The sequence below is a fragment of the Cylindrospermum stagnale PCC 7417 genome (genome assembly GCF_000317535.1).
Classification (GTDB): Bacteria; Cyanobacteriota; Cyanobacteriia; order Cyanobacteriales; family Nostocaceae; genus Cylindrospermum; species Cylindrospermum stagnale.
In genome coordinates this window covers 5936260-6051602 of record NC_019757.1, presented here as the reverse complement: position 1 = coordinate 6051602, position 115343 = coordinate 5936260, and the positions used below count along the sequence as shown (strand labels likewise).

Below are 115343 nucleotides of genomic sequence, written 5' to 3'. Positions count from 1 at the left end.
GAGACAGCGGCCGCAGAGAATACCCGAATTGGGGCGGCGCTGGCTGTGCGTTTCACTCTGCAACCTGGGGAATGTTTAGAAGTTCCTTTTGTGCTGGCTTGGGATTTTCCGGTGACGGAATTTGCGGCGGGAGTTAACTATTATCGCAGATATACAGACTTTTTTGGGCGCAGTGGTCAAAATGCTGAGGCGATCGCATTTCTATCTCTACAAGAATACCAAAATTGGCGATCGCAGATTCAAAACTGGCAAAAACCGATTCTTGTCCGCGAAGATTTACCTCCCTGGTTCAAAATGGCTCTATTTAATGAGCTTTACGACCTTACCAGCGGCGGGACTCTCTGGAGTGCAGCCTCAGAACTTGACCCCTTCGGTCAGTTTGCAGTATTAGAATGCTTAGATTACCGCTGGTATGAAAGTCTCGATGTGCGGTTATACGGTTCCTTCGCTTTGCTGATGTTATTTCCCGAATTGGAAAAGTCGGTAATTCGGGCTTTTGCACGGGCAATTCCCCAGAGTGATGATCATCAGCGGATTATTGGCTACTATTACACCATTGGGGCAGATACTACCACAGCAGTCCGCAAAATTGCCGGGGCGACACCCCATGATTTGGGCGCACCCAATGAACACGTCTGGGAAAAAACTAACTATACCTGCTATCAAGATTGCAATTTGTGGAAGGATTTGGGCAGTGATTTTGTGTTGCAAGTATACCGAGATTTTCTGTTTACGGGTGCTGATGATGTGGAATTTCTCGCAGATTGTTGGGATGCGATTGTGCAGACTCTTGATTATTTGAAAGGTTTCGACAAAGATGGGGATGGGATTCCGGAAAATTCTGGCGCACCTGACCAAACTTTTGATGATTGGCGGTTGCAGGGTGTGAGTGCTTATTGTGGGGGGTTGTGGTTGGCGGCTTTGGAATGTGCGATCGCTATTTGTGATATTTTATTAACGAACCGCCAAGACGCCAAGAACGCCAAGAATTTGGAGACGCAAAGGTCTATTTATGGGGCTTGGTTGGCGCAATCTCTGACTGTGTATGAGGAGAAGCTTTGGAATGGCCAATATTACCGTCTGGATAGTGAAAGTGGAACTGAAGTGGTAATGGCAGATCAGTTGTGTGGGCAGTTCTACGCTAGATTGTTGGGATTACCAGATATTGTAAAATGCGATCGCGCTCTCTCTGCTTTACAAACAGTATATGATGCTTGTTTCTTAAAATTCTTCGATGGTCAGTTTGGTGCTGCTAACGGTGTGCGTCCCGATGGTGTCCCGGAAAATCCTAATGCTACTCATCCCCTAGAAGTCTGGACGGGGATTAACTTTGGACTGGCAGCTTTTCTCGTGCAAATGGGAATGCAGGATGAAGCATTGCGGTTAACACAAGCTGTGGTAAGCCAAATTTACGACAATGGGTTGCAATTCCGCACTCCTGAAGCCATCACCACCACTGGTACTTTCCGCGCTAGTACTTACCTGCGGCCAATGGCTATTTGGGCAATTTACTTGGTTCAGAACTTATCCAAGTCCTAGCAAAGAATGTAGAGACGTTGCATGCAACGTCTCTACCTTGGGTTCTGCATAATGCATATTTAATTTTCACTGCTATGTCTAATCAATTATTGGGCAACCCAATTTTCAATTTGCAACTTAAGATACATTCATAAACGCAGTGTTGTTTTAAAATTCGCCCTAGCTAATGTCCCACTTTTTACCCAGTAAGCAGATATCTCCATTTGTGATTGTATTTTCCGGTTGTTTCCGGAATCGTAGGAAAATATAAGTAATGGTAAGAGTTGAAAGATTTAAAACTGAAAACAAAGTGTTCAAAAATGCCCATACTGCCAGGGTTAGCCATAAAACTTACTAACTTTATGTTCACGATGAACAATCTTTTCTCAAGAAAGATTTTATTATTATGAGATTTTTCGTGGATATCAAGTTTCTAAGTTATAGCGTAAAAAAAATATCCCCAAATCTACTGGATTATTTAACTGTTGATTTTATAAATTAAATGTGTTTAAAACTACGCAAAGGAGCAACTTACGCAAATGAACACCGAATAAAATTTTGATCAACCCTGAGGTAATGTGTAGATTTTACAAGCATGCATCAGCAGTGACTGAGAGTCTGGTGTAAACAAAAATTGGGTTTTGCCTTTTTCTATCTTGTTTCGCAAACTTTCACTTAAAAAAAGCCACTGAAAAATGAGACCTCAGCAATTGGTGATTCAAAACACAAATAATTGCGTTTTCCAGAGGTGGTGGGAATGATGCTAAATCCAAGCAGTGAAGTAATTGCCAACGTTGTTCTCCCGTAATCGCTCATAAGCGTAAAAGTTAACCAGTTGACTAAAACCACGGAAATAAAATCATGAACTCCTCTTCGTCGTTAAGAGTCGAGGGAGAGCGGAAATATACAAGTAATTCCCAGTTTCCCACTCCCAATGCGGCTATTATTAAACTTTTAAATTTACTTGCCGGGGATACAAGTCTAGCATCAGACTTTAGGAAAGTTTGGGTTTTACGGGAATTTCAACTAGGTGACGAACTAACGAGCTACTGTTTAGGGGGGCAAAATCAAGACAGCGACAATAATATTTACTTAGTTTGCCAAGGTCGTGTGCGGTTGCTGGCGTTTGATGCCACTGCTGGGCGAGAAGTTTCTACTCAGTTGCTGTTGGCGGAACAAATCTTTGGCGGCGACCATCTCTTTTGCACTCAACCTTTCTCATACCGCGCGATCGCATCTAGTGCGGGTGTGGTGGCGCAAATTCCCCTCGGTACCCTCAAACTTTGGTTGCAGCGCCTACCTAAGCTAGAAAATTATCTGATTCAGTTAACTGTTGAGCGACAAGCACTAATTTTCTTCAAAAGTTACACTGAGTTGCGCTCATTGCCCAGCTTAACTATCAAGCAATTTTTACCCCATATCCGAGAGAGCAAAATCAACGCTGGTTCGTCTTTGGTAGAAGCAGCACCGCCAACAACAGGACGCTTTTGGCTGGCGAGGGGAAAAATTCAAACCTCAGCAGTTGTAGCTCAAAGCTGGGGATATCCTGATGTCACACCAATCGAGGGCATTGCCGCCACGGAGTTGTCAGTTTACCACTTGCCGATAGAACATTGGGAATTAGCAACAGCTTTAGCACCGCAGCTATTTCCTCACAAGTTGCCACCAATCAAAGAGGAGAAATTTGATCATAACTGGCAAATATCTCCAAATCCTGTTTCCCAGGTAATTGATCCGCTACCTAACCATTCCCTGACAGACAGTCTACACAGTTTACAAGATCTTGATTTTCCTCAACCTCCACCCAGAGGTAGATTCTGGCGTACTTATCCTTTTATTCAGCAGCAGAGTTACTCCGATTGTGGGGCAGCCTGCTTGGCAATGATTAGCCAATATTGGGGCAAACGTTTGAGCCTCAACAGTCTGCGAAATTTAGCGGCAGTAGATCGGATGGGTGCGTCGCTCCAGGGTTTAGCCGCTGCCGCCCAAACTTTAGGCTATGATGTGCTACCTGTGCGGGCGAGTTTGGATAAGCTGGAATCCAATCCTAACCCGTGGGTGGCTCATTGGCAAGGAATTCATTATCTAGTTGTTTGGCGAGTCAAAGGCGTGAGCATTTTAATTGCCGACCCAGCTAGAGGTAAACGCTGGCTCTCGCGTTCTGAGTTTGAAGCCGGCTGGACAGGATACGCCCTGATTTTAAACCCCACGGAACGATTCGACGCCCTCCAAAGTGAGGAAGTTTCTCTAAATCGCTATTGGCAGTTATTCCAGACTCATCGTCAATTACTCCAGCAAATCATTCTCGCCTCAGTCTTGGGTTCAGTTTTGGGACTGGCTACTCCCCTATTTACTCAGATTGTTCTTGACCGCGTCATCCCCCTCCAAAGCTTTGTTCCTCTAAATATCTTTGCTGTCGGCTTCCTCATCTTAGGCATCTGGCGCATAGCTTTAACAGCCGGGCGTCAATTTCTGCTGGACTATTTTGCCAACCACATCGACCTCAGCTTAATGAGTGGTTTTATCAGTCACACATTACAGTTACCGTTGCAGTTTTTTGCCTCGCGCCAAGTGGAAGACATTATTAGCCGTATTCAGGAAAACCGCAAAATTCAGATATTTCTCACCCATCAAGTGCTTGGTGCTGCCTTAGACGCTGTGATGGTGGTGATTTTTTTGGGGTTGATGGTTTATTACAACTGGCAACTGACTCTTTTAGTCCTGGGTTGGATTTTACCGATTGTGCTTTTGACCTTGGGAGTCAGTCCCTTCCTGAAAAAAGTATCCCAGGAAATTCTGCTCTCATCAGCACAACAAAATGCCTCGGTAGTAGAAATGATCACTGGTGTGGCCACAGTTAAAACCGCAGGGGCTGAGGCGTCAATGCAGAATCGTTGGCAGGAGCGGTTTATGAGTATGGTGCAGGTGCGGTTGCGTGGGCAGAAGCTAGCTAATAAATTACAACTAGCTAACCGGTTACTTTTGCACCTCGGTAACACAATGGTGTTGTGGTTCGGGGCGAGTTTGGTGATGGGTGGAGAGATGACCCTGGGTGAGTTTGTGGCTTTTAATCTGCTCACCAGTAATGTTGTTAATCCCGTTTTGGCTTTGGTGGAATTGGGGAATGAGTTGCCAGAGGTACTGATTTCTCTGGAGAGGCTGAACGATGTTTTGGATTCTGTACCCGAAGAAAATCCCCAAAAAGCCCTGCCCCCAATTCGCGGTGAAGTGCGTTTTGAGAATGTCTCTTTTCGTTACAATGCCTCGGAAGAGCGCAACACCTTACAAAATATGACTTTTAAGGTGAAACCCCGGCAGACTATTGGCATTGTTGGTGAAAGTGGTTCTGGTAAAAGCACTGTAGTTAATTTACTGACTGGTTTATATCGTCCCCACACTGGGCGGATTTTGATTGATGGGCATGATATTGCTGAGGTTTCGCCCCAGTCGTTGCGAAGTCAGTTAGGGTTTGTCTCACAGGAATGTTTTCTGTTTTCCGGCACGATTTTAGACAATATCACTTTGTATAGCTCGGAATTTAGTCTTGAAGGTGCGATCGCATCTGCGAAGTTAGCAGAAGCACACAGCTTTATCGAGGCGCTGCCTTTGGGATACAACACCCCCGTCGGCGCTGGCGGTTTCCAGCTTTCTAGTGGACAAAGACAAAAAATTGCGATCGCTCGCGCACTGATCAGAAATCCAGGAATTTTGATTTTGGATGAAGCGACAAGCGCCCTAGATGCCGATTCAGAACGCTCTTTTCACGAAAACTTAACCCGCATTAGTCTGTATCGTACCACCTTCATCATCTCCCAGCGTCTTTGTGCCATGTACCATGCCGACTGTATCCTTGTCCTCAACCGAGGTATCGTCGTTGAGCAAGGTACTCATCAAGAACTAATAGCAATTGGCGGTTTTTATTCCCACTTAGCTCAACAGCAATTGCCGCTGTAATCTCACCTAGCTTAGTCAGTCAGACCCCGAAAATCAGGAAAATTATTAGTAAATTAACTGAGCAACATTCTCTAGAAAATAACTAATTATTAATTATAAAAAATCTAATTTAGATTAGTAAAACCTGCTACAGTTTATTTTCATAATGCCCCCTCAAGGGGTATTTTTATATTTATTTTTTAGCCTCTATAAAGTTAATAGATTATACCATATTTCAAAAATTATTATAAGTTTTTTCTTTGTAATTACTGGCAAAAAACTCTGCAATAAACACAATAATTTTACTGTAATTTATGCGGATAAGTGAAAGCTAACAATCTTTCCATACAACATATTTTACTCAGATAGATAACAACATTTAATCAATGATATATAAAAAATAATTTCAATAAATATAGTCTAGTCAGATTTCGCAGATAGCATCTGTAATGCTTGTATGGTAAGGTTTTGCAGGCAAAATTAGTAGCAAAATTTCCTAGTAACTTGAGAAAAATATAACTTTAAAATAGATTGCATGAGGGGTGTTACCCCCTGTTTCATATTAAATATTAAGGCATAAAATAAAGAGATAAATTACATCAGGAATTAACTAAAGATGTTGATTAAAATTAACTTATAAGCCTATAAAATTGCCGGATGACATGAGCAGCGAAAAATAGTATAAATAAAAGTGTAAGTTTTGAGATTCAGGGTGGGGATATATTTTCCAGACAAGCTAATAAAAATGCAACTTCACTGAAAACATTCAGATTTTATTAGCAATAACTTACACAACAAATAATCAGGGAAAGTAATTGAATTAGGGGTTAGGAAATTTTCTTCAGGGCAAAACTGCATCTACCAAGAGCCACACCTAGTAGTAACCAATAGGGGGTGGCAACCCTAGCAACCAATCCCAGTGGGTGAGGGCTGTGGAACCACGGAGGGAATCAGGGAAATTATGGTATGCAGTAAACAGACTTGATTCAAAACAGTCAAGTTTTCAATCAAAGGTTAGAGGAGTGGAAATGATCATCATGTCTATAAGAGTCAAAATTTCGAGCCAAAACCGCAGTTCAGGGATGAACCATGATAATTTGCATCCCCAGCTAGTTTGGGTGTGTACAGCAAAGATTGAAAAAGTCAGTCACACCCCATCTCGGCAAATCATAGCTTTGATGACTCAGACTCCACTAACTCCTCAACCTCTTGCAGCATTTGTCCCCATAGCGGCTAAAGCTAGTAGTCTGCGACCAGCCAAAGAGAAAATTACCCAGAAAACTAGCCAAAATTGCCGAAACTAACCTCTTTTTCCGCAGTTTGTCAACCCTAATTAAAACACTCACACTCGAAGAAACCGGACGAGTTTACTTCATCCAAGACAACTAACACTATGAATCAAGACATTCCTGGCATTAGTAGCAACTTAGATAAGAAAATGCATCCTGAACAATTTGACCAAGTCGTAGAAGCCATCCTTGCCGGCAAGTATTCCTGGGCATGTGTTTTAATGCTGCGGTTTGTTGGCTACAATCCTCTACATTACATTCCCTACCGCACTTACAACCGGTTACTCAAAGAAAACTCCCGCATGAGCCGTTCAAACTCGCAGCACAATGAAAATATAACAATTGCCAACCAAGTTGCTGAGAAAAGAACTGAGAAAAATCTTGCCCCAAGCTGTTTAAGCAAAATTAAAGATTTAGCTTATCTTGAGGTGGTGGGCAAGCAAAAAGTAGAAGTTCGTGGTGGTAACATGGAACATTGGTTAGTAAAACAACTTCCTGAATCTCAACCAATAAAATCTCAATTAAACCCAGAAAAAACTCAAGATGTTTCCTTGAAATTCTGTGATTTTATTTAAAAAGTCTATTGCCTCAATAGACGCTGCACCACCTTTGATTGAGTACATCATAGCCAGCTATGCTGATTCAAAATCTTTAGCATGGCTGGTTATTTACAATTTAGTGTTCAATAGAATTCAAGTAATATTCGATGATAAAAAATGTGTTCACGACTCATTTAGGATCGCTATAGCTTTGATTCGTTTCTGGGAAATCTGCTAGATTAAATATGGGGACAAGATTTTCTCTCAGGACAATTTGCTTAGGCTTAAATCTCAATTTTTGGGAAGTAAGCTGATATTGTTTTCCATCAAATTTGAATACTCTCCAAGCTATTTCTCTTGGTTCATAAGTGAACACAGGAGCAGCAATATTAATCCAGCCTTTATTTCGATTTGGAAGTACAGCTACTTCCAGTTCACCGCGTGAGGTAAATACATAGGAAATGAAGCGATAATTATTACCGACTTTTTGATAAATATAGACAGGACAATGACGATTATTGCAGGGAAATCCCTGTTGAATGCTAACAAGACTTTCTTTGATACCATCTTGGTTTAAATCTAGTTCAGTATATTGAAATGTAATATCTTTTTTAATCTCATTTAAATCAGCATCTGCAAATTCTTTGTGAATAGTCTCTGTGATTGCATTGACCAGTTTAAAATTTGGTTGATTGGCTGTTGTTTTTTGAGCTTTAACTGGTAGGAAGTTTACACCTAAAACTGTTAAGCTTGCTGTGATACCAAGTAGTGTTTGTTTCTTCATTAATTACTCACCTTTCTAATTTCAGGCTAAACATTGAGCGGACGGAATGCGAACAGACTACATAGTAATTATACTTAAATTTCACTGAGTATAGGGAAATTCAAACTTTTGTTACATTAAGACTAGATACATCGCCCTGAATAAATAGGAAATCTTGCAGCAGGAAGGGAGTAATAAATTACCCGGAGAAATCTGCCAAAGTGGCAATTATACACAGAAAAAGTATTATAAATTATAAATAACAACCTAAACCGAGGTGCCTGGCAAGCAGATTCATTTTCACCAATAAAATCACTCTTAATTTCTAACCATGCAATATATCAAACTGATTGCTAAAGCAGTCAGTATCTCATGGATTAGATAACTTCTAAACCAAGACTGACGATGTAACTGTTGCTAATGGTGGTTCCTTTTCCCAGGAAGTCTGAGCAAAGAGAGATTGGAGTAGTGGCTTTCTCTAATCAAACTTTGAATATCTATAAAACTTTTTGTCCCGTGGTTGATGTCACCTTAGTCTAAAAAACTTAGGTTTAGCACCAAAAGCAGGTATGGAAATTGAAAGGTTACGGTGAAATCGTTGTTATGGGTGGTAGAACTTATAGCTCATACGCTTTTCTCTCAACTATGATAATCCGATTCCTCCCAAATAGGATTATTTCTGCTAAATAAACTGGCAATTTATCTAGCAAATACTGGAAGCTCAAACACTTAAACAGCTTCCAGTTTTTTTATGTTTAAAATTAAAGCAAATATCAAATAACTGTAGAGTTTTTTTATTGCAGTCCTATTTTATTTGTGAATTTGCTGGTAGGAGAAAGGCAAGAGGCAAGAGGCACTAACGCACCGCTATAATATGGTGCTTAATAGCAAAGCCGTTATACCAATTTTATGTGAAGCTGCATAGAATGATGAAATCAATTTAATTATCCATCTTTATCTGCGTTTATCTGCGGTTAATTCTTTTTCATATCTTATTCTATGCAACTTCATATTAATTTGCTATTACACACCCTACTAAAGATTAATTAATAAATAGTCTCTTCAGTTCAGTTATGTTAAAAATTAATGATTTTTTTTGAAAATTTTCTGCAAAACTTGTATTTTTTACTTTATACTTATCGAAACATATAACCAAATATTTCAATAGTAGCAGGTTATTAAAAAGAAATAAATACCATGAATAACCTTTCAAATATAATTGTTGAACCAGAGGAGATTATTAACTTCCTTAAGAGCAAAATGGATTTTAAGGAAGTATACCAGAATGTTCTATTTCAAAGAATTATTTTCCACGTAGCTCAGGAAAGAGGCATAACTGTCACAGCAGAAGAAATCGAGGCTCAAGCGAATAATATGCGCCGAAATAAGCGCTTAGAAAAAGCTGCTGATACAATGGCATGGTTAGCAGATCAATTAATTACCCCTGAAGATTGGGAAGCGGGAATTCATGCTAGTCTGCTGTCACAAAAGTTAGCTGAGTTCTTGTTTGCTCAAGAAGTCAAAAAAGTTTTTTTTCAAAATCGTCTAGAGTTTGAGGAAGTTGTTCTCTATCAAATTATTGTTTCTTATGAAAAATTTGCTCAAGAGCTTTTTTATCAAATAGAAGAAGGGGAAATAAGTTTTTATCATGCTGCTCACCTTTATGATATTGATGAACATCGCAGATACAAGTGCGGTTATGAAGGTAAGATTTACCGTTTTGCTCTCCAGCCAGATATAGCTGCTGTTGTATTTAGTACACCAGCTAAACAGTTAATTCCTCCCCTGAAAACTGATCAAGGTTATCATCTTTTTCTGGTTGATGAGTTCCTACCAGCAGAATTAACGTCTGAAAGGTATCAAGAAATTCTCAATAATATGTTTCAACGTTGGCTAGCTTCTGAGCTAGACTCTCTGCTGAATTTGTCATTACAAGACAAGGTTTAGATTTTACCAATGACATCAAAATAAGGTACACAAGAGCGGGTTTTTAGTCCGACAACACAAGAGTTTAACCGCTAATAGCTGTACTTTATTTACTGGCAAACTGCTGTAAATAAATTATTGGCTTGGCTCTGTTTAGATGTTAAATAATAAACCTGTATTTTGGGAATAAATTTAATTAATTATTTAATTTCAGTCAAACTAATTCTAACCTATAAGGAACCCGTTGCAAGTACCGCAGGTATCTTTCTCTGTTCCAAGTAGGTTTTAAGTCGATACGGATATTTCATTGAAGAATCATGTACCTATGGTTAGATTTAGAAACTGTAATTGGAGAAAACTTTGGCAGCTTTTCACTTCAGAGGTTTTTCATACTAGAGATAGATACAAATATAGTAAAAATAAAATTGCTGTAGATAAGTTAGACATTACCGAGCATGATAAATTCTGAACATGAGCGCCAGTTCTAGTAACGAACTTGACAAATTTAATATTTACTTTATAAATAAAGTTTCCTACTAGAGATAGATACAAATATGGTTGATATAACAGATGGTAATAAATATGTGACCTTACTACCAATGATAGAGGTATATCTACTACTGTTGTAGATAGTATTTATCTTTTATACAGATATTTGCCGATCAAATAGTAATTTACCAGTCCCGAACTGGTGAGATAAGTGATTCTAAATAATCATCATTTAATTTAGCAAAAAAATCATATCTAGACCATTATTTTTGATTGAGTCAATTATAAATTTTCAACAAAGTTATGATAAATTTTTGGTAAAGATTTCTTTTTTTAGAAGAACTCTTGGCTAGGATGTAGGAAAATTTTTAAATAAATATGTGTCAAGACAAAGATTGATGAACTGTCGCTGTTTCGTTGAATTTTTCTTACAGAGAATTTCAGATTTATCATGATCTGCTGATGAGAAAAAACTATTGTTAGGCTAGTGTAAGAAATAGATTTACACTCGTGCCTGACGTTAACTAATTCTAGGCTTCAATCTGTTGAACAGCTTTCAACCCTTTTTTGGTATTCAAAAATTAACCAACCTAAATATTTGGAGGTTGACCTATGAACCTGTATTGCAGAGTTCAGTAACATCCTCAAACAACGAGCCACGTTCAGGCTCGAAATTGCTTTCCTTTGATTAGCAACCAGGGTAAATGGTTTCAATCAATACCATTATTGTACCAAGTGCTAGAAAAGGCTCTCAAACTCATGGGTTAACCAGTGAGTAGTTCACTAGCTTTAGGTGTTTTACCAGACACGGCTGTTTATCAGAAAACGGCTATGCTTGCTGCATATTTTGTCAGGGATGCTTTCTACTGCTTTCAAACTTTCGACTTTAGTAACTTTGGAGTGAAGTTTTTGTCAAGATTTTACTGGATGAAAAAAACCTAATTTACATGGTCTGGTGCAGATTTTTTGATGATCTCTATCTATCAGGTGAAGCGCGTTAACGCCGGATATTGATAGAGCAAAATCTGAGTAAACGCCTTTATTACTCTCTAGATTATCAGAAAGCTAGGGGGGAAATATCTAGTGTGAGTTACACATCATGTAAGTACTTAATTAGGCTGCTAGAGCCAATTAATTTTGCATCTGTAGAACTTTAGGCATCTGAATTTCAGCCACATCTGCAACGTACATAATTGCCCACATTGTACAGTAGACGGCAACTGGTAAAGATTATGTCATACTATTCCAGTCTAGATCAGGCTTTTGAGGGTTATGAACCACAGGAAGGTAAGTTTTTAACACCATTTCAGCGCAAGGCTCTACTGAAAAACTTGCAAGCTAATTTACAGCCAGAATATCGGCGGCGGATGGAAATTATGTTGCTGGCAGATATGGGTAAATCCCAGGCTCAAATCTGTGAAATTTTAAGTTGTTCTCAGGAGATGGCGCGGTACTGGATTGGTGTGGCCCAAGCAGGTATGGCGCACAAGTGGAATGAGCGACCGATAGGCAGACCGAAGACGGTAAATCATCAATATATTGAACGATTGAAGGAATTGGTAAGTCATAGTCCGCGTGAATATGGCTATGCTTTTGGTTACTGGACGGCTCAATGGTTAAGCAAACATCTAGCCACTGAATTTGGCATCGAAATTAGCGATCGCCATATTAATCGTCTGCTTAAACAAATGGGACTTTCCACAAAACGAAAAAGTTCCGCTCCACCAGAAACTGATCATCCGAAGGACGCTGGTATTACGATTTGCGACTTGCAATCTAACTCCAAACCTAGTTTCCATTGGTCACTCAATCTGATTCAGACCAATAAGTAGTAGTGTTTTGGAGGTAAGGAAATGCAAAAAGCGTTTTCCCCACAACATTTGGCTGAACAACTCGCCCAACTCTTGGGTGAGTCGTTGTCAAACAGGGAAAAAGACATCTGTGTCAAAGCAGTAGAAATTGTTGAACCACCGGTAGCCAAACAGTTTTGGCAAGCAACAGCAGCGAATCCGGGACTTTATCTCGTGCTTGCGGGTAAAGTTAGACTGCTGGATAGCTCTAATAACTTAATCACTACCCTTTCGCCAGGGGCATCATTTGGCGAGTTGACGCTGTTTCCCGAAGAGAATTTCATTCCCTATGTTGCCAGAGCTTCTGCGAATTTAAAGCTCTGCTATCTTCACCAAGAGGTGTTGCAAGAACTATTTAGCTCATCTAGCAATATTCGCTTACGCCTGCTCACCAGGGCAGAACTTTGGGATGCACTGCTGTTATGTTGCCAAAACTCCCGATTGCCGCAAAATGGCTCCGCCGAGTCGATGTTCAAAGCACTATCCCTATTTGAGCGCCACAATCTTGAAAGTGGTTCTCTCAATGCCAAACTCACCAAAGATACCAAGCTCTGGCTGCTACGTCGGGGTGAACTACTATACTCTGACGGGCGGACGTTAACACCAGGAGACATTTATGTAAATCCTCAACAGGGGAGTTGGCAGGCGACACAACCAACGATCGCTTATAGTTTGCGTCATGGCGATTGGCAAACAGCACTGCAACACTGGCCGCAATTAGCAGAGTTGAGCGACTTTAGTGAACGCCAAACCGCCGCTGTTGTCGAACAAAATGTCCAAGTCAAGCGCAATATTATTCCCTTTCCCCAAGCAACTCCCTCGCTACCACCACAGCCAAAACCAAACAAACGACGAGCTTACTTTCCCAACCCTAAGGTGAGTGCGGGTCATTGGTGGCAACGTGTTACTAAGCGGTATCCATTCTTTGCCCAACAAAGTGCTTCTGACTGTGGGGCAGCTTGCTTGGTGATGATTAGTCGCTATTGGGGCAAAAACTTAAGTGTGAATCGGCTGCGGGATTTAGCCAACGTCAGCCGCAGCGGTTCATCAATGCGGAGTTTAACATCAGCGGCAGAAAGCATCGGCTTTGCTACCCGTCCGGTGAAAGCTAGCTTTGATAAATTGGCACAACAACCCCTACCTGCGATCGCGCATTGGCAAGGCAAACACTATATAGTTGTCTACGAAATCAACAAAAAACGGGTGATTGTTGGCGACCCCGCTATCGGTCAATGCACCCTGACTGCTGGGGAATTCAAAGCTGGTTGGACTGGTTACGCGTTGTTATTGCAACCCACAAGCTCACTCAAAGAAACCCCAGAAGCAAATACACCATTCTGGCAGTTGTTTGATTTAGTCAAACCCCACTCCCAGGTGTTGCTAGAAGTGTTTGTTGCTTCGGTGTTGATTCAGGTGTTTGGACTTGTTACACCCCTATTTACCCAACTTTTATTAGACAGAGTAATTGTTCAGGGTAGTGTTCTGACATTAAACGCTGTTGGTTTTGGGTTGCTGATTTTTGGGTTGTTTCGCATCGCGATCAACGGACTGCGGCAATATTTGCTAGATCACACAGCTAACCGCATCGGCGTAGCGCTGTTGGTAGGTTTTATCAAACATACCTTTCGTTTACCTCTTTCTTTCTTTGAGTCGCGTTACGTTGGCGATATTGTTTCTCGCGTCCAAGAAAATCAAAAAATTCAGCGCTTCCTCACCGGGGAAGCACTATCTATTTGTTTGGATTTGCTGACAGTATTTATCTATTTGGGGCTAATGTTTTGGTACAGTTCAGCATTGGCCTGGCTGACTTTAATGATCTTACCGCCTTATCTGCTGCTGGCAGTTATTGCCACACCTTTTTTGCGCCGCCTTAACCGCGAAGTTTTTACTGCTGGAGCCAATGAAAATAGTTATCTGATTCAAGCTTTGACAGGGGTTGCTTCTATCCGCTCAATGGCTATTGAACAGACGGTGCGCTGGCATTGGGAAGAACTGCTGAATACATTAACGAAAAAAAGCTTTAGTGGCCAGGTAATTGGCAATCAATTACAAATTCTTAGCGCCACAATTCAATCTGTAGCGAATACAGGTTTACTGTGGTTTGGGGCGTGGCTAGTAATTCAAAACCAACTGACAATTGGGCAGTTAGTTGCTTTCAATATGTTGTTAGGTAATGTGATTCAGCCTTTTCAGCGGTTAATAGTTCTGTGGAATCAATTGCAGGAAGTGGTAATTTCTACAGAGCGGATTAATGATATTTTGGAAGCAGAACCTGAGGAAGATTTAGAGCATCAACCACGTCAGTCTTTACCCAGGCTACGCGGTAAAATTAGTTTTGATAATGTCACTTTCCGCTATCACGCAGAAAGTGAGATTAATGTGCTGGAAAATCTGAGCTTTGAAGTCAAGCCAGAGCAAACTGTAGCAGTTGTGGGGCGTAGTGGTTCTGGTAAAACCACTCTTTCTAAATTGATTTTGGGTCTGTATCCGCCGACGGATGGGAAGGTATTAATTGACAATCAAGATGTAACTAGTATTTCTTTGCGCTCGCTGCGATCGCAAATTGGGGTTGTCGATCAAGATACCTTTTTGTTTGGCGGGACAATTCGCGAAAACATCAGCATTGCTCATCCGGAAGCCACTCTAGAAGAAATTACAGAAGCGGCGCGTCTGGCAGGAGCAGATGAATTTATTCAGCGCATGCCAATGGGTTACGAAACCCAAATTGGTGAAGGTGGGGGGATGCTCTCTGGGGGACAACGCCAACGTTTAGCGATCGCGCGGGCGTTGTTAGGCAATCCCCGGCTATTGGTTTTAGATGAAGCGACAAGTCACCTAGATTCTGAATCTGAGCGGATTATTCAGACTAACCTCAAAAAAATTCTTCAAGGGCGGACAAGTCTGATTATTGCTCATCGTCTTTCTACGGTGCGTCATGCTGACCTGATTTTAGTGTTAGATCGCGGACTCTTAGTGGAAAGCGGCACTCACGAGGAATTAATCTCCAAACGAGGTCATTATTTCTATCTCAACCAGCAACAGTTAGCGCAAACAGGTTGAGTAACGGGTATTGAGTAACGGGTATTGGGGATTAGGGATGAAGAAGGATTACCAATTACCAATTACCAATTACCCATTACCCATTACCCATCACCCATTACCCATTACCCATTATTTATGCCACACCCATCCAATCAGTCATCATCCACCCTGATCGAGCGATCGCCAGAGCAACCACCTGTAATTGATGAATCTATTGCTGTATTTGGGCAGCAGACACAGACCACAACTAAGTCCGATGATTGGTTTTACGGTACTGAGGAACTGCTAGATGCCTTACCGAGGGTATGGACGCGCTCAATGCTGTATTTATTAATTAGCTTTGCCGCGATCGCCTTACCTTGGTCGATGTTTGCCCAAGTTGATGAAACAGGAAGTGCTACGGGGCGCATAGAACCCAAAGGAGCAACACAAAAATTAGATAGTGCCGTGACTGGCAGTGTGATTGCTGTCAATGTTACAGAAGGTGCAACCGTCAAAGCCGGGCAGGTTTTGGTAGAAATGGAGTCTAATGTTTTACGCACCGAACTGCAACAGGCACAAACCAAGCTGGCAGGTTTAGCTGATCGGCGATCGCAACTGGATTTACTCAAAAACCAAGTAATGCTGGCAATTAACATCCAAGAGCAACAAAACCAATCCCAAGCATGGGAAAAAATGTCACAAGTTAGTCAGGCTCAACAAAACCTGGATGCTAAACAGAGTACCTATAACTTACAAAAATTAGAAAAACTAGCTCAAGTAGATCAGGCAAAGCAGAATATCAAATCTAGCCGAACTAGCCAGCGGTTAGCCAACAGTCGTTTGAGCAGAGATGCCACAGAAGTCACACGCTATCGCCAACTTTTACAGCAGGGTGCAATTGCCGAAATTAAAGTTGTCGAACTCGAAAAAACCGCAGAAGAAAGCCTACGCTTGCAAGAAGAAGCACAATCCAACATCCAACTAGCCAATCTGCGCTTAAGAGAAGAGTCGAACCGCTATCAGTCACTGATGAGTCAGGCTCAGTCAGATATTGAACTAGCAAAACTGCGCTTGCAAGAGCAGCAAAGCAGCTATCAAAGCGCTGTACAAGCAGGTAAACTGGCGGTGCTAAAAAGCGAAGAACAGATCAAAGACCTGCAAAACCAAATAACTACCTTGGAATCGGATATTGCTCAAACCAAGAGTCAAATTACATCCTTACAGCTTCAGTTACAGCAACGAGTCGTGCGATCGCCAATTGATGGCATGATTTTTGCCTTGCCCATTAAAAAACCAGGATCTGTCGTCCAACCAGGACAAATGATTGCCCAAATTGCCCCCCAGAACACGGCCTTAATCCTCAAAGCGCAAATTCCTAGTCAACAAAGTGGTTTTGTCAAGGTGGGAATGCCAGTCAAAATCAAATTTGATGCCTATCCCTTCCAAGAGTATGGAGTCCTACAAGGGCGAGTTAGCTGGATTTCACCTGACTCAAAAATTCAAGAAAATAACCAAAATCGCCGTGAAATCTATGAGTTAGATATTACCCTAGATCAGCCCTATATCCAAGCTGCCAATCAGCGCGTTTTCTTAACGCCTGGTCAGACAGCAACAGCAGAAGTGATTGTCCGCCAGCGTCGGGTAATCGACTTGATTTTAGATCCATTTAAGAAGTTGCAAAGCGGTGGTCTAGAATTGTAGTCCACTCCTTACCTCTTTCAAAGAAACCGAACTGACAAGACGCTACGCAGACCTAACGGTTCAGCGCTGGCACGCTCACAAAATAATCCCCATACTCAACAAAGTCCCTCGGCGAATCTACATTTGTCTAATTCTACGATTTCTAATGGACTTTCTCTCTGTGCAAGATTTGAGGTGATGTAAAATATATATCTTGACTATCAAAAGTAGGGTAGATCATACTGGTCTGTCCTACTTTTAGCGTTTCCACATCTTTAATCAGCGTTAAAAAAATTAATTTTTTTGACAAATAAGCGTAGTGTTGTGCTGCTGGTTACTGCCAAAACTGCCCTGAACCTAGGACTGCTGTATCAATAATTTCTACTTTGCTTAATTCACCTTTTGAATTTAAAAATAAGCTTGATTTTCTTTTGTAGGAAAATCATTATGTTTAGTGATTAACATGATAAATTCTCAGCTTTTGAGAGGATGTCTGAAAAGTTGTTTATCATAAATCAAACACTCGTAGATCCCCCTAAATCCACGCCAGTCGCTCATGGGGAGCCACTGCTCGACTAGGGTTTCCCGGCTTAAAGGAGGCAGTGCGTTGCTCTGGTTAAAAGAGTTGTAGCAACTGCCGTCAAGTCGCTTCGCTCCAATTCAAAATTAAAAACTTGTACTGAGCTTGTCGAAGTATTAAAAATTCAAAATAAAAGACAATTAGTGGTAGCTCTGGACTCACCACTTTCTTGTTGACCGCTATAATCTTTGATTGCGGCGGGGGCTTCCAGAATTAATTAATTCAAAATTATTTCCATTCTTCTCTTCCTAACAGAATTTTGTATCCCTTACGGGAGTCGTAGGCTCTATTAGTGAATTTTGAATTCAAAAAAGCTCAAGTGGCGCGTGGGTTGGGGGATCTCGATCAATTTTGATACGAATCAAAGATCCTCTGAGACAAAATTCATTAAATTAGGTCTTAGAGGATGTTTAAAAAGTCTAATTTATTACTTAAAGGATGGGAAAGATGCCTCCGGCTCTATTATATTCGCCTAAAACTTTTCCAACAACCTCTTAAATAATTGCATTTTTTTATCATCTATTTTTTATATTAATCTATTTTGGATTTTTATAGAAAATATAACTCCTATAAAAACAGCATATTCAAGACAAAATTACTTGAATTAGGTCTAAAATAAAATCTACCTGAAACTATTGATTTATAAAGACTTTTAAAAAAAAATATGTCTTTTAAATGAAAACTTTGCAACGGGCAATGAATGAATAATGTAAAAATGAAAGAGTCAACTTAAATCTTAATTCAGAAGAGAGAACAATGGATAAGCTGGTAATTTCGGACTTACATCCTACTGATATAGATTCATTTTTATATGATCTATATCCAGCACAAGCAAAGACTATATTAGGCGGCTTATTATCAGATCAATACCCCAATGCTCGGATACTGACTATTCATGGCGATACGAATAGCAGATCAACTACATATGAAGGTGCAGGCAACTACCATGATAATAAAATTAACACCGTAGACTATTCAAGGTCAACTTATGTTTGGTACCGTTCTTGGTAATTGATAATTGACTCAGTTGTGTTGCCAAAAACTTATAGTACTTCGTGACGGAGTGACATCAGTACGTAGTCATTTCAGAAAGTGGGGTAGTTTTTGAGGCTTCAGTCACATCAAATAAAGAGCTAAACCCGTACAGAACTAGATGGCAACTATCCAAACATGAGCATATAAACCGACCCAAAAAGCAGTATTGACGGTGCAATTGCTTTAATTTTGGCATATCTTTCACATAATTTTGTCGGCAATTTTGCTCCACTAAGGTGGCAAAACTGTTAAGTTTCTAATAGGGAAAATCAGACAATGACTACAATCGTGATTACCGACTTACATCCTATTGACGAAAAGACGTTTTTACATGAACTAACTTCAGAACAAATAAATGCTATATCAGGTAATGGTATTCTGACCTTGTGGAGTAACGATCCTGATATCGCATTAAGCACCTTTCATGATGGTATGAATAACACATCAACTACATATCATAGTCCATTTGGTTTATATGACAACAAGATTTTTACCGTTGACTTTTCAAGAATGACTATCTATTTGGTAATTTAATCAGGTGCTAATTCATATTTGATAACCTGGAAATGTGCGTTAAAATATTACTATCTATATGCACATTTCCTCTGATTAAATTAATCAATTTTTTTCTAGAATTATCGTTAGTAAATTAAGTTAATGTCATTAATAAGTTCTGATTTATATAGATAACGAATTATAATAGTTTATAAATATTTTTTAAGGTTTTTTTTAGTTAAAGTTAACAATAGCACATATTTAAAATCAGTATTATAAATTTATAATTCCCTTATTAAATATTAATTTAACATATTAAAAGTACCATTAGATAGAGACAAGAAAAAAATATCTAAGCTAAATATGATAGATACACAACTAATTTATGTGAATCAGCTTGAATGACTAATCCACAATAGTTGAGTAATCGGAGGAATTCCATCATGTCAAATACTTTAAACATCTCTAACAAAGAGATTATTTACTATATCAAACTTTCTGGACAAGTTCCTACTTTATTGGAAGCAATCGCCACAAGAAAAATTATTTCCGACACAGCCGCAAAAGAAGGGATTAAAATCGAGACAGAAGAGCTGCAACAGGCAGCCGATAACTTGCGATTAGCTAATAAACTGCTCAAAGCAGAAGATACGTGGGTCTGGTTAGAGAAACATCATCTTTCTCTAGATGATTTTGAAGAAATAGCCCTAGCTAACCTACTATCTACAAAGTTGGCAAATCACTTATTTACAGATAAAATTGAACATTTTTTTTATGCGAACCAACTTGATTATACCGGAGCAGTTACCTATGAAGTTATATTCGATGATGAAGACTTAGCGCTGGAAATTTTTTATGCTCTGCAAGAGGGCGAAATCAGCTTTCAAGAAATCGCCCGCCAATATATCCAAAATCCAGAAATCCGTCGCGCTGGAGGATATCAGGGAATCCGACCACGTAGCGACTTTAGACCAGAAATTGCAGCGGTAGTCTTTGCTGCTACTCCCCCGCAGATTCTTAAGCCAATAATTACACCCAAAGGAGCGCATATAATTGTGGTTGAAGAAATCATTAAACCCCAATTAGATGAACAACTGCGCCTGAAAATTATGGGAGATTTATTTACAAATTGGTTAAAGCAACAAATCACCACAGTAGAAATTGTCGCCAAGCTAGCAGAGGATACTAATTCTCAATCATCTAAAAATATGTTAACTCAGGATGAACTCCATGTTTAATTGAAGATATTGCAAAAAACAATATCCTTACAAATCAACCACAGATGTCTATATCTGTGGTTTAAAAAATAAAAATGCAGATTTTTTTAGTCTCAGATTTATCTCACAAATCAGACCTTTTATTGAGTGCCATAATAAAACCGAGAATTCCTACAAAGTAGATTTCCTCGGTGCTTCAAAAACTGTGTGTATAAAAACTGGAACTTTAGCAACAATAATGATAAAAAGCAGGTGTGTCTAAATACCAAATTCTTTGCAGCGGTGGCATGATGTTCTCATTCCCCATTACCAGTATAATTCTGTAAATTATTTAGCCAAGCCTTAAACATCATGTCCAGAATTTGTTCTCTGACTGATTGATTTAATTCTGAGGAAAGCCACTTTTCTACTCGGAAAATCTGATACCCTAGTTTAGTTTTAATTGGTCCAATAACTTCACCTTCTTCGGCATCAGTAATAGCTGTCACAATTTCTGGCAAAAGTTCTACTAAACAGCGAATTCCTACAAAACCGCCGTTTTCTTGAGATAGTTTACCCTGAGAATATTCTAATGCCAAAGCGCAGAAAGAAGCACTTCCGGCTTGCAATGTCTGCACAATTTTCTCAGCAGTTGTCAGGTCAAAAACTAAAATCTGTGACAGCGCTACCCGTCTGTAGTTGTGTTGGTTAGAGATATAAGTGCTATCTACAGTTGCACCGAACAGATGTTCTTTGAGCTTTTTCTCTAATAAAGCTACTCTAATTCCTTGTGACCATTCTTGGATTCTGATGCGCTGCTGCTTTAACCATGCCAAGGTTTCTGATGTTCCCCAGAGTTGGCGTTCTAGACGAAAAGCATCTCCAGCTGCTTGCCATTCCGCATCAGAGATCGTAATTCCCAATTGCTCGCACATTGTTAAAATTATGACATCTCGTTCAGCTAAAGCGGCAATTTCGGTTAATTTTCCAGAACGCCGCAGATATGCCAGGATTTCGGCATCAGTTGCGGGAGGAACTGGAACCAAGGTTAATGTTTTCTTGTAGTGTTCTTCTTCTTGGTCGCGGATGGCTGTTGAGGTGGAGGTTGATTCTAATTCTTCTTTCATAACCTTTTGATATTGAGTTTTAGTATCAGCCTTTAGTTTGAGCCATGTTTATCACCACCTAGTCGAACCCAAGCTGATAAAGGTTCTAATTTTCGATGTTCAGTCGCATAAAATTTTTCTCCACCTACTTGGCAGTTTTTTTTGAGTAATCTAATATAAGTGCGGTAGGGGATAAAATCTATAGGATTGTAACCAGCAAAATGAAGGATTAAAAAACAAGCCCAGGAATACTTACCACCGATAATGGCTTTGACTACCTGCTCGAACTCTTCGGGCTTGAATATCTTGTCTAATGGTTCATTTAGTTCAAAATTTTCTTGTGTCATAGCATTACCTCAATGCAGTGATTAAGCAGACTGAAGATTTTTGAGGTTCATAAATTTAAAGGGGTGTAGATATCTTTTGAATTAGGGTTGAGGTAAGGACGTGCTAATTTAATTGAGCGTGAAGAGAACTGTTGTAAAATTGATGTCATTCGACCTGTTGGCGTATCATTGCCTTGTAGCCAAGCATCGAGTAAACCATGAGCAACAATTTGACAGCGATTAGTACCAAAACTTTCTTTGTCGGCAAATTTTTGGTCTGGTTCTTCGGCACAACCTAATCCAGGTGCTAATAACTTGGTAAATAGAGGTATTTGCTCATTAAAATGGGATTGGTTTTCTGTATAAATTCTCTCTAAGATGGGGTGGACAACTTCATAGTTATTTTTGTCAAAATAAAGCACTGCTGAGTCGTAGCGCCGATAATCTGAGGGGTTGTTTAGTGCTTTAAATGAGAAGGAAATCGGCATGGCATTGAGTAGAGTTGTTAAACTTTCCATGACTGATACTGCACCGTCTGGAGTGACGTTGAAGTAGATGCGAACAAGATTTTGATCAGGGGATGCAGAGGCATTAGACATTGCCATATAAAAGGCGTTTTGCACTAAATTTTTAGGCATTTTGATCGCCACTAAATTACCAACAGTGGCAGCTTGATCTTCTGGCGGTAGATGAATATCGCGCTCAATGTGCAAAGTCAAACCGTTCCTCTGCACCGCCAAAGTATCATCTTTTTCTTGTTTGACTACCAGCCAATTATAACTCCAGTAGCCTGTACCTTTGTTGCTGGTATGCAAACGCTCATAAAATGCTAAATCTACACCGAACCAGCTATTATTTTCTAGATTTTGGTTCGCGGCTAAATTGGTTCCTTCGGCATCAGGTGCGAGGGCAGATTGCCAGGAGCCGTTATAATAGATGCTATAGAGAAGACTACGCAGTAGCAGAACCAAATGCTTATTCTGAATTTCTAAAGGCAATTGCTGAAAGCGAGAGACTACTGACTCTGGTAATTTTTCGTGGTTGTAGTTTGGATGTTTAATATAATCATGGGACTCAATTTGAACTTGAGTGACGATATCTTGTAGTGATGTCTGCAATGACTCTGGAATATCTGAAAGTTGATTTAGCTGTGAGTCTAAGAGTTGCATAAGTCTTGCCTATAAATCAGGGGTGATGGTAAAGACAAATTCAAAATTCTTTCCTTCAAAATGGCACATACTGAGCAAATACAGTTCAGTTTGTGATGTTGAGTTGTGAGAATTATCTCCAACCCACCTGAAAAAAAGGGGAGATTAAGCCTAATGTGAACCGGATTGAATTCTTATACCAAATTGGGATAGGTAGTATTGTTTGAGATTTCTGGAACAGTAGAGACGTTGCATGCAGCGTCTCTACAATCCAAAGTCTAAAATCCAAAATTGGTATAAGCAGGAGATAAGCTTGTGGGAGTGAGGTCTGATGCTTCCATACCAAAAACTGTGGAAATGGATGCTTCTGGACGACACAGTAAACTCTTGGCAACTTGGAGGATGCAGATACCCGAATTAGCGAAGGTTTTTTCGTGTTGGAGTTTTGCTTGAATAGATCTAATTAAGGCTAAACCGGCAAATTGCACGACTAGCTGCAAGAAATCAGGACGAAGTTCTAAGATTTCGGGGAAGTGTGCCAAATAAGCGGAAGCCAGTGCAGCTATGGAAGGCTGAAGCAGTTGCAGGGGGGTGGTGGCTAGACGGAGAGAATCTTCAATGGCGATCGCTTTACTGGCTACTATGCTATACAGCCAGATTTGCAGATAACTGGCGATTAATGCGCCTAAGTCATTAGCTGGATCTCCCCAAGCACCGCGTTCCCAGTCTATCAATCGAATAATCCTCTCACCGGATTCCTGGTATACTGCTGCTTCCCAATTTAAGGATAAAAGAATATTGTTCAGCTTGAGGTCATTATGGGTCAGACAACAAGGAGTGAAAGCTGTGTTCAAATCTGCGATCGCTTTTCCTAGTTGATCGTAACGTTGATAGAGTGTAAAGAATTTCAGACCATCAGCAGGCATCGCACCAAAAATTGCTGGAGAAATTCTATCTAATCCACGAGCCAAGTTAGGAGGTTTTTGACTTAATCCATTCTGAATATTTTGGAAAAATTCCCGATACTCTTGACGGTCTAGAGTTAGGCGATGAATTGATGCTAGAGTTGTACCAACTGCCCTGGCAATCTCAGTAGGAAATGAATTTTCCGTATCATAGAAATTTGCTAAATCGCGATAGTCATTTAGATAGTTGAAAACTATGATGGAATTTTCTGCATCAAAATGTATCGCTTCTGAAAAAGATGAGCGAAGATGCCTAACTTCGGGAAATTTTTGCAAAAAATCCCTAACTTGCCATTCTGCGAATAACTCACCCTTAATTTTTGCTTCTGTGTTTAAACTTTCTTGCTTAATCAGGAGTAGACGCTCATTTGGCAAACTGATTAACAAGTTAAAGTTTTTACCAGATTTTCGCTCAATATTACTCAATAATTTCTCTTCTTGAGTGATAACTCCATGAGATATTAGGTAGTCAAAAACATTTTGATAACTTAAGATAAATCGCATAGGTTCAGATGCTTTTGAGCGTAGTTACAAGTTGCTGTTGGTTAATCAATAAACCGTAGATAAACCATGATACTGTCCAACTAGCGAGCGCATACAACATCTTCTTGGTCATCATGTCAATTTGTCATCTAATAATCTGGAAAATATAAAGATTTACTTGGTCGTATTAAAAGACTTAGCCAGCAAAGAAATAGTGTCGATAGCATAGATCGATATGACAAATTCAAAAAACTTAGCCCCAAAGTCAAGCGCCGGAGAGAATACATCATCTCTACCACCAAATATAGACTGAGAATCTATATCTTTTAGGTCGTAGATAAAGGTTTCCGAATCAGCAGGATGCAGAGCAGAAATTGTAATTTTCGCCATTTATTTGATTTTCTCAACAAACACTTATAGCCAAAAACAAATCAGCAGCGAAGAACTACAAACTAGCAGACAACTCTTGGTCAATTACTAAATTTTGCTAGCTTTCTGGGGTTATTGGGAATTAAGAAACCTGATGGTGATCACATTGGTTACTTTTTCCCTTTAACCCCTAGAGAGCTACTTAGCTTAGTAGTGCACTACTAAGCAATTAGATTTAGTAGTAACCGTTGCTGTAGCTATCGTCGCTTTCGCTGTAGGACTTAGCGATTTCCTTGATAGTGCTGACAGCATATCCGTTGACTAAGTACTCAAGGTACTTCTTGCCGAAGTCAGCGCCAAAGTGACCATAATCTGAGAATCCGCTGTCGTGACCGCCACCATGTACAGACACGGAAGCTACATCGTTCAATTCGTTGATAAAGCTTTCGGAATCTTGGAACAGTTCAGAACCAGCGATTTGTAGTTCAGATAGTTTGATAGTTGCCATGATTTTTTTTCCTAAATTACTTGTTTTTCAGTGAGGTAGAATCTGCGGGCAGTTAAGCTGTGGTTCGCTTACCTGTTAACACCATTTTTATTCATGAAAAACAGGAAAGTCAAGGCTAAAAACCTGTTTAAAAAGACATAAATAAATGAGTTACGTCTTTTTTGAATTTTAAAATTTAAGCTACATTTTTTCTGATTAATACTCATACCAAGCTTCTTGATAAAGGTTAAATATCAAATTTGGGTTTAATAGTTCTTTGTATCTATAGGTTGAAAGTCACTACCTGATACTCTTTTTTCGCTTTCAGGTGGGTTAAAAGAGCGTTTAGAGCGAGATATAATGCGGATTAATTAATCTAGCGCTTCTCGTTTGGAGAAAGGCTTTGATTTTTACTCTGCAAATTGCTATGTTATACCATTTTAGATTTTGCATTTTAGATGTTGGATTGGAAGTTGCTTGGTCTATCTGGGTTTTGTCTGTCCATCTATCGCCATCATTTTTTAAATTGGTGTTAGGTATTTTTAGTGAAAAATTTGCCTAAAAAAATGCGTTCTAATCTTTACTAGACTTAGAACGCACCTTAACCAGGAGAATATTTAATTAACAAAAAAGTATGCTCAAATACCGAGTTGGCTTCGTAGTTTTGCAGATGTTTCATTTAAGTTGATCGTCATTTGCTGGATCTGGTCATCTAATGATTGGATGACGGTGGCTACGTCTTCTGTATCGACTGAATTTGACCCTCTTCTTCTTCTTCTTCTTGTACCACCCGCTACAGTCTTCATTTCATCATGGCTTAGTTCATCGAGAAGCTGTTCGTCTTTAGTAGGATAGAGGTCAGATATTGTTATACTCACCATTGACTTACCTTCCCCAATACAGGGATATTGAGTAACACAGCCCTAGATAGGAATTTAGAATCCTATTCTTATATTTTGAGCTTTGATTCGATAAAGTCAATGTTTTCGGCCTAATTTTAAAGACAGAAGTAAAGGAGTTTTGTCTGTAAAGGTGATGATTTTTTCAGAATTGGGAAAAAAGGTGATGGGAACAAACTATTACCCATTACCCATCACCCATCACCCATCACCCATTACTTTTTCGCCTGTGGTTTTGAACCGGGAATGGTTACATCTATTGGTGTTACCTGTGGGGCTAGCTGGGTTAATGGTGGTTGAATGGCGTTTTGATTCCCTACCACTAGAGTTACGAGCTTTTCTGGCTGGAGATATTGCTGTGCTACCCGTTGGACATCAGCCGCTGTGGTTGTGGCTACGGCTTTTTGATAGCGAAACAGGAAGTCAGCCGGGTAGCCGTAATATTCATATCGCATTAACCTTGACAAGGTTTGGCTGGGGTCTTGAAAATTGAAGACAAAGGAATTGAGTGTAGATTCTTTGGCAAAGTTTAATTCCTTGGGTGTGACTTTTTGAGCTTGGATGCGCTTGATTTCTGCTTGCAAGGCTTTGATAAATTGCACAGTAGCATCAGATCGGGTTTGTCCACCGGCGATGAACATTCCGGGATAGTCGAAGCGGGGACTCCAGAAGCCGTATACAGAGTAAGCTAAACCTTGACGCGATCGCACTTCGTTAAATAAGCGGCCGCCAAAACCATTTAACACCCCATTCAACACATCCAAGGCTGGATAGTCAGGACTATCGAATTTTCCGCCGATATGACCGATGAAAATATTACTCTGAGTCAGTTGTGGCTGATTGACAAAAAACACACCGCCGGTTTTAGCTGGGGATACTGCTGGTAACTGGGGTTTAGGAATTGATGGGTTGGGTTTCCAGTCGCCAAACTCAGCTTGAACGAGCGATCGCATTTTCTTGGCGTCGAAATCTCCGATAATCCCCAAAATTAAATTATTGGGATGAAAATATTCCTGGTAAAACTTGAGCAAATCCTCACGTTTAACTCTCTCCACCGTCTCATACTCGATTGTGCGCGCGTAGGGACTAGCTTTGCCATAAATCAATTTCCGAAATTCTCGACCGGCAATATTATCTGGACTGTCATTACGCCGGGCAATTCCACCCCTAGCCTGCGTCTTCGCCAAATCGAGCTTTTCTTGAGCGAAAAGTGGCGATCGCAGTACCTCAGCAAACAGCCCAAACACTGGTTCTAAATCTTCACTCAGCGCCTCAAAACTAGCACTACCAGCAGCTTCACTAATGCTAGTTTCCACCGCCGCCGCCCGTTGTTCCAATATCTCGTTCAGCTCGTCAGGGGAATGCTTTTGAGTTCCCCCAGTCCGCATTACCGAACCTGTAAAGCTAGCCAAACCGACTTGATCAGCTGGTTCTAACCGGGAACCTGTACGCACAATCGCCGTACCACTTACCAAAGGTAGTTCATGATCTTCCATCAAATACACCACCAAGCCGTTTTGCAGCACAAACCGCTCATACTTGGGTAACTTAATTTCCGGTACTGCTGCAAACTGCAATTCCGTGTAATGCTTCGCCCCTGCCGCCGCCGCCAGCGAAAAGTTAAACGTCACAACTAAAAAGGCAAAAGCCGCAACCAATACATATTGAACTTTAAATTTCATCTGCCCCTTACCCTTAAACCTCAGCATATCCCTCTTCCCCTCTTCCTCTGCGCCTGGAGTGGTTCGTTTTTTCTCATACCTTCTTCGCCAACAACTTGCCAATTGTGCGATTTTCAGAAGTAAAAGTCGAATTCGCCACCCGCAGAATATCAGCAGGAGTCACTGCGGCAATTTGATCTAACTGCTTAAACAAATTTCGCCAAGAACCAGTTTTCACCTCATATTCCAACAGCTGCTGGGCCATACCCGAATTAGAATCGAGACTACGTAACAAACCCGCCCTGGCTTGGGTTTTCACCCGTTGCAACTCAACCGCCGTCACAGGTTCAGTTTTCAACTTGTCTATTTCTTGGCGTAATGCGATCGCTAACTCATCAATCGTGTGTCCAGGAGCCGTGAGAGCATAGAACAACATCAAATTTGGATATTTATCCCCCGGAAAGCCGCTGAAACCTTGGGCATTTAAAGCTAACTGCTGCTTTTCTACTAAAGATTTATACAGCCGTGATGTGCGTCCATCACTCAATAAGCTGCCGATGATTTCATAAACTACATTATCTGGATGGGTAACGGCTGGACGGTGATAACCTTCTAAATACAAAGGTTGAGAAGGGAACTCTACAGCAACTTCCCTGGTGTTTGTCTGCTGGGGTTCGACGGAAATTTGCTCAACGGTTTTTGGTTTAGCCTGAAAGCGTCCAAAGTAAGTTTGCGCCAGTTGTTTAACTTCAGTCGGGTTGACATCGCCGACAATCGCGATCGCAATATTGCTAGGTGCATAGTAAGCATCAAAAAACTTCCGCACATCTGCGGGGGTCAAATTGCGGATATCTTCGTCATAACCAATCACCGGACGTCTGTAAGGATGGACTTTGTAAGCAGTATCGATAAATTTCTCGATCATCTTACCGATGGGAGAATTCTCTACCCGCATCCGGCGTTCTTCCAAAATCACATCTTTCTCTTTATAAAATTCCCGAAATACAGGTTCTAGAAATCGCTCAGACTCCAGCGACATCCACAGTTCCAACTTATTGGCGGGAAAACTGTAAAAATAACGGGTGGCTTCTGTGGAAGTAGTGGCATTTAAACCCTCGCCTCCCGCTTGTTCGACAATCCGCCCCATTTCATTTTGCTTGACTAGCTTGGCTGCTTGGGATTCCACTTGCTTAAACTCAGCTTGCAATCGGGCAATTTCATTTTTTTTGCCGGCAACTTTTGCGGTTTTAATTTGGCTATCCAACTGCTCTAAGCGTTCTAGTAGTGGTTTTTCGGCTTTGTAGTCTGTTGTACCAATACGCTGCGTACCTTTAAAGGCCAAATGTTCGAGAAAGTGGGCTACACCAGTTTGTCCGTCTGGCTCATCCACACCGCCGACATTTGCATAGGTAAGAAAAGAAACCACCGGCGCTTGATGTCGTTCCAAGACAATAAACTTCATGCCATTGTCGAGGCGAAACTCTGTCAACGCCTTGATTGCCCGATCTAGATAAGGTTGAATAGAAGTCTGAGCAGTGGGTGGGGTGGGAGTTTTGGCAATTTGCAGCGCTGTTGCCATTCGTGGCATTAACCCCCACCAGAGAATTGTGAGCACTAACGTGGTGAAACACAGCCGACGTAAGGTAATCGATAATTTATTTAACCAATCCAAAATCACGCCACTTGCGACAACTCTCTTAACCAGAGCAACGCGGTGGCTCCAAAATTTCCAATCTAAAATTGACCGTCTGGGATCATTCATCTGGGAAAATTAAAGTAAATTTACACTTCTTCAGAGACAGGTAATTAACTCAACACAGCGCTAATGTTGTATTAAGCTTTCTGTGATTTTTGTACTTGACGTTAGACAATAATGCTACAAGTAGTGTTCCGGAGATATCACCTTAACTACTATGCGAGTTTTTAATTCTCCCCCGCCTTCAGAAGCACAGACGCGCACCCGCATTTTACAGGCAGCGCTGAGATTGTTTGCCTCCCAGGGATTTGCTAGCACTACCACCCGTGACTTGGCACAGAAAGCAGGTGTGGCGGAGGGCACAGTGTTTCGTCATTTTTCCAATAAAAAGGCGATTTTGGTAGAAGTAGCTACTAGTGGTTGGGTAGAGATTCTCACAGATTTACTGACAGAATTGAGTGAAATGGGTAGCTATAAAGCGATCGCACAAGTGATGCGCCGCCGAATGTGGAATTTACAACAAAATTCCGATTTAATGCGGGTTTGCTTTATGGAAGTGCAATTTCACCCAGATTTGCGCGATCGCATTCAGTTAGAAGTCATTGGCAAAATGACCGATGTTGCCGAAGCATTTTTTCAAACAGCAATGGATAAAGGCATCTATCGTCAGACAGATGCCAAACTTGTTGCTAAGGTATTTTTGGGAATGTTTGCGATCGCAGGTTTTTCCGATAATACCCTCATGTCGCCCGACGCCTCCCCCCAGGAAATGCAACAAATGGCAGAAGGACTCGCTGACATCTTCCTGAATGGCGTCTTAGCCAAAGACTAGGGACTGGGAAAGAGTTTTACCAATAATGACCAATGACTAATGACCAATGACCAATGACCAATGACCAATGACCAATGACCAATGACCAATGACCAATGACCAATGACCAATGACCAATGACCAATGACCAATGACCAATGACTAATTACCAATTACCAATCGCTTTCGCTTGTTGACTCCATTGTTGTACTAGCTCAATTGCTGGACACAAATCTCGCCGCTGCATCGTCGCCACGTGCAACCGCATAACTTGTTGGTGCAACCTGTGAGTGGGAATCTGCGACAACTGCGCCACAGAGACAAAACCCGCATGCAGTAATAAACCGCAATGTTCTGGCCCGACACTGGGAATTCGTGCCAAGTCAGCTAAAGCCACCCATTTATTGATGTACTGAACATTTATCTGTAACTTATTTGCTAGCGCTAGTCTCGCCTCTGGCGTTTTCCCTTGTTTAACTAACGCTCCTGTGGTTGTAATACCAAAACTTTGGAGTTGGGATTGTTCCTCCTGGCTCAATCCAGGTAATTTCTCAATTGGCCAGTTACTAGATTGGCGCGGATTTATACTATCTATTTGTTTAGCTGTCATTTCTAAAACCGAGAAATGGACTTACTTAACTATTGTCACTCATACAATTTTAGATTTTAGATTGGAGTTTTTCGATTTGGAACCCTTATATTTAGCCTATTGCATCAATTTGAAACAAAACGTAGTACAAAAAACTAGAGACGCTGCACAATGTTGGTGATTAATTCCCCACGCATAATTGTTACCGCTTGTCCAGAGAGCAAAACCCGTTCATCTCCCCCATAACTTACCTTCACCACCCCACCACGACTTGATGCTTGATAAGCTAGAAAATGATCCTTGTTCAGGCGACTCCGCCAAAATGGAGCAAGGCAGCAATGAGCCGCACCAGTTACCGGATCTTCATTAATCCCTAAACCTGGCGCAAAGAAACGGGAAATAAAATCATAATCTGAACCAGGATTAGTTAAGCTAGTAACAATTACATCAGCAACAGGTAATATTTTCAGTAGCTGAAAATTAGGCTGAATTGAACGCACCAATTCCTCAGACTCCAACTCCACCAAATAACCTAGAGAATTTTGGTAAACAGATTTGCAAGCCACACCCAAAGCTTGGCTAAGTTCCGGCGGTGCTTCTATTTCTTGCGAGTGATTCACCGGAAAATCTAACTCAATCCACTCACCTTGCAACTTAGCAATCAGTACACCGCTCTTAGTATAGAACCGCGCCTCTGCATCAGGTGATAAATGCCCCTCTGACCAAAGTACATGAGCACTAGCTAAAGTTGCATGACCACAAAGCGGTACTTCCACCATTGGCGTAAACCAACGCAAATTAAAGCCATCATCCTGCTTGACTAAAAAAGCCGTCTCCGATAAGTTCATTTCCATCGCCACATTTTGCAACCAGCGATCATCTTGGGGAGAAGGTAAAACACAGACAGCCGCCGGATTACCTGCAAATGGTTTATTAGTGAAAGCATCGACTTGAGTAATAATTTGTCCCATAGAGTCACCCCGATAAATTTTCGGCTAATCAAGAACGTAGAACAGGCATCTCGCCTGTGATCATCAATAATTTTACGGTATTCAATCGTCAAGACACATAATCAAGAACGTAGAACAGGCGTCACGAGAGTGACGCTCAATAATTTTATCGTCAAGACACATAATCAAGAACGTAGAACAGGCGTCACGAGAGTGACGCTCAATAATTTTACGGTATTCACTTAAATCCAAACTTTTGCCCAAAGTCGTGATAAACAATTCAAAATTAAAAAATAAACAAATTAATAAACCGGACATTTTTATGATGCTCCAAAATACCTCTAGTTCCCTGATCGAAACTCTACGCCACCGCCGCCAACGACTAGCCAGCCTGATTAATTTTCCGGCAATTCTGTGGTCAGGAAGCAGCAATCCGCGCAACTTTCCCGCAAATCGCTTTCCTTTTCGCGCTAGCAGTAATTTCCTCTACTTTGCTGGTTTTCCGCTACCAAATGCCGTGATTCGCCTGGAAGCGGGCAAACTAGAACTATTCATGGATGACCCCCAACCAGGTAGCGCCCTTTGGCATGGAGAAATGCCAAAACGTGAAGAAATCGCCCAAAAGATCGGGGCGGATGCGGCTCGACCAATGGCAGAATTAGAATCTTGGGTAGAAAATGCGGCGACAATTGCTGTCCAGGATGCTGCTACTTGGACACAGCAATCACAGTTATTGAATAGATGGGTTTTACCGCAAAATCCGCCCCAAGGAATTGATTTGGAGTTAACGAAAGCGATCGCATCACTGCGCCTTGTCCACGATGAAGAAGCATTAGTTGAATTGCGAAAAGCCGCCGCTGTTAGTGTTGAGGCTCACATTGCTGGAATGGCTGCTACACCCAATTCCAGGCGGGAAGCGGAAGTTCGGGCGGCGATGGAAGGAGTCATTATTGCCCATAATATGACTACCGCCTACAACAGTATTGTCACCGTTCACGGCGAAGTTTTACATAATGAGCAATATCACCATTCTTTGCAACCTGGTGATTTACTCCTGGCTGATGTCGGTGCGGAGACTACGATGGGTTGGGCTGCTGATATCACCCGCACTTGGCCGGTTTCTGGCAAATTTTCCTCTACCCAACGAGATATCTATCATGTGGTGTTAGCGGCTCATGATGCTTGCATTGCCAAGATTTACCCTGGTGTGGAGTATAGGGAAATTCATCTGTTAGCTGCCAATGCGATCGCTGAAGGTTTAGCGGATTTAGGCATTTTACAAGGCAATCCCCAGGATTTAGTAGAAATCGATGCCCATGCCCTATTTTTCCCTCACGGTATTGGTCATCTGCTGGGTTTGGATGTCCACGATATGGAGGATTTGGGCGATTTAGCTGGGTATGAAGAAGGAAGGAAAAGAAGCGATCGCTTTGGTTTAGGTTATCTCCGGTTAAATCGTCCCCTGCGTCCAGGTATGTTAGTCACCATTGAGCCTGGTTTTTATCAAGTCCCGGCAATTTTAAATGATCCTCAACTGCGCTCAAAATACCAGAATGTCGTCAACTGGGAACGTTTATCTGAATTCGCCGATGTCCGAGGAATCCGCATTGAAGATGATGTATTAGTCACAGCAACAGGTAGGGAAGTTTTAACAGCCGCATTACCAAATGATGCCAATACTATAGAAGATTTAGTTGGTGGTTAAAGAATATGCACTACTTAAATCTGTCCATCATGTCTTGCTAATGGGCACTGTGAAGACATAGGATGCTGCATTGTGGTATCTAAAAATAATTCCCAAGTCATGATCAAAAACCCCTTAGGATTACTACTCAGCGGAGTTATTGTCAGCTTCGGATTGTCACCATTATTAGCTCAAGCACAGCAAACGGTTTCTGATGCTCAAGTTGCAGCGATGGTTGAAGCGTTGCGAAAGGCTGCACCACAAACCAAAAAAGCTAATGATGGATATTACAGTGAATGGCAGGTTAAACCGGAAACTCTCAGAGGTTGGTCAAAAACTTGTCTTAAAAAGGAACTAACACCAACGCAGTTTGAAAACAATCCCGCGATCGCGCGTCAAGTTGTCTCTTGCATCACGCGACGTGAGTTAACAAACCAGTTTCGCGCCACCAACAACAACGAAATTGCCTCTGTGCGTGGTGCCGCTTGTTGGTGGATGACCGGCAGCTATAAAGGTTGCGACAAAGGCTTTACAGGTGATTATGTGCAAAAAGTTGTCCGCTTTTATCAACAACAGCGAGCAAAACCAGTAACTAGTATATTGCGATCGCCACAAAGCAGCAGCGCTTCTCTACGAGACGTTTCGCGATCGCTTCGGGCGGGGCGTAGTCCATCGCTAACTTAATCCTCAATTCACCAGTTGCAAAAATGTCTGCTTGCACACTGGTGAATCATCAGATAAATCCTTAGATTCCTTTTTGGATTACATTCGTCAACAGTATCGACTGCTCATTTACCCCCGTTTATCAAGGGACGAGAAGAAATACAACCAGCAGCTTTAAATTGTTGAGAAACTTGACTTTTATCTGGTGATTCAAATATATCATTAAGCAATTTTGTTAATGGTTCAAGAGGTCTAGGAGAATGGAAAGGAATTTCACCATTATTCTCTACAAATTTGCCATCTCTGAGCAATCCTGATCCTAAGTAATTTCCTTCTTTGAATAATACGCCTCCACGACTGGTTGTGATTACTCCATTAGATAAAACACCGATATCAAAATCTCCATAACCTTCACCTGTTGAAATAACACAAACACAACCCTTGGTTTTTGATGGATATATATGTTTGCTATTTTCGTATCCGTACCATACACCCATGAAAGGAGCTAATCCTGGTTCAATTTTTGACCAAGACCGTACAAAGGATTCTCTTGTATTTTTTTCTAATTGAGTACGTCTATCCTGAATATAACCAGCACCTATACTGTTATTTTTTGTTGACCTGATAAATTGCTGAAATTGTTGACGTAATCTGCCTATTTCTACATCTGTGGGTTGTCGATTTTGGGCTAATACTGATAATTGATTAGTTCCCAGAGTCAATACACTAAATCCTAAAATTAATAGCGATAGATTACCTCGCCATAAATATCGCATTTTCATTTGTTTATTCTTCCATCTAAAGTAATTTTTGCAGATTACTCATGAATTTATAACCCCCACGCCGGATTTTCACAGGCAATATTACGAGTAGAAATTTCTTCAAACTTGTTGGATTTGCGATTAGCCCGCCAAGCCTTTTTAATCTGTCTCAAATATTGAGTATCTTGATATTGAGATCTAGCGATAACTGTGATTATTTCCAGATCGCGAACTCCCCTGAGCAGACATGCAAAAGCTGGTCCACCTATTAATGTTTCCGATTTGCTTAATTTAGGTAGATTCAGTACATCTATAACTTGATAATTGGCTTTTCCTTGGCTATCGGTAAAAATAAATTGAAACCACAGCATCTCCTGGTTTCCTTTGACAATACGACTTATGCCGTACACTCTACTAGCGTTAATATCGCCCACTATCCAACCGCTAATAGATTTCAAACCTCTAGGTATATCTTTGTACCGTAGCCCAATATAATTTTGATTGTTTTGTTTTAATCCCGCAATTTTAATACCATTAAACTTAGTTGCAGCATCAGCCATATTAAGTGAATTAGCTGCTAATACAACAGTAGTCAGTAGAGAAAGTGTGAACATGACATACTTTGATGGAAGCATATTATTGATTATTCTGTTAATTACATTCTTGTAGGCAGATTGCTTGGCTTTTCTACCCAGTCTTTGCATAACAACACTGCCTGTTTTAACACTGCTGCCGTTGTCTTATCCTGTTTATCGGGTAGATAGCCATATTTTTTCAGTAATCGCTTAATTATCACAGGTAATTTAGGCATGGCGCACAAAGAAACTTTCCTCGTGTGTAATTTTCAGAGCTAAATCAACTCTTTATGCAAATTCCTGAAAAAAAATGTAGTAGTTATTCTGTACTACTAAAAATTAGACATTCCCACAATCAATCTTTGGAAACTACAAATTCCACCTAATTGTCCTTTAGGAGTATCTTCTAAACTTTTAAGCTTACAGAATAATGCTTCTAATACAGCGTTCCCTGCTGTTATGAGGTACATTTTTTCATCACCAAGCCTGTAGGGGTTTTCCCCGCCCTCGATTGTATTGCATTCGACCGAGAACCGCTGTATATCTATTGATTATGCTGAATTTGGCTTTTAACCCAGTTGCGAAATTCTCTAACTAACTCTAAATAATCTTTTTCTCCAACTTGGGCTAAAAAATTAGCAATTTCTAGAATCTGTAAATTAGGAAAAGCTAAACTTTGCTCAACAGATATATATTTGTTATTTTCTAAAATATTAATACTAAAATCATTACCATCATATCGCCAAATCTCTGGCACACCCATATCAGCGTAAACTTCAAAGCGGTTTTTAGAACTGCTGGTAATATCAATTTCCACAACTAAATCAGGTGGTGGATCTTGCTGTAAATTAATTCTTTTTTTGCCCTTGATGATATTGATGTTTCTAAGGTAAAAACATTCGTCTGGCTCTGCACCACTTAATTCAGGACGTTTAAAAGTAGTAGAACCAAGGGGTTGAATGCTAACTTCTAATTCTTCTGCTAGAGTCTCGACAAATCGACCCAAGACTTTTTTATTAATTTCGTGTTCAGGTGAAGGAACCATAATTTCTAGAGTACCTCGATTGTAAGTGAGTCGGAGGCGGCGACTAGCACTAAGCTCAGTTAGCAAATTTTCATAGGTTTGCCAACTAATACCTGATAGGTGGATAATTTCTGTGGGCTGAATCAAAGTGTTGCTAGTCATGGCGATATTCAGATGTGTAATATTGCTGTAGGATAGCCATTCTTATCCTTCACTTTAGCTGATTAACGCAGACAAAGACGGTTTGCCACATCCTAATAATGTACAAGTTTTAGGTGATTTGAGTGGTTAGGGTTTGAAAGCTTTATTGGGTAAGGGTTTCTCAAAAATCAATTACCACAAGGGGGGGGAGTTATTGAGTAGTGGAAAATTACCCTTTTTTATTCTCAATAAGGGTGAGTGGTTCTTATGTTTGAACTTAATATCAATAGTTTTGAGTTTTATTCTTGTCAATAAGCTGGATGTTTATCGCAAGTGGGGGGATTTAGCGATCTCACAGCAGTTAATCCCGCACTTATCACCAGTCCTGCGTTTGCACTGACCAGAATTGTTACTCAAAATATGTTTCTGGCATTTTTGATAGGTTATTTTTTAATGCCCTCTGAAAAACCGGAATCTAGATTTTATAAGGCTTTAAAAATTATGATGAAAAATACAGATGATTACATGGATCATTAAAAACAGATAGATTGTTGTGAATACGGAAATCCATCTGTTAAAATATCACTGATGGTTATTATGAATTACCTGACCGGGATTGTTTTGAAAATACTGTTGAAATATCTGTAGAGAAACTTGAACCTAGAGATGATAGTGATTATGAGTTGGAAGATAATCTTAATTAATTAATCTTACCTCTAAACACCAGAAAAATTACATGAAAAAAAATAGGAATTATTGTATCAATAAACCTATCTTTTATTTATTAAATTTTTAAAATAATCACACTCGTCGTATTTTTAGAATTAAAATTTATAACTACCTATTTTTCAATCAATTCTAATTTAACTGTATTTTCACCATAATTAGCAACTAAAATAAATAACTTCAACCATCGAGAACCCAGTAAAATTTCCTGTATTTCATCTCCAGCAAATACAGAAACTTCCCACTCTTGACCATCTATTATTACCCTACCACTATAAACATCAAATTCAGTTTCACCTTGAGCAGTTCTTAATTTATTCTGCCGTAAAAAAGGCCAATCAAGGCTTTGTACATCTTGTTTATTCATAGCTAAATATTCAGTAAATCCTGTATCTAACATTGTTTCTACAGGAAAACTGAAATTATCTCCACCAGTTAAATCAATTTCAAAATAAATTTGACCTTTATCTCCAAATCTTCCTTCAATCATATTCTGCCACTAACTCCTGTTTCATTAATGCCAAAAATATGATGAATCACATGAGGATACTTTTCTCTTGCCATTTTACTTGCTACTTCTTGATCCTGATCAATAAAATAATCACCGCTATCAGGTTCAATCGCAATGTACCAACCATAGTATTTATCTAGTATTTCTGGTTTTAACCGCTCAAAAATTACCCAGCAACGCTCATAAAATGCCTGTCTTCTAGCTCTATCTTGAGCTTTTTGTTCTTCTGTCCATTGAATTTCAGGAAATATTCTCCCACGTCTGACAATTCTTTCTGATGGAGTTTGTGTCATATTTTTTGACCTCAATAAAATTATTCTCAACAGCTTAATCTAAAATTTAAAACTTCTTTAATTATAGCATTATTATTTTCAGGAATAGGTGCATCCTTACCCTTAGTGTCAATATCCCTTACCCAGCTTTAACTCATACCTACAGCATTAGCAAAGTCTCTTTGACTCATTTTTTTAGCTGTTCTCATTTGTTTAACCAAGCTACCAGTTATTTCCTTGATAACAGGTATATCCCTAACTGTTACTTTACCATTACTTACTCCCGAAGTTTCAGCTACACCAGAATTATTTATGACAACACCAAGCTGATTAGGACTAATGTAAAAACTCTCCCAAACTCTTCTTCCTCTGTGTCTCTGTGGTTCGTTATAAAATTCGTGCATCTGAAGGAAGAATTAGTATGAAAAACTTCAGCAATTAACCGTTATTGATTAATTTTAGTGAAACTATAATTACCCCAATTACCCCTCAAAATATCAAAAGTTTTTGATTCTACTTTCACTTCTACCCCAAATAATATTATCCAGTGAGTACCAGACCCTGAATATCAAGCAACTTCTGAAACTACAGTACCCACGAAATTTTCATTAATACCCCTCTTCTGTCACTTTCCGAAAACAAAGACTAAAGGCAAGCTTTAAAACCCTTACTGGGGATGGGTTTGTGTCTTTATTTTCTAATATGATAGATATCATCATGGCTTTAGACTAAAACTCTTGTATGGCAAGGGTTACATCGTTTCATTTAGGGAAAGTGACAAAAGAGGGGTATGTAGCTCTCCGGTTGCTACAGACGCAGTGAAAACTACTAAGCTGGTAAATAGCACGTTGGAACTCTAGCGGAAATAAGCGATCGCGATCGCCTCCGGCGGGGCGAAGCCCATCGCTAATCTCGGCGATGCAACCGAACTCATTGGCTAACTACCTGTAATTACATTATGTTTGATGCACTATCTGACCGTTTAGAAGCCGCCTGGAAAAAACTGCGGGGACAGGACAAAATCTCTCAATCCAACATCCAAGACGCTTTGCGGGAAGTGCGCCGCGCCTTGTTGGAAGCAGATGTCAATCTCCAGGTAGTCAAAGATTTTATTACCCAAGTCGAAGCGAAAGCACAAGGAGCCGAGGTCATCTCTGGTGTGCGACCTGACCAGCAATTCATCAAAATCGTTTACGATGAACTGGTGCAGGTGATGGGTGAAGAAAATGTTCCCCTGGCAGAAACAGAGGGACAAACCACCGTTGTGCTAATGGCTGGATTACAAGGTACTGGTAAAACCACAGCCAGCGCTAAATTAGCTTTACATTTACGCAAATTAAATCGTAGCTGCTTATTAGTGGCAACAGACGTATATCGCCCCGCAGCTATCGATCAGCTAATCACACTCGGTAAGCAAATTGACGTACCAGTATTTGAATTGGGTAGCGATGCTGACCCAGTTGAAATTGCCCGCCAAGGTGTTGAGCGTGCCAGGGCAGAAGGTGTAAATACCGTAATTATTGATACCGCCGGACGTCTGCAAATTGACGAAGACATGATGGCGGAATTAGCCCGGATCAAAGCCACAGTCCAACCCGATGAAACCCTGTTAGTGGTGGACTCGATGACTGGTCAAGAGGCGGCAAATCTCACCCGCACCTTCCATGATCAAATTGGCATTACTGGGGCGATTCTCACCAAGCTAGATGGTGATAGTCGTGGTGGTGCGGCGCTGTCAGTCCGCCAGATTTCCGGCGCACCAATTAAGTTTGTGGGTGTGGGTGAAAAAGTCGAAGCACTGCAACCGTTTTATCCCGACCGGATGGCGTCGCGAATTCTCGGTATGGGGGATGTCCTCACCCTGGTAGAAAAAGCCCAGGAAGAAATTGATTTAGCAGATGCTGAACAAATGCAGGAGAAAATCCTGTCAGCGAAGTTTGACTTTACTGACTTTCTCAAGCAAATGCGGCTGTTGAAAAATATGGGTTCCCTCGGTGGGATCATGAAAATGATTCCGGGGATGGGTAAACTTTCTGATGACCAACTCAAACAGGGAGAAACCCAGCTAAAACGCTGCGAAGCGATGATTAATTCCATGACGAAGCAGGAAAGGCGTGATCCTGATTTGCTCTCCAGTTCTCCTAGTCGGCGGCGGCGGATTGCGAATGGCGCTGGTTATAGAGAGTCGGATGTGAGTAAACTGGTGGCAGATTTCCAAAAAATGCGATCGCTCATGCAGCAAATGGGTAAGGGTAACTTTCCCGGTATGCCAGGAATGTTCGGCGGTGGCATGGATAACGCCTTCGCCGGCGGTAATCGTCCCCCAGCCCCCGGATGGCGCGGTTACAACACCGGCGCCGCCACGAAAAAGAAAAAGAAAGAGAAAAAGAAAAAAGGCTTCGGGAATCTTTAGTCATTAGTCATTGTTCTTTTAAGAAGGAAAAATCACCAAGGACTAATAGCAGTTAACCCTAGGCAAGTGCTAAAATTAGCATTCCAGCACCGGAAGTGATGAACAGAGCCAACCCCAGCCCGCTCACTTCCTCATCAAGTCAAAAACTAAGACCTACCAACAGGAGAACGATTTCTCAACATGATCAAACTGCGCCTGAAGCGATTCGGTAAAAAGCGGGAAGCAAGTTACCGCATTATCGCTATTAACAACCTCGCTCGCCGAGATGGTCGCCCCCTAGAAGAATTGGGATACTACAACCCCAGAACCGATGAAGTGCGATTGGATGTCCCCGGCATCGTCAAGCGACTACAACAAGGCGCTCAACCCACTGACACCGTCCGTCGCATCCTAGTAAAAGCCAATGTTTTTGAACAGGTCAGTGCAACAACAGCCGCATCATAACGTCGAAACAAAATCTCTAGCAGCTAGCCCAAACTACGTTGGGCTAGTAAAGTTCCTGATGGAGCCGTTTTTAGAATCCCCGGATTCTTTAAGCGTCGATTGTGAAATTTCTCAAACCCTCAAACGGGCTTGGATTCGCATCGCCTTTGACAGCGCAGACAAAGGAAAAGTGTTTGGTCGGGGGGGACGCAATATTCAGGCGATTCGCACCGTAATTGCCGCAGCAGCTGAAGTTGCTGGACAAACAGTATACCTGGACATCTACGGCAGCACTTCCCAAGGTCGGGAAGGGATGTTTTATGATGAAGAGCAGGAAGAGCGAATACCGCCACCAAAATCGAGAGAAAGAAGTGGAAACGGAACCGCACCACCCAGACCTATTGCTAAACCCCGCGCCCGCCAGGTTTAACAACTGCTGCCAGAATCCCTATGCCGTCTACGTCAGTGGCGGCGATGGGGTGAATGGTGGAATCTGTAAAAAAGCACCAATCTCAGTAGTGAAATACAGAAACCTGCCTAAATATTGAGGGTTTATTTTTATTGCTGCCCAACTTGCAAGCCTCTAAACACCCACGCGAGACTTGTTAAGTTTAATGAAGAGTGGGGATAAGAAATAAAAAGTTTTTCTCGCCAACTATTATTTATTGTTCCATTTCAGGTTTGAAACCTATCCACAGTAGAGGCGCAATTATTAGCGTCTCTACGCTCCCCCCAGAAATATTAGCAAATTAAAAATAAAAAAATTAGGGAAATTTTGCCTACTCCTTTTTGAATCAAAGTATATTTACTTACTAAATAAAAGACCGCCAGAATTAAAGCAAAGTTTTATTTATGCGAGTTAGTTTCCCCAGAATATTCCAGTTTAGAATAGTATAAATTAGTACAAGAAATTTTCTCTAAAAAATTGCCTTTTCGCAGTTGCTGGGAAAATATCACCAGAGTCAAAAATTGCTCCACAGGAATTAAGAAATAATATGGCAGGTGCCTACACAATTCAGCTGCCTGATATTCCCAGTGCGATCGCTCTAGCGGGATATGGGGAAGAAAATCTCAAAATCCTATCTCGGCAAACAGGAGCCGGCTTAGTGCTGCGCGGACAAGAATTACTGATTTCTGGCAGCGAACAGCAAATTGACTTGGCAGCGCGATTAGTGCGATCGCTCGAAAACATCTGGAGCAAAGGCAATAACCTTACCAATGCTGATATTTTAACAGCCCGTCAGGCTCTAGATAGCGATCGCCAAGGTGAACTGCAAGATTTACAGCGAGATATCCTCGCCAAAACACGGCGAGGCGAAGAAATTCGCGCCAAAACCTTCGTTCAGAAAAAATACATCGATGCCATCCGCAAACGCGATCTCACCTTTGGCATTGGCCCCGCTGGTACTGGCAAGACTTATCTCGCCGTTGTCGTCGCCGTTCAAGCAATCCTCACCAATAAGTTTGAAAAGCTGATTCTAACCCGTCCTGCCGTCGAAGCCGGTGAAAAACTCGGATTTTTGCCCGGAGACTTACAGCAGAAAGTTGATCCCTATCTCCGTCCACTTTATGACGCCATCAATGAATTTATCGATCCAGAAAAGATTCCCAATTTAATCGAACGTGGCGTCATTGAAGTTGCACCACTCGCCTATATGCGGGGACGTACCCTGAACAACGCCTTTATCATTGTTGATGAAGCTCAAAATACCACACCCGCTCAAATGAAAATGGTTTTGACTCGTTTGGGTTTTGGTTCCCGCATGGTAATCACTGGTGACATCACACAAACCGATTTGCCAATTCACCAACAATCAGGCTTAATAGTGGCGTTACAAATTCTCAAACACGTTGAAGGCATTGCCTTTTGCGAATTTACTCAAAAAGATGTCGTCCGTCATCCTCTAGTTCAGCGCATTGTCGCTGCTTACGAACAGTACGAAAAATAGTAAATTGGTAATTGGTAATTGGTAATTGGTAATTGGTAATTGGTAATTGGTGGAAAACTAGCAATTGACACAGGACAACTAAGGATGAGTACTACTTTGAAAGAATTTTTAGAAGCTTGTGAAACCTTGGGAACATTGCGCCTAATTGTGACTAGCAGTGCCGCAGTCTTAGAAGCGCGAGGCAAAATAGAAAAGCTATTTTATGCAGAGTTACCCAAAGGTAAATACGCCAATATGCACACCGAAGGCTTTGAATTTCACTTAAATATGGACAAAATAACACAGGTGAAATTTGAAACAGGCGAAGCAAAAAGAGGTAACTTTACAACTTATGCCATCCGGTTTTTAGATGAAAAACAAGAACCTGCTTTAAGCCTATTTTTGCAATGGGGTAAACCAGGAGAATATGAACTAGGACAGGTAGAAGCTTGGCAGGCTTTACGAGCGAAATATGGCGAACTTTGGCAACCTTTAAAAGAATAGGTAATGGGTAATGGGCAATATAGTAATCCGGTTTGATTCCTGTATCCCTCACGGGAGGTGTAGCCATAATTATTTGCGTAGGCAGACAAGAGGCTCACGACGAAACCAATTACCCATTACCAATTACCAATTACCCATTACCAATTACCAGTTTTTAATCCAAAATTTAAAATTATTATGTTTACTATTAAGGTAATTTGGAGTTTTTGCTTGACGGTGTTATTCCTGCTCTTGAGTGGGGAAGCTCAAGCCGGAGAATTAGCTGAAAGATTAGCAAACTTTCCCCAGTGGGAAAAATTAACTTCAGTACAACCTGCTGTCGGAGATTTGGCTTATCCTGAATGGATGGCAGGTGATTGGCGAGTTACAAGTACATTGGTGGATTTGGCTGCACCTCTAGCACCAGATATCGTCACACCTGGGTTTGAAGGAAATCGCCGCCAATTAAATCAGCCTGTGAGTTTCTTAGTCAGATTTGCCAAAGTACAACAGCCTAGTTCTGGCTTTAAAAACATCCCCAAGCTAGATAACAAAAAACTAATTTTAGTAGCTGATAGAGCATTTAATAGCTTGAATTTGGTACGGGCTTATTTAGGCGATAAAGCTGTGTTATCAGTCAAAGTAGATCCAGATTCGCCTAATCGTCAAATTACATTTTTGCGTGGTGAGCGCCAGCTTGTTTCTATCGTCACCGCACGCGCTACAGAGACAACACTAGATAGTAAGTTTATCACTACGGAATTATTTCAACAACTATTTAAAGGTGGTGCAAATCCCTATTTAAATTCTGTAGAATCTACCACCGCCTACCACCAGCTTTCTACATCCAACCCGGCAATTGAAGCAGATCAAGTAACTGCCGTATACCTTTCTCCTCAAGATCCAGATTATTTTACCGCAGCATCTCGACCAGTTGCTCTTTATCGCTATCGCCTCGAATTCTTCCCCTCATAACTGCCAATTATTCCCCAAGAGTGATTTAAATATTTAGCTATTAAATACATTTGTAGTAGTGTATGCGGAATATATAAATTCCTAGCTAACGCAAGTGCTCTGGGAAATTGTCCATCATGGCAAAATTTCGAGATATTATCAATTACTTCCGTCCCTACTGGGGGCTGAGTATTTTCAGTATTACAACAGCCAGTATTTACGAAATTATAGACTTGGTTGTACCTTATGCAACCGGACAGATTTTAAATATTTTGTCTCTTCAACCTATAGACAAGCCAATTCAACAGGCAATCACTGCTATCTCCCATAGTAGCAATTATCCAGTTAATCAACTTCTTTCTTTGGGCGTATTACTGGGATTAATTTTCTTGGCTACTGTATTTAGAGCGCCAACTGAGCCTTGGTTAACTAATTGGTTTCATTGGGATATAGCTTTAAAAGCGCGACGGATTCAAGCACAAAAAGCTTTAGAAAAAATTCTCACACTACCACTAGAATTTTATGATGAAAATAACCCTGGACGGATTGCTGGGAGAGTCGCTAGAGGTATTTATAACCACACTTGGGGTTATCCAGAAATTGCCGGACAGTTGATTCCTAAACTCTTTCGAGTGGTAGCCATTTTTGTGATTATCTACTTTATTGATTGGCGAATTGCGACTTTAATACTAATTTCCTTTATAGCTATCCTTGGCTTTACAGTAAAAAAATTGCGCCGCCTGATTTGGCATGATAATCGCATAGATAAATATATGGAAGATACAGAAAGCCGTTCTTCTGAGATTGTCACCAATATCAAAACAGTCAAAGCATTTGCGACGGAAGCTCAAGAACTAAACCGACAAAATCAACGCCTAAACCGTGAGCTAATCTTAGTCAATTATCGCATTCATAAAGGTTATGTGATACTTGCCACTTATCAACGCACTATGGTGCAGTTTTGTGTATTTGTGGTACTAGGTTTGACTTTAGTAGAGACATTGAAAGGGAAAATTTCTCTTGGTCATTTTGTGATGACTTTAACTCTTTCTAGTATGGCTTATGCTGAATTACAACCTATCAGCCACCTTGCAGAATCTTTTGCCCGTCGCTATTCGTCTATGATGCGCTTCCATGAATTACTACAAGAACCAATTGGAGTTGGTTCCGATACACTTTTATCTGAAGAATACCAAACAAGATCACCCTATCAATTTACTGGAAAGGTAGAGTTTTCTCACGTCAGCTTTGCCTATGAAGCTAACCATCAAGTTTTGCAAGATATCAACTTGTTGATTGAGCCATATCAAACCTTAGCCTTAGTTGGCAAGTCTGGTTCTGGTAAGTCTACTTTAGTGAAGATGCTGTTGCGCTATTTTGAACCCCAAACAGGTCAAATTTTGATTGATGGTCAAGATATTCGCACCTTGGATGCGGGTAAGTATAGACGGAGATTAGCGATCGTTCACCAAGAAGTAGACATTTTTAACGGCACTATTTTGGATAACCTCACCTATGGTAAGCCAAAAGCCAGTTTCGAGCAGGTTCAGGAAGCTTGTAGGATTGCTAGAGTCGATGAAGTGGTGCAGCACCTACCTCAGGGTTATTACACCGTTGTGGGAGAACGCGGCGTCAGGCTGTCGGGAGGACAAAGACAGCGCTTAGGTATTGCTAGGGCGTTGCTAGTGGAACCTGATGTGTTGATTTTTGACGAAGCTACTTCTAGTCTAGATTACGAGTCTGAGCGTTCAATTCAATTGGCAATGCGCGAGCTTCAAGGAACTCGCACCACAATTATTATCGCCCATCGCCTGAGTACAGTTCGGGAAGCCGATAAGATTGTAGTTCTCAATCAAGGAAAGGTTGTCGAAGTCGGTAGCCACGCTGAACTTTTGCACCAAGGGGGCATTTATCGCCGCTTGCACTCCCTGCAAGAAACCGGAGAACTGCTGAGTTAGGCGGTTGATGACCAGGTTAACCAATATTTTTTCTCAACCCCTTGCTATTTCTAAAAACTAGCGCTATTATGGGAAAACAGTGACACAAATGGGTCGGTGTCCGAGTGGTTAATGGAGACGGACTGTAAATCCGTTGGTTTACGCCTACGCTGGTTCAAATCCAGCCCGGCCCACCACTTCTAGAGATATGAGTTATCATGGCTGAGTGTAAAGTTCACAGCCATGTAACTCATAGCTAAAAACAAAAAAATCCTTTTTTGCCCGTGTGGCTCAGTGGTAGAGCACACCCTTGGTAAGGGTGAGGTCACGAGTTCAATCCTCGTCACGGGCTTATTTTATTATGGAAAAAATCAACGATAAATCAAGGTTTCCAGCCTGTGTAAGGGAGTCAGAAGTTAAAAAACTAAGTCCCTTACTAGCCTTTTGGCTATGATTTGACTATTGTTTGGCTATGATTTGACTATTGTTTGGCTATGATTTGGCTATGATTCGTTAGAAAACATTATATTCATATCCAAAATCCAGACATGAATACAACACAGAAAGCCACCAAAGGGTCAGTAGGCGTTGAAACTTTTCAAGATAGGTTACTATAATTAGACCTCCTTAATGACTTTTGAAAGTCTAATTCAGCTTGTTTCTTTAACCTAGCATCATCAGCAGGAGTTAGTAGATATTGATATTTTTCAGGTATGTTATTTACAGCATTTTGGAATTGAACCACACTAGGAAATTTATCTCGACATCCCATAAGGACTTGATACCACTGTAATTCTTTAACCGGGTTCACTATCTTCTTACCGATGTCATTGTTAAAACTTACTAACTCAATCAATTTACTAATAATTAACCACTCAGGTTGGATTTCGTTAAATAATACATATTTCTCAGCATTAGCTACCCAAAAAGGAATAACTGTATCTACTAATAGCTCGTGGTGAAATGCGTATTTACCAAATATTAACTTATTTGGTAGTAGAATCTGAGCAAGTTGAATCTTTAATGTACCTGGTTTCGCTGATATTGTACCAACAATCTGTTTTTCATATATTAGTTCTGTCTCACCTAAATCATTCTTGTGTTTTTCACTGTAATGATAGGAAATATTAAATAGTAAGGATTTAGATTCCATTTCCATTGTATAAACAATTGGAGTTTCAAGTTTATTACCACCCATGACAGTAAAACTCACAACAAAATCAGAATTACCTTTAATATCATTCAATGGTTCTATCCAATTATTCAAAATAATTATCTTAATAACAAGATGACAGATATTATCTACATCTTGTGTTGTAATATCTTGTTTAAATAACCTGTTTTGTTTATCTTCATATAATTTGTAAATGCTGTAATCAAATAAATATTCTAGCAACTTCAAGCTAGACTTAACACACAAATAGTTTATTGCTTCTAACGCTATTTCTTGTTTAATAAAAGTTGATTTATTATTGTTATTTGCTATTGATTCAATATAGGTTGCTGCTATTTTATAGCGATATTTTAGAAAATAATCTGTACAATTAATGATAATATTACTAATTACTTGATTATGATCACGTTTAATTGCATTAATCCAGTTATTAAATTCTAAGTTAGCAATAGGTACATCATTTTCAAAAGAAATTAAACTCAAAAAGTGTTGTTGGAATATCTTTAATCGTTGTCCCCTATCTTTAATAAAACTATTTATTTGTGAACTATTGCTATAAGATGATGCTCTCAATTCACATTCTTCTACTTGTTGAGGATCTGTACCTGAGAAGTGAGCAAAATGAGGTTTTCTAATACTACCTTTTTTTAAATGAACTGGTTCACCACAAACAGCACACCGTAATCCATGATTGTCATAAGATGAATAATCACAATTGTGAGCATCAATAATTTCGCCACCCAAGTACATTGCTATTGCGATATACATATCTATTTGATGTAGTTGCTTATTGATTGATTATTTATTCAAACGAGAAAATTATTTGAACTAGAAAAATTTATCCTAATGAATATTTTTTAAATTGTCAAATCATTCTATGGGTTAAGTTGATGAAAGAAAGCCAATATCTAAACTATTCCTCAACCTTCCCATAAGCCTTTTTCACCCAATATCCCCTCGGTGGCTTTGCTACCCCATAAGTTTTACACCACTTCTCAACAGCTTTGTCAGATACACCAAAATCTCTAGCGATTTGCGCTGTGGGTTTTTCCCAAACCAGTTTTTCCAGTTCTTCCTTCGATGGCCTTTCTACTTTTCTAGTGTGAATTCTAGAGTCTGGATTCACCTTCCTAGTTGTTAAATCAACTCCAAACTCCTTATAACTTCGCTTTGGTGCTTCTTCTGTAAAGTCTGTAAAATCTTCCCACCAGTAAAAAGGTGTAGGTGAATTAGGTAGTTGAGTATTGATGCAGCAACCACCAAATTTAATCGCTGGATATACAACTTTATCTATATCAGGTAGGTAAACAGCATAAAAGTCAAAATTTTCGGCTTTGTACTTTTTGCGATGGATACCGTTTTTATCCACCCAAATAGTTTTATGTACTACTATGTTGTCACCTGCATATTTAGCTTGGATTTTGTAGAATCTATTATCTTTGTAAGCAACAAAATCAAAAGGTAAATGTTCACAAACAATCGGTGTGAGAATCAAGTACCCTTTAAATGTCAGGTCAGCTATTGCTTTTGTTGCCGCAATATCGCCTTTATTTTTAGTGTGGTGTAGCAAGATGAACCCTCAATCAATTTAAGCAACATACCATAGTTCCGTGCTTGAGGGTTCGTATTTATTGTAAACGGGCGCAGCAGGGTTCGAACCTGCGACCATCCGCTTAGAAGGCGGATGCTCTATCCACTGAGCTATGCGCCCAAGGTAAAATGCCGACTCTCAAAAAAAAGAGCCATCTAAAAGATTATATCTATTCTTGTTCGTAATCGGCAAGATCAAATGGCAAACTTCACAATTGCAAGGCAAAAATCCATGTATGCCAGCGAGTGGATGTACACTAAAAACGACGCAGATGGGGTATTGGTTAGATATTATTGTGATGTCAAGGGTTTATTTGCCTATTAGAGTCGGTGTCGTCTAAGTGGCTTATCCTAGTGAAGTATCTGGTAACTACCAGATTCGTTTCTACAGCAAGCTAAGTAATTACACTCTTGGCGATGCTGGCAAATGCCATTATATATCCCTTATCAAGAAAGCCCCTGTGAGGAGTTATTTGCTAGTGCCATGTTTATTCTCAAACGGCAGGATGTTGAAATATCAAGTATTCAGCACCCATCACGGGATCAGCAGGTGCCGATCCTCCATTACCAGGGGCAGACCTTTCGCCTGATTAGCGTCTTCAAAGCTAGTCAAGAGGTGGAAGCTAGATCCTTGTGGAGAGAACTAACTGATAATCGGGGTAAAGCCTGTGTCTTGCTGGAAGAACCGGAGCGCTATAGCGTCTGGGGAAAAATCCGCTTAGAACAGCTAGGTAATGACACAGGTAGCCATAGCAAGACAGAGATTTTGACTCTAGCTAGTATATTGGTGCTGCAAGCTGTCTATATGGAGATTGAAGATTTTTTAGGTACGAAGCAAGCATCTTTATTTCAGAAAGATGTGGGGGATGTCTTACAGCAGAAGCAATTTCCCCAAGTATCTTCCCTAGAGGTAGTTAAATATTTGTTAACTACCGAACCGTCGCAAATAGCCAAGCTTCCGCGTTGGCAAGAAACTCATGTGATTATCCTTTTGCAAGAACTGCACCGAATTGGAAAGTCATATTTTGGCAATGTCAACTTCGCCAAGGAATTGACCGAGAAGTTACAGGATTTGCCAGAACCAGAGCGATCGCTATTTATCGATTGGCTAAATCAATCTCCACTGAGTAAACTTTGGCAGTAGCATGGAAATTGTTTGATCACAAACCGTCCATTGGCACTTGATTTTGGTGTTGGATTGTGTATTGCTTGGTAGATAAACTGCTGGATATACAATTACTGACGCCAAAAAAACTGCCAGAGTGCATTTACTTAGTTAAGTCCTATGAGTAACTCTTACGACAATTCGCTCCGTTCTAAGTCCGTTTTCAACACTCAAAACCTCATATTGGCTGGCCTTGGCTGGGCTGTAATGGCGCTGTTATACTTTTTGTTGTTTAGCGCCAAAATTCCCACTGGACAAAATGGAGAAGAAACCCGTGCTGAGTGGTATGTGTTTGGGACAAATATTTTTGAAGCTGTAGCATATCTGGGTGCGGGTGTCTTATGCTTGAGGAACTGGCGGAGTCCCCAAATTGTCAGCAATCGCAATGTATGGCTCTCAATTGGCTTGGGTATGATTGCCTATTTTATAGGGGGGATAATTTTCGGCTATACGGAAATAATTTTAAAAGAAGAACCGGATGTGTCTCCAGCCGATATTTTTTTTGTATTGACTTATCTGCTCCTTGGCACAGGCATGATTTTGGCTGTGGTTTCCAGGCGAATTAATCTGGAAAAATGGCAATGGTTGATTGTGGCAGCTATTGGAGTATTAGGGAGTTCTTTAGCTTGGTGGATTTCTCAGAAACAGACAACATCCTTAGAGCCGCTACCGGCGGCATTGAATTGGTTTTATGTAGTTAGCGATGTAGTTTTGTTAATGGTTGCCACCACTCTACTGCTCGCTTTTTGGGGAGGAAGAGTTTCCCTGTCTTGGCGAATGATTGCAGCCGCAGCATTTTCGCTCTACATTGCAGATATGTGGTTGAAATACGCCCAGGGACCCACTTATCAAAGTGGGGAGATCCTAGAAGTATTTTGGGTGTTTAGTGGAGTGTTAATTGGCATGGGCGCTGTCTTAGAATACGACGCATCATTGAACCGAAAACGGCGTACCAGTGGACGAAAACGAACTTAGCAAAGAATTTTGGTGTCTACCGTGAGAAAATTAACAGACTCTGACAAGCAAGAAATTCTCAAGTTATATCGAGAGACCGCTGAAACAACCTCAACTTTAGCGGAGCGCTATGGTGTCAGTAACTCAACAATCAGTCGTCTGCTCAAAAGTACCCTACCAGAGGATGAGTACGAATACCTCGTTTCTCTAAAACGTGCCGCTAGAACCCCTGAAGGCAGAGCACAGGTAAGCTATGAGCAGTTACCGCTATTGAGTCAGCCACTGCTAGAAACAGCACTACCGAGCAGCGACAGCCACCGCTTGGAGTTGTCACCAGTGGCAGCCCAGGAGCCAGCGATAGAGGAGGAAACCAATCCAGATGTCCTGGAGTCTCTCCCAGCTATTAGACGGGTGAAAACGCGTTCCTCAGCAGTGGAAAAACCCAGGCTGCCGATACTAAAGGATTTAGAAATTGTCAAGCCAAAGCCGCCGGAAATCATCAGCGTTCCCAGCCCAATACTAGAGGATGAACGTTTAGAATCGACGGCGATTGCCCAAATTTTGGGCGAAGACTTGCTAGACGAGTCTGAGGAATTGGACGATTTGGACGATGATGATTTTGAGGACGAGGAAGACTTCGACGACGATGACCTAGAGGAGGCAAAACCCCTAGTCGCCAGACGTAAGCCAGGTGAAGCGCCTGTTCAAGTCTTGCCGTTGTCGATCGCGCATTTGCCGAAAACTTGTTATTTGGTGATTGACCGCGCCTCGGAATTAATTACCCGACCACTTAAGGATTTTGGTGATTTGGGGCAAATTCCCAGCATTGAAACCCAGCAAAGAACTTTACCGGTATTTGATAACCACCGAGTGGCGAAGCGTTTCTCTACTAAGCGCGATCGCGTAATTAAAGTTCCCGATAGTAAAATGCTGCACAAGGCTCGTACTCATCTGCAAGCCAAAGGCATCACGCGACTATTGATTGATGGTCAGGTCTACTCCCTGTCTCTGGTTTAGCTAAAACGAGTATGGGAATTGGTAATTCTCCAATTCCCCATTCTCCATTAGTTGTAAACAGCCGCTGCAAAACGAGTTGCCAAATTAATAATCTCTTGTTGGCGGGCAATTTGGTTAATCCATTCTGGGGGAATATTTTCTACGCCGTAATAAATTCCTGCTAAACCACCAGTAACGGCAGCGGTTGTGTCTGTATCGCCGCCTAAATTGACAGCTTTTAGCACAGCTTCGGCGTAGTCAGAAGTATTTAACAAGCACCAGAGGGATGCTTCCAAGGTATGAATCACATAACCGCCCGAATTAATCTCTTCAACTGGTAATTGGGCAATTTCACCACTGAATACTTTGTCAAAATGGGGCTTTTCTAAGAGATATTCTCTGTGAGAATAAATTGCTTGGATATCTTGTAAGCCTTGTAAATAAGCTGCTTGGGGGTCAGCCCCTTTTAGTAGCGCCACGGCAATACTAATATAAATACCGCAGGCCATTTGCGATCGCCGATGGGCATGGGTAATCGCCGAAACATCATGCACCCGCGCGATCAATTCGCGGAAAGTTAAGGTTTTGTGACAATAAGCCATTGGTAAAATTCGCATCAAAGAACCATTACCATTGCTTTTTTCACTCGTACCACCTGCTTTCAGGGCTGGAGTTCCCCGTTCCCAATTGGCAATGGCGAGGGATGTTGTATGACCAATGTCAAAGACTTTGCCATCAGCTGTCCAATAACTTTCTTTGTACCAGCGCCAGAAGGAATTGGCTATAACTTCCACAGAAAATCCGTCACAAAGAGATGCTGCTAAACAAAACGTCAGTGAACTGTCATCTGACCAAGTTCCCGGTGGTTGATTCCAAGTTCCATAACCCAGCATGGATGTGACTGGAGATTTAACTCGTTCAGCGCGGCTGGTGAACTCCACAGGCACACCCAAGGCGTCAGCGACACATACACCCATCAAACCAGACAATGCTTTGCTAGCGGTCAGCATTATTTAATAGCATGAAACTTTTCTACAACAGATTTTATTGGCAAAAAGCAGCACTAACTGTAAACAGCCGCTGCAAAACGAGTTGCCAAATTAATAATGTCCTGTTTGCGAGCAAGTTGGTTAATCCATTCTGGGGGAATATTTTCCACACCGTAATAAATCCCTGCTAACCCACCAGTAACCGCAGCGGTAGTATCAGCATCTCCGCCTAAGTTGACAGCTTTGAGTACTGCTTCGACGTAAGATGAGCTATTTAACAAGCACCAGAGGGATGCTTCCAAGGTATCAATCACATAACCACCCGAATTAATCTCTTCCACTGGCAATTGAGCAATTTTCCCACTAAAGATTCTGCCAAAATGAGGCTTTTCTAAGAGATATTCACGAATTGAATAAATTGTTTGAATATCTTGCAAGCCTTGTAAATAAGCTGTTTGCAGGTCAGCCCCTTCTAGTAACGCCACGGCAATACTGATATAAATGCCACAGGACATTTGCGATCGCACATGGGCATGGGTAATCGCCGAAACATCATGCACCCGCGCCATCAATTCGCTAAAAGTTACGGTTCTGTGACAATAAGCCATTGGCAAAATTCGCATCAAAGAACCATTACCGTTACTGTTTTCCACCTTGCCCCCTGCCTGATGGGGGAGAATTCCTTGTTTCAGGCGCATAATTGCTTCATGGGTATTTTGTCCGATATCAAAGAGATCACCACGAGGAGTCCAGTAAGCTGCCTTGTACCAGCGCCAGAACGAATTGGCGATCGCATCCAACGAATACCCTCTACAAAGACTTTCTGCCAAGCAAAACGTCAGCGAACTGTCATCTGACCAAGTTCCTGGTGGTTGATTCCAAGTGCCATAACCCAGCATCGTTGTCACTGGAGATTTAACTCGATCAGCGCGGCTAGTAAACTCCACTGGCACACCCAACGCATCACCGACACATAAACCCATCAAACCAGACAATGTTTTTGCAGCGGTTAGCATTATTCAATCTCCATGAAAAATCCCAAAATTTAACTTTATAGATTTCCTTGAGAGCTTGTTGCCATAGCTGCTACAGCCTAAGGAATTAAAAATTAAAAATTAAAAATTCAAAATTTAAAATTCCGACTAACTTTTAATTTTCAGTTTTGTGCCAGTTAAAAAAGTGGCTAATTTTGCTGGAAATGCCGGATAATCAACTGTGTAAACGTAAATATAACGGCTGATTCCTAAATTTGATGGCTCACACCCTCATAACTAGCGTGCATCAATAGCAACAGGAGTTGCATCAAATCTAAGAATTATCTGGAACATTTGGATTCAGTTTTCGACCTGTAATATAACAGCAATACTTCCACAATTTGGGCAAAATTATGAAACGCGTGATCAAGTCTTTTTTGACAATTTCTGCACTATCTTCCTTATTAGTTAGTCCTTTAGTTCTATCAGCGGGTCAAGCTGCTGCTGAAACACAAAAAGGTACTGACGCCAGTTACATGGGTGCTGGTATTGCCGCAGGCGTTACCAATGGCGGAGTAAACAATGATGCTGCTACCTTTGGCGGAAATCTCACAGGTCGGGTGAAATTGGGAAATGCACCAGTTTCTGTACGCGGTAACGTCCTCTGGAGTGATCAGACAAGTGCGATCATCCCAGAACTTTCCTTAGACGTGCCGATCGCTAATAGAACTAACGCCTTTATCACTGGTGGTTATTCTTTTGTAGAAAAAGATGGCAAACCAACTCCCTTGGGTAACAGAGACGCTGTAGTGGTAGGTGCTGGTGTCGAATCAGAAGTTGCTAATAACTTCCTCGTCTACACCAACGCCAAAGTCGGACTTCGTGCCTACCAAAATAGCCCCGCTTCTGCTATCAGCATCAATGGTGGTATTGGCTATCGCTTCAAATAAAGTTGAAAAAAATCAGTGATGGCAGTCCAGGAGTACAAGACTAGTTGAGCTAGTCTTGTATGCTTTTTAGGGCTAACCTCAACCTTGGACTCAATGTCTACGGCTGATATTTATAGATCAGTATGCTGGTTTTGTTAAGTGTTGCATCACTGACAAAGTCGGCTTTTGCCGTGTTAAGATAAAAATATTCTTCATAATTCCGACCGGATTTTTGGGGTTCAAACAGCCGAAAAGATGCCGCAAAGATTGTGGCTTCGGCTTTAAGTCATGCTTTATTGAAAAAATATATCAAGTGTAATGGTTAAATCTGCTCCTTCCCCCCTTGCCAGCCGTAAGCCTTCCAAAGTAGAAGGAATCAAGGAAAATAGTAATTTTTTACGTGAACCTGTAGCTACCGAAATCCTTGAGGATACGACTCATTTTAGCGAAGATGCGATCCAACTCCTGAAGTTTCACGGGTCTTACCAACAGGATAACCGAGACAACCGTGTAAAAGGACAAGAGAAAGATTACCAGTTTATGCTGCGGACAAAAAATCCGGGTGGTTTTGTGCCGCCGCAGCTATATCTGGCCTTAGATAAGCTAGCTGACGAATATGGCAACCATACCTTGCGAGCCACTACCCGTCAAGGGTTTCAGGTACACGGAATTTTAAAGAAGAATCTGAAAACGGCGATCGCTACCATCTTTAAAAACTTGGGTTCGACTTTGGGTGCTTGCGGCGATGTCAACCGCAATGTGATGGCGCCACCAGTCCCCTTGAAAAATCGTCCAGACTACCAATATGCCTGGGAGTATGCCCAGAATATCGCTGACTTGCTGTCACCACAAACGGGCGCTTATTACGAAATTTGGTTAGATGGGGAAAAGGCAATTAGTGCTGAAGAACACCCAGACGTGAAGGCGGCGCGGCAACGCAACGGTACTGGCACTATTATCCATGACACCGAAGAACCAATTTATGGCACTCACTATATGCCCCGCAAATTTAAAATTTGCGTCACAGTGCCTGGAGATAATTCGGTTGATTTATATTCCCAAGACCTGACTTTGGTGGTAATTACCAATAAGAAGGGTGAACTGCAAGGATTTAATATCTTTGCTGGTGGCGGTTTAGGACGGACACACGGTAAAGAAGAAACCTTTGCCAGAATCGCCGATCCGATTTGCTTTGTAGCGAAAGCTGATGTTTACGATTTAGTGAAGGCGGTTGTTGCCACTCAGAGAGATTATGGCGATCGCACCGACCGGCGTCACGCCAGATTAAAATATTTAATCAATGATTGGGGTGTCGATAAGTTCCGCGCCCAAGTAGAAGAATATTTTGGAAAACCAGTCGAACCTTTTAAAACTCTGCCCAAGTTTAAATATCAAGACTTTTTGGGTTGGGAAGAACAAGGCGATGGCAATTTGTTTTTAGGCATTTCCATCGATAATGGTCGGGTGAAGGACGAAGGTTCGTTTCAACTAAAAACAGCCTTGCGAGAAATTGTCGAGCAATTTAACTTACCCATCCGCCTCACACCCAACCAAAACCTGATTTTTTGCGACATCGCCCCAGATAACAAGCAAGCAATTCAAGAAATTCTTGACATTCGCGGCGTTGTTGCTGACCCTGGTAAAATTGAACCCTTAACCAGGTTTGCAATGGCCTGCCCGGCTTTGCCCACTTGCGGCTTGGCAATCACCGAATCAGAACGGGCAATACCAGGTATTTTGGAGCGAATTCGCGCCCTGTTAGATAAATTAGGTTTACAAAAGCAGCATTTTGTGGTAAGGATGACGGGTTGTCCTAATGGCTGCGCTCGTCCCTACATGGCAGAATTGGGTTTTGTGGGTAGTGCGCCAGAATCTTACCAAGTTTGGCTAGGGGGTTCGCCAGATCAGACAAGGTTGGCAAAAGCTTACACAGAAAAGCTGCACCACGATGAGATAGAAAGCTTTTTAGAGCCGATTTTTGTCTTCTTTAAAAAGACGCGTCAATCTAGAGAAGGCTTTGGTGATTTTTGCGATCGCGTCGGCTTTGAAGCCATCCGGGAATTTACCAGCACCTACGAACCCCCAACCCCCAACGGTTCAAAATCACGCCATCGGGTAAGTTTGCGGGAAGATGTATATTTGCAAATCAAGGAAGCAGCAGAAAAACAAGATCGTCCCATGACTGAGTTGGTACATGAGGCGTTAGATAAATACTTCCAAGGTCTGTAGTATTTAATAATCTAATTTTCAGCCTGTCTATCAAACCAAACTTTTCATAAAACTCTCCTATTGATAGGGGAGTTTTTGTTGAGTGTGCTGCTGGCAATTAGTTTGAGTTAGTCGCCAGCCATGAAAAAAGCGATCGCCTTTCCCCCAGGATAAGCGATCGCTTTTTCATGCCTTCTCATCTTCTGGAGGCACATAAAACTAGTCCTGACAATCGTTTCAGGCTATATTGCCAGGTGAGTCCTTTTTACACAGGACTTACGCAGAATCAAGAAGAAACGAACCGCAAAGGACGCAAAGGAATAAGAGTTTCAGAGAGTTCTTGCGTAAGTTCTGTTACAGAATGTGAGCTAGTGCTAGCAACAAGGAAGCTATCGCAGCACTAACTCTCAATATTGGCTCCCAAAACTTGCACAACCTCCGAAACTTCCAAAGTAAATGTTTTTGGCGCTTGTTAAACATAGAAAATTTTCTCCTTTCTACAATAAATTGGTTATTCTTAAGCAAATTAAATTCATGGGATTTACAAGGCAAAAAAATTTATCTTAATACGTTATGACAGTAAAATCATTTATATCAAGATTAATTTTTAGCCATGCAATAATGGTCTTATCAATTAATAATGATAAGATGCAGATTCTAGGCGCAAAATATTAAAATTTGCGTCCATTCTGCTGGAGACTTAGAGTTATTTCCAATTACATACAGCACTTTTCTTGTTGCATTACCACACCTAAATATCCAAAAGTTTTACGGGGCATGGGTTATAGGATTTAATTTTGTACCTGACTGTTGAGCAAAGTGCTGTAAATAATGAATAAGATGATAATACGCCTTCCTCGTCGTAACGCACAAGTAGATCTCGGAAAAATTTAAGGTAATTTCTCAAGTTTTTCTGTTCGGTAATTAAACTATTTTTTAAAAGTTAGAAACTTTCCCCAAAACCATTGTCGGTAAAAGCTTTTAGCTAAAAAATATTATTTATTTATATAAAAGATATTCTTTTATATTAACTTTGTAACTTGGCGTTATGACAGTTCGATAAATTTATACAGTAAATTACGCTAAGGCTAGAAAGTATATGGAAGCAATACAAGTTGTCATTCAACGCAAGCGTGAGATATCAGAAGGGTAAGGAGTTCAATCCTTCTACTAGGTCTTGGGATGTATTTAATGAATTTAAGGAGTTGATGGTTAACAGCGCTTGGGAAATTTTAGGTGGGGAAGAGGATACAGTCATTTAATCGCGTACATCACAAGTTTAGATTTTATAAAATCCGATATCTACTCGGCTTTTTGTGTTTATAATTTATGATTATTTTGCAGATTATGATATCTTTAATACAAGATTGAATGCCTCTAAATGAATGTCTGAAACACGCTCATTCAGCAAGACTTACCCAAGTTGTACAAGCAACAATAATGAATTAGACCTAGTTTATTGAATGTTGTTAAGGTAATGTAAACATTGACAAAAAACTACAATCTAATGTCTCAACTTCAAAGAATCGCGATCGCACCCCATCAACTCCAAAAAGCCCAAATTTTGTTGACACCACAGCAATTACACTATCTGGGGCGGGTATTACGCTTGCAAGAAGGCGATCGCTTTATTGCAATGGATGGGATCGGTAAATGGTGGTTGGCGCAGTTAGTTGGGGCACAAGGGCAGGTTTTAGAATCGCTCACCGTAGAGACCGAATTACCTATATCAATTACGCTGATAATGGCGTTACCCAAAGGTAATGGATTTGATGACGTGGTACGGTGTTGTACAGAGTTGGGAGTAACTTGTATTGCCCCGGTATTGAGCGATCGCACATTGCTACATCCCAGTCCCCAAAAACTCGAACGCTGGCGGCGCATTGCAGCAGAAGCCGCCGAACAATCAGAGCGAGCTTTTGTACCGACAATTTTAGAACCTGTAGCTTTTAGCGCCGTTGTCAGCGCTGGTGTGGGGACTCACCATTATATTTGTGAGGCCCGTGGTGAATATCCGCATTTAAGCAAAGTGATAGATATTGTTGCTAGGGAAATTGCGATCGCTATTGGCCCAGAGGGGGGATGGACAGAGAAAGAAATCGAAAATGCGATCGCCGCTGGATTTCAACCAGTATCTCTTGGAAGGCGCATCCTCCGAGCAGTGACAGCACCAGTAGTAGCTATATCCTTAGTAGCAGCAGCTTGTGAAGTATAATTGGCACTACCTCGATTTTTTATGATTGAGCAAGTTGCTGCCGCCTTTGAAAACAAAGACTATAAAACCGCTGCCAAATTACTCAAACAGCTGTTAACCGAATCGCCAGAAAATCCTTGGGTGCAATTTTATCTTGCAAGACTGCATGAAGTTTCCGGAAAACGCCAAGAAGCGGAAAACCTTTATCGGCAACTGCTGCGTGGTACAAACATTAACAAAATAGTCATGCAAGCACGTCTTGGTTTGCAACGACTGCAAGAAATTCAGCTAGAAGAAAGACAAAGAGCCATTACCCAAGCAACTGCTGAACCCAGTAATACTGAATTAGGCTTACTAATCTTAGAACCACTGAGCAACGAAGCCAAAACCCTAGCTGTGCAAAAATTTGCCCAAATTATGCAGCTAGACTCCTACACCGCCAGGCTAGTTCTCCCAAGTCGCGGCTGGAGATTGTACCGCATTGGACAAGTCGGAGAACTCAAATTTTATGGTACACAGCTACAGCAGGCGGGTATTCCCTGCTTCTGGGTGACAATAGCTCAAATTCAGCAAATTCAAGTATTTCAAGTCAAATATTTCCCAGAACTTGCCCAAAAACCCACTGTTGTTTGCAGCAATCAAGAAAATCAACTTGGTTCTCTTACCTTTGACTGGTCAGAAGTCACAGCAAAAGTTATGGGACTATTGCCGATTTTTGAGGAAGTTGTTGATGTTAACTTCCGCCGGCAACTAGAACGCAAAACCAAAACCCAAGACTATGCCCAATTTTGTGATTTACACCTACCTGGCAGAAATTGCATTTTGCGACTTTATGACAGCAGCTATGAATTCCAGCGAGGTGTAGAAATCGCACCCCAAGCTAGCCAAAATACCATCAGAATTAATTGGAATAGCTTACTGAAACAAGTTGAGCAGCAAATACCTCAAGTCAAGGAATGGTCAAATTTCACGTCTTTTGCAGAGACAGTATTAGATCAAACAGATACGCTGCATAAAATCCCATCTCACATTCACCTGTTTCGTCGGGAACAAAGCAATTGGGACTCAGCTTTTCATTTATATAGTGGACTCGTATTTGCTAAAAGTGCGTTAAACAGTAATGGGGCAGAGGAATGATTACCAATCAGGATTTAAAGATTTAAGGATGAGCCAGATTAATCTAAATCATCCTCAAATCAATCATGTTCATCCTTTAATCTGAGAATTTTGATTTCAATTACCAAACTTAGCCAGGAGTTTTCACCTGACTTGCCATATCCAGGTAAGCATTCATATTTGCCCCTGGACGCCGACGACCATTTGAGCTAACTACCGAAGGATCAAGATATTTGGGCGCAAAGGTAGTTTCAGTTGGTGCCTTTGTAGTCTTAGTTGCTGCTGGTGCTGGCGCTGGGGCTGGTTCTGCTTTTGCCGCCTTGCCACTTTTTGATGGTTTAGCTTTGGTGGCTTTTGCCGCAGTTGGTGCGGGGGTTTGGGCGACTACAGATTGAACCGGCGCAGCTGCTGCGACTGGTTTGGCAACTTTGGCACCATTCGATGCTGCTGGGGAAGGTTTGGGAACAGAGGTAGCTTCGTCCAGTTCCAAGTAGTAGCCGTTGCTTTTCTTCTTTTTAGGTAATAGCCCAGTAATAAAACCCAGAATACCGGCGATTAATTTTTTGATAAAACCCATTACAATTTCTCCTGCGTTTTATATCTAGATCTTGACCGTAATTGTTAAAAATTACGGCTAATTGTTACATTTTTTGCTTTGCGCCACCCCGTTTAGGTGACAACCCTTATAGGTTTGTGCTTATCAACTATTTAGTAACACTACAGAGCAAGTGTTCTTAACTCTTTGCTTGCAAGCACTTGCAACTTGTTGATACCGAGAATTTATTATTAAATTTTACTGTAACTGAGAGCAAGATTCTGAAAGCTAGCTTAACAATAATTAACAATTCTTGGTTTATCTAGATATGGCGGTTTGAACTTTTAACTTACTGAATAGGCGGGCATCGCACCCAATTTTGCTTTTAAGCGGCAGTGATACTGTCACAGCCTGTAAGCGGCAATGGGTAGTAGTCGGTTAAATTTTCCACAGGCTTGTTTAGGAAAATTTTGTCGATGAATACCGAAAATCAACAGCGTAATCCCCTGTTATTAGTACACGGGATTGGGGATACAGGGGCAGTTTTCAATAAAATGGCACTTTACCTCAGACAACGGGGTTGGTCTGTGTATACCCTGGATCTAGTGCCCAATAATGGTGCTGTCGGTCTTGATGAATTGGCAAAACAGGTAACTGATTATGTTGCTTTGCACCTGCCACCAGAACAACCGCTGGATTTGGTAGGCTTCAGCATGGGGGGAATAGTCAGCCGATACTATCTCCAGCGACTAGGAGGAATTAACCGCGTGCAGCGGTTTATCACTATATCTTCGCCCCATAATGGAACTGTGATTGCTTATGGTTCGTTGCGTCCTGGCTGTGTGCAAATGCGCCCCAAAAGCCCATTTTTGTTGGATTTGAACTCTGATGCCCAGATGTTAAAGCAGTTGAACTTTACATCTATATGGACACCTTATGATTTGATGATTATGCCGGCAAAGAGTTCACAAATGCTTTTGGGGCGAGAAGTGATCTTGCCTGTAGCGCTGCACCCTTGGATGTTGACAGACTCTAGGACTTTAGCAGCAGTAGCAGAAGCATTGGCAGAACCGATTAATTAGGCATACATAATTAAATTTAAAATAAAAATTTTGTTCGTAGTGAGGGATTTATCGCTTCCTAGGTCATGCTATGGGAACAGCATGAGCATTTTAAGGACTAAAGTCCTTACTACGAGCAGTTTTTTAATTTTCCTACTTAAACCAGATCATAACTAGATCCTGTAGTGATTTTGTTGACATTTTGGCAAACCCATGAATGATTTATTACTCATGTTCTCTTTAATTAATTCTGTGAATCCTTGGTTGGTTGGCGTGGGATTAAATACAATTTTGTTGGGCATAGTGGCGATCGCACCCAAAAAATTGCTCACCCCAGCCGGATTATTCCATGCCTGGTTACTGGGGATAATAATTTGGGGCACACTCGGTTGGCAAGGATATCTAGTAGTAGGGTTCTATTTTGTCGTTGGTTCGGTTGTGACGCGCATCGGTATCGCCCAAAAAGAAGCTGAAGGAATTGCCGAAAAGCGTTCTGGGGCCAGAGGACCAGAAAATGTTTGGGGTTCGGCGTTGACTGGGGCGCTGTGTGCTGTGGGAGTCGGTTTAGTAAAGGGGGGATTGCTAGATCCTAGCCTCACACCCTTGCTGCTGTTGGGCTATCTGGCGAGTTTCAGTACTAAACTGGCTGATACCACTGCTAGCGAAGTTGGCAAAGCTTATGGTAAAAGTACCTATTTAATTACCACCCTGCAACCAGTACCCCGTGGGACAGAAGGAGCGGTAAGCTTGGAGGGAACTATAGCTGGTGTAGTGGCGTCACTGGCGATCGCTATTCTTGGCTGGGGAATTGGTTTGATTGATTTATTAGCAGTAGTTTGGTGTGTTCTAGCAGCTTTTATTGCCACCAATTTAGAAAGTGTGATTGGGGCAACATTGCAATCTAGATATACCTGGCTAACTAATGAAGTAGTAAATATTGTGAATACCTTAATCGGGGCAATTGCCGCTATCCTCATTGCCTTGACGTGGAAAAGTTTAATTGTCTGATAATTTACCAGATATTTGTGAGCAATTTGACAGAATCTCATATTGAACTGAATTGATAATAACAGTAAATTTGCTGGAATTTACTACATCGCCTGCTCTATAAAATACGAGTAATTAGGCGATTTTTTTTTGGAGAAATTTTAAAATTATTTATTTCATAGAATCTTTATCATTCTTGACTGTAACTTTCTGGTATTTTCTCTATCATTTAATTGAAAGTTTTATAGCTTTTTAATCTCTTCCAAGTGTTTATTTCATGGAATCTTCATCATTTTTGACTGTCAATGACCAGCCAATTACCATTTCACAAGCAGTAAAATATCTGCAAGCCTCCGGAAAAATGGGGCAGTTCATTGGCACAATTCTCCGCCAGCAAGTAATTGAGCAAGAAATAGAAACTCGCGAAGATATTGAGATTAGTCCCTCATTAGCTGAACAAACAATTATTGAGTTTCGGCTAAAAAATCAACTGAGTGACCCCAAAGCTTTTCAAGAATGGTTAAAAACTAATGGCAGCGATTACGCTACATTTCACGCCTCAGTTGCTTTTAGCTTCAAGTTAGAAAAACTAAAAGCTTTAGTTACAGAACCACAACTTCCAGAACACTTCATTGAAAGAAAGCTGTTTTTAGATCGGGTAGTACTTTCGCGCATTCTTGTTGATAATCGCGAACTGGCTGAAGAACTACAAACCCAAATTGAAGAAAGAGGTAGTTTTGAAGAATTCGCCAAAGAATATTCTCTAGCAGAAGAGCGAATTTTTAACGGCATGATGGGGCCAATTAGCCGGGGAACGCTGCCAGATATAGTCAGGGCTGCTGTGGATGCGGCAACTCCAGGACAGTTGGTAGGGCCAATAGAACTGGAAGGACGTTTTGCTGTGTTTCGAGTAGAACAATTTTTGCCGGCGTCTTTAGAAGATACTCAACTAAAACAAACACTACAAAATGAGTTGTTTGAGAAATGGCTAGGGGAGAAAATTCAAAAGCTGACGGTCAAATTAGAAGTGAGCTAAAACCTCTGGATAATCAATCTCTACAAGCAAATGTGCTAGCTTCTGTACCTTGGAATCAACCGCCGTTAAGCTGGCTTACAGATGTACAACAAACCCAATTAAAAAATCAGTTAGAAATCCGCCGCTATTGTCTTGGCGAAAAAATCTGGTCACAACAAACCGGAGGTTACCAATTCTTTATTGCTGTGGGAAAAGTCCGCTTGCGAGACGGCAGTGTTGGCAAACCTTTGGCGTCCCTAGAAGCGGGCGATTGGTTTGGCGACTTACAAAAGTTGCCTGCTGAGTGTAAAGCTGTAGCTGCTAGTAAAGAAGTAGTTGTTGTTTGTTGGGATTCGGCATTGTGGTCTGAATTTTCTACTCCACAAATTGATCAGTTTTGGGTAAGTTCAGAAGACGAGGAGAAAGAAACTTTTTCCCAATCTCCCAATCTTCCAATCCCCCAATCTGCCAATCCCCCAATCTCGCCATCCCCGACGCCGATCATCTCCAATTATCCTTTTGTTGCTAGCACGAATACGGCTGCTGCTTGTTTAACAATGATGGCGCAACAGTTGGAAAATGCTGTGCAACTGGAATGGGTGCAACGCCAACTCCGGGGACAACGCCCGAAAAATGTTGTGGAAGTAGCAGAAAAGTTAGGGTTTGTTTTGCGTCGGTTGCAAGTGAGTTGGAATGATTTGCGACAATTGTCGTTTCCTGCTTTATTGCTGTGGAATTCTGACGCACTCAGCACTCCCTCTTGGGTAGTGGTTTATGGTGTAAAAGGCTCCTGCTTAATTATCGCTAATCCCCTAAATCCCGATCGCACTTGCGAAAGTTTGCCGCAATCTGTGGTTGAAGCGTCTTGGGATGGGCAATTGTGGCAAGCCGAACTGATATCTAAGCAAGAACAATTCAACCTTGCTTGGTTCACTCCAGCGGTTTGGAAGTATCGGCGATTGTTGGCAGAAGTGTTGCTGGCGTCCTTTACGTTGCAGCTTTTGGGGCTAACGACACCGTTAATTACCCAAGTTGTGATTGATAAAGTGATGGTGCAGGAGAGTTTACCAACTCTGGATGTGATGGCGATCGCACTTTTATTAGTCGCGACGTTTGAATCTATCCTCGGCATCCTGCGGCTATTCATCTTTACCCACACAGCGCGGCGTCTGGATTTGAGTTTATCAGCCCAGTTATTTCGCCACTTAATGCGCTTACCCTTGGCTTATTTTGAGTCCCGCAGGGTGGGGGATACAGTAGCCAGAGTTCAGGAACTCGAACAAATCCGCCAGTTTCTCACCGGTACAGCCTTAACGGTGATACTCGACAGCATCTTTGCGGTGGTGTACCTAGTATTGATGTTTTACTACAGCATTCCCCTGACATTTGTGGCCTTGGCGGTACTGCCTTTATTTGCCACTTTAACAATTGTCGCGACACCAATTTTGCGCGGTTGGCTAAACGAAACATTTAACCGCAGTGCTGATAGTCAATCCTTTCTAGTGGAGACTGTGACAGGGATTCACTCAGTTAAAGCCCATGCAGCAGAACCAGTAACACGCGATCGCTGGGAAGGCTTATTTGCCCGCTTCATCCGCACAGGTTTCAAAGCCTCTACCACCTCCAACATCAGCAGCAACATTGGCGACTTTCTCACCAACTTATCTACCATGCTGATACTTTGGTTTGGAGCCAAGTTAGTCATTAAACATGACCTCACAGTTGGTCAATTAGTTGCCTTTCAAATGCTCTCAGCCAGAGTCACAGGCCCACTTCTGCGTTTAGTGCAATTATGGCAAAGTCTGCAACAAGTCTTACTTTCAGTAGACCGCATTGGTGATATTCTCAACGTTGCCCCAGAGGCTGAAGCCGGCACCGGTCTAGTTTTACCCCCCCTCAAAGGTGAAATTAGTTTTGAGCAAGTCTTTTTCCGCTACAAAGCCAACACAGAACCAGTGTTACGGGGCATCTCCTTGAACGTCGAACCAGGTCAATTTGTCGGCATCGTGGGGCGGAGTGGTTCTGGTAAAAGTACCCTGTCGAAGCTATTGCAACGCCTTTATCAAATTGAATCAGGACGCATCCTCATCGATGGTTTTGATATTAAAAGTGCAGATTTAGCATCTTTGCGGCAACAAATTGGTGTAGTTCTCCAAGAAGACTTTTTATTTAACGGTTCCATCTTGGAAAATATCACCCTCGGTAATCCTGATATTACCGCCGAGCAAGTGGTAGAAGCTGCTAGATTAGCTGTAGCTCACGATTTCATCAGTCAACTACCCTACGGTTACGAAAACAACGTCGGGGAAAGAGGCACAGCTTTATCTGGTGGACAAAGACAACGGATTGCTCTAGCGCGGTTATTTCTCTCCAACGCGCCAGTTTTAATCTTAGATGAAGCTACCAGCGCTTTGGATAGTGAAACCGAACAGCAAGTTTTACAAAATCTGCAAAAAGTCTCTACAAACCGCACAGTGTTTTTGATTGCTCACCGTTTTGCACCTCTCAAACGCGCTGATTTAATTTTGGTGTTGGAGAAGGGTGTAATTGCTGAACGTGGAACCCACGCACAGTTATTGCAGCAAAAGGGTTTGTACTGGTCACTTTATCAGCGACAGCAAGCGAATATTTAATATTAACCGCCGATAAACGCCAATAAATTATCCGTGTGCATTAGCGTTTATCTGCGGTTTTTTTCAAATCTTTGTTGGATGTACAGGGGTAATCTCATTCGCATAACGTGCAAAGTCTTTAAGATTAAAAGTAAGGATGTGGGTCAGTCCATGAGCGATTATGACTGCCACAAGCCTAGCATCATGAACATTCACACCCATTACCCCATACTTAAGTACAAGACGTTTCCATTCAGGGTAAATCTCAGGTATATCTGGCAGTATGGGGAAAAGTGTTTCTAAACGCTTTAGTTCTGCTTCAGCTTCAGCTAAACTCATTCCTAATCCGTTTCTTTCAACCGGACGGGTAGCACTGCGCCAAAACTCAACTAGATTTTGATGAGTTAGATAACAATCTTCTTTTCTTTGCCGAAGTATCCCCAGTGCATTCAACGCTTCCGTACACATTAGGTGGTTGGGCTGTGCCATTCTCAGTATAATGTTTGTATCAATAAGATACGCCACTAAATCTCCTCATCCTCATAGATACCTGCCCGACTTACGGCATAGTCAGATAAAGGAGGTATGTTTTGCTTATGTCTATAACTCCATTCATGCAGTGCTTGAAACCACTCTTCATCTGAGGCTGTTTCATAAAATGGACTTTCTGTGGTTTTTACTAACTTCTCCAACATGGCATCAAGATGAGACTTAATGGCTTCTGCTGGAAGACTTGTTATCTTCACTAGTGCTTCAGTAATTGTTTGTATTTCTTCAGGATGAGCTTCTTTAAACTCGTATAAAGCACTATTTTGACTATTAGATGTAGTCCTGTTCATAGGTACAGAAGAGTAATTGTCTCAATATCCCATTAGTAAAATAATATTATAAGTTTTGAGTAAGATGTTGACTTTTTATAGGTTGTGCTGTTATTTTGGATAGGTAGCAAAAAAAACATCTGCTGAATCTCTTAATATGTAGTCTTCTTTCCCAGATACGTCCGTAAAAACCAAAGATTGCCAATAACAAGGGAATCTTGTGTTTAACTTCACAACGGATGAGGAGGAAAAAATGGGAAACAGAAAGCAGCAGATACACAAGCTTATTTCCGCAGCGATCAATACCCGCACCTTCAATTTTACAGCCCATGCTGTGACTCAGAGTCAGCATCGCTGTCTTGTGTCCGAAGACATTTTTTATTCTGTCCTTAAGGGATCAGTATTGGAAGAACAGCAAGACTTAAATCGTGCGCCCAAATTTATAGTCTCTGGAAGAACTGAATTTGGTATGCGTTTAGAAACTGTTTGGGCATATAATGAGAGAAATGGTTGGGCTACGCTAATTTCCCTATTTAGCCCTGACACAAATCCTTGGAATAAAAGCCACATAAGAAGGAGGTAGCTGTGCTGCCTTTTGATGAATGCCCAGTTTGTGCTGGGCAAATAGTTGAACAAGAAGTTACTGAAATCATTTCAAGCGGCAAAAAAAAGGCCGCATTAAAATTATCCGCTTACGTTTGTTGTAGATGTTCTGAGAGATTTTATTCTTTGAAAAGCATCCAACATATTGAAAAAATTAGGGCTGAACTAGAAGGATAAACTCATCAAGGTGGGTATTATCTACCATGTGTTGATGGTGGTACAGAAGATTGTAGTTTACAAGTTTCAAGGCGCAAGAATAGAGCAAAGCCTACCCACCGATAAGCTGCGCGATTTACGGTGGGTACGCCAATGCCTAACTACAGCAGCTAAAATAAACCCATACCCACTGCTGTAAGCATTCCATGACCCTAGCGAAAGAATTAGCCTCTCCCCAAAATACCCCAGAAAATGTTATCTTTCCCCCAGGTGATTTATACAGTGACGAACCTCCCTTGGAAAGTGAACTGCATCTGCGACAAATAATCCTACTTTTCAAATGTCTAGAATGGTTATGGCGAGACAGAAATGATTTCTACGCGGCTGGCAACCTGACTATTTACTATAGTCCTAACCAACGCAAATCAGAATACTTCCGGGGGCCAGATTTTTTTGTGGTGCTGGACACTGAACGCAAAACCCGTAAAAGTTGGGTAGTTTGGGACGAAGATGGCAAATATCCGCATTTAATTCTGGAAATTCTTTCTGAATCAACAGCGAATACCGACAAAGATTTAAAGAAAAAGATTTATCAAGATACCTTCCGCACACCTGATTATTTTTGGTTCGACCCATATACATTAGAATTTGCTGGTTTTCACTTATTAGATGGTAAGTACGAACCTCTAGAACCAAATACCCAAGGGCATCTCTGGAGTCAGCAATTGGGTTTATATTTGGGAATATATCAAGGACTATTACGATTTTTTACCCGCGAAGGTGAGCTAGTCCCGACACCAGAAGAAACGGCAGAACAAGAAACCCAAAGAGCAGAACAAGAAACCCAAAGAGCAGAACGCTTGGCTGCAAAACTGCGGGAATTAAATATTGATCCAGATACAATTTAGCTGTTGCCGAATCGTTGCTAGAAATTTACGTAAATAAATAGTGAAGTTTGAGTAAAAAATAATATAAACCTTTAAATAAAATTACAATTAATCGATGTAGCATATTACATAACGACTGATAAAGATTTCTTTACCCACAAATATATCTTCCAAGCTCAAGCCTTTATAAATAGAGGCTTAATCAGTCATTACTGCCCAAATTTCCTTAAATCAACTAAGTAAAATAATCTATGGCCTCACCAGACCTGATAGTACAAAATGCTTCAACACCTCTTTCCGCATCTGCTGGTAGCACTTTCCAAGTGAGCTATCAACTCAAGAACCAAGGCACTGGTAGTGCGGGTACTAGCTATACTAAGTTTTATCTATCCTTGGACACCACTCTCAGCAGTGATGATTTGTACTTATTTGGTTACGATGACTTTTTCAGCAGCATTGGGGCTGGTAGTTCAATATCCAGAACAGCCCCAGTCAAAACCAATATTGCTACCGCACCAGGAACTTATTATTTACTATTTCAAGCCGATGGTGCTGGTTCTGTTGCAGAAAGCAATGAAAACAACAATGTTGTGGCTAAGGCTATCACCATTACTACCGCTCTCAGACCAGATTTGGTAGTCAGCTATATAAGTGCAGCTACTAAAATTGCCGCAGGTGCCACACTTTCATTCAACTATCAAATCAACAATCAAGGCAACGAATTCGCTGGTTCTAGCACTGCCGATTTTTATCTTTCTAATGATAATATTTATAGCAGTGATGATGTATTCCTAGGCTCTAACAACATTGCTAGCATTAACGCTGGTGGTAATAGCGGTTCTAAATCATACTCAGCTATTATTAATAGTAGCACCGCAGCAGGTAACTATTATTTATTGATTAAAGCCGATAGCGGTGCGGTGGTTGCTGAAAGTAATGAAACTAACAATATTACTGCTAAACCCATTACTATTACCAAGCCAGACCTGATAATAGAAAATGCCTCAGCACCTACTTCAGCCGTTGCTGGTAGCACTATCCAACTTAGTTATCAAATCAAGAACCAAGGAGATGCCACTGCTGCTGATAACTACACTAGGTTCTATCTTTCTAATGATGCAACTTACAGCAGTGATGATATTTCTTTAGGCTCTGACTACGTTGCCCAACTTAGTGCTAGTGGTATTCGTTCAGAGTCTTACTCGGCCACTATCGGCGCTAATGTCAATGCGGGTAACTATTACTTGCTTTATCGGGCTGATATCAATAATTATGTTTTAGAAAGCAATGAAAGTAACAATGTTTTTGCTAGGGAAATTTCTATTAGTATTCCCCAACCAGATTTGATAGTTGAAAATGCCTTAGCGCCCATTTCAGCCGTTGCTGGTAGCAACATCCAACTCGACTATCAAATTAAGAATCAAGGTAATGCTACCGCTGGTTCTAGCAACACCAATTTTTATCTTTCTAATGATAGTACTTATAGCAGTGATGACCTATTCTTAGGTTATGACAGTGTTATTAGTCTTGGGGTTGGTAGCTTTAGCTCTCAGTCATTCTCTGTCACCACCGACAGTAACACTATTGCAGGCGACTATTATCTGCTATTTCAAGCTGATGCCTCTGGGTTAGTTACAGAAAGTAATGAAATCAACAATTTTTCTGCTAGTGCAATTTCCATTACTGCTATCTAACATATCGTATTTGTGGGGTTTGGTACAGTAGATAACAGGTAACTAGAGTACAGTTAAGTCAGTGGATTAAGGCGTAAAAATTAAACCTTTTTGCGCCAGTTTTCTCCCACTACAATAAAAATGGTTGATACTCTTATTTTTTAATGCATATTTTTTCAAAAATATCAATAATAAAGTAATTTTTTTCCACTGAAAGCACGCTCCTCTATTTAAAATTACAATTTTTCTAATTTTATTTGTGATCAAAATAGCATTCTGCTACTGGATTTCATAGTATTTATTGGCAAAGGGAGATAGTTTGCGCCTTAAAACCTTTTTGGACAAAGTTTTTAACAGTTCATGCTGTCCCGCAGACATTGATACATTTGAGGATAAAATACTTATGTCTAATGATGGTATTAACGGTTATTTATCAAATAAAGGCTTAGATGTCGCTCCTATCTCTTCAGGTGATACCTTCAATATTCAGGGTGACCACAGTTTCAGTTTCAGTGGTCGTAGTAGCTCTAATTTAGCCAACGATACTGCTAAGGTTTCTAGTAGTGGGAACTATAACTCTCGCTCTGGGTATGGCTTGGTGAATGCAGCCGATGCTGTTAGTCGCGCTGCTGGTGAGGGAACTTATGGTGATGTGCCTAACATTGGGGGCAATAATTCAGGAGTAGATATGGTTAAAGCTCCTGAAGCTTGGGCACATGGATACACAGGTCAGGGAGTTGTAGTTGCGGTTATAGATACTGGGGTTGACTATAACCATGAAGACTTACGAAATAATATTTGGACTAATACCAAAGAAATCGCTGGTAATGGCATTGATGATGATGGTGACGGCTATGTTGATGACATCAACGGCTGGAACTTTGTGAGCAATAACAACAACGCCCTAGACGACAATGGTCATGGTACTCATGTTTCTGGCACGATCGCAGGGGAGAATAATGGTATTGGTATAACTGGTGTTGCATATAACGCCAAAATTATGCCTGTAAAGGTGCTGAATGAATCAGGTTCAGGCTCTTATAGTGCGATCGCTAAAGGCATTCGCTATGCTGTAGATCATGGCGCTAATGTAATTAACCTCAGCTTGGGAGGCAGTTTTTCTAACAGGACTCTCAAGTCAGCTGTGGAATATGCCAGCAGCAAAGGTACGATTGTTGTCATGGCCGCAGGTAATGATGGTGCTTCATCCCCAGGTTATCCTGCTCGCTATGCCTACAATACAGGCATTGCAGTTGGGGCCGTTGATCAAAATAATAACCTGGCTGACTTCTCTAACCGTTCTGGCTCCCAAGAAATCGCCTATGTTACAGCCCCTGGTGTCGATGTCTACTCTTCAGTGCCAAATAATCAGTATGACACTTACAGTGGCACTTCTATGGCTTCCCCCCATGTTGCTGGGGTAGTTGCGCTCATGCTCAGTGCTAACTCCAGCCTGACTGAGAGCCAAGTACGTCAGATGATTACAGGGAAGCCAGGAAGTAGCACACAAACTTTAACCTTTAGCCTGACATCTGAGCCAATTAATAAATCAGCAAAAACTACAGAACCCATAGCTGTACCGTCTGTTGTTGTCACCATTGGCGAAAATGGTTTGCCAGTGAAATTTGGTGATTATGAATTGCCAACAGTTGAGTTGGGCACCAGTTCTATCAGCAGTGAAAACCAAATTAGCAGTTTTGTAAGTTCAGCAGCCCAGCGGCAATTCCAGTATTACGACAATAGTTCCAGTAACAACAGCATTGGCAGCAATGATAATTATGATGCTGAAGAAATAGTCAAAAAACGCCAAAAATAGAATTAATAGTTAGTTGTGTTCTGAAATAATATCTAGGCATGGGGTGATAGTTCCCCTCTCCATGTCCCGATACTTTTTCGGGAGTCCTTAAATTAGCAACTTATGTCAGTTCTCGCCAAATGCCTTAGTAATATAAGATTTGTTTACAGGAATGGTGCACAACTAACGCATTTCTGTCATTGTGGGGCTGCCGATGCAATCCCAAACCCCTGTAAAACCATTATCATACGTAAGTTTTGGTTTAGTTTTTCTGAATCCCATAACAAAAACGACCAATTAACCAATTACTTTTTTCACTATTACTTAATTCACCCATTTTTAAGCAGGGCTATTTCATTCTAAATAATTGCTTGAGTGTGCTAAGACCAAAACAGGCAAATCTTTGTGCTTGAGCCATATTTTTAAAGTCATGATAACGGTAAAGATTTAGAGCTAAATTACGAGCTAGGGCAAAAATTTGAACTAATCCATTAGTACGGATTCGAGAATTATCTTCTCCTTGAGTCACATCTCGAACATAATGCACTTTGTTTTCAACATCCCAATAGCTGCGAATTTTTTGTGCAAAAACATCAGCCGTAACCGTGAATGAAGCAATATAATAACGAGTTTCAGTTTCAACTTCAATGAAATTTTGCTTGATAATTTGACGTTCAGACTCTACTCGAATTACTGTCTCTAGTCCTGGCCAATCACTTTGACCTTGATACTTGCAGATACTAACAGTACGTTTTTCGATTCGACCATGACCTTTATTAATTTGTAAGTCCGTCTGGTCTGGTTGAAAATTTGCTTCCACATCTTTAAGTAACCCAGATTGATTACCTTTCAATGCACCGATGTGATTATCGTGGTGATTCTTCGTCGGTAGATAGTCATTTTATATTGGTTAATCCTGCTAGGATTTCTAGTTGTCCCAGTGGGAAGGAATGGAAATTAGAAGAAAAGGGTATTTTAGAATTTAGTGATCCTTTTTTGCAGCTTCCATTGAAATTAGAAGCGACTTTAGAAGAATTACCGGATTTTGAGGGAGATGAGGAAGGTTATAAGTTAGAAGTCCAAAAGTTGTCTAAACAGTTGGATGATTTGAGGTTTCAGTTAAAGCAGTCTCAGGAAGAACAAGAAAAGTTGGAGTTGCAAATAAGAAAAATTCCGGTTTTGAGAGATTTTGTTTATTTGCAAATTGATTTAATTAAGGTGCGCTTAGAGTCTTTGGAGAATCGGAATATTCGCTAATCTAATATTTTCTATTTATATTTATAGGACTTATTGCATTGACAAATAATGCTAAATATGTGAGTGGGTTTTCTTCATTGAAAATCTTAATCTGTGCGTTAGGGAACGCACCCTACAATAGATGTTTATTGTGACACGCAGCTTTAGTCCTATTCATATCTGGTGCCAGAGGATTACAGGGATTTTCAGGTAAATAGACCACAGGGTAGGGGCAGGCAAGATGCCTGCTCTACAAAGATTAAAAATTAGAAAATCTATCTGACAGAGAATGCCTCGCTAAAGCGGCGAGTAATTGGCTCAACAATGAAGGTCAAAATTGACTTTTTGCGAGTGACGATTTCTCCATTTGCCGCCATACCTGGGGTAAATGCTACTTCTTGACCCCGAACGTTGATTGAGTGTTTGCTCAACTTAATTCTCGTGGGGAAAACTAAGCCTAATTCTTTATCAACAATTGCATTTGGGCTGACTTGTACAACTTCGCCCTCGATGACGCCAAATTCTTGGAAGGGGAAAGTGGCCATTTTCACTTTTGCTTTCATCTTCTGACGAATAAAGCCAATATCGCGGTTCAGGACTTTCACCTCTAACTGCATTTCTTCGCCTTCGGGTAAGATTGACAGCAATTCTTCACCAGATTGTACTGGCCCGTTAGTGGCTTTGATTCTGTAAATCGTACCTGCAACGGGAGCCTCGATACTTTCTAAGGCTTTCTGCTTTCTTGCTTGCTCCAGTTGACCGGCGATGGTGGTGAGGTCTTCTTTGCGTTTGTTGATTTGGGTCAAAATTTCACTTTGGCGTTCTGATGCCAACCGTAGCCCTTGATTACGCGCAGCTTTATAAGCTTGTTCGGCTTGGCGAATTTCTTGGAATTGGGCGGCGATATCTTTTTCTAAAGATGCAACTTTGTCTTGAGCTTCTGTTAACCGATTTTGGGCGTTGGTAACTTCGTCTTTTGCTCTGGTGATTTCTGTTTTGGCACGAGTTAATCTTTCTTGGGACTCCAGGTAATCAATTCGCGGTACAGCGCCAGGAATAACTAGAGTGCGTAAGCCTTCTTCTCTTTTTTGAGCGATCGCTAAATTACTCTCAATTCTAACGCTGATGCTTTGGGCGTTACTCAGGTTTTCTTGAGCGTTGGTAACGCTGGTTTTGGCGTTAACTAAGTTATCTTGCAGGCGAGTGGCGCGGACTTTGGCTTGATTGATTAGTGATAATTGACGGTTTGCTTCTGCTGCTGCTGCTGCTTGACGCGCTTGATAGTCTAGCAACCGGGCGTTTAACAGTTCATCTTGCAGTTTTGTCCCGGCATTTTTGCCCCCGATGCGTTCTGCATCCAAACGTTGCAAGTCGTCTTGAATCAATTTGCTAGATTTGGCAAAGCGGGCGACATCGGTTTGTTGTAAATCTGGATCTCGCTGAATCAGCACTTGTCCTTTAGTAACGCGATCGCCTTCTTTCACCTTCACGGCCAAAATTGTCCCTCCACCCAAGGCTGTGACCGGTCTTACCTGTGTGGAAGCGATTAATTCCCCTGGTGCTGTGGCGACTTCGTCAATTTCTGAGAAATGTGCCCAGGCGATCGCTCCAAATACTACAACGCTAATCGTTCCCGCTAATAATCTGAAGTAGAGCGGTGGTAATTCCTGAACCGCCTTTCCTAATTCATAGGATAGTTGTTCCTCTGGTTTAGCGAATCTCTCTTTGGTCTGACGTGCTTGTGCAGCATTTGCCGCTAGGGAATATTTCATAGATTTGGTAATAGGTAATAGGTAATAGGTAATTGGTAATCGGTATTTTTTCATCACCAATTACCAATCACCCATAACCCAATTCAATCTGCTAGATAGCGGCGGACAAAATTTTCTAATGTCTCCAATCGAAAGTTAAAAATCCTTTCTAAATTGGTAATTTCCTCTTTTGTACAGAAAAATTCATTAGCTAACAAAGTGCGAAAGGTTCCCAAACCTTCCTTTGCTTGGGGATTAAATAAACCCAGGGCACCGCGTAATCCATCAATAGCAAAAAGTGGTGAGTTAATTACTACAGGGTCTTTGTGGAATATGCGGCTAAAAATTCGGGGAATATCCTCTCGCAATAAAACATCTGGCCCTCCCACTGGAAAAATCTGGTTACGAGCGCCTTCAGTTGTTATAGAATTCACTACTAACAAAGCTAAATCATCAGTACTGACAATTGAGGTACGGTTTTTGGGGTCACCGATGAGTAGATACAAACCCGTTTCGCGAAACCGTTCTGCCAGTGGTAGCAAGTTTGATGCTAATCCAGCCGGGCGGAAAATTGTGTAATTTAAGCCACTGGCTTGCAGATATCGTTCTACTGCCCGTTTGGCTTTGAACACAGGAGCATCTTCATATCCTCGGTCGGCACCCAGTACGGAAATGAAGACAAAGTGTTCGACTGCATTGGCTTTTGCTTGGTCAATGAGTTCAATATTAGCGCGATAATCTAGAGATAGAGCATCGCTATCAGAACCGTGGGCGCTGATCATGTATTTAACGCCCTGACAAGCTTTCTGGATATCTTTTTCTCGCTGCAAATCACCGATGAAGATATCAGCACCCCGGTGTTCTAACTCGCTGTAACGCGATGTAAGCCGGACAAATGCTCGCACAGACTTTTCCTGTTGGCGCAAAAGTCGCACAACTCTGCGACCAATATCTCCTGTTGCTCCAGTGACTAGATACATAGCTTTTGGATTTGAGTATGGGGCAGGGGGTATAGGATATTGGACAGTGAGCATTAATCATTGTTCTGATCATCTGCCTCATCTATCCTTCCCTAGTTCAGTTTAATCACTATTTTCCCCGCAGAAAATTCCCAAAATCACAGTCATCCCATTTTGTCTACAATGAAAACGTTGCGGTTAAACAAATCTGATGCACATCCCAGAAATAAATCCAAAGACAGCGATACCTGTATTCAGCCTCTACGCAACTGATTTTTATGCTTGGACACAGGAACAAGTATCCTTACTCCGCAACCATCAATGGAGTGAAATTGACTTGCAAAATTTGATTGAGGAAATTGAATCTTTGGGAAAACAGCAACGCCAAGAACTGCGAAATCGTTTTCCTTCTTTTGATTGGACATTTGCTGAAATGGGAGTTTCAATCACAACGTCGCAGTCGTAGTTGGTTAGCAACCCTTCGCATTCAACGCCTAGATACGGCTGAACTGCTTGAGGAAAATCCCAGCCTTAAATCTTATCTTGAGGAGGTACTTGGTAAAGCTTACCTGAGAGGTGTGGAGTTAGCTATTAGAGAAACAGACTTGCCTAGTCGCACTTTTCCCTCTGATTGTCCTTATAGTTTAACGGAGATATTGTGCGATCGCTTTTATCCTGGTGACAAGAGCGAATTATTGAGCGAGTTGGAATCGTGAACCGCACTATAGGCAAATATGGTCTACGGAAATAACCCTAAACGAATCCATAGTTGTCGGGCGATTACTTGCGACTGACTGTTTATCACCAGCAATGGCACGATAAGATTTTTCACCACTGGCATTTGATATAGGCAAGATAGCTACTGTAGTCATAATGCTTACCTAGGGTGTTTCCTGTTGATTAATTATAGGCTTTTGCATGGTGGCGATCGCTTCATGAAGCGATCGCATTCCTTGCACTCCTGACTCACCTAAAACTCGACAATCACTGGTGTATGGTCGCTGGGTTGGGTCAATTTGCGCGGTTCAACATCAATAATGCAACTTTGAGCCTTTTCATATAAAGCGGGTGTCAGGTAGTGATGGTCAATCCGCCAGCCTAAATTGCGCTTGAAGGCACCGGTGCGATAGTCCCACCAGCTATAATGTCCGCCTTCTGTGGTGAATTTGCGAAAGGCATCGGCAAATCCTAAAGCGAGTATATCTTGTAAGGCTTGGCGTTCTATCTCCGAAGCCATGATGTGATTTTCAGTTTTAACTTTGTCGTGAATATCTTTAGCTTCTAGGGCAATGTTAAAGTCGCCACAGACGCAGATGGCTGGTTGGGACACCAGAAGTGTACGCAAATATTCTCGCAATACTGTTAACCAACTGAGTTTGTAAACGTATTTCTCGCTACCGACGGCTGAACCGTTGGGAACATAGAGATTGACAATCCGAATTCCGCCAATAATCCCAGTAATTACCCGCTTTTGCTCATCCCATTCTGGTGATATGTCTGGCAAGATTGCTTTGAAACCCGTAGTTACGTCTAGAAGCGGTTGGCGGCTAATGAGAGCAACGCCGTTGTAAGCCTTCTGTCCCGAAATATAAAGGTGATAGCCTAATTGTTCAAAAGGTGATCGCGGAAAATCAGCATCCACCACCTTGGTTTCTTGCAAGCAGAGGACATCTACAGGATTGGGTCCCAACCAATCAATAACCTGTTCTAAGCGGGTGCGAACCGAGTTGACGTTCCAAGTAGCGATTTTCATTAGTTAGTTATGGGTGTGTCGATAAGTGAAGAATTATAAATCATGTGAACTTTTCCTGATTAATTAATATTAATAATTTATATTTTCATTTAGCAATTTCCCCTAACATAGGTGCTGAGTAATTGATCCCATCACATAATTTAGTATTTTCAGCTACAAATTTAGCAATTTTGTAGGTTTGGCTACAATAAATTCTAATTGCTTATGATCCCCAAGATAGATGAAAAGAGTAAACAATAGGTAGTAGCTTTAGATTGTGGTTGTTTATCGGCTGTTGCTGATGCTCTAACAATATATTTGGTGCTGATTGGGGGCTACAGTTAACCGAAATTGTGTTTGAGTAAGTCAGTGAAGTTAATTTAAATTTCCCAGGAGTAAGCACAAATGCTCTATCCTCCTAAAATGAGGTTAGTCATAATATCTCTGAAAAAGGATCTATTAAGAAATTCTTAAAGATCCTAGAGCATGAAATGGTGGCATTGATATCGCCAAGATTCGGTTTTAATCAACAAACTTTTTTTGCTTGTCTTAAACAATAATTTTTTTAAAAGGAGGACATTGGTTATGAGTATGAGAGCCAACACTTGCCCATGCTGCGGTGGTTCTGTTCTGCGTCATGTCCGTCATGGTGAACTGTATTGGTTTTGTGTGTCGTGCCGACAAGAAGTACCACTATTCACTATAAATCGTGCGTCGAATATCGAAACCCGAAATCTGGGAAAAATTCCTCAGCCTGTGGTGAAATCTTTGTAATCAAAAATTGAGCCTGAGAGAAATTCTCGGTACAACGTTGTTATGGACTTAAGAAGAGACTCTACCTGATAAAATCGGGTGTAGCTAATTCATCGGTTAAAAGCTTTGTTAGCAGCGTTACTTTACGGCCAAGAAGATTTACGCCTAGAGGAAGTCGCTGACCCTACCCCGGCGGCTGGCGAAGTGGTGATCCAAGTGGGGGCAGCCACTACTTGCGGTACAGATTTGAAAGTTTGGCGTCGTGGTGGTCATGCGAAGATGCTGAAACCACCAACGCTGTTTGGTCATGAAGCAGCGGGACGAATTGTGGCTTTGGGTGCTGGTGTCAGGAGTTGGCAATTAGGCGATCGCATCGTTGCAAATAACTCTGCACCATGCATGGAATGCTTTTTTTGTCAACGTCAAGAATATTCCCTCTGTCCGAATTTGACCTGGAATAATGGCACTTTTGCCGAATATCTGAAGATTCCCGCGCCGATAGTCCAGCAGAATATGTTGCCGATTCCCGATGATTTGCCTTGGGAATTAGCAGCGATGACCGAACCTTTAGCTTGTGTGTTGCATGGCATCGGGCGTTCTCATGTCAAAGCTAAAGATCGCGTTGTCGTCTTGGGAGATGGGGCAATTGGACTAATGTTTGTGGCGGCTTTGGCTGATCAAACCGAGGTGTTGCTGTGGGGAGGAAGTGACCACAGGTTAGAAATTGGTAAGAAACTCGGTGCGGCGCAAACTTTTAATTATCATCAAAATCCCGATATTGCCGCTGTGGTGAAAGAATTAACCGCAGGATGGGGTGCAGATGTGGTGATTGAGGCAACTGGTGTCCCTAGTGTTTGGGAAATGGCGATCGCCTGTGCCCGTCCTGGTGCAACTGTAAACTTATTTGGCGGCTGTCCACGGGATACGACAATTACCGTGAATACAGAACAACTACACTACAGCGAACTCACCCTCAAAGGCGTATTTCACAACACACCAGAGTACGTGCGGGCAGCGCTGTCATTGATAGCTAGCGGTAGAATTCCCTTTGAGTTACTGATCAGCGAACACCGCCCATTGCAGGATTTAGCACAGGTGTTTAATGACATGAAGGCGCGTAAAGTAATTAAAGTAGCGCTAACACCCTGTTAACTCTCTCCTCCAAATGTCTACCGTGTACACACAAATTATCCGATTACCCAAAATTCCGCCAAAACCTCACCCTGGTTTTGCTATGCAAAACCTGTCCCTCTCCAACGCATAGAGAGGGATGTCCGTCAGGACAGGGTGAGGTTTTGCTTACTCTGTTCGATAAAGCATCAATTGCATTAAGAGAGACTTGTGTGTACACCTGCCTCCAAATGTAGAGACGTTGCCTGCAACGTCTCTACTATTACAGATTTTTTTCTGGCGAAGTTTAATGCAAGTGAAAAAACGGGGCAGACTATGATTACCGCGTTTTAATTAGCGCCCAATGGGGAATTGCCATGTCAGTCTTGAATCGAAAAATGCTCAAAAAATCTCTACATAAGTTTTTGATTTTGCCTTGTTCTCTAGTCCCCTGGCTGTCGGTGGGAATGCTGTTTGATTCACCAGTTAAGGCTTTACCAGGGCAAAGTACAGAAGAAGTAACTACGTGGATTCAAGCACATCCGACCCTTCGCCCCAACAGTGGTGAGAAATTATTTGTGCAAAAGAGTGATACAGCTGCCCAGCGATTCACCTTTCAAGCGTCGGTATTACCTCCCGGTAGGGTGCAGTTTACCAAAAACCGCAGCCAAATTCGCACTGAACGCATGACTATGTATGACGGTATTAATGGGATTACCTTCCAGCGCTTCCAGGAGTCTTTGCGGGTAATTTATGGCTTGGATATTTATCAAGACTATAGTCGCGCCCAGGTAATTTACCAATATCCTAACCAAAGTGCGATTAATTCGGCGCGTCTGGCTAAAACTCCGCTGCGGGAAGCTTTACGGGGAGAATTGCGAGTTGGCGATCGCTTTGCCTATTGGGTAGAAGTGCCCCAACCCAAGACAGGTAAAGCGATAACAGGTCAAATGACAGTTTTGCTAAAAGCTGATTTAGATAAGTTAGAAGCGGAACTGCGAAACCGTTAACCCGATGAAGGCTGAAGGCTGAAAAGATGTAAATTTCATCCTTCACACTTCATTGATCAGCTTCCCTCCAGCAGGTAGGGTTTGCCATGTTCCCGAAAAGATACTTTCTGAAGCTAGAGAAATTCGCTGCAAATCTTCTTTCAGCAGTGGCGGCCAATCAATGCCTGCTTTGCGCCCTGCGGCAAACATCTGTTGAGCCTTAACACCTAACTGATAGAGGGCAAATGCCAGTTCTCTATCTAGGCTAGAGGCTTCTTTCAGCGCTTCAAACACAACTTTCAACGCTAACAAAATCGAGGTAATCTGACCTGGAACCGGGGATTTTCCCTGTCTCAGACGGTTTAACAGGGCATCTGGGTTTTCCTCGGTTACTGTCTGGTCTATGAGGAGTTTGCGGGCTGTTTCGTAATTCATGCATCCAGCTTACCGCAGTTTCTGGTTACGTAGTTATACTTAATATTTTCGGGAGAATCGGGATCTGGTTCCGATTACTCCATATATTCCCCGTTTTTTCTATCCCTAATAGTTTGAGTTGCGGGTGATTCGTCAGCGGCACAATGCTGAAGGTAGATCAGAATTATTTGGCGATTCAAAACTGAAAATGTCAAAGTTATCCACCTTAGCCATAATGGTGACCCACGAGATACCGAGGGCGCGGCGTTGAAAGGCTCAATGCTTTGCTACAGGCTAGAAGCCAGTTGAATACAGCAGTCGAATTGGTAAAGGTTCTAGCTAGTTCTAATTAATGCTAGTTAATGCTAACTAGAACGTTTCTACTAATTAAAGCGCTTTTCTTTTGGCAGGAAAGCTAAACACCTATCAACAGATCTGCCGCTTATTCAAGTACCTATAAAGTTAGCAATATGGCGATCTGAACGGCGACCTGGCAAAAAGGTGGAATCCACAGGACTGAAGCTGTATCCAGTCTTTGAGGGAGTGACAACACAAAAGTAAGCAATATCTACTTCCCCTAGAGAAACTATGTAGTTACCATTAGCATCTGTGGTAGTAGAGTTACTTTCATCTGGATTACTTAAAGTTACTGTCACACCAGGAAGAGCTACTCCAGCACTATTAGTAACTGTACCTTTAGCTGTGCAGAAGCGTGACTCTATAACTTGGGCAGAAACTGAAGTTGCACCTAATAATAGGGAGGAGATGAGACAAAATGGTGTAAGAAGCTTGATACTTAAGCTTGGTTTTGAAGTTTGATTTAAAACACAATTCTCTCTTTTCATTTTACTGGAAGAGTATACTTAATTACCCTGACATTATATTGAGTTTTTACTAAAAGAACAATATCATCCACGGAAATTACATATAGATTTAAAATGGAGTTTATTTATGCCTGATTTTTTCTTACTCTAGATAGATTCACAATTTACACAATTTTTGTTTTCTGTGGATTGTCCTTTTTTTGCCTTCTGATTGTTGTTATTGGCGTCACTGTGCCAATTTGGGAAAACTGGACGCTAATAGTTTCGTAATTCATGCATCCAGCTTACCGCAGTTTCTGGTTACGTAGTTATACTTAATTTGACCGGGAGAATCAGAATCTGGTTCCGATTACTCCATATATTCCACATTTTTTCAATCCCTAATAGGGATTTAGATTGAATTACGAACAAAAAGATCCCCGACTTCTTCAAGAAGTCGGGGATCTGAGCCTCTCTCTGGAAAGCAAATCAAATAGGATTGCTATACTTACTGAATTTTGAGTTTCAATCCCTAATAGGGATTTAGATGAATTGCAACTGATGCAAGGTCAGCCAGTAGCGATACTTCCCGCTGAGTTTCAATCCCTAATAGGGATTTAGATGAATTGCAACAAATTGGTCAAAGGTGCTTTCGGGGATTAAGTCGTTTCAATCCCTAATAGGGATTTAGATGAATTGCAACCTTCTTGCGAAATGTTACGAGTTACCCGCTTCCGATGTTTCAATCCCTAATAGGGATTTAGATGAATTGCAACCACACAATCCTTTTTATATCCTGGGTTTCGTCTAGTTTCAATCCCTAATAGGGATTTAGATGAATTGCAACCTTGAAAAGAACTTTTAGCACTATCAAAAAATCAGTTGCGTTTCAATCCCTAATAGGGATTTAGATGAATTGCAACGGGTTTGCAGATGGCGATCGCGCTTCTATGGAAAGGTTTCAATCCCTAATAGGGATTTAGATGAATTGCAACTCGCACATTTGTAAATCAACCTCCACGGGTACGTCATAGTTTCAATCCCTAATAGGGATTTAGATGAATTGCAACCTGTGTCTGCTGCCTTGGCTCCACTGGCAAGTTTCAATCCCTAATAGGGATTTAGATGAATTGCAACACTTTCTGCTTCGTCCAGTGATCTAGCAATTTCATACGCGTTTCAATCCCTAATAGGGATTTAGATGAATTGCAACCCTTCTCCTTCTGTAATGTCTAGGTCTGCTAGAGTAAGAGGTTTCAATCCCTAATAGGGATTTAGATGAATTGCAACTTCCCCCAGGCGCTGTAGTCGCGTTTAACTGCAAGGTTTCAATCCCTAATAGGGATTTAGATGAATTGCAACCAGTTTTTACTAGCTGGGCTGAAAATAATTCTGAGTTTCAATCCCTAATAGGGATTTAGATGAATTGCAACGATTGCATCAAAAATAATCTTGCTACTTTAAATGAAGAGTTTCAATCCCTAATAGGGATTTAGATGAATTGCAACCCATTGGGATGTCTCCTTAGTTGTTATTTATTCAGGTTTCAATCCCTAATAGGGATTTAGATGAATTGCAACTAAATCATTTTCATAGGCTGGAAGAGTAGAGTTTAAGTTTCAATCCCTAATAGGGATTTAGATGAATTGCAACGGCTCACCTAACTTGCTAGGGTTGTTCTTAGCCACGTTTCAATCCCTAATAGGGATTTAGATGAATTGCAACATATCTGCTTTCTTGTTGGCATAGAACAAGTCTGTGGTTTCAATCCCTAATAGGGATTTAGATGAATTGCAACAAGTTAGGGTTGTCATTGAAGAATACTGCAAAGTTTCAATCCCTAATAGGGATTTAGATGAATTGCAACGCGATGCCCAAATCCGTTGTATCTCTCCAATTGCCACGTTTCAATCCCTAATAGGGATTTAGATGAATTGCAACAAAGAACAATGCAGTCTGCCGCATCGCTAGGCGCGTTGCGTTTCAATCCCTAATAGGGATTTAGATGAATTGCAACAATCTTATAATCGAAGCAGATCCTGGGAATCCTAAGTTTCAATCCCTAATAGGGATTTAGATGAATTGCAACGATAAAATCCCGTTGTTTGTCACTTACGCCTAGAGTTTCAATCCCTAATAGGGATTTAGATGAATTGCAACCGGTTTAAGCGGTTATCAATAGCACTGTTACCATTGTTTCAATCCCTAATAGGGATTTAGATGAATTGCAACTCGTCTTCATCAGTCTCATAATTGATGCTGATTGGTTTCAATCCCTAATAGGGATTTAGATGAATTGCAACTGGTTTGGTTGGCGGGAAGCTTTATTGAGATACAGTTTCAATCCCTAATAGGGATTTAGATGAATTGCAACCAGGCATATTGTTAACTAAATGGCTAATTACATCAGTTTCAATCCCTAATAGGGATTTAGATGAATTGCAACTCCAGTCTCCATGCTTGGCTTTGCTGGATTTTTCGTTTCAATCCCTAATAGGGATTTAGATGAATTGCAACAAGCTAAATTAAAGAAAGCTGGTTTCTCGGTTACCGTTTCAATCCCTAATAGGGATTTAGATGAATTGCAACCGCTGGGGTCTGGAAGCCTTACCATATTTAGTTTTCAAGGTGCAGTTGCGCGGATCGATCATCAATATACCATTCCAGCCATCGATTTGAAAAGAGGGAGTAAAATAAAAACGCTGAAACCCTTGTGATGTAAGCTTTTCAGAGTTTGCGCGGATCGATCTTAAGTGAAAAAGGCTGGAAAACCTTGCTGGGGTTGGGATACAAGCATTTTTTTTCGCCATCAAATTTCTACACCCACCCATCCGCGCAAAAAACGTCCGAAACCCTAGCTAGAAGGGGACTCTGCAAAAAAGATAGTTTCGTCCCGTGGTTGTTCGCCGCCAATGCGTTCGATTTTTCCCTGACAACAGGCGCAGAGAAAGTAAAAGCGAACGCTGTCAGTATCCGGTTTAATTAGTTTAGCTAAACGCGATCGCATTTTCGCATATTGGGTAGGCGTCAAATCGCACTCAAACACAGAATACTGCATCCACTGTCCATAAGACTTGAGAACCGAATGAATCTTAGTCCGGCGCTTATCTTCAGAAATATCGTAACTCACAACAATATACATATATATATAGATGGTTTGTGGAACAGATAAAACCTCACCCTGGTTTTGCTATCGCAAAACCTGTCCCTCTCCTTGTGAAGGAGAGGGATGTCTGTTGGGACAGGGCGGCAAAACCCCCTCCTATCCTGGGCGTTCACGAATTATTCTCGGAGAGGGATGTCCGTTAGGACAGGGTGGCAAAACCTGTCCCTCTCTATGCGTTGGAGAGGGATGTCCGTTAGGACAGGGTGAGGTTTTTCGCTAAACCGAAAGACGACGAATTACTTCAAAACCAAAGGCGGATATTTATCAACTTCACCCATGAGATATTTACCCAAAAACCTCGCCTGAATTTCAAAAGCTTCTTGGTAAGTGCATTTCGTTCCCATAACCGGATGCTTGAAACTCGACTGCTTCTTTTGCTGGTAAGCCGTGAGAAAAATCCGCAGTCCTTCCTTGGTTAAATTCACAGCACCGCTCAGGGGTTCAGTGATAAAATGATCTGGAATTAGCGATCGCTTATTGATCAGCGACAACACCATCCCATCCACCACCAACGGGCGAAACTCTTCCATCACATCCAACGCTAAAGAAGGTCTACCATATCTCTCAACGTGCAAGTATCCGAGATATGGGTCAAAACCCACAATATTTACAGCACTTTGGACATCGTGACGCAGCAAAGAATAGCCAAAACTCAATAAAGCGTTAACAGGGTCAGTCGGTGGACGGCGGTTTCTCGTGGAAAATTCAAACTCTGAAGTCTTTATCAACTTGTCAAAGCAACCAAAATAAGCTGCACTCCCCGCCCCTTCTAGCCCTCGGAGCGAATTTATTTTGTTAGTCTGGTTAATGGGTGCGATCGCATTTTCCAACCGAGTAATCTGAGAACTCAAGTTAAGATGAGCATATTCTCGTTGGGCGCGAAGTAAAACCTGGCGGTAATTTTTCAACTTTCCCCGCACAAAACCCCTAACTAAATGTATCGCTTGGGGTGATTCTCCCGCCGCTTCCCATTGTGCCTTACGAATGAAAAGATTTTTTGTCACTTCCGGTTCTAAACGCCCTAAATATTTGCCATTTTCTGTCAGAAAAGTTAAACAAATCTGGTTTTTTAAGAGTTCCGTAATTACCGCCGGTGAAACAGTCGCCCGACCTAAAACGACAATACCGTTAATTTTAATTAAAGGTACATCCAAAATAGTTTTTTTCTCAGCCTTCACCGTCAGACGTTCATCAACCTTGCCGATAAATGCGTCGTTTTCGATCACGTAAACTGTACTCATGATTTCACCCCTTAATTAGCTTCTTGGTAGTGCTGGATTTTTTCAACTGCTTTGGGCAGACAATGAGATTTAAGGCTGCATCCTTGACAACGCCTGCTGTAAAAAGGTTTTGGCATGATTCCAGTGGTTAAAAGGCTAGTGACAGATTCAATTGTGGCGATCGCGCTTTGCCGCAACTCCGCCGAAATCTCCACTAATTGACGTTGATGAGATTGGGCATAATAGATATAACCAGTAGTAACAGTTTTTCCCGTCATCTCTTCCAAACATAAAGCTTGGGCGCAAACTTGCAACTCATCATTATCCCATTCACCCTTATGTCCCCGCTTATATTCCACAGGGTAAAATTCACCAGATTCCACCTCAATCAAATCTGATTTACCAATAAGTTTGTATTCTTCAGACTTCAGCCAAATTGCCCGAACTTGCCAAACATCATCCCGATTTCCCTCACCCACCGTATGAACTCGTTCATGTAAACTTGTCCCTTCAATTGTGTATTGATTATCGCTAAACTCACCCGCACAAATCATCCGCCAACAGCGATGCGGACAATAGGCATATTGATTCAATGCCGCAATAGGAATGTATTCGATATCATTCATAAATGCTAATTAATTGTGAATTATTGCTAATTTATCGACAAAAATCCCGCCAACCCAAGTTCGCACAACGGGGGAAAAATACGCTCTTCGACTGGCTTCCCTTTTAAACGTGAGTTCGATGAACCTCTCCCTGACTTTAACTAAAGTTCAAGTCTGTCCCTCTCCGACTCGGAGAGGGACGGTTTTGCGTAGCAAAACCAGGGAGAGGTCTTTTGATTCAGCTCATTTGGTGAACACCACATGAGTCTTTAAGGCGAGCTTTATTCTCTTAGTCCACGAAGGTGGACTTTGTTTGTGTAGACGCGAATTCGATTCGCCCGGTATTTAATTAATGCTTTGTTCGTGTAGACGCGAATTCGATTCGCCCGGTATTTAATCGATTTGTTTGTGTAGATGCGAATTCGATTCGCCCGGTATTTAATTAATGCAAATTCATTCGCCCGATATTCTAATAATTCAACCGCCGCACCATCCCCATGCCCATCGTTGTTTTCCGCCCAATTCCCGCATACAAAGCAAAATCAGCCAAAGCATTTATTTGCTTAATTTGAATTGGTTCAACCTCCCCTAAAAGCCGATAATGAACTTCACCCACAACCCCAATAAACTTACTGCGAGAATCAGCTATAACTTCTGTATGAATATTGATAAAAGAGGGAAAAACTGACTCAATAGCAATCTGAGTAAATTCGCTATTGCTATATTTATTCCATCGAGAAAGTAGAGAATTAAACACACATTCTCTAGTCGGGAGAGTAGTATCAAATTTTCCTTGACGGAAAGCAGCAGGTGTAGAAAAAGTAAAGTTAATACTGCGCTCAGTTTCGCTAGCTTGCTCATACAATTGAGCATAGGAGACAGCATTTGCCCATGGTTGAGTAGATTGGGGTGTGCCTTGAATACTGGTAATAAATAAATTAGCCGGGCCCAGATGCCAAGGTTGCTGGGGGTTGAGATTTAGCCACAGTTGGGTAAGTTGGCTAAAGAGAGTGTCATCTAATAAAGAAATCCGCCACCAACAAGGCGTTCCCCCATCGATGGGTTGTTGGTGTGAGAATTGCAATTGAGAACGCCCTCTATCGCCCAGAAGCCCTACCCTAGGCGGGTTTGTCTTGATAGTTTGCAGGGGGGAGAGGGTGAAGGCTTTATCTGCGGTAGAATCGTGTAAGCGATCGCCTAATGTTTTATCTACAGAACTGACAAGAGTTAAAAACAAGGCATGCAGATGTCTACCAGTAAGAAAGTGTGGTGGAATCAGCGACTGAGGAAGCAGATTTAAAACTAAGCTATGAGGCATACTTTTTCTTCTTATTTGTAGACTGAGAGCTTCTTGACTCCAGTGTAAACTTCGGAATTTCCTGAAGTTCCGCCTCACTTAAATTATACTGCTCACAAACCAGACTTAAGCGATTTCCCGGAGTTTTCACCGCATTCACAGAATGAGTCAAATCACCCTGAAAGTAAAGCAGGGTATTAGTTAGCGGTTTAACTTGTCCAAGTTGGCGTTTGTGCGACTTTAGCACCAATTCTCCCCCCTCCATATCCCCCGGAACCCTTACATAAAGCACACTCACAACAGCAGGCGGTTCAATTGTTTTGCAATAAGAACGCAAAGAGCGATCAATGTGCGGATCAACACGAGAGCCTTCCTTCAGCAGCAAAGGATTAAGGTAAAAAGCATTACAATTCGGCTGGAGAGCCAAATCTAGATAAGGCTTAAAAAAGGGAAACTTTTGTTCAACTTCTGCTAAACCATCACGCTGAAACACCACAGAAAACCCCTTAGTATTCACAAAATCGCGGTTGAGATTATTAATAGAAAAGTAAGGTGAAGCATGGATTTCTCCCCACAAATCATTCAGGTAACTATTGGGGAAAGCATTAATTTGTTGTTGATAGTTTTTCACGATAGCTGTGAGTATTTATTCCAAATTTCCCGTAGGACAGGCGTCTCGCCTGTCCAAGATGTAGGTTGGGTTGAGGGACGTATCCCTAACGGGAGCCGGAGGCATAACCCAACATTACAATTTCCCATGAAAAAGCATTGATTTAGGCTTTAGAAATTCATTAACTCCCAAAACGATATTCCATCCGCACCGGAATTTTTAACTCTTTACTACCATCAAATTGGTAATATTGTCCCCGCATTTGCACATTTTGAATCAAACTAACAGGAGGCATATTCACCACATCATAGCTAATCACTTGATTACTGAACATCACATCCAAAGGATTTAAAGGATGTGTGCAGGTAAATAAGCCTTCATGAATTTTAGGTTTAGGTAATGCTTCAACCATTAACTCAGCCTTACTCATCCATTTACCCAAGCGAATCCATTTTGGCAATTTGAGTTGCTTTTGAGCAATAAGAAAAAACTCAAATTTACTTTCCGGTGCAATTTCTTTTGCCCTGCCAAAACTAGGGATATTTTTCTGCGTCTTCTCCATTTCAACATGGTAGTTATTGTTAGCATACTTCCAAGTATTGAGAACCGCAGAATGGCTAATTGCCCGCGCTGGAGTCAGGTAAATTCCCTGTTCATTTAACGGCGTTAAATGCTGCTCATATTTTGGCACTTGCTCCGAGCAAAAATAGCGATAGGCATCTTCTTCAACAACAGTAGTTGAGTAAATTTTGCTATCAACTAAACCCAGTGCATAACAAAGCGCATAATTATGAATTATCGGCTCTGTTTCATATAAGCGCCCGATTTCACGAGTGGCAAAATAGAGACTATCGTGCAGTTCTAATTGACAGCGATAGATAATAGCCATCTCATTCACTCCGTTGCAACAGTGCTTTTTTTATTACTTTTAGTATCTTTCTTTGAGTCTTTTTTACCAGACTTAAGAACCCATGTTTGAGCATAAACAGATGACTCAGCATTGGCTTGAGTTAACAGTTCTTGTAATCTAGTTTCATCACTCGTGATAGATTTAACTTCACTCAAAAGCTGTGTGAATGATGATCCAACAAAATCAGTATGAGAAATGCACTCTTGAGACATAAGTGCATTAATTGCTTGTGTACCAGCCTCTAAAACCTCATCTTCATTCAGAGGATCAGGAGCATTTATTTGTTTTTTCTCATCCATTAAGTCATATATTTTTTGTGTCCAAAGCAAGTTACTCGTAATCTCACCATCAGCGAAAATAACCCCAATTAACTCATTACGAACTCTACCAGTACGGGTGGTTTGCGCTCCATAATGACGGGTTCTCAAAATATTATTGAAAACATAGAGAAATCCAGCTTCAGTTGGATCTTTCAGCGTAACAATGCTGGGGAAAAAGACTTGAGGTAAAATATGATCTTGACTATTAATGCGACTTGTTACTTCCCCTTGACGGCTCATAGTTCCATTTTCAAAAGGTGCATTGAGGGTAAAGTTGAGGTGAGAATCATCAAAGGCTGTGATGGAATAAGCAGTATCTACAACTACTTTAGATTTCTCAGAACCGGAATCACCAATAGCAAAACCATAGAGAATACAATCAGGCGTAGTTTTGCTAAAATCTACATTGTAGTCGCATTTTTCCCAGTCACCAATTTTGTAGTTACGCAGTAATTCTCTACCTGTTAAACGTTCTGGTGTTGACTGCTTGCGCTTAAACATTGCCAATCGGCTAATAGGTTCTTTATTTTCAACTCCAGCACGCACTCTAGCTTTATTGAGTTCACCATCTGTCTGAAATAAGGGATAAGACTCGGTAACGCGAATAGTAATGAAATGAGCATATTTTCCCATTGGTTTAGCAGGGATTACGTCATGGAAAAACTTAGAATTGAGTGTTTTCAAAAAATTCATGATTTGATTACTCCGATTTATGATTGTTAGAAAAAATGAACGAGTTAGACTGATACCTCAATTTCTAATTCAGGAATTTCATCAGGCTCAACTTGTGGGCGTGCTTTACGTTCTTCATCATCTGCTAAACGGTAGAGGTATTCACAAGTGTCTCGAATTAGATTAAGTTGAGTACCTGCTAAACGTGCGCGATCACTCTTAAAACTTCCTTCAAAAATATCCTTCACAAAGTACCTAGAAAATTCATATACTGCTTGGCGTTCTTCTTCTGAAGTCAAAGCAGGTTTCCACTTACCATCAATTAAAGCAAGTGTGGGTTTTCCTTCAGCCGCTTTGCGTCGCACATTGTTCATTAGCTTTGCCAAACGAGCAGCTACGATATCTGTTAAAGAATCAATGTCATTAGCAATAGCTTTATCAATTTTCAAAATTACATCAGCAGCCTCATCAATTGGTTTTAAAATTGCATTAGCTTTGGCATATTGACTCTTTGAGCGATAAAAACGCCGATAGAGTTCTGTTAACTTACGTAGTTGATTCACAGCTTGTCCTCCTGGTTCAAAGTAGTGGTAAAAATCTAAGTAGAGGCGAATTTTGGCTATAGCTACAGACTCTATTTTGTCTTGCTTACGTAGCCATTTATTCAAGTAATGAAAGACATAAAGAGGAGTTGTTTCTAAATCCCGTGCTAAGTCTGCTAATTTTCCCCAATCTGGATCACCATCCTTTTTTCGGTTAACTTCTAAGTGAATAGAGTAAGCAGCAGTGAGAGCATTTAAAGGTGAAAATTCACGCTTTTCAGAATCTCTTGGTAAGATAGAATCTAGACGATAGTTATCTTGTTGAATCAAAGAACGAATTGCTTGATGTTCTCCATCTATTAAAACCGTTTGTTCAAAGTCAGCACCACTAATAAATGGTGGTACAGGTGATTCTGATGCGACTACCTTCACATCTAGCACAAGCGGTAATGCTAACGCTAACCAAGCTGGTGTTACCCAAGATTCTGTGTCTGTAGGTTCTCTTCCTGGTGGTAAACCTAAAAAGAAAAACGTCAGGGTTTCTTTCTCTGGAAAGCTAATCTTGAAAGTCCGATCATCCTCTGGTTTCAAATTTTCTTTAATTAGCAATTCATCAACTTTTTGATAGCTTTCTATCTGAAAGTTTGCAACTTGCTTTTCGGTGATAAAATGCTTACGCATTTCCGCATCAAACCGAGTTCGGGAAAATTGATTGTAAGCAGTTTGCAAAAATTTATTGGTTTCTGGTGTGAAGAAATAAGTTGGATAAATGTAGAGATAGCGATATTTTCGTCCTTCAAAGTCTGCTCCTACAGCATTTGTTTGGTTCATCAAAATTTGTCTTAACATAATTTCAATTGACCAAATTGAGCAAATTTGCCGTTTAGCAGCTTGAGCATTAAACAAAATCTGACGGTTGCTGTAAACTTGAGGAGCAAATAAAGTTGCTGATTCCATCTGCTCAGTTACAGTATAGGAAGAACTAGAAATTGCACAAACATTTTCTCGTCCTCTACCCGTTATTTTGGCAGCATTATAGCGTTGCAATTCAACTAAAAAGGAATCGGGTTTTGGTTCTATAACTGCACCTGTTGGTAGTGAAATAACTCGACTAACATAAGTTTTTAAGTCATCCCAGCCGTCAGGCATATCTTGAAATTCTGCTAAAATTGGTCTAATTAAACTTGCAGTATGATTTACCATGCCTTTCATTACTTCTAGGATTTGAGCAAAGTCTAACCCTGGATGTTTACGAAAATATTGTGCTGCTAAATAATACCAATCAAGAGGTACACCACCTGTTTTTTTTAAAGCTTGAATTTGTCTGATAGCTGGAATTTCTTCAGATAATTCTAAATATGCAGCTAACTTTTGTGTCAATTCCAAATCAGTAATAGTTTTTCTCTTATTTTTTGGTAATTGTTTCTGCCAGTCATTAACCTTTTCATACCAACTATCCCAAATTCCTCGGCATAAAATATCACCAAACTCTGCCAAGCGGTCAATACGAATTTCATTAGCAAACTGGAAAGTTAAATTTGCAGGTAATTCGCCTTGTTCTTGATAACTCTGCAAACTTTCTCCTCGCTTACCAACAGAAGCAATTTTTGAGTCGGGAAGTAGTCGGGAAGTAGCATCAATGCTAACTTGCATTAATTCAACTACATCAAAAAATAGCCAGTAATAATCAGCAAACTTCAACCCTTTACCACTACGATTAAAACCTGTTTGTCTTTCCTTAAGTTTCTCTGCACACAGGTATTTAATTTTGGCGATAACTCTTTCGGGAATCCCGTCAGTTATAATCGGAGGAGCATCAACAGTAGCTAGGTAGACAACACCATCAGGCAAATATAATAATGGTGTATAAAACTCTTCAGGATGTACTTCAATTACAGCATTATTGAAAATGTTGGAGAGAATACCGCGATTTTCTGAAAGGGAATGATAGGTAAGTTTTAGTTGATGATTACTTAATCTTGCAAGTAATGTAGGTAAGCGACCATTTTCGACATCTCGCGGATGTTTGATGACTGAAGCAAATAAATCAGATAGCGAAACTAAGTCAATTAAAACCTGTCTAACTCTGCTATCTAGCCTTTCATCATCCAAGGGTTTTAATCCACGAGTAATCAAACCTAAATCAGCATCGTTTTTAACACCAGCATTGCTGCTAATTTCAATAATATCATCAATGAGTTCTTTCCAGTTTTCATCTAGCAAGTAGTATAATCCGAAATCCAAAATCTTTTTGGTAATGTAACCACGTCCAAGATTAGGAGCATCTTCTTTTTTTCCTGGTTGTTCCTCCCAGTTACGATTGACAAATTTTCCCTCGTTATCATTAGCAATTAACCAAACTTGATAGTCAGGGAATTTTTCATAGTCATGCAACAAGTAAGAAACTATAAATATAGAAGATTGTAAGTTTTCACAATTACGTTTAACTGGGTTAGTATCTATTCCTTCTGCTTGTAATTTTTTCAAAATTCGATAACTGGGAAATAGACCATTAAGCAAATGAGCAAGTATAGATTGGTCGCCAGCATTGTCTCTACGAAGTGGTTTTTTATCTTCCTTTGCTCTTTTGGCATTAATGAGTTCTACAGTTACTTCAAAGAATTTTCCACCCTTTGCAGTTGCTCCCGCTAATTGCTGAATAAGGTTAGGCAATACTCTTTCTGCAAAGATTTCTAAGATATAATCTCCCTCATTGCCTTTTGCCTTTTTTACAGCTTCTTTGAATAATCGAATAGTCAGAAGTTCTCGTTTGACAGGTGATTCTTCATCTTCATCTTTTGCTGAGTCAAAATCTGGGACTTGCTCTGGTAAATCATCATCAAATTCTGTCATAAATCCTCTTCATTTTTTTGAATTGGTTGATATTCCTGAATTTTGCCTTTTTGGACAATCCACAACTTACCCGTTACATCTGCTTGTTCTAAACCCAGAATTAATGTGTCTATAGCCTCACGCCAATATTCAAAATTAGAATGAGATGGTAAACGAATAACTACAATTCCTGCATATTCAGAGGGATTGTATTTCAGGCGGTTTCCAAACCCTCTATCTGAGGTAATTAAGCATCTATTTTCACGGCGACAAACATCAATAACTTCTGTATCTGGTGCTGAAGTTAAACCTTGTTCTTTAACTGTTGCTACATCATGTCCTGCTAGGCGTAACCAAGTACCAACCCGTAGATTACCCAAATTTTCATCAAGTTTGATATTCACTAGCTGGCTTCCTTATGAGTCGCAATCGGAATTTCTACGTAAGAATCTCTTGTCATTTCAGCAGCATAAGCAATACAAGCGAAAATATCGTCTTTTTCCAAACCAGAATATTCTTCTAAAATTGCCTCAATTGTTTCTCCCCCAGCCAAGAGGTCAAGAATTAGTGATACCCAAATACGATGTCCGCGAATGCAAGGTTTACCAAAACAAATATTTGGGTCGATAGAAATTCGAGAAAGCAAATTATCTTTAGTCATTGGTTTTCTCCAGATTTCGCGTAATTTATCTAAACAAATCCATTCGTTGTTCTTTTTAACCTCGACATACTCCCAACCATTAGCTAAACCACTGTTTATCTTTGTCGTGTAATGGCCCATCCGGTGAGGTTATAGCGATCAAACTCCCAACCATTAGCAGAAATCTCAAGACTATTGATATGGTGACGACTTCTTTTGTGGATATCTTTCCGCCTCAGTTTGTCTCTAACGGCTATTCCACGCTTACTCACACCAGCATCAAACCGAGAATTTTTAGTCTTCAGGCAGTCTAAAATCTGATGGAGTAAGCTTTCTGGCATCTGAGAGATATCATCATCGTTGAGATGAATGTGCATAAAAATACTTCACTTCATGAGGTGTGTTGTTACATCTTGGCACTTACCCCATCGAAATGCAAGTTCTTTATGCAAGTTTTTTAATCAAAAGGCTATATAGACGTTACTAAAATTTCAGGATTTGCTCTAATGAGAACAACATCGTGTAACCTATATATAAGGAGAAAGAAACGCAGTGTAGTACTGCATAGGCATTTATGCTTAAAAAAATACCTCTTAGGGATTGAAACTCTATTGCCTTCTGATTTCGGGCTAACTTCTTTCTCCTCAAGTTTTTTACCCAATCCATCTTGTATCCTCCTTTAGCTTATATTGGCGACTGTAAGCGTTTACAGCAACTTCAACAGATCCATCCTTCATCATCCTTTGGCTTCCAATGCCAGGTTAGAGTTTCTAACAGCAAGGCATCCTGTCCGAAAGCGATGGTGTAAGACGGCCTTCTGTCCTCTGGTTCGTTGGTAATCGCGTAAGCTTGGAAGTGGATGGGTAAACCTAAAGTAGCTCGTAAATAGTTGCGATCGCGATCAGAAATAAAGCACACTAGTTTACGTCTACTCACAGCATCACTAATTTGGTTGATACCGTAACCGTGTCTTTGACAAATCTCTAAATCGTTGAGAACTTGCACTTTGCTAGATTTAGCCAATTCTCTCAAATTCCCTGGATAATAGAAGTGCCAATCTTCCCGCACTTCTCGATAATCTCGTAATTTTAAATAACACAAAGCTTTATCAAAGCGAGTAGTAATTACTCCAGTTTTCTCAGCTTTTGCGATAAAGCTATTTTTATCCCATAGCTCGAAAATAAAGTTACTGAGAATGCCAGGAAGATTATACATTTTAAATCTTTCTGCTTCTGGCTCATCTGGATTAGTTAAGTCATAAATTGCACAATCTAACTGACTACTTCCTCTAAAACTCCTAGCCTCATCAATAATTTTTGTTTTACCTTCATTTTGACAGCGATAAAACTGTGCATTCATTTGTTTCATACTAATTCCCAAAGCATTTTGAACGCTAGTACCAAATTTCTGAGCTACTTCTGGATATTTCTCTTTGATATGATGATTTCCTTGCAGCTTTGAATAGATATAAGCTGACTGTATACCACCCCATCTCTGAGGATAGCGCTCAAACTGATTTTTACCTGACCAAAATTGATTAATAGCATCATTAAACTGAATGCGATCATAAGTTTCAGTATCATGCAAAGGACGTGATTTATCCTCAAATAGTCTTGCGACAAGAAAATTAGGTATCAAAGCATAAGCGTGATAAGTTGCAAAACCTTGATGTCTGCCAAGCCTACCAAAGCGTTGAATAAAATTTCCCGCATCAGCAGCTTCAAAAACTAAGAAATTAATCCGAAAGTCAACACCGACATCAATTGTAGATGTACCCAACAGTAAATCTGCTTCAGCAACTGATTGAGATTTTTCAGTTTCTCCTGTTAAACCAGTATTCTCTCTAACTTGCCATCGTGGTTCAAAGATAGCCTTTAACTTGGGTATTAGCTTTTTAACTGCTGCAATTGAATTAAGAATAATTGCACCTTTGCTATTTGGATAGTCTTGAAAAAACCTGAAAATCACTTTCTCGGCGTTTTCTTCTATCCATTTGTAGCTAGAACTTAGATTAGGCTCAATTCCTTGAGGAAAGCACAATTTAATAGGTTGACTAATCTGCCGCCAATCATTGTTTGAAGAATCAAATGAAAATTTATAAGCCCCAACAGAACCCGGATTAATTTCTTTATATCTAAGTTGAGCTTTTTCTAAATAAGTTTTTAACAATTCATTAGGTGTAGCAGAAAGAAACAGGAATTTTTTATGAGGATCACCAGTATGTTTAATTAAAAGTATTGTATTGATGACGCTGGCTATTTGCGGAGATGAGAAAACATGAAATTCGTCATAAAGAAATAATTTGTACTTTTGATCTATACGTCTAAATAACCTGTCTGGGTTATCTATTTTTCCTCTCAAGTAATAAAAGTTATGAAGGTAATGGAAAATATCAGGGTTTGTTAGCAGAATTTCATACTGAGAAGAAAAACTTTCTATTGCTTCTAGTTTGGAAGGTAGCTTTCGAGAATCTATATATTTCTCCAAAATAGCCGCAGTTAATCTATTGATTTGCGGTTCATACTTGGGTTGAAATATATCTTTGTATCCTTGAACCTGTTTTTCTTGATCTCGTGCTAGTTCATTTGTTGGATACATTGCTAAAGTGTAAGTTCGATTTATCATTGCTGACAAATAAGCAGCCAAGCTTTTACCATCACCCGTCATTGCAGTGTTGAACACGACATCAATATTTGGATCACGCAATGCTTCTAAAGTTGCGGCTTGATGCCAAGAAAGCAACCAATTATTAGGTAATTTCACCCCGTCAGGTGTGGGGACAGTTTGAGAATAAATAGGTTTGAGATGAATACTGTAATTTTCTGACATACCCTTAATAACTCACTTCAATTTCTGCAACTAATGGTTGCAGTTTTGCGTATCTCAAGAAACTATCTTTAATCTGGCTTGTAAGTACCAGATTAGCAATTACAAATATTTATTGCGTCTTTTTCAGCTATGTATCTCTAATACAGATACAATAACTGTAAATTCCACTAAATGTCAAGACTGTAATTACATTTATTTGATGTCTAGGAAAAAAGAGACAATTACACTTTCAATTCCCTCTGGAACAAAAGAACAACTGGAGGAAATCGCCCGAAAATTGCGTATCTTCTGGGGTAAATCCCCCAGTGTGTCTGGATTACTGGTAGCGATCGCGCAACAAGAGTTTGAAGTCGGTGAACCTTTCACCCTCAATTCACCCCAGGTAGCCGCACTCCAGCAAGCCATAGGACTCCTGAAAGACTCTGGTTTTATTGAACAAGCGCAAACTATCTCTAGTCTGTTGTTAGAACGAGGCAAACTTGAGCCTCCTATGCGTCAATTACTACTCCAGCAAGTTAGCCAACCTACGGAAGCATGGCGCCTTCTTGCAGACCAATTCTGCAAAAATCAACAACCATTTCATCTACTCTATGCGAATCCTCAAGTGGGAGACCTGTCTTTTACAGTGCGTTACGCCGAAATTGCTTTTGAAGAGAAGCGTTTTTACTTAAATATTTGGTGCGACGAAACTGAAGATATTGCCAATACTGTCTTTCCAGAACTCATACACAATCGCTGTTTGCGTCTGGATAAAATCAAAGGTGCTGTCCCAGTAAACGGACAATGGCGGCAGGAAGGGCTAGATTCCCTAAAAGTGTACTTACACTTTTACAAAGGTCTGATTAAAGCCTACGAAGCAAAACCCAACGACATCAGCAACGAAGTTATGGGAGAGGTGCGCCAAGTCGTGAGAAATGTATCAAATCCCTTCTGGTTGATTCGAGAAGTGCTGCGCTATGGGGACGAATGCGTGATAGTCTCACCTGAAAATGTGCGATCGCTCCTCCAGCAAAAAATCCTCACCCTCTGTCAGTTGTACGATATAGAAACTATGAGTTAGCGTTTGTGGGGTGGAGTTCATCTTAAAATCTGCTCAATCATCCGATTTGCCTGGGAAGCATAACCGCCGCCAAACAAATTGAAATGATTCAAAATGTGATAAAGGTTATAAAGTGTTTTCCTTGTCTCATAGCCAGCATCTAAAGGAAATACCTCGTTATAACCTTGATAAAATGCGGCTGGAAAACCACCAAAAAGTTCTGTCATGGCGATATCAACTTCGCGATCGCCAAAATAAGTCGCCGGATCAAAAATCACCGGTTCCCCCGACGCAGTACACCCAGCATTCCCACCCCACAAATCCCCGTGTACTAAGGAAGGTGACACTTGATAATCTGCCAATAATTGGGGAATTATCGCTAATAACTTTTCTTGTTGGGGAAAACTACCCCCTCGCCGTCTTGCTAACTGAAATTGATCACCCAGGCGGTGTTTAATATAAAATTCTCCCCAATCAGCCGTCCAGGTATTGATTTGGGGTGTAGAACCAATCGTATTATTAATTTCCCAACCAAAACCTTGGCCCGTTGTGGCTTGATGCATCGCCGCTAACTTGCGTCCCATTTCTTGCCAAGATTTGGGATTACCTCCTCCCATTTCTAGCCATTCCAGCACAATATAGCTAGAATCCCCAGCAGTACCCCAGCACAGCGGCTTGGGGACGCGGATAGTAGCGGTGTCAAACATTTGCTGTAACCCCAGCGCTTCCGCCTCAAACATCCCCACTAGGGATGCTTGGTTAAGCTTGACAAAGTAAGTCAATTGGCGATCGCTAACAGCATAACCTTGGTTAATGCATCCGCCACTCATCGATCTCCTTTGTGACGAGTGAAATTTTTCGCCAGTCACCCGGCTAATATGTTCATCAATTTCTGTCCAAATCATAACTTTGTCAGTGGTCAGTTAGTAACCAGTTTCCCACCCTTACCATAGATTACCAATGACCAATGACTAATGACTAATGACTAATGACTAATGACTAATGACTAATGACTAATGACTAATGACTAATGACTAATGACTAATGACTAAACCGGCTTGATGACAACTACACCATAGGCATCTGGGGAAAGATACTGTTGTGCGGCTTGCATTAATTCAGGTGCATCTTGGGCGCGAATATAATCTGGGTAGTTAAAAGCTGGTTCTAAATCTCCCACCATAGATTGATAGTAACCATATAACCCGGCGCGATCGCTTGGCGTTTCATTACCAAAAATAAATTTGTTCGCTACACGCCGCCGTACACGGGCAATTTCGGATTCTTTTACCATGGATGTTTGTAGCGCACGGAGGTGTTGCGCGATCGCCTTTTCCACTTCTGGTAAATTTTCTACATCACATTTAGCTGAAATATAAAACGCCCCTTGCAGCTGATTACTCATATTGCTCACAGAAATTCCCCGCACCAGTCCCCTTTCTTCCCGCAAATCCTGCACCAGTCTGGATGTTCGTCCATGTCCCAAAATTCCTGCCAAAACATCCAGTGCATAAGTTTGACTTAGCTGCATCAACCCTGGAACCCGCCAAACCATCACCAACCGTGCTTGCTGGAGACTTTCATCAACAAAATCCTGACGGACAATTTCTGTAAATGCTGCTTCAGGAGGATGAACCCCAACCAACGGATTTTCCCCAACCAACGGAGTTTCCCTACCCCTAGAAGCCGTAAAACCCTCAGCCACAATTTCCACTAATTCTTCTGCAGGCAAATTACCCACAACCACCGCAGTAATCGACTGGGGTTGATACCAAGTAGTGTGAAAATCCCTCATTTGCTGGGGTTTAACTTGGGAAATCACTCCTTCAGGCCCCAACACCGGACGGCGATAAGGTAGAGAATCAAAAGCCATCTCCATCGCCCGGCGAAAGGTGCGGCGCTGAGGATTATCTTCTGAACGCTTAATTTCTTCTAGCACTACCAAGCGTTCTCGCTCAAATGCATCATCAGGAATAGCAGCATTAAATACTACGTCTATTTGCAGTGGGGCCAGTACGGCAAAATCCTTGGGGGCAGTCGTTATATAGTAATGAGTATAATCTTGGCTAGTAGCGGCATTAGTCACCGCACCCCGCTCTTCAATTCGCCGCTCAAACTCGCCGCTGGCTAGTCGTTGTGTTCCTTTAAAAATCATGTGCTCTAAAAAGTGAGCCATACCGTTAATCGCATCCGACTCTACAGCCGAGCCAACTTTCGCCCACAAGCTGAGGTTAACTGCTTCTACCGGCATTTGCTCGGCAATGATTGTTAAACCATTGGGCAACTGGTGCAGCTTTGGATTGTTAAGGCGAGGAAAATTTACCAGGGTTGAGGTCATAAGTGGTGAGTGAAGAGCTATGTTACTTTCTTATCTTATCTATGGCGGAGATTGGGGTTAACGTTTTTATAGAGTCTATTTGACTACTCTTTGCAAAACGCACAAAGATCAGTTTGCGTTTGTTTGGGCTTGTAGCTAAGGATAATGCCGGAAGGAAGTATTTTTCCCAAATCCTAACGCACTGCTTGAATCTCAATTTATTTGGAAAACCCATTTTGATCATGCTTCCATTTTTGTTGCTTTTGATGGTGCTGATTAGTCCAACTCTGCTCCTTCTCTGGGGTGCTTTTGCTCGCTTTGGGTTTACCTGGAGTCTGCTTTTGATTCCGGTAGGTGCGATAGTTGGGTTTGTGCTGATGGCAATCGCTGGAGCTTATTTCTATGGGTTAATAATCTGGCTAGATGATCGTCAAACGGGCCCACCTCCGGCAGGGGCGATCGGCGCGGCAACTGGTAGGGCGATCATGACGTTTATTTTGATGGGTTTATTAGGCTGGATTGGTTCAGGACTGGGCGCTTGGTTGGCTACCAACTATTGGGTTTGATCCCAAAGTTCTCTTTTATGGCTGGCAAATGACCCTCTTTTACCTCCTTTTTAAGGGGATAAAAAGGCGGGATATCTGATCTGAACTGTGTTGAGAACTCGTTTAAATGTTAATTTTCTTGTAAAATTATGAGTAGCAATATTAAGAATTATAAAAATAAGTGTCAATGTCAAATCATTCTGTTGACAGAAATAAATCCCGTGTTGTCGTTATTGGTGCGGGCATTGGTGGACTAACTGCTGGGGCATTATTAGCCCATAGAGGTTACAGCGTCTTAATTCTCGACCAAGCTTTAGTGCCAGGGGGCTGTGCATCTACCTTTAAACGCCAAGGATTTACCTTTGATGTGGGCGCAACTCAGGTTGCGGGGTTGGAACCGGGGGGAATTCACCACCGGATTTTCTCAGAATTGGCGATCGCATTACCAGAAGCAACACCTTGTGATCCTGCTTGTGCAGTGTATCTCCCTGGTGAGGTGACACCGATTAATGTTTGGCGTGATCCAGATAAATGGCGCGAAGAACGCCAAAGACAGTTTCCTGGTAGTGAACCCTTTTGGCAGTTGCTGGCGACTTTATTTGATGCTAGTTGGGAATTTCAAGGACGCGATCCGGTGTTACCACCGCGTAATTTGTGGGATTTGTGGCAGCTAATTCAAGCTGTGCGCCCTAGTACATTGATTACTGCGCCTTTCACCTTGATGACTGTGGGTGATGCTTTACGGTTATGTGGATTGGGAAGCGATCGCCGATTGCGGACATTTTTAGATTTGCAACTGAAGCTGTATTCCCAAGTCAGTGCCGAAGAAACAGCTTTACTCTATGCTGCAACGGCGTTGAGTGTATCCCAACTGCCCCAAGGCTTGTTTCACCTCCAGGGTAGTATGCAGGTTTTAAGCGATCGCCTAGTTCAAGCTTTGAAACGAGACGGTGGTAAGTTGTTGATGCGCCACACCGTCGAAAATATCAAAGTCGAAAATGGCCAAGCTACTGCTGTGGTGATTAAAAATCAGCAAACTGGCGAAGTCTGGACAGAAGCAGCCGACCATGTGGTAGCTAATGTCACGGTTCAAAACTTGGTGCAGTTGTTGGGTGAAAAATCCCCATCTGGATATCAACAGCGTGTAGAAAAACTACCCCCAGCATCGGGGGCCTTTGTCGTCTATTTGGGTGTAGACGCCAGTGCTATTCCCCCTAATTGTCCACCCCACCTGCAATTTTTGTACGATGTCAATGGACCAATTGGCGAGAATAATTCCCTATTTGTTTCCGTCAGCCATGATGGAGATGGTCGCGCGCCATCTGGAAAAGCGACAATTATTGCTTCTTCATTTGTCGATGCTACGCCTTGGTGGGGTAATCAGGATTATGAAGGATTAAAACAAAAATACACTCAAGAGGCAATTTCCCGCTTGGGGCAATACTTTTACCTGAAACCAGAAACGATAATTCATGTAGAAGCAGCGACACCCCGCACCTTTGCCCATTTTACCGGACGCGATCGCGGTATTGTCGGCGGTATTGGTCAAAGAATTCCCACTTTTGGCCCCTTTGGTTTTGCCAATCGTACACCCATCAATCATCTGTGGTTAGTCGGTGATTCTACCCATCCAGGTGAAGGAACTGCTGGGGTGAGTTATTCGGCGTTGACGGTAGTTAGGCAAATTGAGTCTCAAAATTGATTCTGTAGGGGGACGTTTTTATAAAATCGGTAGTAGCAGACTTGAAAAATCATTCACATTGATTTTGGCTAAAAAGGTTAAGTAAATGCAAACACTAATTAGACTCAAAGTTGAAAAAATTATTGAAGATGGGCAAGAATATTTTGTGGCAACCAGTGATGATTTTCAGGGTTTAGTTGCCGAAGGTAAAACAGTACAGGAAGCTATAGAGATTGCCGAAGATGTAGCCAAGATATTATTAGATTTAGAAAAAGAAAATAATCATGATATTCAGTTTCACGATTTACCAACTGTGAAAAAAATAAACTATGGTAACGACAGCAACACCCGGAGAAACCAGAGTTTTACTTGAAAACATCACCTGGCAGACATTTAAAATCATGCTGGCTGAAATGGGTTCAGACCGCACAAACAGAATTGCTTACGACAAGGGAACCATAGAAATTATGACTCCTCTCAAGCCGCACGAAAGCTCAAACCGCCTAATTGAGGTTTTCGTTGGGGTATTGTGTGAAGAGTTAGGATTAGAAGTTAACCGGGTTGGTTCACTAACGTTAACAAGAGATGACTTGGAATCAGGTGCTGAACCAGACAGCAGTTATTATATCCAAAACGAGTTATTAGTCCGAGAAAAAGAAAGTATTGATTTAGCATTTGACCCACCTCCAGACCTAGTACTAGAAGTAGAATACTCCCGACCTAAAATAGACAAACTGAAACTTTACGCTTCAATGGAAATTGCCGAATTTTGGCGCTTCAATGGAACAACATTAAGAATTTACACTCTCGCAAATGGGCAATATTCAGAAACTCAAATCAGCCCCACATTTGCACCTATATCAATCAAAGAAATTCCCCGATTTATCGAAGAAAGTAAAAAGATTGGACAAATTGCCACAACTCGCGCTTTCCGCACTTGGGTTAGAGAATATTTGTAGACTCGCGGGATAGGGGCACAGCATTGCTTATTGGTGTCAACTTAAGCTCAAACCGTTGTCCCACACACGGAAAGACCCCACCCCTCCATCCCCTCCCCACCTCTCCCTAGCCCTCTCCTCTTAGGAGAGGGGAAAGGAAAAACTTTTGTTGCGGGGGAGGGGAGGTTTTGCGTCAGCAAAACCGGGGTGGGGTTCTTCTGGATTGGTTGGTAATTGAATAAGTTTGATATAACGCCATTACAAGGGTTTCACCTTAAGTTGACACTCATGAGCATTGCTGTGCCCCTACTTACAAGGATGATGTAAAATCTAGAGAATGGTGTTTTCTTTTCTTACTGCTCGGTGCTAGTTGGTGATGGCTGGGATTCTTGGGGTTCAGGTTCAGGTGCAGCTTCAGGTACAGGCTGAGGATTGAGAAATTCCCGCCAAGTCCGAATTTGCGCTTGAGCCTCTCTGTAAGTAGCATTACCACGGGGAATCGATTTAGCAATCTCAATAGCCTTGGTGATATCAGACTCACTTTGAGAGCGTGCTAATTCTAATAATTGTTGACTCCATTGGTCAATGGCGATATTCACATCCATACGTAAGATGCTACGTACTGATACCCGATCTGCCAACTGTATAGCCTCAACTAAGGCTTGAGGCGTGCCAGCAAGTGCCACTTCCCGCGCTTTCTTCCAGTTTTCTTTACCACGAATTTGTCTTTGCCAGTCATCTATAGCCCCTTGTGCCTCACCAGAAAGTGCCCGTCCCGATGATGCCAGTTGCTGGGCTGTGTTAATGGCAGCGGGTAGATCACCACTCTCAGCCAGTGCGCGTGCTTGATCCAAGTAGGGTTGGTCTTGAATGCGCTGAATCTTCCCCGTCCAAGTGCGAATTTGTTTTTTTGCTTCTGGATACAACGCACGACCATTGCGGATTTGACTAGCTTCGGCGATCGCCGCTTGCAAGGAGTTAACATCCTCTAAAAGGGCTATTTGTTGAGCGCGATCCAAGTAAGGCTGGTCTTCGATTGTCTCGACTTGCGATCGCCAACGCCCCACATCTTGCCTAGCTTCTGAGGCGCGGGGGTTACTAGCAGGGATCACCTGCGCTTCGGCGATCGCTGCTGTTAAATCATTGACTGTTCCCAGGCTGGCCAAGGTTCGTGCTTTGTCTAGGCGGGAAACAGCTTCAATTTCCAACTGCCAACGGGCAATCAGTTGTTGTGCCTGATCATAAACTGCCCTAGAAGCATTAATTTGTTGTGCCTGGGAGATAGCTTCCTCTAAACCAGAAATACTGCCGATCCAAGCACTTCTTTGGGCTTCACTCAAAGCGATAAAGTCATCGATTTCCGGCTGCAATTTCGTAATTTCCGGAATTTGTCTAGCAATCTCCAGCGCTGCATCCGCATCTCGCCTTTTCATCTTGGACTGCGCCAAATCCAGCATCTTGCGTCCAAATACGGGAATCAACTCCTGAGCTTTTTGATGAAGGGAACTTTCCTGGCCAATCGACTCAGCTAGCTTGATAGCTTCTAGTAAATTATTGACTACGCCGCTGTCAGCTAGACTTTCGGCTTTGCCTAGCTTGTCGCCATCTTCCCGCGCTGAGGCAATTAGGCGATTCAATTGATCGTACTTAGTACCCGACCAAAATTTATTGTCCACCCGTAGCAATCTGGCAGACAGCATAAATGCCGATTGCCAGTGCCTTTCCCCCAGTTCTTTTCGGGCCTCTTGGTAGATTCCTTCTGCCTTCGACCAGATGGACTGCCATTTGGTGATTTGCTCATCTACTAATTGACCATTGGCCATTCCTTCTGGGATCAGGCGGGCAGTAGCGATCGCTTCCTCTAATTCCCCCGACTGAAAACTCTGATCCGCTAGCTGTAAAATATCCCGTGACCATTGTTCTAAAAAGCGATCAATTTCTCCCCGCAGGGGATGATCTGATGGCAGTTGCTTCACCAGGGCGATCGCTTGTAGTAGGTCGTTCACCGTCTGCTTAGAAGCCGCCAACTGAGCGCAGTGTAGCCTTACCGAGGCACTAGCCAAGGGCCAAAAAATCGCCGGGCAGTTAGGGGCAGATGGCAGCTTCAGCAACATAGCCATCGCCAGAAATCCTATGCTACCGGGAATCAACGTTAGCATTACTGACCACAACACCCAGCTTTTCATCCAGCGGGGTAATTTCGCCGTAATCTTACTGAGTTGGGAATTTTCTTCTGAATGACTATTTATAGGTAATCCTTCTCTACGAGACGCTTCGCTTTGGCGTAGCCTGTCCGCAGGACTTAGGGGATTAGTTTTTTTTCGCCGCTTTACTGACTTAGAGGTAGAACCAGTAGCTGGGACACCAAATGCTTGAGTTTCACCGAATTGTTCTGTTCGGGATAATCTTTTATTTGGATCTGGCTCTCTTGCTCCGGTTGGAGGCCAACTGTCTGGAGTATCCCGCTCTGTCATCTCTCACACCAAAATAATTGAATAGCGATCTGTTGGCGACCGATAATTCCATTTTTGCCTTAATGATGCTCCCACAAATTCAATCATGGGGATTCTCCTTTTCAACAGCCAACTTATGCTCAGGAGTTTCCCCACCCTTAGAGTTTGCCAGTCGCCTGCGACAGAAACCGATTTGATTTGCTGTGGGGTATAAAAGCTTAAGTTACCAGTACCAATCAGCTTAAATTTTCCTGCCTTGAACCCAAAGCTTGAAAATCAGATATTTTTTGTCATCTGAAAGCTTCCACCCATAACTTTTGTGTTCGACGGAATGACCCCATTTTCTCTGATTGTGGGTAGCCAATATTTAGTAGCTTTTTAGCTAGGCAGTTGCTATGGAAACCCTTGATTGCAAAACCTGCTCTATCAGCATCAGCACCAGGAGCCATTGAATTTAGTTTCCCAGCCCAGGTAAACTCTTGAGCTAATATTGCACACAGTTGTTGCAGGACGTTATTACTAACACCTTGCTGATCCTGCCAGTATCTCAAGGCTTGGTCGCAGATGAACGAGGCAGTCCAAATCGCTTCATTTAAAGCATTGTACTGACTTAGTCTACCTTTTAACTCAGCCTCTAAAACTAGCATCCTTCAACCTCTTGGAAGATAAATCTAAGATACTACAATTCGGAAACAGTTAAGAAATACATAGCTAATCAAAAAAACCGCTAAGATATCTTAACTGCCCAATCAAGCCGCTATATTCACCTATCCCCACAGATAGCATTAACAATTCCAAGAATTAGTATTGTTTTATACTTTATCCTGAAACTGAAGATGACTCTTGCAAATCAACAATTAGTTGAGCTAGATCATCGCTACTTGCCTGGTAAACACTGTTACAAAATTCACAAGTTGCCTCAGCACCATCATCTTTGATCATCATGTCTTGTAGTTCCGCTTCTCCTAAGATCTTAAGTGCCCCTAGCACGCGGTCAAAAGAGCAACCACAGTGGAAGCGTAGCATCTGGCGTTCCGGAAATATATGCAGCCCCATATCTCCCAGTAGATCACCAAAGATTTCTGTCAAAGTCTTCCCAGCTTGCAACAAAGGCGTAAATCCCGCCAAACCAGCTACCCGTGATTCTAGAGTTGCAACTAAAGCTTCATCTCTAGCAGCTTTGGGCAATACTTGTATCAGTAAACCTCCAGCAGATGTGACTCCACCTGCCCCCACGAAGACACCTAAAACCAGAGCTGAAGGTGTTTGTTCGGAATTCACCAGGTAATGAGCCACGTCATCGCCAATTTCACCAGAAACAAGTTCAACTGTACTAGAGTAAGGAAAGCCGTAACCGATATCCCGGACAACGTAGAGGTAGCCGCTACCTACTGCACCGCCAACGTCTAGCTTACCTTTGGCATTGGGAGGCAGTTCCACAGATGGGTTTTGTACATAGCCACGTACTGTGCCATCTAACCCTGCATCTACCAGTATGCCACCCAAAGGACCGTCGCCTTTCACCCGGACGTTGACCCTAGACCCCACTCGCTTCATACTAGAAGCCATCAACAAGCCGGCTGCCATAGACCGACCAAGTGCTGCCGTCGCCACATAGGAAAGCTTGTGACGCTGCCGTGCTTCTTCTGTTAAGCGTGTGGTGATCACACCTACTGCACGAATCCCACTATCGGCCGCCGTGGCACGAATTAACTGATCCGCCATGAATAACCTTACATTTCTTAACAAGTACACTTTTCTATTCTAAGTTCTCGAATGGTAGAAAAGTGACGTGGTGATCACCAGTAATTATATTTGCAATATTAGAAATACGGTTCACCAATGATTTTTCCCCTTGAGGCAATTATCCAAACATGCTGGGTACTTTTCAACAAAGCCAACTACGAATCGAAATTGAAGCATCAGCCGATGCAATTCACGACAGTGTACTGCGTCCAGTGCAACTAGAAAAATGGCTCTTAGGGCAACGCTTTGCCCCAGGAATGCCTGAAGAACTGCAACCAGGATTTCAGTTTACTACATGGACTGGGCCAGTCCCGATTTATCATCAAGTGTCCGTGGCAAAAACTAACTGCCTGCGCTTGCTACTCAGTGGCGGCATTGACGGGTTTCACGAATGGTACTGGGGCGATGGTTGGGTGCAGTCCCACCTAGAAGGAATATCGATTCTGCCCCTGAATTTGGGTCAAACCCTGAGTTTGTTAAGCTTACGTCAGTTTTTGGCAACTCAAGTACATTGAGATAGCCAACGGATTTAGAGGCGTGATGTTCTTCACGTCTCTAGCTAGGCTTGATTGAACCCGCACAAGCGGACAAGGCGGGTTGCCAATTTTTAATTCTTACTTGGTTTCACCACTAGTACTGAACAATCAGCCTCTTCCACCACTTGGCTACTAACAGAACCCTGGACAATTCGCTTCATCCCAGTTAACCCGCGACTCCCAATGATCACTAAATCTGCCGAGTATATATTGGCAAGACGAATAATCTCGTCAGCAGGATCGCCAGTTACAAGCTCTAATTCACTGTTGACTGACAATTTTTCCTGGTAGGATTGCAGCTGTTTTTCAATATGGAAATAAGAAAATGTTGGTGACTCGGCAAGGGGGCGATCAGCGGGTAGTTCCATCTCTGACTCTGACGTGGGAAACACATGGCAGAGAATCACGTTGGTGTCTGTTGGCAGCACCAAATCATCTAAAGTCTGAATTACTCGTTCTGATATTTCCGAGCCATCCAAAGCTACCAAAATAGTCTTTACCACTGCTCTCGTCTCCTCAAGAGTAGACCCCTGACTGTAGACTCTCCCTGACTAAAGCCAGAGAGATTATTGGCCTGAACACAGCCCTTTCGGGTTGCCCCTACTGAGGTCTTGCACGTTTCTCTCCTCCCCGAACTGTAGTTTTATTTATTAACCACAGCCAACTTCAGGGTAGCTTACGCAAGCGGTGCAAGGCTCATAAGTTGAGCCAATCATTCCCGTGAGCCTCAAGGTATCATATTATTTGCTAGCTAGACAAACAATTTCCCAGATGCGATCTTAGTTCGCATCTTCACAGACTTTTGACAACAGTATAGGAAAAAACCAAGCATTCCAAATCACTCCTCTTGCTGAATTCGGCGTCGTACTGAATCGGCGTGGGAAGGCAAGCCCTCAGCAGTTGCTAGTACGTTAATGGCACCAGCTACCTTTTGCAGTGCGGTTTGTGAGTATTGAATAATACTAGAGTGTTTCAGGAAAGTTTCCACACCTAATGCTGAAGCATAACGGGCGGCGCCAGAAGTAGGCAAGGTATGGTTAGGACCTGCCAAATAGTCTCCTACGGCTTCTGGTGTAGAGTAACCCAAGAAGATGGCCCCGGCATGCCGAATTTGGGGAATTAGAGACCAAGGGTCTTTGATTTCTAACTCTAGGTGTTCAGGGGCAAATTCATTTGAGAGTTCTGCTGCTGCTTCCAGGGATTCCACAACAACAATCAAGCCGTAGTGAGCGATCGCTTTTTCTGTGTCTATGCGCCTTGGGTGATCTACTAGTTGTCTTTCCACAGCTACTTGCACGTTCTTCGCTAATGCAGCATCCGTCGTCAACAAAATCGCTGCCGCCATTGGGTCATGTTCGGCTTGGGCCAACAAGTCAGCGGCAACATTTACAGGATTTGCGTGCTCATCGGCAATAATTAGGACTTCGCTGGGTCCTGCCAAAGAATCAATGCCTACGGTGCCATAGACAAGTTTTTTAGCTAAAGTGACATAAATGTTACCAGGCCCAGTAATCACATTTACTTTCGGAATCGTTTCTGTGCCGTAGGCTAAAGCGGCAACAGCTTGCGCCCCCCCAACGCGATAAATTTCTTGCACCCCTGCTTCTTGGGCAGCTACCAGGACTGCTGGGTTAATTGCTTTTCCTACTCCTGGTGGTGTCACCATCACCACACGGGGAACACCAGCTACCTTGGCCGGAATCCCATTCATCAACACAGTACTGGGATAGGCAGCGCGACCGCCAGGTACATATAAACCCGCCCGGTCTACAGGGGTGTAGCGTTTGCCCAGTACTACTTCATCATCGCCAAAGTGTATCCAGCTTTTCGGTACGCGCTGACGGTGAAACGCTTCAATTTGGCGGCAAGCCAGCCGAATCGCCTGAAGCAACTCCTTCGACACCTGTTGGTAGGCTGCATCCAGTTCTGAACCAGAAACACGCAGTTCTTCTGGCTTCAGGGTTTGGTGATCGAATTCGGCTGTGTAGTGCAATACAGCTTTATCGCCTTGGCGCTTCACCGCTTGCAACACTTCCCGCACCGTTGCTTCTTTGTGAAGCACCTGTTCATCGTGGGTGCGATCGCAGATACGTTGTAGTTCTGCGCTAACGTCTGCCTGCTGAGTAATGATTCGCAGCATGGAGTAAGGACAATGCCAAAATTATAATTTTCCCGCTTGAGAATCAGTCTTGCTCTTTTCCCACTATGTGAGGGAGCTAACCCTAATCCTCTTCTCTAGCTTAACCTGGATTTTTTTGATACTCTCAAGGTTGTCAGCACAAGGGTTGCTGAATTCGTCGCCGTTTCTTAGTCCGATCAGCCTAACAGACTGACCGCCAGGGTCAGCCTGTTAGGCTACGGCAGGAGTGGGTATACCTCCTCTTACTACCCTGAAAACCCACCCTTCACTCCCTGTGGGGTGCAGCCGATGTGTTTGCATCTCCAGACCCCTGGTTTAATCGGGGTATGGTTTGAGTATAAATTTTGCTGATTTTCCGATTTTATTCCCTGAGATTTGTAGACACACGAGATATCGGGTCTCTACATTGCTTGTGACAATACATCCTCATTTGGGGACGGACTGAATTAGCAGATGCACCGGTTGCTTAGGTGATGGTGAGTTGGGATTACTATAATTATTCGAGTAACTTATTCTAACTCATTTCCTGGGTTAACGACACAACCTTAATTTTGGGGGTGCTCGTGCTGCGTGCAGATTAACTGTTATTTGAATACTGCTGTCAATCTGGTACGCTCGGCGGTGAGTACTAAGTAGTCAGCCTGTAGGTCCATTGCTGGGGACAGTCCACAAGGAAACTATAAGTTAGCTCAAATGCGGCTTGGTGAGGATTTTATTAAGAGAGCAGACCTGCACACTTTGTCGTAATCTTAGTTCCTCAGCATCTTCGGTGAAAAAATCAGCAGGAGAATTTATTTGCAGAAATTCTAATATTGGCAATATGGATGCTATATTAGTAAGTCTAGTAGTGTGTGTACATATTAATAGTCTTTTTGGAATTGACCGTGGCGAATACAAAGTCTGCTCTCAAGCGCGCCCAAATCGCAGAACGCAATCGGCTGCGTAATAAAACTTACAAATCAGCAGTAAAAACGCTGATGAAAAAATACCTCAGTGCTGTTGAAGTCCATAAGGCTAATCCTACCCCAGAATCACAACAAGAAGTACAGGCTCGGATATCCGAGGCTTACAGCAAAATCGATAAAGCTGTAAAGCGGGGTATCCTTCACCCCAACAACGGGGCCAGGAAAAAGTCGCAATTGGCTCACAAACTAAAACCACTCACGCAAACAGCACAGTAGTTATTAGTCATTAGCTAATAACTAATGACAGTAACTAATGCCTAAACCATGCATCTGATAGACACCCACGTTCATCTTAACTTTGACCTTTTCCAGCCGGATTTAGCAACCGTACGTTCGCGGTGGCAAGAAGCCGGTGTAGTGCGCTTAGTACATTCCTGCGTTCACCCAGGGGAGTTTTCCAGTATTCAAGCCATAGCACACCAGTTTCCCGAACTCAGCTTGGCCATTGGATTGCATCCTTTAGATGCTGATAAATGGAACGGCGAGACAGCCGAGAAAATAGAATCTCTGGCTAGTTCTGACCCCAAGGTGGTAGCTATTGGAGAAATGGGACTGGATTTTTACAAAGCAAATAACTACGAGCAACAGTGCATAGTTTTTGAGGCGCAACTGGGCGTGGCTTGTAAACTCAACTTACCAGTGATTATTCACTGCCGTGAGGCAGCGCCACAGGTAAGATCCCTTTTGCAAAAATGGCAAGATAAAAGCCAAGGACAGAGGGTGCGGGGTGTGATGCATTGTTGGGGTGGAACACCGGAAGAAACCCAATGGTTTCTCGACTTAGGCTTATTCATTAGCTTTAGTGGAACAGTAACGTTCAAAAATGCTAAAGCTATTAAAGCCTCAGCGGTTATGGTGAGCAGCGATCGCCTATTAATCGAAACAGATTGCCCCTTTCTCTCTCCGGTACCCAAACGGGGCGAAAAACGTAATGAACCTTCCTATGTCCGTTATGTCGCGGAGCAACTGGCTATGCTGCGTGGGGAAACTGTCGAGGCGATCGCCGCTCAAACCACCCAGAATGCCTGTAAATTATTCGGTTTTGAATTATAAACTGTACCTCAGGACTGGGTATCAGTTGTAGGAAAAAAAATAAACCTCGCTTGCAGACAAAAATATGCTACAATCGTCCCCTCCAAAACATTTAGCTTGAGCCATAATGATAAAGGTAGGAACACATAACTCCTAATCTTGATTTTGCGCTGTTATCAACTTGACCGTATCAATTGGAGATTTGTGATTTTTAATGTTGGATTAAATTTTTATTGAACATTAGTTCATGAACATCCTCCTATCTCTACAAGCGGGAGCTATCAATAGATAGATGACAAACAGATAGATGACAAACCGTGGCAGTCTAGGTTGATCTGGAGTTTTGCTTTAGCAGCGGCAGACAGTGTATTGAATCTATAGAAAATTGTTAAACGTAATCGCCTTGTGAGTACAAAGAAAGCAAAATCGAGCCATACGGATTCAGCGCCGACTCTCGCAAATTCCTCAGTTTTAGGGTCTAACTGTGAGTATAGATGAGGTGTTTTGAAGACACAACAGTATAGATCTGCAAAGGTTAATTAACGCACTCTTTGGAGGGGGAAGTGAGGAAAGCCAATCACACACAGAAATATCTCAACTATCTGGTCTTGTTGAGTCAATACCACAGCAGGATTTTAGCAGCCATTACTCCCCAACAAGGGCGATCACCCTATGAATGAGAATCGCCCGTTCCAGACTTAATTACTGCGTTTGCCCACACCTGTAAATACCAGGTGGTGTAAGGATAAGTTCCCCAATAGCTACAGATACTAGCTATGGTCGCGAACCATCCCACAGCAGATTCCAAGGGAAAGTTTAACCAGGTTGACAAAGGTAGAGGCATGACAAACGAAACATATATGGAACCCGCCTTTCTGTTACCCGACTTGATTGAAATCCAGCGTTCAAGCTTCCGCTGGTTTTTGGAAGAAGGGCTAATAGAAGAACTCAACTCCTTTAGTCCGATCACAGACTACACCGGCAAACTGGAGCTGCACTTTTTAGGTCACAACTACAAACTTAAAGAGCCAAAGTACAGCGTCGAAGAAGCAAAACGGCGAGATAGCACCTATGCAGTACAAATGTATGTCCCCACACGCCTGCTGAACAAAGAAACAGGAGATATTAAAGAGCAAGAAGTATTTATTGGAGATCTGCCTTTGATGACAGACCGCGGCACGTTTATTATTAACGGAGCCGAGCGAGTGATTGTTAACCAAATAGTGCGATCGCCTGGGGTCTACTACAAATCAGAAATTGACAAAAACGGGCGGCGCACATACTCAGCTAGCTTAATCCCCAACAGGGGGGCATGGCTGAAATTTGAAACAGACCGTAACGATTTGGTATGGGTACGCATCGACAAAACCCGTAAACTCTCAGCGCAGGTACTCCTCAAAGCCCTAGGGTTATCAGACAACGAAATTTTTGACGCCCTACGCCACCCAGAATACTTCCAAAAAACCATCGAAAAAGAAGGGCAATTTTCCGAAGAAGAAGCCCTGATGGAATTATATCGCAAACTGCGCCCTGGCGAACCGCCCACAGTTTTAGGCGGGCAACAGCTATTAGACTCCCGTTTCTTTGACCCGAAACGTTACGACCTAGGTCGCGTTGGTCGGTATAAGCTCAACAAGAAATTACGGCTTTCCGTTCCCGACACAATGCGCGTGCTGACTGCCGGTGACATCTTAGCCGCCGTGGATTACCTAATTAACCTGGAATATGACATCGGTAGTATTGACGATATCGATCACTTAGGTAATCGCCGGGTAAGAAGCGTAGGCGAACTACTGCAAAACCAAGTACGGGTAGGCTTAAACCGTCT

At 41.7% G+C, this 115343-nt stretch carries 103 protein-coding genes, 3 tRNA genes and 1 CRISPR repeat array (2 of these 107 only partly in view); of the genes, 54 read left to right on the top strand and 52 right to left on the bottom strand.

Annotated elements, in window-relative coordinates; translation table 11 throughout:
• The 4 genes from CYLST_RS25435 to CYLST_RS25420 form a co-directional block, all read left to right on the top strand.
• Positions 1–1539 carry the 3' portion of a GH116 family glycosyl hydrolase gene (locus CYLST_RS25435; protein WP_015210615.1) on the top strand. 912 nt of this gene lie to the left of the window's left edge, so only the last 1539 of its 2451 coding nucleotides appear in the window; its start codon lies off the left edge, out of view; the stop codon is at positions 1537–1539.
• 840 nt (positions 1540–2379) lie between these two features.
• Positions 2380–5472, top strand: a complete 3093-nt coding sequence (locus CYLST_RS25430; RefSeq protein ID WP_015210614.1) for an ABC transporter transmembrane domain-containing protein — start codon at positions 2380–2382, stop codon at positions 5470–5472.
• A 1016-nt stretch (positions 5473–6488) separates the two neighbouring features.
• Complete coding sequence (locus tag CYLST_RS25425; RefSeq protein WP_041233264.1) at positions 6489–6755, top strand: hypothetical protein; 267 nt, start codon at positions 6489–6491, stop codon at positions 6753–6755.
• 89 nt (positions 6756–6844) lie between these two features.
• Positions 6845–7315 carry a HetP family heterocyst commitment protein gene (locus tag CYLST_RS25420; RefSeq protein WP_015210612.1) on the top strand — a complete coding sequence of 157 codons (471 nt, stop codon included), beginning with the start codon at positions 6845–6847 and terminating at the stop codon, positions 7313–7315.
• 154 nt (positions 7316–7469) lie between these two features.
• On the opposite strand, the gene CYLST_RS25415 is transcribed toward CYLST_RS25420, so the two are convergent.
• On the bottom strand, positions 7470–8063 hold the full coding sequence (locus CYLST_RS25415; RefSeq protein ID WP_015210611.1) for a hypothetical protein: 594 nt from the start codon (positions 8061–8063) through the stop codon (positions 7470–7472).
• A 1176-nt stretch (positions 8064–9239) separates the two neighbouring features.
• Here CYLST_RS25415 and CYLST_RS25410 point away from each other — a divergent pair.
• The 7 genes from CYLST_RS25410 (at position 9240) to CYLST_RS25385 (ending at position 20359) form a co-directional block, all read left to right on the top strand.
• Complete coding sequence (locus tag CYLST_RS25410; RefSeq protein WP_015210610.1) at positions 9240–9989, top strand: peptidylprolyl isomerase; 750 nt, start codon at positions 9240–9242, stop codon at positions 9987–9989.
• Positions 9990–11228: 1239 nt separating this feature from the next.
• The gene (locus CYLST_RS34845; RefSeq protein WP_157162640.1) at positions 11229–11399 is read left to right on the top strand and encodes a hypothetical protein; all 171 of its coding nucleotides are present in this window, start codon (positions 11229–11231) and stop codon (positions 11397–11399) included.
• Between the two features lie 290 nt (positions 11400–11689).
• Complete coding sequence (locus CYLST_RS25405; RefSeq protein WP_015210609.1) at positions 11690–12289, top strand: helix-turn-helix domain-containing protein; 600 nt, start codon at positions 11690–11692, stop codon at positions 12287–12289.
• Positions 12290–12310: 21 nt separating this feature from the next.
• A complete protein-coding gene (locus tag CYLST_RS25400) occupies positions 12311–15367 on the top strand; it encodes a peptidase domain-containing ABC transporter (protein WP_015210608.1) in 3057 nt (1018 codons plus the stop codon).
• 117 nt (positions 15368–15484) lie between these two features.
• Entirely contained in the window at positions 15485–17032 is a 1548-nt protein-coding gene (locus CYLST_RS25395; RefSeq protein ID WP_015210607.1) for a beta-barrel domain-containing protein, read from the top strand.
• 1870 nt (positions 17033–18902) lie between these two features.
• The gene (locus CYLST_RS25390) at positions 18903–19160 is read left to right on the top strand and encodes a hypothetical protein (protein WP_015210605.1); all 258 of its coding nucleotides are present in this window, start codon (positions 18903–18905) and stop codon (positions 19158–19160) included.
• A gap of 404 nt (positions 19161–19564) precedes the next feature.
• Positions 19565–20359, top strand: a complete 795-nt coding sequence (locus CYLST_RS25385) for a peptidylprolyl isomerase (protein WP_015210604.1) — start codon at positions 19565–19567, stop codon at positions 20357–20359.
• 275 nt (positions 20360–20634) lie between these two features.
• On the opposite strand, the gene CYLST_RS25380 is transcribed toward CYLST_RS25385, so the two are convergent.
• The 9 genes from CYLST_RS25380 to CYLST_RS25340 form a co-directional block, all read right to left on the bottom strand.
• Complete coding sequence (locus tag CYLST_RS25380) at positions 20635–21444, bottom strand: peptidylprolyl isomerase (RefSeq protein ID WP_015210603.1); 810 nt, start codon at positions 21442–21444, stop codon at positions 20635–20637.
• 32 nt (positions 21445–21476) lie between these two features.
• Positions 21477–21770 (bottom strand): HetP family heterocyst commitment protein, encoded by a 294-nt coding sequence (locus CYLST_RS25375; protein WP_015210602.1) that lies wholly within the window; start codon positions 21768–21770, stop codon positions 21477–21479.
• A gap of 47 nt (positions 21771–21817) precedes the next feature.
• Positions 21818–22918, bottom strand: a complete 1101-nt coding sequence (locus CYLST_RS25370) for a T3SS effector HopA1 family protein (RefSeq protein WP_015210601.1) — start codon at positions 22916–22918, stop codon at positions 21818–21820.
• Between the two features lie 257 nt (positions 22919–23175).
• Positions 23176–24366: a phosphotransferase gene (locus CYLST_RS25365; protein WP_015210600.1), complete on the bottom strand. Its 1191-nt coding sequence runs from the start codon at positions 24364–24366 to the stop codon at positions 23176–23178.
• 153 nt (positions 24367–24519) lie between these two features.
• Complete coding sequence (locus CYLST_RS25360; RefSeq protein WP_015210599.1) at positions 24520–24735, bottom strand: hypothetical protein; 216 nt, start codon at positions 24733–24735, stop codon at positions 24520–24522.
• 214 nt (positions 24736–24949) lie between these two features.
• Positions 24950–25222, bottom strand: coding sequence for a hypothetical protein (locus tag CYLST_RS25355; RefSeq protein ID WP_015210598.1), 273 nt, complete (start codon positions 25220–25222; stop codon positions 24950–24952).
• Positions 25223–25839: 617 nt separating this feature from the next.
• Positions 25840–26082: a hypothetical protein gene (locus CYLST_RS25350; protein ID WP_015210597.1), complete on the bottom strand. Its 243-nt coding sequence runs from the start codon at positions 26080–26082 to the stop codon at positions 25840–25842.
• A 233-nt stretch (positions 26083–26315) separates the two neighbouring features.
• Entirely contained in the window at positions 26316–27782 is a 1467-nt protein-coding gene (locus tag CYLST_RS25345; RefSeq protein ID WP_041233263.1) for a M16 family metallopeptidase, read from the bottom strand.
• Positions 27783–27855: 73 nt separating this feature from the next.
• On the bottom strand, positions 27856–29349 hold the full coding sequence (locus tag CYLST_RS25340) for a M16 family metallopeptidase (protein WP_245587540.1): 1494 nt from the start codon (positions 29347–29349) through the stop codon (positions 27856–27858).
• A gap of 325 nt (positions 29350–29674) precedes the next feature.
• Here CYLST_RS25340 and CYLST_RS25335 point away from each other — a divergent pair, with 325 nt between their 5' ends.
• Complete coding sequence (locus CYLST_RS25335) at positions 29675–30289, top strand: TetR/AcrR family transcriptional regulator (protein ID WP_015210594.1); 615 nt, start codon at positions 29675–29677, stop codon at positions 30287–30289.
• Between the two features lie 145 nt (positions 30290–30434).
• Here CYLST_RS25335 and CYLST_RS25330 read toward each other — a convergent pair whose 3' ends face one another.
• A complete protein-coding gene (locus CYLST_RS25330; protein WP_015210593.1) occupies positions 30435–30878 on the bottom strand; it encodes a DUF4332 domain-containing protein in 444 nt (147 codons plus the stop codon).
• A 134-nt stretch (positions 30879–31012) separates the two neighbouring features.
• Positions 31013–31828 (bottom strand): PhzF family phenazine biosynthesis protein, encoded by an 816-nt coding sequence (locus tag CYLST_RS25325; protein ID WP_015210592.1) that lies wholly within the window; start codon positions 31826–31828, stop codon positions 31013–31015.
• Positions 31829–32129: 301 nt separating this feature from the next.
• Here CYLST_RS25325 and CYLST_RS25320 point away from each other — a divergent pair, with 301 nt between their 5' ends.
• Positions 32130–33512, top strand: a complete 1383-nt coding sequence (locus tag CYLST_RS25320; protein ID WP_015210590.1) for an aminopeptidase P family protein — start codon at positions 32130–32132, stop codon at positions 33510–33512.
• A gap of 99 nt (positions 33513–33611) precedes the next feature.
• Positions 33612–34175: a hypothetical protein gene (locus tag CYLST_RS25315; protein ID WP_041233262.1), complete on the top strand. Its 564-nt coding sequence runs from the start codon at positions 33612–33614 to the stop codon at positions 34173–34175.
• A gap of 104 nt (positions 34176–34279) precedes the next feature.
• Here the strand turns inward: CYLST_RS25315 and CYLST_RS25310 are convergent, their stop codons facing one another.
• The 7 genes from CYLST_RS25310 to CYLST_RS36125 form a co-directional block, all read right to left on the bottom strand.
• The gene (locus tag CYLST_RS25310) at positions 34280–34936 is read right to left on the bottom strand and encodes a hypothetical protein (RefSeq protein ID WP_015210588.1); all 657 of its coding nucleotides are present in this window, start codon (positions 34934–34936) and stop codon (positions 34280–34282) included.
• 47 nt (positions 34937–34983) lie between these two features.
• Positions 34984–35529 carry a hypothetical protein gene (locus CYLST_RS36130; RefSeq protein ID WP_245587433.1) on the bottom strand — a complete coding sequence of 182 codons (546 nt, stop codon included), beginning with the start codon at positions 35527–35529 and terminating at the stop codon, positions 34984–34986.
• 41 nt (positions 35530–35570) lie between these two features.
• Positions 35571–35726 carry a type I restriction enzyme endonuclease domain-containing protein gene (locus CYLST_RS34840; protein WP_157162639.1) on the bottom strand — a complete coding sequence of 52 codons (156 nt, stop codon included), beginning with the start codon at positions 35724–35726 and terminating at the stop codon, positions 35571–35573.
• Positions 35727–36034: 308 nt separating this feature from the next.
• The gene (locus CYLST_RS25300) at positions 36035–36676 is read right to left on the bottom strand and encodes a Uma2 family endonuclease (RefSeq protein ID WP_015210586.1); all 642 of its coding nucleotides are present in this window, start codon (positions 36674–36676) and stop codon (positions 36035–36037) included.
• An 820-nt stretch (positions 36677–37496) separates the two neighbouring features.
• Entirely contained in the window at positions 37497–37871 is a 375-nt protein-coding gene (locus CYLST_RS25290; RefSeq protein WP_015210584.1) for an aspartyl protease, read from the bottom strand.
• A complete protein-coding gene (locus CYLST_RS25285) occupies positions 37868–38185 on the bottom strand; it encodes a hypothetical protein (protein WP_015210583.1) in 318 nt (105 codons plus the stop codon). The genes CYLST_RS25290 and CYLST_RS25285 overlap by 4 nt, the downstream gene beginning before the upstream one ends.
• Before the next feature lie 128 nt (positions 38186–38313).
• Positions 38314–38568, bottom strand: a complete 255-nt coding sequence (locus tag CYLST_RS36125; RefSeq protein WP_015210582.1) for a helix-turn-helix domain-containing protein — start codon at positions 38566–38568, stop codon at positions 38314–38316.
• A 554-nt stretch (positions 38569–39122) separates the two neighbouring features.
• Between CYLST_RS36125 and ffh the strand changes: the two genes are divergently transcribed.
• The 9 genes from ffh (at position 39123) to CYLST_RS25235 (ending at position 46654) form a co-directional block, all read left to right on the top strand.
• Positions 39123–40577: a signal recognition particle protein gene (gene ffh, locus CYLST_RS25275; RefSeq protein ID WP_015210581.1), complete on the top strand. Its 1455-nt coding sequence runs from the start codon at positions 39123–39125 to the stop codon at positions 40575–40577.
• Positions 40578–40757: 180 nt separating this feature from the next.
• Complete coding sequence (gene rpsP, locus CYLST_RS25270) at positions 40758–41021, top strand: 30S ribosomal protein S16 (RefSeq protein WP_015210580.1); 264 nt, start codon at positions 40758–40760, stop codon at positions 41019–41021.
• Complete coding sequence (locus CYLST_RS25265) at positions 40981–41430, top strand: KH domain-containing protein (protein WP_015210579.1); 450 nt, start codon at positions 40981–40983, stop codon at positions 41428–41430. The genes rpsP and CYLST_RS25265 overlap by 41 nt, the downstream gene beginning before the upstream one ends.
• A 565-nt stretch (positions 41431–41995) precedes the next feature.
• A complete protein-coding gene (locus tag CYLST_RS25260; RefSeq protein WP_015210578.1) occupies positions 41996–42949 on the top strand; it encodes a PhoH family protein in 954 nt (317 codons plus the stop codon).
• Between the two features lie 84 nt (positions 42950–43033).
• On the top strand, positions 43034–43432 hold the full coding sequence (locus tag CYLST_RS25255) for a ChuX/HutX family heme-like substrate-binding protein (protein ID WP_015210577.1): 399 nt from the start codon (positions 43034–43036) through the stop codon (positions 43430–43432).
• Between the two features lie 177 nt (positions 43433–43609).
• A complete protein-coding gene (locus tag CYLST_RS25250) occupies positions 43610–44386 on the top strand; it encodes a DUF6816 family protein (RefSeq protein ID WP_015210576.1) in 777 nt (258 codons plus the stop codon).
• A 116-nt stretch (positions 44387–44502) separates the two neighbouring features.
• Positions 44503–46323 carry an ABC transporter ATP-binding protein gene (locus CYLST_RS25245; RefSeq protein ID WP_015210575.1) on the top strand — a complete coding sequence of 607 codons (1821 nt, stop codon included), beginning with the start codon at positions 44503–44505 and terminating at the stop codon, positions 46321–46323.
• Positions 46324–46413: 90 nt separating this feature from the next.
• Positions 46414–46499, top strand: a tRNA-Tyr gene (locus tag CYLST_RS25240).
• A gap of 83 nt (positions 46500–46582) precedes the next feature.
• Positions 46583–46654: transfer RNA gene (locus CYLST_RS25235), tRNA-Thr, on the top strand.
• Positions 46655–46900: 246 nt separating this feature from the next.
• On the opposite strand, the gene CYLST_RS34835 is transcribed toward CYLST_RS25235, so the two are convergent.
• From CYLST_RS34835 to CYLST_RS25220, 3 genes are all read right to left on the bottom strand, one after another.
• Positions 46901–48244, bottom strand: coding sequence for a competence protein CoiA family protein (locus tag CYLST_RS34835; RefSeq protein ID WP_015210574.1), 1344 nt, complete (start codon positions 48242–48244; stop codon positions 46901–46903).
• A gap of 145 nt (positions 48245–48389) precedes the next feature.
• Entirely contained in the window at positions 48390–49046 is a 657-nt protein-coding gene (locus tag CYLST_RS25225; protein ID WP_015210573.1) for a group I intron-associated PD-(D/E)XK endonuclease, read from the bottom strand.
• Positions 49047–49114: 68 nt separating this feature from the next.
• Positions 49115–49187, bottom strand: a tRNA-Arg gene (locus tag CYLST_RS25220).
• Between the two features lie 363 nt (positions 49188–49550).
• Here CYLST_RS25220 and CYLST_RS25215 point away from each other — a divergent pair.
• From CYLST_RS25215 to CYLST_RS25205, 3 genes are all read left to right on the top strand, one after another.
• A complete protein-coding gene (locus tag CYLST_RS25215) occupies positions 49551–50210 on the top strand; it encodes an Npun_F0813 family protein (RefSeq protein WP_041233892.1) in 660 nt (219 codons plus the stop codon).
• Positions 50211–50351: 141 nt separating this feature from the next.
• The gene (locus tag CYLST_RS25210; protein ID WP_015210571.1) at positions 50352–51206 is read left to right on the top strand and encodes a hypothetical protein; all 855 of its coding nucleotides are present in this window, start codon (positions 50352–50354) and stop codon (positions 51204–51206) included.
• Positions 51207–51227: 21 nt separating this feature from the next.
• The gene (locus tag CYLST_RS25205; protein WP_015210570.1) at positions 51228–52202 is read left to right on the top strand and encodes a helix-turn-helix domain-containing protein; all 975 of its coding nucleotides are present in this window, start codon (positions 51228–51230) and stop codon (positions 52200–52202) included.
• A gap of 47 nt (positions 52203–52249) precedes the next feature.
• Here CYLST_RS25205 and CYLST_RS25200 read toward each other — a convergent pair whose 3' ends face one another.
• A complete protein-coding gene (locus CYLST_RS25200) occupies positions 52250–53191 on the bottom strand; it encodes an ADP-ribosylglycohydrolase family protein (RefSeq protein ID WP_015210569.1) in 942 nt (313 codons plus the stop codon).
• A gap of 53 nt (positions 53192–53244) precedes the next feature.
• Positions 53245–54186 carry an ADP-ribosylglycohydrolase family protein gene (locus CYLST_RS25195; protein ID WP_015210568.1) on the bottom strand — a complete coding sequence of 314 codons (942 nt, stop codon included), beginning with the start codon at positions 54184–54186 and terminating at the stop codon, positions 53245–53247.
• Positions 54187–54557: 371 nt separating this feature from the next.
• Here CYLST_RS25195 and CYLST_RS25190 point away from each other — a divergent pair, with 371 nt between their 5' ends.
• From CYLST_RS25190 to CYLST_RS25175, 4 genes are all read left to right on the top strand, one after another.
• Positions 54558–55094, top strand: coding sequence for an outer membrane beta-barrel protein (locus tag CYLST_RS25190; RefSeq protein ID WP_015210567.1), 537 nt, complete (start codon positions 54558–54560; stop codon positions 55092–55094).
• A gap of 297 nt (positions 55095–55391) precedes the next feature.
• The gene (sir, locus tag CYLST_RS25185; RefSeq protein ID WP_015210566.1) at positions 55392–57302 is read left to right on the top strand and encodes a sulfite reductase, ferredoxin dependent; all 1911 of its coding nucleotides are present in this window, start codon (positions 55392–55394) and stop codon (positions 57300–57302) included.
• 1486 nt (positions 57303–58788) lie between these two features.
• Entirely contained in the window at positions 58789–59496 is a 708-nt protein-coding gene (locus CYLST_RS25180) for a 16S rRNA (uracil(1498)-N(3))-methyltransferase (RefSeq protein ID WP_015210565.1), read from the top strand.
• A gap of 21 nt (positions 59497–59517) precedes the next feature.
• Positions 59518–60612 carry a tetratricopeptide repeat protein gene (locus CYLST_RS25175; protein WP_015210564.1) on the top strand — a complete coding sequence of 365 codons (1095 nt, stop codon included), beginning with the start codon at positions 59518–59520 and terminating at the stop codon, positions 60610–60612.
• A gap of 109 nt (positions 60613–60721) precedes the next feature.
• Here the strand turns inward: CYLST_RS25175 and CYLST_RS25170 are convergent, their stop codons facing one another.
• Positions 60722–61168 (bottom strand): hypothetical protein, encoded by a 447-nt coding sequence (locus tag CYLST_RS25170; RefSeq protein WP_015210563.1) that lies wholly within the window; start codon positions 61166–61168, stop codon positions 60722–60724.
• A gap of 434 nt (positions 61169–61602) precedes the next feature.
• Between CYLST_RS25170 and CYLST_RS25165 the strand changes: the two genes are divergently transcribed.
• The 4 genes from CYLST_RS25165 to CYLST_RS25150 all read left to right on the top strand — a co-directional run bounded on the left by CYLST_RS25165 (position 61603) and on the right by CYLST_RS25150 (position 66822).
• A complete protein-coding gene (locus CYLST_RS25165) occupies positions 61603–62208 on the top strand; it encodes an esterase/lipase family protein (protein ID WP_015210562.1) in 606 nt (201 codons plus the stop codon).
• A 210-nt stretch (positions 62209–62418) separates the two neighbouring features.
• Positions 62419–63195, top strand: coding sequence for a TIGR00297 family protein (locus tag CYLST_RS25160; protein ID WP_041233890.1), 777 nt, complete (start codon positions 62419–62421; stop codon positions 63193–63195).
• A gap of 256 nt (positions 63196–63451) precedes the next feature.
• A complete protein-coding gene (locus tag CYLST_RS25155; protein ID WP_015210560.1) occupies positions 63452–64210 on the top strand; it encodes a peptidylprolyl isomerase in 759 nt (252 codons plus the stop codon).
• The gene (locus tag CYLST_RS25150; protein ID WP_015210559.1) at positions 64159–66822 is read left to right on the top strand and encodes a type I secretion system permease/ATPase; all 2664 of its coding nucleotides are present in this window, start codon (positions 64159–64161) and stop codon (positions 66820–66822) included. Before CYLST_RS25155 ends, CYLST_RS25150 begins: the two co-directional genes overlap by 52 nt.
• Positions 66823–66885: 63 nt before the next feature.
• Here the strand turns inward: CYLST_RS25150 and CYLST_RS25145 are convergent, their stop codons facing one another.
• Positions 66886–67326: a type II toxin-antitoxin system VapC family toxin gene (locus CYLST_RS25145; protein WP_015210558.1), complete on the bottom strand. Its 441-nt coding sequence runs from the start codon at positions 67324–67326 to the stop codon at positions 66886–66888.
• Complete coding sequence (locus tag CYLST_RS25140) at positions 67326–67640, bottom strand: hypothetical protein (protein WP_015210557.1); 315 nt, start codon at positions 67638–67640, stop codon at positions 67326–67328. Before CYLST_RS25140 ends, CYLST_RS25145 begins: the two co-directional genes overlap by 1 nt.
• A 232-nt stretch (positions 67641–67872) precedes the next feature.
• Between CYLST_RS25140 and CYLST_RS25135 the strand changes: the two genes are divergently transcribed.
• The 5 genes from CYLST_RS25135 (at position 67873) to CYLST_RS25115 (ending at position 72754) form a co-directional block, all read left to right on the top strand.
• Positions 67873–68202 (top strand): DUF4258 domain-containing protein, encoded by a 330-nt coding sequence (locus CYLST_RS25135; RefSeq protein ID WP_015210556.1) that lies wholly within the window; start codon positions 67873–67875, stop codon positions 68200–68202.
• 2 nt (positions 68203–68204) lie between these two features.
• Complete coding sequence (locus CYLST_RS25130) at positions 68205–68399, top strand: YgiT-type zinc finger protein (protein ID WP_015210555.1); 195 nt, start codon at positions 68205–68207, stop codon at positions 68397–68399.
• Between the two features lie 185 nt (positions 68400–68584).
• Complete coding sequence (locus tag CYLST_RS25125) at positions 68585–69286, top strand: Uma2 family endonuclease (protein WP_015210554.1); 702 nt, start codon at positions 68585–68587, stop codon at positions 69284–69286.
• 230 nt (positions 69287–69516) lie between these two features.
• Positions 69517–70959, top strand: coding sequence for a CARDB domain-containing protein (locus tag CYLST_RS25120; RefSeq protein ID WP_015210553.1), 1443 nt, complete (start codon positions 69517–69519; stop codon positions 70957–70959).
• Between the two features lie 382 nt (positions 70960–71341).
• On the top strand, positions 71342–72754 hold the full coding sequence (locus tag CYLST_RS25115; RefSeq protein ID WP_015210552.1) for a S8 family peptidase: 1413 nt from the start codon (positions 71342–71344) through the stop codon (positions 72752–72754).
• Between the two features lie 328 nt (positions 72755–73082).
• On the opposite strand, the gene CYLST_RS25110 is transcribed toward CYLST_RS25115, so the two are convergent.
• Positions 73083–73586 carry an ISAs1 family transposase gene (locus tag CYLST_RS25110; RefSeq protein ID WP_085960702.1) on the bottom strand — a complete coding sequence of 168 codons (504 nt, stop codon included), beginning with the start codon at positions 73584–73586 and terminating at the stop codon, positions 73083–73085.
• Here CYLST_RS25110 and CYLST_RS25105 point away from each other — a divergent pair.
• The gene (locus CYLST_RS25105) at positions 73586–73990 is read left to right on the top strand and encodes a hypothetical protein (protein WP_041233259.1); all 405 of its coding nucleotides are present in this window, start codon (positions 73586–73588) and stop codon (positions 73988–73990) included. The two genes, CYLST_RS25110 and CYLST_RS25105, sit on opposite strands and share 1 nt — an antisense overlap.
• Before the next feature lie 254 nt (positions 73991–74244).
• On the opposite strand, the gene CYLST_RS25100 is transcribed toward CYLST_RS25105, so the two are convergent.
• The gene (locus tag CYLST_RS25100) at positions 74245–75741 is read right to left on the bottom strand and encodes a beta-barrel domain-containing protein (RefSeq protein WP_041233887.1); all 1497 of its coding nucleotides are present in this window, start codon (positions 75739–75741) and stop codon (positions 74245–74247) included.
• An 83-nt stretch (positions 75742–75824) separates the two neighbouring features.
• Complete coding sequence (locus CYLST_RS25095; protein WP_041233886.1) at positions 75825–76700, bottom strand: SDR family oxidoreductase; 876 nt, start codon at positions 76698–76700, stop codon at positions 75825–75827.
• A gap of 190 nt (positions 76701–76890) precedes the next feature.
• Here CYLST_RS25095 and CYLST_RS36595 point away from each other — a divergent pair, with 190 nt between their 5' ends.
• A complete protein-coding gene (locus tag CYLST_RS36595) occupies positions 76891–77145 on the top strand; it encodes a DUF29 domain-containing protein (RefSeq protein WP_342663855.1) in 255 nt (84 codons plus the stop codon).
• On the top strand, positions 77093–77395 hold the full coding sequence (locus tag CYLST_RS36590; RefSeq protein ID WP_342663854.1) for a DUF29 domain-containing protein: 303 nt from the start codon (positions 77093–77095) through the stop codon (positions 77393–77395). The genes CYLST_RS36595 and CYLST_RS36590 overlap by 53 nt, the downstream gene beginning before the upstream one ends.
• A gap of 254 nt (positions 77396–77649) precedes the next feature.
• Here CYLST_RS36590 and xth read toward each other — a convergent pair whose 3' ends face one another.
• The gene (gene xth, locus CYLST_RS25085; RefSeq protein ID WP_015210548.1) at positions 77650–78432 is read right to left on the bottom strand and encodes an exodeoxyribonuclease III; all 783 of its coding nucleotides are present in this window, start codon (positions 78430–78432) and stop codon (positions 77650–77652) included.
• Positions 78433–78996: 564 nt separating this feature from the next.
• On the opposite strand from xth, the gene CYLST_RS33715 reads away from it, so the two are divergent.
• From CYLST_RS33715 to CYLST_RS25075, 3 genes are all read left to right on the top strand, one after another.
• Positions 78997–79185: a hypothetical protein gene (locus CYLST_RS33715; RefSeq protein WP_015210547.1), complete on the top strand. Its 189-nt coding sequence runs from the start codon at positions 78997–78999 to the stop codon at positions 79183–79185.
• A 105-nt stretch (positions 79186–79290) separates the two neighbouring features.
• Positions 79291–80316 (top strand): zinc-dependent alcohol dehydrogenase, encoded by a 1026-nt coding sequence (locus CYLST_RS25080; RefSeq protein ID WP_015210546.1) that lies wholly within the window; start codon positions 79291–79293, stop codon positions 80314–80316.
• A gap of 356 nt (positions 80317–80672) precedes the next feature.
• Positions 80673–81284 carry a hypothetical protein gene (locus CYLST_RS25075; RefSeq protein ID WP_041233885.1) on the top strand — a complete coding sequence of 204 codons (612 nt, stop codon included), beginning with the start codon at positions 80673–80675 and terminating at the stop codon, positions 81282–81284.
• A 42-nt stretch (positions 81285–81326) separates the two neighbouring features.
• Here the strand turns inward: CYLST_RS25075 and CYLST_RS25070 are convergent, their stop codons facing one another.
• From CYLST_RS25070 to cas3, 14 genes are all read right to left on the bottom strand, one after another.
• Positions 81327–81698: a hypothetical protein gene (locus tag CYLST_RS25070; protein ID WP_015210544.1), complete on the bottom strand. Its 372-nt coding sequence runs from the start codon at positions 81696–81698 to the stop codon at positions 81327–81329.
• Positions 81699–82123: 425 nt separating this feature from the next.
• On the bottom strand, positions 82124–82522 hold the full coding sequence (locus CYLST_RS25065; protein WP_015210543.1) for a carboxypeptidase-like regulatory domain-containing protein: 399 nt from the start codon (positions 82520–82522) through the stop codon (positions 82124–82126).
• Positions 82523–83002: 480 nt separating this feature from the next.
• Positions 83003–85069: a CRISPR direct-repeat array (repeat unit 37 nt; unit sequence GTTTCAATCCCTAATAGGGATTTAGATGAATTGCAAC).
• A 265-nt stretch (positions 85070–85334) separates the two neighbouring features.
• Positions 85335–85622 carry a CRISPR-associated endonuclease Cas2 gene (gene cas2 / locus CYLST_RS25060; protein WP_015210542.1) on the bottom strand — a complete coding sequence of 96 codons (288 nt, stop codon included), beginning with the start codon at positions 85620–85622 and terminating at the stop codon, positions 85335–85337.
• 260 nt (positions 85623–85882) lie between these two features.
• Positions 85883–86887 carry a type I-D CRISPR-associated endonuclease Cas1d gene (cas1d, locus tag CYLST_RS25055; RefSeq protein ID WP_015210540.1) on the bottom strand — a complete coding sequence of 335 codons (1005 nt, stop codon included), beginning with the start codon at positions 86885–86887 and terminating at the stop codon, positions 85883–85885.
• Between the two features lie 11 nt (positions 86888–86898).
• The gene (gene cas4 / locus CYLST_RS25050; protein ID WP_015210539.1) at positions 86899–87492 is read right to left on the bottom strand and encodes a CRISPR-associated protein Cas4; all 594 of its coding nucleotides are present in this window, start codon (positions 87490–87492) and stop codon (positions 86899–86901) included.
• A gap of 448 nt (positions 87493–87940) precedes the next feature.
• Positions 87941–88789: a CRISPR-associated endoribonuclease Cas6 gene (gene cas6 / locus CYLST_RS25045; RefSeq protein ID WP_015210538.1), complete on the bottom strand. Its 849-nt coding sequence runs from the start codon at positions 88787–88789 to the stop codon at positions 87941–87943.
• Positions 88779–89399: a 2OG-Fe(II) oxygenase gene (locus tag CYLST_RS25040; RefSeq protein ID WP_015210537.1), complete on the bottom strand. Its 621-nt coding sequence runs from the start codon at positions 89397–89399 to the stop codon at positions 88779–88781. The genes cas6 and CYLST_RS25040 overlap by 11 nt, the downstream gene beginning before the upstream one ends.
• A gap of 160 nt (positions 89400–89559) precedes the next feature.
• Positions 89560–90267 (bottom strand): type I-D CRISPR-associated protein Cas5/Csc1, encoded by a 708-nt coding sequence (gene cas5d / locus CYLST_RS25035; protein ID WP_015210536.1) that lies wholly within the window; start codon positions 90265–90267, stop codon positions 89560–89562.
• A gap of 5 nt (positions 90268–90272) precedes the next feature.
• Positions 90273–91301, bottom strand: a complete 1029-nt coding sequence (gene cas7d, locus CYLST_RS25030) for a type I-D CRISPR-associated protein Cas7/Csc2 (protein ID WP_015210535.1) — start codon at positions 91299–91301, stop codon at positions 90273–90275.
• 44 nt (positions 91302–91345) lie between these two features.
• Complete coding sequence (gene cas10d, locus CYLST_RS25025) at positions 91346–94675, bottom strand: type I-D CRISPR-associated protein Cas10d/Csc3 (protein WP_015210534.1); 3330 nt, start codon at positions 94673–94675, stop codon at positions 91346–91348.
• The gene (locus CYLST_RS25020; RefSeq protein WP_015210533.1) at positions 94672–95058 is read right to left on the bottom strand and encodes a DUF5615 family PIN-like protein; all 387 of its coding nucleotides are present in this window, start codon (positions 95056–95058) and stop codon (positions 94672–94674) included. The genes cas10d and CYLST_RS25020 overlap by 4 nt, the downstream gene beginning before the upstream one ends.
• Positions 95058–95315 (bottom strand): DUF433 domain-containing protein, encoded by a 258-nt coding sequence (locus tag CYLST_RS25015; RefSeq protein ID WP_015210532.1) that lies wholly within the window; start codon positions 95313–95315, stop codon positions 95058–95060. Before CYLST_RS25015 ends, CYLST_RS25020 begins: the two co-directional genes overlap by 1 nt.
• A 95-nt stretch (positions 95316–95410) precedes the next feature.
• Positions 95411–95671 (bottom strand): hypothetical protein, encoded by a 261-nt coding sequence (locus CYLST_RS25010; RefSeq protein WP_015210531.1) that lies wholly within the window; start codon positions 95669–95671, stop codon positions 95411–95413.
• A 340-nt stretch (positions 95672–96011) separates the two neighbouring features.
• Entirely contained in the window at positions 96012–98123 is a 2112-nt protein-coding gene (gene cas3 / locus CYLST_RS25005; protein ID WP_015210529.1) for a type I-D CRISPR-associated helicase Cas3', read from the bottom strand.
• A gap of 199 nt (positions 98124–98322) precedes the next feature.
• Here cas3 and CYLST_RS25000 point away from each other — a divergent pair, with 199 nt between their 5' ends.
• Entirely contained in the window at positions 98323–99183 is an 861-nt protein-coding gene (locus tag CYLST_RS25000) for a WCX domain-containing protein (RefSeq protein ID WP_015210528.1), read from the top strand.
• Between the two features lie 17 nt (positions 99184–99200).
• Here the strand turns inward: CYLST_RS25000 and CYLST_RS24995 are convergent, their stop codons facing one another.
• Together CYLST_RS24995 and CYLST_RS24990 are read right to left on the bottom strand one after the other, a co-directional pair.
• The gene (locus tag CYLST_RS24995) at positions 99201–100064 is read right to left on the bottom strand and encodes a fructosamine kinase family protein (RefSeq protein WP_041233884.1); all 864 of its coding nucleotides are present in this window, start codon (positions 100062–100064) and stop codon (positions 99201–99203) included.
• Between the two features lie 146 nt (positions 100065–100210).
• The gene (locus CYLST_RS24990; protein ID WP_015210526.1) at positions 100211–101500 is read right to left on the bottom strand and encodes a M16 family metallopeptidase; all 1290 of its coding nucleotides are present in this window, start codon (positions 101498–101500) and stop codon (positions 100211–100213) included.
• 221 nt (positions 101501–101721) lie between these two features.
• On the opposite strand from CYLST_RS24990, the gene CYLST_RS24980 reads away from it, so the two are divergent.
• From CYLST_RS24980 to CYLST_RS24965, 4 genes are all read left to right on the top strand, one after another.
• On the top strand, positions 101722–102045 hold the full coding sequence (locus tag CYLST_RS24980) for a hypothetical protein (RefSeq protein WP_041233257.1): 324 nt from the start codon (positions 101722–101724) through the stop codon (positions 102043–102045).
• A gap of 166 nt (positions 102046–102211) precedes the next feature.
• A complete protein-coding gene (gene crtD, locus CYLST_RS24975; protein WP_015210524.1) occupies positions 102212–103726 on the top strand; it encodes a C-3',4' desaturase CrtD in 1515 nt (504 codons plus the stop codon).
• Positions 103727–103811: 85 nt separating this feature from the next.
• On the top strand, positions 103812–104078 hold the full coding sequence (locus tag CYLST_RS24970) for a type II toxin-antitoxin system HicB family antitoxin (protein ID WP_015210523.1): 267 nt from the start codon (positions 103812–103814) through the stop codon (positions 104076–104078).
• Entirely contained in the window at positions 104035–104664 is a 630-nt protein-coding gene (locus CYLST_RS24965) for a Uma2 family endonuclease (RefSeq protein WP_015210522.1), read from the top strand. Before CYLST_RS24970 ends, CYLST_RS24965 begins: the two co-directional genes overlap by 44 nt.
• A gap of 332 nt (positions 104665–104996) precedes the next feature.
• On the opposite strand, the gene CYLST_RS24960 is transcribed toward CYLST_RS24965, so the two are convergent.
• From CYLST_RS24960 to hslO, 3 genes are all read right to left on the bottom strand, one after another.
• The gene (locus tag CYLST_RS24960; protein ID WP_015210521.1) at positions 104997–107117 is read right to left on the bottom strand and encodes a coiled-coil domain-containing protein; all 2121 of its coding nucleotides are present in this window, start codon (positions 107115–107117) and stop codon (positions 104997–104999) included.
• 269 nt (positions 107118–107386) lie between these two features.
• On the bottom strand, positions 107387–107743 hold the full coding sequence (locus CYLST_RS24955; protein WP_051056153.1) for a transposase: 357 nt from the start codon (positions 107741–107743) through the stop codon (positions 107387–107389).
• Between the two features lie 172 nt (positions 107744–107915).
• Positions 107916–108821, bottom strand: coding sequence for an Hsp33 family molecular chaperone HslO (gene hslO, locus CYLST_RS24950; protein ID WP_015210520.1), 906 nt, complete (start codon positions 108819–108821; stop codon positions 107916–107918).
• Positions 108822–108970: 149 nt separating this feature from the next.
• Here hslO and CYLST_RS24945 point away from each other — a divergent pair, with 149 nt between their 5' ends.
• Entirely contained in the window at positions 108971–109357 is a 387-nt protein-coding gene (locus CYLST_RS24945; RefSeq protein ID WP_015210519.1) for a hypothetical protein, read from the top strand.
• 92 nt (positions 109358–109449) lie between these two features.
• Here CYLST_RS24945 and CYLST_RS24940 read toward each other — a convergent pair whose 3' ends face one another.
• Positions 109450–109881: a universal stress protein gene (locus CYLST_RS24940; protein ID WP_015210518.1), complete on the bottom strand. Its 432-nt coding sequence runs from the start codon at positions 109879–109881 to the stop codon at positions 109450–109452.
• Positions 109882–110216: 335 nt separating this feature from the next.
• On the bottom strand, positions 110217–111518 hold the full coding sequence (gene hisD, locus CYLST_RS24935) for a histidinol dehydrogenase (RefSeq protein WP_015210517.1): 1302 nt from the start codon (positions 111516–111518) through the stop codon (positions 110217–110219).
• 884 nt (positions 111519–112402) lie between these two features.
• Here hisD and rpsT point away from each other — a divergent pair.
• From rpsT to rpoB, 3 genes are all read left to right on the top strand, one after another.
• Positions 112403–112699 carry a 30S ribosomal protein S20 gene (gene rpsT, locus CYLST_RS24930; RefSeq protein ID WP_015210516.1) on the top strand — a complete coding sequence of 99 codons (297 nt, stop codon included), beginning with the start codon at positions 112403–112405 and terminating at the stop codon, positions 112697–112699.
• Positions 112700–112747: 48 nt separating this feature from the next.
• Positions 112748–113536 carry a TatD family hydrolase gene (locus CYLST_RS24925; RefSeq protein ID WP_015210515.1) on the top strand — a complete coding sequence of 263 codons (789 nt, stop codon included), beginning with the start codon at positions 112748–112750 and terminating at the stop codon, positions 113534–113536.
• An 821-nt stretch (positions 113537–114357) separates the two neighbouring features.
• A protein-coding gene (gene rpoB, locus CYLST_RS24920) for a DNA-directed RNA polymerase subunit beta (RefSeq protein ID WP_245587431.1) crosses the window boundary here: on the top strand, positions 114358–115343 show its 5' portion. The gene runs 2239 nt beyond the window's last position; only the first 986 of its 3225 coding nucleotides appear in the window; the start codon lies at positions 114358–114360; its stop codon lies beyond the right edge, outside the window.

Bases quoted from the DNA above. Each gene is read 5' to 3' on its own strand.
- CYLST_RS25430 (WP_015210614.1), top strand. From the start codon at position 2,380: ATGAACTCCTCTTCGTCGTTAAGAGTCGAGGGAGAGCGGAAATATACA.
- CYLST_RS25425 (WP_041233264.1), top strand. From the start codon at position 6,489: ATGTCTATAAGAGTCAAAATTTCGAGCCAAAACCGCAGTTCAGGGATG.
- CYLST_RS25420 (WP_015210612.1), top strand. From the start codon at position 6,845: ATGAATCAAGACATTCCTGGCATTAGTAGCAACTTAGATAAGAAAATG.
- CYLST_RS25415 (WP_015210611.1), bottom strand. From the start codon at position 8,063: ATGAAGAAACAAACACTACTTGGTATCACAGCAAGCTTAACAGTTTTA.
- CYLST_RS25410 (WP_015210610.1), top strand. From the start codon at position 9,240: ATGAATAACCTTTCAAATATAATTGTTGAACCAGAGGAGATTATTAAC.
- CYLST_RS25405 (WP_015210609.1), top strand. From the start codon at position 11,690: ATGTCATACTATTCCAGTCTAGATCAGGCTTTTGAGGGTTATGAACCA.
- CYLST_RS25400 (WP_015210608.1), top strand. From the start codon at position 12,311: ATGCAAAAAGCGTTTTCCCCACAACATTTGGCTGAACAACTCGCCCAA.
- CYLST_RS25395 (WP_015210607.1), top strand. From the start codon at position 15,485: ATGCCACACCCATCCAATCAGTCATCATCCACCCTGATCGAGCGATCG.
- CYLST_RS25390 (WP_015210605.1), top strand. From the start codon at position 18,903: ATGACTACAATCGTGATTACCGACTTACATCCTATTGACGAAAAGACG.
- CYLST_RS25385 (WP_015210604.1), top strand. From the start codon at position 19,565: ATGTCAAATACTTTAAACATCTCTAACAAAGAGATTATTTACTATATC.
- CYLST_RS25380 (WP_015210603.1), bottom strand. From the start codon at position 21,444: ATGAAAGAAGAATTAGAATCAACCTCCACCTCAACAGCCATCCGCGAC.
- CYLST_RS25375 (WP_015210602.1), bottom strand. From the start codon at position 21,770: ATGACACAAGAAAATTTTGAACTAAATGAACCATTAGACAAGATATTC.
- CYLST_RS25370 (WP_015210601.1), bottom strand. From the start codon at position 22,918: ATGCAACTCTTAGACTCACAGCTAAATCAACTTTCAGATATTCCAGAG.
- CYLST_RS25365 (WP_015210600.1), bottom strand. From the start codon at position 24,366: ATGCGATTTATCTTAAGTTATCAAAATGTTTTTGACTACCTAATATCT.
- CYLST_RS25360 (WP_015210599.1), bottom strand. From the start codon at position 24,735: ATGGCGAAAATTACAATTTCTGCTCTGCATCCTGCTGATTCGGAAACC.
- CYLST_RS25355 (WP_015210598.1), bottom strand. From the start codon at position 25,222: ATGGCAACTATCAAACTATCTGAACTACAAATCGCTGGTTCTGAACTG.
- CYLST_RS25350 (WP_015210597.1), bottom strand. From the start codon at position 26,082: ATGGTGAGTATAACAATATCTGACCTCTATCCTACTAAAGACGAACAG.
- CYLST_RS25345 (WP_041233263.1), bottom strand. From the start codon at position 27,782: ATGAAATTTAAAGTTCAATATGTATTGGTTGCGGCTTTTGCCTTTTTA.
- CYLST_RS25340 (WP_245587540.1), bottom strand. From the start codon at position 29,349: ATGCCACGAATGGCAACAGCGCTGCAAATTGCCAAAACTCCCACCCCA.
- CYLST_RS25335 (WP_015210594.1), top strand. From the start codon at position 29,675: ATGCGAGTTTTTAATTCTCCCCCGCCTTCAGAAGCACAGACGCGCACC.
- CYLST_RS25330 (WP_015210593.1), bottom strand. From the start codon at position 30,878: ATGACAGCTAAACAAATAGATAGTATAAATCCGCGCCAATCTAGTAAC.
- CYLST_RS25325 (WP_015210592.1), bottom strand. From the start codon at position 31,828: ATGGGACAAATTATTACTCAAGTCGATGCTTTCACTAATAAACCATTT.
- CYLST_RS25320 (WP_015210590.1), top strand. From the start codon at position 32,130: ATGATGCTCCAAAATACCTCTAGTTCCCTGATCGAAACTCTACGCCAC.
- CYLST_RS25315 (WP_041233262.1), top strand. From the start codon at position 33,612: ATGATCAAAAACCCCTTAGGATTACTACTCAGCGGAGTTATTGTCAGC.
- CYLST_RS25310 (WP_015210588.1), bottom strand. From the start codon at position 34,936: ATGAAAATGCGATATTTATGGCGAGGTAATCTATCGCTATTAATTTTA.
- CYLST_RS36130 (WP_245587433.1), bottom strand. From the start codon at position 35,529: ATGTTCACACTTTCTCTACTGACTACTGTTGTATTAGCAGCTAATTCA.
- CYLST_RS34840 (WP_157162639.1), bottom strand. From the start codon at position 35,726: ATGCCTAAATTACCTGTGATAATTAAGCGATTACTGAAAAAATATGGC.
- CYLST_RS25300 (WP_015210586.1), bottom strand. From the start codon at position 36,676: ATGACTAGCAACACTTTGATTCAGCCCACAGAAATTATCCACCTATCA.
- CYLST_RS25290 (WP_015210584.1), bottom strand. From the start codon at position 37,871: ATGATTGAAGGAAGATTTGGAGATAAAGGTCAAATTTATTTTGAAATT.
- CYLST_RS25285 (WP_015210583.1), bottom strand. From the start codon at position 38,185: ATGACACAAACTCCATCAGAAAGAATTGTCAGACGTGGGAGAATATTT.
- CYLST_RS36125 (WP_015210582.1), bottom strand. From the start codon at position 38,568: ATGCACGAATTTTATAACGAACCACAGAGACACAGAGGAAGAAGAGTT.
- ffh (WP_015210581.1), top strand. From the start codon at position 39,123: ATGTTTGATGCACTATCTGACCGTTTAGAAGCCGCCTGGAAAAAACTG.
- rpsP (WP_015210580.1), top strand. From the start codon at position 40,758: ATGATCAAACTGCGCCTGAAGCGATTCGGTAAAAAGCGGGAAGCAAGT.
- CYLST_RS25265 (WP_015210579.1), top strand. From the start codon at position 40,981: ATGTTTTTGAACAGGTCAGTGCAACAACAGCCGCATCATAACGTCGAA.
- CYLST_RS25260 (WP_015210578.1), top strand. From the start codon at position 41,996: ATGGCAGGTGCCTACACAATTCAGCTGCCTGATATTCCCAGTGCGATC.
- CYLST_RS25255 (WP_015210577.1), top strand. From the start codon at position 43,034: ATGAGTACTACTTTGAAAGAATTTTTAGAAGCTTGTGAAACCTTGGGA.
- CYLST_RS25250 (WP_015210576.1), top strand. From the start codon at position 43,610: ATGTTTACTATTAAGGTAATTTGGAGTTTTTGCTTGACGGTGTTATTC.
- CYLST_RS25245 (WP_015210575.1), top strand. From the start codon at position 44,503: ATGGCAAAATTTCGAGATATTATCAATTACTTCCGTCCCTACTGGGGG.
- CYLST_RS34835 (WP_015210574.1), bottom strand. From the start codon at position 48,244: ATGTATATCGCAATAGCAATGTACTTGGGTGGCGAAATTATTGATGCT.
- CYLST_RS25215 (WP_041233892.1), top strand. From the start codon at position 49,551: ATGTTTATTCTCAAACGGCAGGATGTTGAAATATCAAGTATTCAGCAC.
- CYLST_RS25210 (WP_015210571.1), top strand. From the start codon at position 50,352: ATGAGTAACTCTTACGACAATTCGCTCCGTTCTAAGTCCGTTTTCAAC.
- CYLST_RS25200 (WP_015210569.1), bottom strand. From the start codon at position 53,191: ATGCTGACCGCTAGCAAAGCATTGTCTGGTTTGATGGGTGTATGTGTC.
- CYLST_RS25195 (WP_015210568.1), bottom strand. From the start codon at position 54,186: ATGCTAACCGCTGCAAAAACATTGTCTGGTTTGATGGGTTTATGTGTC.
- CYLST_RS25190 (WP_015210567.1), top strand. From the start codon at position 54,558: ATGAAACGCGTGATCAAGTCTTTTTTGACAATTTCTGCACTATCTTCC.
- sir (WP_015210566.1), top strand. From the start codon at position 55,392: ATGGTTAAATCTGCTCCTTCCCCCCTTGCCAGCCGTAAGCCTTCCAAA.
- CYLST_RS25180 (WP_015210565.1), top strand. From the start codon at position 58,789: ATGTCTCAACTTCAAAGAATCGCGATCGCACCCCATCAACTCCAAAAA.
- CYLST_RS25175 (WP_015210564.1), top strand. From the start codon at position 59,518: ATGATTGAGCAAGTTGCTGCCGCCTTTGAAAACAAAGACTATAAAACC.
- CYLST_RS25170 (WP_015210563.1), bottom strand. From the start codon at position 61,168: ATGGGTTTTATCAAAAAATTAATCGCCGGTATTCTGGGTTTTATTACT.
- CYLST_RS25165 (WP_015210562.1), top strand. From the start codon at position 61,603: ATGAATACCGAAAATCAACAGCGTAATCCCCTGTTATTAGTACACGGG.
- CYLST_RS25160 (WP_041233890.1), top strand. From the start codon at position 62,419: ATGTTCTCTTTAATTAATTCTGTGAATCCTTGGTTGGTTGGCGTGGGA.
- CYLST_RS25155 (WP_015210560.1), top strand. From the start codon at position 63,452: ATGGAATCTTCATCATTTTTGACTGTCAATGACCAGCCAATTACCATT.
- CYLST_RS25150 (WP_015210559.1), top strand. From the start codon at position 64,159: ATGGCTAGGGGAGAAAATTCAAAAGCTGACGGTCAAATTAGAAGTGAG.
- CYLST_RS25140 (WP_015210557.1), bottom strand. From the start codon at position 67,640: ATGAACAGGACTACATCTAATAGTCAAAATAGTGCTTTATACGAGTTT.
- CYLST_RS25135 (WP_015210556.1), top strand. From the start codon at position 67,873: ATGGGAAACAGAAAGCAGCAGATACACAAGCTTATTTCCGCAGCGATC.
- CYLST_RS25125 (WP_015210554.1), top strand. From the start codon at position 68,585: ATGACCCTAGCGAAAGAATTAGCCTCTCCCCAAAATACCCCAGAAAAT.
- CYLST_RS25120 (WP_015210553.1), top strand. From the start codon at position 69,517: ATGGCCTCACCAGACCTGATAGTACAAAATGCTTCAACACCTCTTTCC.
- CYLST_RS25115 (WP_015210552.1), top strand. From the start codon at position 71,342: ATGTCTAATGATGGTATTAACGGTTATTTATCAAATAAAGGCTTAGAT.
- CYLST_RS25105 (WP_041233259.1), top strand. From the start codon at position 73,586: ATGCACCGATGTGATTATCGTGGTGATTCTTCGTCGGTAGATAGTCAT.
- CYLST_RS25100 (WP_041233887.1), bottom strand. From the start codon at position 75,741: ATGAAATATTCCCTAGCGGCAAATGCTGCACAAGCACGTCAGACCAAA.
- CYLST_RS25095 (WP_041233886.1), bottom strand. From the start codon at position 76,700: ATGTATCTAGTCACTGGAGCAACAGGAGATATTGGTCGCAGAGTTGTG.
- CYLST_RS36595 (WP_342663855.1), top strand. From the start codon at position 76,891: ATGCACATCCCAGAAATAAATCCAAAGACAGCGATACCTGTATTCAGC.
- xth (WP_015210548.1), bottom strand. From the start codon at position 78,432: ATGAAAATCGCTACTTGGAACGTCAACTCGGTTCGCACCCGCTTAGAA.
- CYLST_RS33715 (WP_015210547.1), top strand. From the start codon at position 78,997: ATGAGTATGAGAGCCAACACTTGCCCATGCTGCGGTGGTTCTGTTCTG.
- CYLST_RS25075 (WP_041233885.1), top strand. From the start codon at position 80,673: ATGCTCAAAAAATCTCTACATAAGTTTTTGATTTTGCCTTGTTCTCTA.
- CYLST_RS25070 (WP_015210544.1), bottom strand. From the start codon at position 81,698: ATGAATTACGAAACAGCCCGCAAACTCCTCATAGACCAGACAGTAACC.
- CYLST_RS25065 (WP_015210543.1), bottom strand. From the start codon at position 82,522: ATGAAAAGAGAGAATTGTGTTTTAAATCAAACTTCAAAACCAAGCTTA.
- cas2 (WP_015210542.1), bottom strand. From the start codon at position 85,622: ATGTATATTGTTGTGAGTTACGATATTTCTGAAGATAAGCGCCGGACT.
- cas1d (WP_015210540.1), bottom strand. From the start codon at position 86,887: ATGAGTACAGTTTACGTGATCGAAAACGACGCATTTATCGGCAAGGTT.
- cas4 (WP_015210539.1), bottom strand. From the start codon at position 87,492: ATGAATGATATCGAATACATTCCTATTGCGGCATTGAATCAATATGCC.
- cas6 (WP_015210538.1), bottom strand. From the start codon at position 88,789: ATGCCTCATAGCTTAGTTTTAAATCTGCTTCCTCAGTCGCTGATTCCA.
- cas5d (WP_015210536.1), bottom strand. From the start codon at position 90,267: ATGGCTATTATCTATCGCTGTCAATTAGAACTGCACGATAGTCTCTAT.
- cas7d (WP_015210535.1), bottom strand. From the start codon at position 91,301: ATGAATTTTTTGAAAACACTCAATTCTAAGTTTTTCCATGACGTAATC.
- cas10d (WP_015210534.1), bottom strand. From the start codon at position 94,675: ATGACAGAATTTGATGATGATTTACCAGAGCAAGTCCCAGATTTTGAC.
- CYLST_RS25015 (WP_015210532.1), bottom strand. From the start codon at position 95,315: ATGACTAAAGATAATTTGCTTTCTCGAATTTCTATCGACCCAAATATT.
- CYLST_RS25010 (WP_015210531.1), bottom strand. From the start codon at position 95,671: ATGCACATTCATCTCAACGATGATGATATCTCTCAGATGCCAGAAAGC.
- cas3 (WP_015210529.1), bottom strand. From the start codon at position 98,123: ATGTCAGAAAATTACAGTATTCATCTCAAACCTATTTATTCTCAAACT.
- CYLST_RS25000 (WP_015210528.1), top strand. From the start codon at position 98,323: ATGTCTAGGAAAAAAGAGACAATTACACTTTCAATTCCCTCTGGAACA.
- CYLST_RS24990 (WP_015210526.1), bottom strand. From the start codon at position 101,500: ATGACCTCAACCCTGGTAAATTTTCCTCGCCTTAACAATCCAAAGCTG.
- CYLST_RS24980 (WP_041233257.1), top strand. From the start codon at position 101,722: ATGCTTCCATTTTTGTTGCTTTTGATGGTGCTGATTAGTCCAACTCTG.
- crtD (WP_015210524.1), top strand. From the start codon at position 102,212: ATGTCAAATCATTCTGTTGACAGAAATAAATCCCGTGTTGTCGTTATT.
- CYLST_RS24970 (WP_015210523.1), top strand. From the start codon at position 103,812: ATGCAAACACTAATTAGACTCAAAGTTGAAAAAATTATTGAAGATGGG.
- CYLST_RS24965 (WP_015210522.1), top strand. From the start codon at position 104,035: ATGGTAACGACAGCAACACCCGGAGAAACCAGAGTTTTACTTGAAAAC.
- CYLST_RS24960 (WP_015210521.1), bottom strand. From the start codon at position 107,117: ATGACAGAGCGGGATACTCCAGACAGTTGGCCTCCAACCGGAGCAAGA.
- CYLST_RS24955 (WP_051056153.1), bottom strand. From the start codon at position 107,743: ATGCTAGTTTTAGAGGCTGAGTTAAAAGGTAGACTAAGTCAGTACAAT.
- hslO (WP_015210520.1), bottom strand. From the start codon at position 108,821: ATGGCGGATCAGTTAATTCGTGCCACGGCGGCCGATAGTGGGATTCGT.
- CYLST_RS24945 (WP_015210519.1), top strand. From the start codon at position 108,971: ATGCTGGGTACTTTTCAACAAAGCCAACTACGAATCGAAATTGAAGCA.
- hisD (WP_015210517.1), bottom strand. From the start codon at position 111,518: ATGCTGCGAATCATTACTCAGCAGGCAGACGTTAGCGCAGAACTACAA.
- CYLST_RS24925 (WP_015210515.1), top strand. From the start codon at position 112,748: ATGCATCTGATAGACACCCACGTTCATCTTAACTTTGACCTTTTCCAG.